General features: G+C 63.4%; 108 protein-coding genes and 3 tRNA genes (2 of these 111 cut by a window edge). 66 read left to right on the forward strand and 45 right to left on the reverse strand.

The features are described 5' to 3' along the window. On the forward strand, positions 1–553 hold the 3' portion of the coding sequence (locus tag AB4068_RS04870) for a hypothetical protein (RefSeq protein WP_284988590.1). Its footprint begins 65 nt before the window's first position; 553 of the gene's 618 nt are visible here — the last part of the coding sequence; its start codon lies beyond the left edge, outside the window; the stop codon is at positions 551–553. A 25-nt stretch (positions 554–578) separates the two neighbouring features. Here AB4068_RS04870 and AB4068_RS04875 read toward each other — a convergent pair whose 3' ends face one another. The 5 genes from AB4068_RS04875 to AB4068_RS04895 all read right to left on the reverse strand — a co-directional run bounded on the left by AB4068_RS04875 (position 579) and on the right by AB4068_RS04895 (position 6,966). Further along, complete coding sequence (locus tag AB4068_RS04875; RefSeq protein ID WP_306964347.1) at positions 579–1,265, reverse strand: GntR family transcriptional regulator; 687 nt, start codon at positions 1,263–1,265, stop codon at positions 579–581. A 34-nt stretch (positions 1,266–1,299) separates the two neighbouring features. Then, on the reverse strand, positions 1,300–3,033 hold the full coding sequence (locus AB4068_RS04880; protein WP_441432815.1) for an acetyl/propionyl/methylcrotonyl-CoA carboxylase subunit alpha: 1,734 nt from the start codon (positions 3,031–3,033) through the stop codon (positions 1,300–1,302). Next, positions 3,030–4,655, reverse strand: coding sequence for a 5-oxoprolinase/urea amidolyase family protein (locus AB4068_RS04885; RefSeq protein WP_441432816.1), 1,626 nt, complete (start codon positions 4,653–4,655; stop codon positions 3,030–3,032). The genes AB4068_RS04880 and AB4068_RS04885 overlap by 4 nt, the downstream gene beginning before the upstream one ends. Next, complete coding sequence (locus AB4068_RS04890; RefSeq protein WP_306964343.1) at positions 4,652–5,410, reverse strand: LamB/YcsF family protein; 759 nt, start codon at positions 5,408–5,410, stop codon at positions 4,652–4,654. Before AB4068_RS04890 ends, AB4068_RS04885 begins: the two co-directional genes overlap by 4 nt. A gap of 164 nt (positions 5,411–5,574) precedes the next feature. After that, positions 5,575–6,966 (reverse strand): flavin monoamine oxidase family protein, encoded by a 1,392-nt coding sequence (locus AB4068_RS04895; protein WP_441432817.1) that lies wholly within the window; start codon positions 6,964–6,966, stop codon positions 5,575–5,577. 107 nt (positions 6,967–7,073) lie between these two features. Here AB4068_RS04895 and AB4068_RS04900 point away from each other — a divergent pair, with 107 nt between their 5' ends. Further along, positions 7,074–7,781, forward strand: a complete 708-nt coding sequence (locus tag AB4068_RS04900; RefSeq protein ID WP_441432818.1) for a TetR/AcrR family transcriptional regulator — start codon at positions 7,074–7,076, stop codon at positions 7,779–7,781. Between the two features lie 124 nt (positions 7,782–7,905). Here AB4068_RS04900 and AB4068_RS04905 read toward each other — a convergent pair. Next, a tRNA-Leu gene (locus AB4068_RS04905) sits at positions 7,906–7,988 on the reverse strand. A 362-nt stretch (positions 7,989–8,350) separates the two neighbouring features. Between AB4068_RS04905 and AB4068_RS04910 the strand changes: the two genes are divergently transcribed. Genes AB4068_RS04910 through pknB form a run of 7 tightly spaced genes read left to right on the forward strand, consistent with a single transcriptional unit; the run spans position 8,351 to position 17,919 of the window. Then, complete coding sequence (locus tag AB4068_RS04910) at positions 8,351–9,094, forward strand: FhaA domain-containing protein (protein ID WP_284988580.1); 744 nt, start codon at positions 8,351–8,353, stop codon at positions 9,092–9,094. Between the two features lie 5 nt (positions 9,095–9,099). Next, on the forward strand, positions 9,100–9,582 hold the full coding sequence (locus AB4068_RS04915) for an FHA domain-containing protein FhaB/FipA (RefSeq protein ID WP_059390255.1): 483 nt from the start codon (positions 9,100–9,102) through the stop codon (positions 9,580–9,582). Between the two features lie 3 nt (positions 9,583–9,585). After that, complete coding sequence (locus AB4068_RS04920; protein ID WP_441432819.1) at positions 9,586–11,322, forward strand: protein phosphatase 2C domain-containing protein; 1,737 nt, start codon at positions 9,586–9,588, stop codon at positions 11,320–11,322. After that, complete coding sequence (locus AB4068_RS04925) at positions 11,319–12,686, forward strand: FtsW/RodA/SpoVE family cell cycle protein (protein WP_059388888.1); 1,368 nt, start codon at positions 11,319–11,321, stop codon at positions 12,684–12,686. Before AB4068_RS04920 ends, AB4068_RS04925 begins: the two co-directional genes overlap by 4 nt. Beyond that, positions 12,683–14,140 (forward strand): penicillin-binding transpeptidase domain-containing protein, encoded by a 1,458-nt coding sequence (locus AB4068_RS04930; protein ID WP_059388886.1) that lies wholly within the window; start codon positions 12,683–12,685, stop codon positions 14,138–14,140. The genes AB4068_RS04925 and AB4068_RS04930 overlap by 4 nt, the downstream gene beginning before the upstream one ends. Further along, positions 14,137–15,948: a protein kinase domain-containing protein gene (locus tag AB4068_RS04935; RefSeq protein ID WP_441432820.1), complete on the forward strand. Its 1,812-nt coding sequence runs from the start codon at positions 14,137–14,139 to the stop codon at positions 15,946–15,948. Before AB4068_RS04930 ends, AB4068_RS04935 begins: the two co-directional genes overlap by 4 nt. Before the next feature lie 6 nt (positions 15,949–15,954). Continuing rightward, positions 15,955–17,919, forward strand: coding sequence for a Stk1 family PASTA domain-containing Ser/Thr kinase (gene pknB, locus AB4068_RS04940; RefSeq protein ID WP_441432821.1), 1,965 nt, complete (start codon positions 15,955–15,957; stop codon positions 17,917–17,919). On the opposite strand, the gene AB4068_RS04945 is transcribed toward pknB, so the two are convergent. Continuing rightward, the gene (locus AB4068_RS04945; RefSeq protein ID WP_059388885.1) at positions 17,916–18,557 is read right to left on the reverse strand and encodes an aminodeoxychorismate/anthranilate synthase component II; all 642 of its coding nucleotides are present in this window, start codon (positions 18,555–18,557) and stop codon (positions 17,916–17,918) included. The two genes, pknB and AB4068_RS04945, sit on opposite strands and share 4 nt — an antisense overlap. 170 nt (positions 18,558–18,727) lie before the next feature. After that, positions 18,728–19,588 (reverse strand): class E sortase, encoded by an 861-nt coding sequence (locus AB4068_RS04950; RefSeq protein ID WP_370872250.1) that lies wholly within the window; start codon positions 19,586–19,588, stop codon positions 18,728–18,730. Positions 19,589–19,766: 178 nt separating this feature from the next. On the opposite strand from AB4068_RS04950, the gene AB4068_RS04955 reads away from it, so the two are divergent. The 11 genes from AB4068_RS04955 to AB4068_RS05005 all read left to right on the forward strand — a co-directional run bounded on the left by AB4068_RS04955 (position 19,767) and on the right by AB4068_RS05005 (position 27,866). After that, entirely contained in the window at positions 19,767–20,018 is a 252-nt protein-coding gene (locus AB4068_RS04955) for a cell division protein CrgA (RefSeq protein WP_059388883.1), read from the forward strand. Between the two features lie 42 nt (positions 20,019–20,060). Beyond that, positions 20,061–20,570, forward strand: a complete 510-nt coding sequence (locus AB4068_RS04960; RefSeq protein WP_441432822.1) for a methylated-DNA--[protein]-cysteine S-methyltransferase — start codon at positions 20,061–20,063, stop codon at positions 20,568–20,570. Continuing rightward, complete coding sequence (locus AB4068_RS04965) at positions 20,570–21,076, forward strand: RNA polymerase sigma factor (protein ID WP_307054150.1); 507 nt, start codon at positions 20,570–20,572, stop codon at positions 21,074–21,076. The genes AB4068_RS04960 and AB4068_RS04965 overlap by 1 nt, the downstream gene beginning before the upstream one ends. Then, entirely contained in the window at positions 21,073–21,693 is a 621-nt protein-coding gene (locus AB4068_RS04970) for a methylated-DNA--[protein]-cysteine S-methyltransferase (protein WP_332603072.1), read from the forward strand. Before AB4068_RS04965 ends, AB4068_RS04970 begins: the two co-directional genes overlap by 4 nt. Further along, positions 21,690–22,385: an alpha-ketoglutarate-dependent dioxygenase AlkB family protein gene (locus tag AB4068_RS04975; protein WP_306963395.1), complete on the forward strand. Its 696-nt coding sequence runs from the start codon at positions 21,690–21,692 to the stop codon at positions 22,383–22,385. The genes AB4068_RS04970 and AB4068_RS04975 overlap by 4 nt, the downstream gene beginning before the upstream one ends. Positions 22,386–22,441: 56 nt before the next feature. Continuing rightward, positions 22,442–23,044 (forward strand): DNA-3-methyladenine glycosylase I, encoded by a 603-nt coding sequence (locus AB4068_RS04980; RefSeq protein WP_059388881.1) that lies wholly within the window; start codon positions 22,442–22,444, stop codon positions 23,042–23,044. Positions 23,045–23,350: 306 nt separating this feature from the next. Further along, on the forward strand, positions 23,351–23,713 hold the full coding sequence (locus tag AB4068_RS04985) for an ArsR/SmtB family transcription factor (protein WP_059388880.1): 363 nt from the start codon (positions 23,351–23,353) through the stop codon (positions 23,711–23,713). Then, positions 23,710–24,735 (forward strand): cation diffusion facilitator family transporter, encoded by a 1,026-nt coding sequence (locus tag AB4068_RS04990; protein ID WP_441432823.1) that lies wholly within the window; start codon positions 23,710–23,712, stop codon positions 24,733–24,735. Before AB4068_RS04985 ends, AB4068_RS04990 begins: the two co-directional genes overlap by 4 nt. Positions 24,736–24,875: 140 nt before the next feature. After that, positions 24,876–26,231, forward strand: coding sequence for an FtsW/RodA/SpoVE family cell cycle protein (locus tag AB4068_RS04995; protein ID WP_284988568.1), 1,356 nt, complete (start codon positions 24,876–24,878; stop codon positions 26,229–26,231). Positions 26,232–27,016: 785 nt separating this feature from the next. Next, positions 27,017–27,421, forward strand: a complete 405-nt coding sequence (locus tag AB4068_RS05000; RefSeq protein WP_059388877.1) for an ArsR/SmtB family transcription factor — start codon at positions 27,017–27,019, stop codon at positions 27,419–27,421. Further along, positions 27,396–27,866: an SRPBCC family protein gene (locus AB4068_RS05005; RefSeq protein ID WP_284988567.1), complete on the forward strand. Its 471-nt coding sequence runs from the start codon at positions 27,396–27,398 to the stop codon at positions 27,864–27,866. The genes AB4068_RS05000 and AB4068_RS05005 overlap by 26 nt, the downstream gene beginning before the upstream one ends. A 13-nt stretch (positions 27,867–27,879) precedes the next feature. On the opposite strand, the gene AB4068_RS05010 is transcribed toward AB4068_RS05005, so the two are convergent. Further along, positions 27,880–28,749: a rhomboid family intramembrane serine protease gene (locus AB4068_RS05010; RefSeq protein ID WP_441432824.1), complete on the reverse strand. Its 870-nt coding sequence runs from the start codon at positions 28,747–28,749 to the stop codon at positions 27,880–27,882. 21 nt (positions 28,750–28,770) lie between these two features. Then, positions 28,771–29,313, reverse strand: coding sequence for a peptidylprolyl isomerase (locus AB4068_RS05015; RefSeq protein WP_059388874.1), 543 nt, complete (start codon positions 29,311–29,313; stop codon positions 28,771–28,773). Between the two features lie 153 nt (positions 29,314–29,466). On the opposite strand from AB4068_RS05015, the gene AB4068_RS05020 reads away from it, so the two are divergent. Further along, positions 29,467–30,447 carry a hypothetical protein gene (locus AB4068_RS05020; protein WP_441432825.1) on the forward strand — a complete coding sequence of 327 codons (981 nt, stop codon included), beginning with the start codon at positions 29,467–29,469 and terminating at the stop codon, positions 30,445–30,447. Positions 30,448–30,570: 123 nt separating this feature from the next. Then, the gene (locus AB4068_RS05025; protein ID WP_059388873.1) at positions 30,571–31,455 is read left to right on the forward strand and encodes a glycosyltransferase; all 885 of its coding nucleotides are present in this window, start codon (positions 30,571–30,573) and stop codon (positions 31,453–31,455) included. Positions 31,456–31,459: 4 nt separating this feature from the next. Here AB4068_RS05025 and AB4068_RS05030 read toward each other — a convergent pair whose 3' ends face one another. From AB4068_RS05030 to dnaA, 12 genes are all read right to left on the reverse strand, one after another. Further along, positions 31,460–32,368 (reverse strand): DMT family transporter, encoded by a 909-nt coding sequence (locus tag AB4068_RS05030; protein WP_441432826.1) that lies wholly within the window; start codon positions 32,366–32,368, stop codon positions 31,460–31,462. Positions 32,369–32,434: 66 nt separating this feature from the next. After that, a tRNA-Ala gene (locus AB4068_RS05035) sits at positions 32,435–32,510 on the reverse strand. A gap of 73 nt (positions 32,511–32,583) precedes the next feature. Further along, the gene (locus tag AB4068_RS05040) at positions 32,584–32,700 is read right to left on the reverse strand and encodes a DLW-39 family protein (protein ID WP_216363197.1); all 117 of its coding nucleotides are present in this window, start codon (positions 32,698–32,700) and stop codon (positions 32,584–32,586) included. Positions 32,701–32,757: 57 nt separating this feature from the next. Continuing rightward, positions 32,758–32,831 (reverse strand) — tRNA-Ile (locus AB4068_RS05045). Between the two features lie 113 nt (positions 32,832–32,944). Continuing rightward, on the reverse strand, positions 32,945–33,649 hold the full coding sequence (locus AB4068_RS05050; RefSeq protein ID WP_306963404.1) for a DUF3566 domain-containing protein: 705 nt from the start codon (positions 33,647–33,649) through the stop codon (positions 32,945–32,947). Next, positions 33,646–36,381 (reverse strand): DNA gyrase subunit A, encoded by a 2,736-nt coding sequence (gyrA, locus tag AB4068_RS05055; RefSeq protein WP_306963406.1) that lies wholly within the window; start codon positions 36,379–36,381, stop codon positions 33,646–33,648. The genes AB4068_RS05050 and gyrA overlap by 4 nt, the downstream gene beginning before the upstream one ends. 64 nt (positions 36,382–36,445) lie before the next feature. Beyond that, positions 36,446–38,521, reverse strand: a complete 2,076-nt coding sequence (gene gyrB, locus AB4068_RS05060; RefSeq protein WP_306963408.1) for a DNA topoisomerase (ATP-hydrolyzing) subunit B — start codon at positions 38,519–38,521, stop codon at positions 36,446–36,448. 397 nt (positions 38,522–38,918) lie between these two features. After that, complete coding sequence (locus AB4068_RS05065; protein ID WP_306963410.1) at positions 38,919–39,473, reverse strand: DUF721 domain-containing protein; 555 nt, start codon at positions 39,471–39,473, stop codon at positions 38,919–38,921. Next, the gene (gene recF, locus AB4068_RS05070; RefSeq protein WP_284988560.1) at positions 39,460–40,653 is read right to left on the reverse strand and encodes a DNA replication/repair protein RecF; all 1,194 of its coding nucleotides are present in this window, start codon (positions 40,651–40,653) and stop codon (positions 39,460–39,462) included. The genes AB4068_RS05065 and recF overlap by 14 nt, the downstream gene beginning before the upstream one ends. 23 nt (positions 40,654–40,676) lie before the next feature. Beyond that, on the reverse strand, positions 40,677–41,561 hold the full coding sequence (gene gnd / locus AB4068_RS05075; protein ID WP_059388866.1) for a phosphogluconate dehydrogenase (NAD(+)-dependent, decarboxylating): 885 nt from the start codon (positions 41,559–41,561) through the stop codon (positions 40,677–40,679). Positions 41,562–41,657: 96 nt separating this feature from the next. Beyond that, positions 41,658–42,782, reverse strand: coding sequence for a DNA polymerase III subunit beta (dnaN, locus tag AB4068_RS05080; RefSeq protein ID WP_059388865.1), 1,125 nt, complete (start codon positions 42,780–42,782; stop codon positions 41,658–41,660). Positions 42,783–43,318: 536 nt separating this feature from the next. Continuing rightward, positions 43,319–44,740: a chromosomal replication initiator protein DnaA gene (gene dnaA, locus AB4068_RS05085; protein ID WP_059388864.1), complete on the reverse strand. Its 1,422-nt coding sequence runs from the start codon at positions 44,738–44,740 to the stop codon at positions 43,319–43,321. Positions 44,741–45,196: 456 nt separating this feature from the next. Here dnaA and rpmH point away from each other — a divergent pair, with 456 nt between their 5' ends. From rpmH to AB4068_RS05125, 8 genes are all read left to right on the forward strand, one after another. Continuing rightward, positions 45,197–45,334, forward strand: a complete 138-nt coding sequence (gene rpmH / locus AB4068_RS05090) for a 50S ribosomal protein L34 (RefSeq protein ID WP_011776797.1) — start codon at positions 45,197–45,199, stop codon at positions 45,332–45,334. Between the two features lie 40 nt (positions 45,335–45,374). Beyond that, positions 45,375–45,782, forward strand: a complete 408-nt coding sequence (rnpA, locus tag AB4068_RS05095) for a ribonuclease P protein component (protein ID WP_084784496.1) — start codon at positions 45,375–45,377, stop codon at positions 45,780–45,782. Between the two features lies 1 nt (position 45,783). Then, a complete protein-coding gene (yidD, locus tag AB4068_RS05100) occupies positions 45,784–46,173 on the forward strand; it encodes a membrane protein insertion efficiency factor YidD (protein WP_306963491.1) in 390 nt (129 codons plus the stop codon). A gap of 17 nt (positions 46,174–46,190) precedes the next feature. Continuing rightward, the gene (yidC, locus tag AB4068_RS05105; protein WP_059388863.1) at positions 46,191–47,165 is read left to right on the forward strand and encodes a membrane protein insertase YidC; all 975 of its coding nucleotides are present in this window, start codon (positions 46,191–46,193) and stop codon (positions 47,163–47,165) included. Next, a complete protein-coding gene (locus AB4068_RS05110) occupies positions 47,165–47,740 on the forward strand; it encodes a Jag family protein (protein WP_441432827.1) in 576 nt (191 codons plus the stop codon). Before yidC ends, AB4068_RS05110 begins: the two co-directional genes overlap by 1 nt. Positions 47,741–47,746: 6 nt before the next feature. Further along, the gene (gene rsmG, locus AB4068_RS05115) at positions 47,747–48,397 is read left to right on the forward strand and encodes a 16S rRNA (guanine(527)-N(7))-methyltransferase RsmG (protein WP_059388861.1); all 651 of its coding nucleotides are present in this window, start codon (positions 47,747–47,749) and stop codon (positions 48,395–48,397) included. A gap of 86 nt (positions 48,398–48,483) precedes the next feature. Next, a complete protein-coding gene (locus AB4068_RS05120; protein ID WP_253257323.1) occupies positions 48,484–49,539 on the forward strand; it encodes a ParA family protein in 1,056 nt (351 codons plus the stop codon). Positions 49,540–49,606: 67 nt separating this feature from the next. Next, entirely contained in the window at positions 49,607–50,803 is a 1,197-nt protein-coding gene (locus AB4068_RS05125; protein WP_441432828.1) for a ParB/RepB/Spo0J family partition protein, read from the forward strand. Positions 50,804–56,922: 6,119 nt separating this feature from the next. Here the strand turns inward: AB4068_RS05125 and trxA are convergent. The 5 genes from trxA to AB4068_RS05150 all read right to left on the reverse strand — a co-directional run bounded on the left by trxA (position 56,923) and on the right by AB4068_RS05150 (position 62,946). After that, the gene (trxA, locus tag AB4068_RS05130) at positions 56,923–57,249 is read right to left on the reverse strand and encodes a thioredoxin (protein ID WP_059388860.1); all 327 of its coding nucleotides are present in this window, start codon (positions 57,247–57,249) and stop codon (positions 56,923–56,925) included. A 36-nt stretch (positions 57,250–57,285) separates the two neighbouring features. After that, positions 57,286–58,242, reverse strand: coding sequence for a thioredoxin-disulfide reductase (gene trxB / locus AB4068_RS05135; protein WP_306963420.1), 957 nt, complete (start codon positions 58,240–58,242; stop codon positions 57,286–57,288). Between the two features lie 268 nt (positions 58,243–58,510). Continuing rightward, positions 58,511–60,178 carry an ABC transporter substrate-binding protein gene (locus tag AB4068_RS05140; RefSeq protein WP_441432829.1) on the reverse strand — a complete coding sequence of 556 codons (1,668 nt, stop codon included), beginning with the start codon at positions 60,176–60,178 and terminating at the stop codon, positions 58,511–58,513. A 143-nt stretch (positions 60,179–60,321) separates the two neighbouring features. Beyond that, complete coding sequence (gene murJ / locus AB4068_RS05145) at positions 60,322–62,385, reverse strand: murein biosynthesis integral membrane protein MurJ (protein ID WP_306963492.1); 2,064 nt, start codon at positions 62,383–62,385, stop codon at positions 60,322–60,324. A 60-nt stretch (positions 62,386–62,445) separates the two neighbouring features. After that, positions 62,446–62,946, reverse strand: a complete 501-nt coding sequence (locus AB4068_RS05150) for an NUDIX hydrolase (RefSeq protein WP_059388857.1) — start codon at positions 62,944–62,946, stop codon at positions 62,446–62,448. A 216-nt stretch (positions 62,947–63,162) separates the two neighbouring features. Here AB4068_RS05150 and AB4068_RS05155 point away from each other — a divergent pair, with 216 nt between their 5' ends. The 5 genes from AB4068_RS05155 to AB4068_RS05175 all read left to right on the forward strand — a co-directional run bounded on the left by AB4068_RS05155 (position 63,163) and on the right by AB4068_RS05175 (position 69,124). Further along, on the forward strand, positions 63,163–64,659 hold the full coding sequence (locus tag AB4068_RS05155) for a CCA tRNA nucleotidyltransferase (protein WP_441432830.1): 1,497 nt from the start codon (positions 63,163–63,165) through the stop codon (positions 64,657–64,659). After that, positions 64,660–65,244, forward strand: a complete 585-nt coding sequence (locus AB4068_RS05160; protein ID WP_059388855.1) for a histidine phosphatase family protein — start codon at positions 64,660–64,662, stop codon at positions 65,242–65,244. A gap of 580 nt (positions 65,245–65,824) precedes the next feature. Continuing rightward, positions 65,825–65,965: a hypothetical protein gene (locus AB4068_RS05165; RefSeq protein WP_172465581.1), complete on the forward strand. Its 141-nt coding sequence runs from the start codon at positions 65,825–65,827 to the stop codon at positions 65,963–65,965. Positions 65,966–66,132: 167 nt separating this feature from the next. Next, positions 66,133–67,686 (forward strand): glycosyltransferase family 87 protein, encoded by a 1,554-nt coding sequence (locus AB4068_RS05170; protein WP_306963423.1) that lies wholly within the window; start codon positions 66,133–66,135, stop codon positions 67,684–67,686. Continuing rightward, entirely contained in the window at positions 67,679–69,124 is a 1,446-nt protein-coding gene (locus tag AB4068_RS05175; RefSeq protein ID WP_441432831.1) for a phytoene desaturase family protein, read from the forward strand. Before AB4068_RS05170 ends, AB4068_RS05175 begins: the two co-directional genes overlap by 8 nt. A 200-nt stretch (positions 69,125–69,324) precedes the next feature. On the opposite strand, the gene AB4068_RS05180 is transcribed toward AB4068_RS05175, so the two are convergent. After that, positions 69,325–69,930 (reverse strand): NAD(P)-dependent oxidoreductase, encoded by a 606-nt coding sequence (locus AB4068_RS05180; RefSeq protein ID WP_284751018.1) that lies wholly within the window; start codon positions 69,928–69,930, stop codon positions 69,325–69,327. An 82-nt stretch (positions 69,931–70,012) separates the two neighbouring features. Between AB4068_RS05180 and AB4068_RS05185 the strand changes: the two genes are divergently transcribed. Further along, positions 70,013–70,405, forward strand: coding sequence for a winged helix-turn-helix transcriptional regulator (locus tag AB4068_RS05185; protein ID WP_059388853.1), 393 nt, complete (start codon positions 70,013–70,015; stop codon positions 70,403–70,405). A gap of 72 nt (positions 70,406–70,477) precedes the next feature. Here the strand turns inward: AB4068_RS05185 and AB4068_RS05190 are convergent, their stop codons facing one another. Together AB4068_RS05190 and AB4068_RS05195 are read right to left on the reverse strand one after the other, a co-directional pair. Next, a complete protein-coding gene (locus tag AB4068_RS05190) occupies positions 70,478–71,176 on the reverse strand; it encodes an ABC transporter ATP-binding protein (RefSeq protein WP_441432832.1) in 699 nt (232 codons plus the stop codon). A 39-nt stretch (positions 71,177–71,215) separates the two neighbouring features. Next, positions 71,216–72,307: an ABC transporter permease gene (locus AB4068_RS05195; protein ID WP_441432833.1), complete on the reverse strand. Its 1,092-nt coding sequence runs from the start codon at positions 72,305–72,307 to the stop codon at positions 71,216–71,218. Positions 72,308–72,576: 269 nt separating this feature from the next. Here AB4068_RS05195 and AB4068_RS05200 point away from each other — a divergent pair, with 269 nt between their 5' ends. The 9 genes from AB4068_RS05200 (at position 72,577) to AB4068_RS05240 (ending at position 83,102) form a co-directional block, all read left to right on the forward strand. Then, positions 72,577–73,833, forward strand: coding sequence for a sensor histidine kinase (locus AB4068_RS05200; RefSeq protein ID WP_284988544.1), 1,257 nt, complete (start codon positions 72,577–72,579; stop codon positions 73,831–73,833). Continuing rightward, positions 73,830–74,489: a response regulator transcription factor gene (locus AB4068_RS05205; RefSeq protein ID WP_284988543.1), complete on the forward strand. Its 660-nt coding sequence runs from the start codon at positions 73,830–73,832 to the stop codon at positions 74,487–74,489. Before AB4068_RS05200 ends, AB4068_RS05205 begins: the two co-directional genes overlap by 4 nt. Before the next feature lie 191 nt (positions 74,490–74,680). Further along, positions 74,681–76,672, forward strand: coding sequence for a penicillin-binding transpeptidase domain-containing protein (locus AB4068_RS05210; protein ID WP_441432834.1), 1,992 nt, complete (start codon positions 74,681–74,683; stop codon positions 76,670–76,672). A gap of 160 nt (positions 76,673–76,832) precedes the next feature. Continuing rightward, a complete protein-coding gene (locus tag AB4068_RS05215; protein ID WP_441432835.1) occupies positions 76,833–77,012 on the forward strand; it encodes a hypothetical protein in 180 nt (59 codons plus the stop codon). 204 nt (positions 77,013–77,216) lie between these two features. After that, the gene (locus AB4068_RS05220) at positions 77,217–78,497 is read left to right on the forward strand and encodes an FAD-dependent oxidoreductase (RefSeq protein ID WP_441432836.1); all 1,281 of its coding nucleotides are present in this window, start codon (positions 77,217–77,219) and stop codon (positions 78,495–78,497) included. A gap of 23 nt (positions 78,498–78,520) precedes the next feature. Further along, positions 78,521–79,099 carry a TetR/AcrR family transcriptional regulator gene (locus AB4068_RS05225; protein WP_284988539.1) on the forward strand — a complete coding sequence of 193 codons (579 nt, stop codon included), beginning with the start codon at positions 78,521–78,523 and terminating at the stop codon, positions 79,097–79,099. A 34-nt stretch (positions 79,100–79,133) separates the two neighbouring features. Continuing rightward, entirely contained in the window at positions 79,134–80,816 is a 1,683-nt protein-coding gene (locus AB4068_RS05230) for an ABC-F family ATP-binding cassette domain-containing protein (protein WP_284751030.1), read from the forward strand. Positions 80,817–81,141: 325 nt separating this feature from the next. After that, the gene (locus AB4068_RS05235; RefSeq protein ID WP_306963444.1) at positions 81,142–81,912 is read left to right on the forward strand and encodes a DeoR/GlpR family DNA-binding transcription regulator; all 771 of its coding nucleotides are present in this window, start codon (positions 81,142–81,144) and stop codon (positions 81,910–81,912) included. Then, entirely contained in the window at positions 81,909–83,102 is a 1,194-nt protein-coding gene (locus AB4068_RS05240) for an MFS transporter (protein ID WP_307055025.1), read from the forward strand. The genes AB4068_RS05235 and AB4068_RS05240 overlap by 4 nt, the downstream gene beginning before the upstream one ends. Positions 83,103–83,289: 187 nt before the next feature. Here the strand turns inward: AB4068_RS05240 and AB4068_RS05245 are convergent, their stop codons facing one another. From AB4068_RS05245 to AB4068_RS05265, 5 genes are read right to left on the reverse strand one after another with little or no spacing between them, the layout of a single operon-like run. Then, entirely contained in the window at positions 83,290–83,703 is a 414-nt protein-coding gene (locus AB4068_RS05245) for a hypothetical protein (RefSeq protein WP_059388844.1), read from the reverse strand. 60 nt (positions 83,704–83,763) lie between these two features. Next, complete coding sequence (locus AB4068_RS05250; RefSeq protein WP_059388845.1) at positions 83,764–85,011, reverse strand: ABC transporter permease; 1,248 nt, start codon at positions 85,009–85,011, stop codon at positions 83,764–83,766. Continuing rightward, the gene (locus tag AB4068_RS05255) at positions 85,008–85,754 is read right to left on the reverse strand and encodes an ABC transporter ATP-binding protein (RefSeq protein ID WP_306963449.1); all 747 of its coding nucleotides are present in this window, start codon (positions 85,752–85,754) and stop codon (positions 85,008–85,010) included. The genes AB4068_RS05250 and AB4068_RS05255 overlap by 4 nt, the downstream gene beginning before the upstream one ends. Next, positions 85,744–87,282 (reverse strand): efflux RND transporter periplasmic adaptor subunit, encoded by a 1,539-nt coding sequence (locus tag AB4068_RS05260; protein ID WP_284988533.1) that lies wholly within the window; start codon positions 87,280–87,282, stop codon positions 85,744–85,746. Before AB4068_RS05260 ends, AB4068_RS05255 begins: the two co-directional genes overlap by 11 nt. Positions 87,283–87,339: 57 nt before the next feature. Beyond that, the gene (locus tag AB4068_RS05265; protein ID WP_441432837.1) at positions 87,340–88,047 is read right to left on the reverse strand and encodes a phosphatase PAP2 family protein; all 708 of its coding nucleotides are present in this window, start codon (positions 88,045–88,047) and stop codon (positions 87,340–87,342) included. 37 nt (positions 88,048–88,084) lie between these two features. On the opposite strand from AB4068_RS05265, the gene AB4068_RS05270 reads away from it, so the two are divergent. The 6 genes from AB4068_RS05270 (at position 88,085) to AB4068_RS05295 (ending at position 95,042) form a co-directional block, all read left to right on the forward strand. Beyond that, complete coding sequence (locus tag AB4068_RS05270) at positions 88,085–89,590, forward strand: bifunctional phosphatase PAP2/diacylglycerol kinase family protein (protein ID WP_441432838.1); 1,506 nt, start codon at positions 88,085–88,087, stop codon at positions 89,588–89,590. Between the two features lie 167 nt (positions 89,591–89,757). Next, positions 89,758–90,756: an ABC transporter ATP-binding protein gene (locus AB4068_RS05275; protein WP_284988530.1), complete on the forward strand. Its 999-nt coding sequence runs from the start codon at positions 89,758–89,760 to the stop codon at positions 90,754–90,756. Then, positions 90,753–91,643 carry an ABC transporter permease gene (locus AB4068_RS05280; RefSeq protein ID WP_284988529.1) on the forward strand — a complete coding sequence of 297 codons (891 nt, stop codon included), beginning with the start codon at positions 90,753–90,755 and terminating at the stop codon, positions 91,641–91,643. Before AB4068_RS05275 ends, AB4068_RS05280 begins: the two co-directional genes overlap by 4 nt. A gap of 64 nt (positions 91,644–91,707) precedes the next feature. After that, positions 91,708–92,994, forward strand: a complete 1,287-nt coding sequence (locus AB4068_RS05285) for a sensor histidine kinase (RefSeq protein WP_441432839.1) — start codon at positions 91,708–91,710, stop codon at positions 92,992–92,994. Next, positions 92,991–93,686: a response regulator gene (locus AB4068_RS05290; RefSeq protein WP_059388839.1), complete on the forward strand. Its 696-nt coding sequence runs from the start codon at positions 92,991–92,993 to the stop codon at positions 93,684–93,686. The genes AB4068_RS05285 and AB4068_RS05290 overlap by 4 nt, the downstream gene beginning before the upstream one ends. A 54-nt stretch (positions 93,687–93,740) precedes the next feature. After that, positions 93,741–95,042 (forward strand): M18 family aminopeptidase, encoded by a 1,302-nt coding sequence (locus AB4068_RS05295; RefSeq protein ID WP_441432840.1) that lies wholly within the window; start codon positions 93,741–93,743, stop codon positions 95,040–95,042. Between the two features lies 1 nt (position 95,043). Here the strand turns inward: AB4068_RS05295 and AB4068_RS05300 are convergent, their stop codons facing one another. Both AB4068_RS05300 and AB4068_RS05305 read right to left on the reverse strand, forming a co-directional pair. Continuing rightward, positions 95,044–95,715: a DUF1345 domain-containing protein gene (locus AB4068_RS05300; RefSeq protein ID WP_253257315.1), complete on the reverse strand. Its 672-nt coding sequence runs from the start codon at positions 95,713–95,715 to the stop codon at positions 95,044–95,046. A 171-nt stretch (positions 95,716–95,886) separates the two neighbouring features. Then, positions 95,887–96,225 carry a YnfA family protein gene (locus AB4068_RS05305; protein ID WP_441432841.1) on the reverse strand — a complete coding sequence of 113 codons (339 nt, stop codon included), beginning with the start codon at positions 96,223–96,225 and terminating at the stop codon, positions 95,887–95,889. Between the two features lie 259 nt (positions 96,226–96,484). Between AB4068_RS05305 and rpsF the strand changes: the two genes are divergently transcribed. The 7 genes from rpsF (at position 96,485) to AB4068_RS05340 (ending at position 100,442) form a co-directional block, all read left to right on the forward strand. Next, on the forward strand, positions 96,485–96,790 hold the full coding sequence (gene rpsF / locus AB4068_RS05310) for a 30S ribosomal protein S6 (protein WP_028267876.1): 306 nt from the start codon (positions 96,485–96,487) through the stop codon (positions 96,788–96,790). 55 nt (positions 96,791–96,845) lie between these two features. Further along, positions 96,846–97,421 (forward strand): single-stranded DNA-binding protein, encoded by a 576-nt coding sequence (locus AB4068_RS05315; protein WP_078107100.1) that lies wholly within the window; start codon positions 96,846–96,848, stop codon positions 97,419–97,421. Positions 97,422–97,546: 125 nt separating this feature from the next. Next, on the forward strand, positions 97,547–97,786 hold the full coding sequence (rpsR, locus tag AB4068_RS05320; RefSeq protein ID WP_003800144.1) for a 30S ribosomal protein S18: 240 nt from the start codon (positions 97,547–97,549) through the stop codon (positions 97,784–97,786). Positions 97,787–97,803: 17 nt separating this feature from the next. Beyond that, on the forward strand, positions 97,804–98,256 hold the full coding sequence (gene rplI, locus AB4068_RS05325; RefSeq protein WP_059388834.1) for a 50S ribosomal protein L9: 453 nt from the start codon (positions 97,804–97,806) through the stop codon (positions 98,254–98,256). A 187-nt stretch (positions 98,257–98,443) separates the two neighbouring features. Next, positions 98,444–99,280, forward strand: a complete 837-nt coding sequence (locus AB4068_RS05330; RefSeq protein WP_441432859.1) for a PhzF family phenazine biosynthesis protein — start codon at positions 98,444–98,446, stop codon at positions 99,278–99,280. Between the two features lie 100 nt (positions 99,281–99,380). Beyond that, positions 99,381–100,007 (forward strand): FMN reductase, encoded by a 627-nt coding sequence (locus tag AB4068_RS05335; protein ID WP_284988525.1) that lies wholly within the window; start codon positions 99,381–99,383, stop codon positions 100,005–100,007. A gap of 75 nt (positions 100,008–100,082) precedes the next feature. Further along, positions 100,083–100,442 carry a TFIIB-type zinc ribbon-containing protein gene (locus tag AB4068_RS05340; RefSeq protein WP_284988524.1) on the forward strand — a complete coding sequence of 120 codons (360 nt, stop codon included), beginning with the start codon at positions 100,083–100,085 and terminating at the stop codon, positions 100,440–100,442. Positions 100,443–100,467: 25 nt separating this feature from the next. Here the strand turns inward: AB4068_RS05340 and AB4068_RS05345 are convergent, their stop codons facing one another. Next, on the reverse strand, positions 100,468–101,043 hold the full coding sequence (locus tag AB4068_RS05345) for a hypothetical protein (RefSeq protein ID WP_284988523.1): 576 nt from the start codon (positions 101,041–101,043) through the stop codon (positions 100,468–100,470). A 3-nt stretch (positions 101,044–101,046) separates the two neighbouring features. Beyond that, positions 101,047–101,526 carry a hypothetical protein gene (locus AB4068_RS05350; protein WP_441432842.1) on the reverse strand — a complete coding sequence of 160 codons (480 nt, stop codon included), beginning with the start codon at positions 101,524–101,526 and terminating at the stop codon, positions 101,047–101,049. Positions 101,527–102,153: 627 nt separating this feature from the next. On the opposite strand from AB4068_RS05350, the gene dnaB reads away from it, so the two are divergent. Next, positions 102,154–103,536: a replicative DNA helicase gene (dnaB, locus tag AB4068_RS05355; protein ID WP_059388830.1), complete on the forward strand. Its 1,383-nt coding sequence runs from the start codon at positions 102,154–102,156 to the stop codon at positions 103,534–103,536. A gap of 184 nt (positions 103,537–103,720) precedes the next feature. Here dnaB and AB4068_RS05360 read toward each other — a convergent pair whose 3' ends face one another. Beyond that, positions 103,721–104,689, reverse strand: a complete 969-nt coding sequence (locus AB4068_RS05360; RefSeq protein WP_284988522.1) for an acyl-CoA thioesterase — start codon at positions 104,687–104,689, stop codon at positions 103,721–103,723. Positions 104,690–104,793: 104 nt separating this feature from the next. Then, positions 104,794–105,228, reverse strand: coding sequence for a DoxX family protein (locus AB4068_RS05365; protein ID WP_059388828.1), 435 nt, complete (start codon positions 105,226–105,228; stop codon positions 104,794–104,796). A 193-nt stretch (positions 105,229–105,421) separates the two neighbouring features. On the opposite strand from AB4068_RS05365, the gene AB4068_RS05370 reads away from it, so the two are divergent. The 3 genes from AB4068_RS05370 to AB4068_RS05380 all read left to right on the forward strand — a co-directional run bounded on the left by AB4068_RS05370 (position 105,422) and on the right by AB4068_RS05380 (position 107,747). After that, positions 105,422–106,765 (forward strand): MATE family efflux transporter, encoded by a 1,344-nt coding sequence (locus AB4068_RS05370; protein WP_284988521.1) that lies wholly within the window; start codon positions 105,422–105,424, stop codon positions 106,763–106,765. 9 nt (positions 106,766–106,774) lie between these two features. Continuing rightward, positions 106,775–107,329, forward strand: a complete 555-nt coding sequence (locus tag AB4068_RS05375; RefSeq protein ID WP_059388826.1) for a hypothetical protein — start codon at positions 106,775–106,777, stop codon at positions 107,327–107,329. Between the two features lie 67 nt (positions 107,330–107,396). Next, complete coding sequence (locus AB4068_RS05380; protein ID WP_059388825.1) at positions 107,397–107,747, forward strand: hypothetical protein; 351 nt, start codon at positions 107,397–107,399, stop codon at positions 107,745–107,747. A gap of 128 nt (positions 107,748–107,875) precedes the next feature. Here AB4068_RS05380 and AB4068_RS05385 read toward each other — a convergent pair whose 3' ends face one another. Next, on the reverse strand, positions 107,876–108,424 hold the full coding sequence (locus tag AB4068_RS05385) for a CGNR zinc finger domain-containing protein (RefSeq protein ID WP_441432843.1): 549 nt from the start codon (positions 108,422–108,424) through the stop codon (positions 107,876–107,878). Between the two features lie 70 nt (positions 108,425–108,494). On the opposite strand from AB4068_RS05385, the gene AB4068_RS05390 reads away from it, so the two are divergent. Together AB4068_RS05390 and AB4068_RS05395 are read left to right on the forward strand one after the other, a co-directional pair. Next, positions 108,495–109,520, forward strand: coding sequence for an EamA family transporter (locus AB4068_RS05390; protein WP_284988518.1), 1,026 nt, complete (start codon positions 108,495–108,497; stop codon positions 109,518–109,520). Positions 109,521–109,560: 40 nt separating this feature from the next. Further along, positions 109,561–109,833, forward strand: coding sequence for a DUF2277 domain-containing protein (locus AB4068_RS05395; protein WP_059388822.1), 273 nt, complete (start codon positions 109,561–109,563; stop codon positions 109,831–109,833). 113 nt (positions 109,834–109,946) lie between these two features. On the opposite strand, the gene AB4068_RS05400 is transcribed toward AB4068_RS05395, so the two are convergent. From AB4068_RS05400 to AB4068_RS05410, 3 genes are read right to left on the reverse strand one after another with little or no spacing between them, the layout of a single operon-like run. Beyond that, entirely contained in the window at positions 109,947–112,511 is a 2,565-nt protein-coding gene (locus AB4068_RS05400) for a heavy metal translocating P-type ATPase (RefSeq protein WP_441432844.1), read from the reverse strand. 8 nt (positions 112,512–112,519) lie between these two features. Further along, positions 112,520–112,759: a heavy-metal-associated domain-containing protein gene (locus tag AB4068_RS05405; RefSeq protein WP_059388821.1), complete on the reverse strand. Its 240-nt coding sequence runs from the start codon at positions 112,757–112,759 to the stop codon at positions 112,520–112,522. Between the two features lie 49 nt (positions 112,760–112,808). Further along, positions 112,809–113,210, reverse strand: a complete 402-nt coding sequence (locus AB4068_RS05410) for a metal-sensitive transcriptional regulator (protein ID WP_441432845.1) — start codon at positions 113,208–113,210, stop codon at positions 112,809–112,811. 215 nt (positions 113,211–113,425) lie between these two features. Between AB4068_RS05410 and AB4068_RS05415 the strand changes: the two genes are divergently transcribed. Both AB4068_RS05415 and AB4068_RS05420 read left to right on the forward strand, forming a co-directional pair. Further along, positions 113,426–114,718 carry an extracellular solute-binding protein gene (locus AB4068_RS05415; RefSeq protein WP_441432846.1) on the forward strand — a complete coding sequence of 431 codons (1,293 nt, stop codon included), beginning with the start codon at positions 113,426–113,428 and terminating at the stop codon, positions 114,716–114,718. A 43-nt stretch (positions 114,719–114,761) separates the two neighbouring features. Beyond that, positions 114,762–115,077: the start of a carbohydrate ABC transporter permease gene (locus AB4068_RS05420; protein WP_284988513.1), read on the forward strand. Its footprint extends 677 nt past the window's final position; the window shows 316 of its 993 coding nt (coding positions 1–316); the start codon lies at positions 114,762–114,764; the stop codon falls past the right edge of the window.

Raw genomic sequence — 115,077 nt, forward strand, 5'->3', positions numbered from 1 at the left:
GTGCGCGGTGGCCTTCACCGTCAACACCGTCCGGAAAGCGGTCATCCACGCAGCCCCCGACGGCGGCCGCCTCGCCTTGCAGGCGCCCCTCGGCCAACGCGATCGGGAACCCGTCAAAGAGCCGGACGCCACCTTCTGGAACATCTTCGCCGGACTCGTGGTGATTGTCCCCGCAGTCGTCATCCCCGCGTTGGGCTCGCCCGCCGTCGGGCTCTTGATGCTCTTCCTCGCCATGGGTGCCGCTGCCACCGCCTTTGCTGTCGGCCGGAAACTGGAGCAGAAGCGTCAAAATCGGAGCGGTTTCACGGAGGCGGCAGCCCGTCACGACGCTCTCTTGGCCCGCTGGCAACGGTATGAGCTGGATCCCGCCAAGGGCATCGACTTCCCCGGCATGAGCGATGTCAACGTTCCGCAAACCGCCGCGTTGGTCCGTGCGCTGCAGGAAGCCCAACGCTGCCGCCTCACCGCGGGGACGGACTATGCCCGCGCCGTCGAGCGGTTGGATGTGGCGATGGCCGAAGCCGAAGCGGCGGCGGGCGTTTCCGCACCGTAACTGGCTGGCGTCGAGTGCCCGCTGCCTACGGAATTGCCCCGATGTGCACCAGGAGTTCGTGCTCGGCACCGTCGAGGTAGCGGCGCAACTCGGCTGCGGCCTCTTCCCGCTGTCCGTTGCGGATCTGGGCAACCAAGGCGGCGTTCCGTTCCACATAATGCCCGTGGAAGTCGGGAGTGGTGGCCATTGCGTGGAAGACCAATCGCATCTCGGCCAGCACTTTCTCCATCAATGCGTCCAGGGAGGCGCTTCCGGACAGCGACACCAAGGCCTTGTGCAACTCCTGGTTGGCGTCCGCCATGCCGGCCACCGATCCCTCGGCAAGGGCGGCCCGGGCCTTGTCCACGATCACGTCCATAGCGTCGAGGGCTCCGGCCGGGACATCGCCCCACAACACGGCCGCCGGCTCAATCAGGCGGCGCACCCGGTAGATTTCGCGGACGTCGTCGGCTCCCGGGGCGGCTACGAACACGCCGCGGTTGGGGATGCGCTGGACCACGGATTCACCGGCCAGCACCGTAAAGGCCTCCCGCAGGGTGTTCCGGGAAACGCCGAGCGCCTCGGACAGGGCTTGCTCGGAGAGCTTCGTGCCGGGCGGCAACAGGCCGTCGGAGATGCGCTGGCGAAGCTGGGCGGCAACCCAAGCCCCGGTATGGGCGTGGGTGGCGTGGCCGGCGTCGGCGATTCCTTGAAGCGCAGCGTTCATGGGCATGCCCCAAATCTACCGAACGGCGACCGTGCCAACCTCAGCCGATGCTCGCGAGCACTTCTCCGCGCCCGACGGCGGTGCCCGGCTCGTGCGGACCGCGCGCCACGGTGCCGGAACGGTGGGCCGGGACGGTGGTTTCCATCTTCATGGCTTCCAACACTGCCACGGGCTGTCCGACTTCCACTGCCGCACCGTCCTCAACCAGCCACTTCACCAGCGAGCCGGACATCGGCGAGGCGAGCCCGGCGTCGTCGGCCGCAACAGGCCCAGGGGCAGCAGCGACGGACCCGCCACCGCCGCTCATCAGCGCTTCGAACAAGCGGAGGGGGAGCCCAAGCTGCACCGCTTTGCCGTCCAGCTCCACCGTGAACGTGCTGCGTTCGGAGCCGGGGACCACGCGGGCGATCTCGGGAGAGGCGGCCAGCTCCTCGGCGAACTCGGTCTCGATCCACGTGGTGTACACGCCGAGCTTGTCCTCCGAGGTGAAGGCCTCGTGGCGGACCACGGCCCGATGGAAGGGAAGCACGGTGGGCAAACCCTTGATCTGCATCTCATCCAGGGCAACCCGGGCGCGGCGCAGGGCCTGCTGCCGGTCCTCGCCTCGGACAATCAGCTTGGCCAGGAGGGAGTCATATTCCCCGGGAACCACTGATCCGGAGCGAACTCCCGAGTCCACGCGGATGCCCGGACCGGTGGGCGCTTCGAAGACTTCCACGGTACCGGGGCCGGGAAGGAAGCCGCGTGCCGGATCCTCGGCGTTGAGGCGGAACTCGAAGGCGTGTCCTGTGGGCTCAGGGTCCTCGGTCAGGGAGAGGATGCCGCCTGCGGCGATCCGAAACTGTTCGCGGACCAGGTCCACCCCGGAGGTTTCTTCGGTGACGGGATGCTCTACCTGCAGGCGCGTGTTGACCTCGAGGAAGGAGATGGTGCCATCCACGGCCACGAGGTATTCCACGGTTCCGGCGCCGTAGTATCCCGCCTCACGGCAAATGGCTTTGGCCGATTCGCGGATGAGCGTGCGCTGTTCAGGGCTCAGGAAGGGTGCGGGCGCCTCTTCCACGAGCTTCTGGTTGCGACGCTGCAGGGAGCAATCACGGGTTCCGAGGACCACCACGTTGCCGTGCATGTCCGCCAGCACCTGCGCCTCGACGTGCCGCGGTTGGTCCAGGAAGCGTTCCACGAAGCATTCGTCACGTCCGAAGGCCGCCTTGGATTCACGCACAGCCGATTCAAAGGCGTCCTCGATGTCCTCCAGCCGTCGCGCGATCTTGAGCCCGCGGCCTCCCCCGCCAAAAGCAGCTTTGATCGCCRCCGGCATGCCGTGTTCCAAGGCGAAGGCAAGTACTTCAGCGGCGTTGGCCACAGGACCGTCGCTGCCCGGCACAAGCGGAGCCCCTGCGCGGACGGCCATCTCGCGGGCCGTCACTTTATTGCCCAACTCCCGGATCGACTGCGGCGCGGGGCCGATCCACGTGAGGCCGGCGTCAATGACGGCCTGCGCGAAGTCGGCGTTCTCGGACAGGAACCCATATCCGGGATGCACGGCGTCGGCACCGGCACGGCGGGCGACGTCGATCAGCTTGGCGATGTCCAAGTACGTCTCGGCGCCGGTGGAACCGCGCAGCGCGTAGGCCTCGTCGGCGAACCGCACGTGGAGGGCATCGGCGTCGGGGTCCGAGTACACGGCAACAGACTGCAAGCCCTCGTCTGAGCAGGCGCGGGCAATCCGCACGGCGATCTCGCCGCGGTTGGCGATCAGGACCTTTTTCATGGCTGGGTTCCTTCGGAGACAGCGCCGGCAACGGCAGGTTCAAGTGGTTCAAGGGTTGCGGGGTCCACGATCGTGAACCGCACGGTATGGCCGGGCGGCAATTGCGCCGCCGTCGGCAGGTCTTCGGGTACGACGACGGCAATCACCGGATACCCGCCGGTCACCGGGTGGTCGGCCAGGAAGAGGACCGGGTGTCCGCTGGGGGGAACTTGGAGGGCGCCGGCAACCGTACCTTCACTCGGGAGCTCGCCGGCGCCGCGGTCGGGGTTCCGTTCGAGCGGACGGTTGCTTCCCGGCCTGAGCCGGACACCGATCCTGTTGGACTGTTCGGTGGTGAGCCAGTCCTCCTGCGTGAGCGCCTCCAGGGCCCGGGAATCAAACCAGTCGTCCCGCGGGCCCAAGGTGATCCGCAGCTCCGAAGAGACCGCTCCTAGCCGGAGCGTGGATTCCTCGGAGGCGCCGACCATCTGGAAAAGCGGCGCTCTTCCCACGGGGAGGCTGGTCCCGGCCGACAGTGGCGCGGGACCGATTCCGGACATCGAGTCGCTTGAGCGGCTGCCGAGCACCGGATCAACATCAATCCCGCCGCGGACGGCAAGGTAGCTGCGGGCCCCGAGGGTCGGATCGCCCAGGCTGAGGGATTCGCCGTCCAGGAGAGCGAAGGGCGCGCACATCGCGGCGCGGCGGGCCGGCGCCCCGGAGGCATCGCGGATTTCCATGGGGACCACCGCCCCGGCAACCGCGAGTACCTGGTCGCCGGCGGCCCGGACCGTGAGTCCGCCTAGCACCGTTTCCACAACCGCGGTACCGGGTTCGTTGCCCACCAGGCGATTGGCCTGACGCATCGATTGCTCGTCCACGGCGCCCGCCGCTGAGACTCCCAAGTCCCCCAGTCCAGGGCGGCCGAGGTCCTGGACCAGCGATTGCAGTCCGGGTGAGTCCACCACGAGGGCGGGTCCGGTGAATTCGCGGGCGGCATGTGGTGCCGGAGTCAACGCGATGGCCTCGCGGACAGCGACATACCGGACCCTATCTCCTGGGCGGACAAGCGCCGGCGACTCCCGCTCGAGATCCCAGAGGACCGCCGTCGTACGTCCGATCAGCTGCCAGCCGCCCGGGGATTGCCGCGGGTAGACGGCGGAGAACGTTCCGCCGAGCGCCACGGAACCGGCGGGAACGGAGGTCCGGGGCGAGTTGCGACGCGGAACATCGAGGCTGCGGTTCTCGCCGAGCAAGTACGTGAAGCCCGGGGCGAAGCCGCCGAAAGCCGCGGTCCAGAGCTGGCCCGTGTGCGCGGCCACCACGCCGTCCCGGCCCAGACCGGTGAGCACGCCCACCTCGGTGAGGTCCTCGCCGTCGTACACCACTTCGATAGTGACGTCGCGGGAACTGTCGAGCGGCACCGCGCCTCGATCAACATGCCCGACGGCGGCGCGCGCCGCGAGTGCCTCGGCATGCGTGCCGAACTTAATCAGTACGGTGGCTGCCGCGGCGACCGCATCGAGCTGGCCGGGCAGGGGCTCGGCAAGCAGCCGGGAATGAAACGCCAGCACGGAAGGGAGATCGGAAAGCTCCACCAGGAGGGCACGCGAGCCGGACCAGCGTATTCCCGTGAGGCTCACGCGAAGCTCCGCACGGTCACGCCGGCGGCTTCGAGCCCCGCGCGGACGGCGGCTGCCATGGCCACGGCGCCGGGAGTGTCTCCGTGGACGCAGATGCTTTCTGCATGGACGTCCAGGATGGAACCGTCGCGGGCCACGATTTTGCCCTCCGTTGCCAGGCGGACCATGTTTTCCGTGATGGCGGCGTGATCGTGGAGCACGGCACCTTCTTCGCGGCGCGATACGAGGGTGCCGTCCGCGTTATAGGCACGGTCGGCGAACGCCTCGGCTACTCCCCGGAGCCCCCTCGCTTCCGCCTTGGCGAGAGCGACGGAGCCCGGCAGGAGAAGGAGCGGGAGTCCGGGACTGAAGGCATGGACGGCGTCGGCCACTGCCTGGGCGTGGACCTCGTGGTGGACGATCGTGTTGTAGAGGGCACCGTGCGGCTTGACGTACTTGATCTCGGAACCGGCAGCACGGGCCAGGGCTTGGAGTGCGCCGAGTTGGTAGAGAACGTCGTCGGCGAGTTCCGATGCGGAGCAGTCGAGGAACCGGCGGCCGAAACCCGCGAGGTCCCGATAGCCCACGTGGGCGCCAATGGTCACTCCGGCGGCTGCGGCGTCCCGGCAGGTGCGGGCGATGGTGCTGGGATCTCCGGCGTGGAATCCGCAGGCCACGTTGGCACTCGACACGTAGCGGAAGACTGCGGCGTCGTCCCCCATGGTCCAGTTGCCGAACGATTCTCCGACGTCGCTGTTGAGGTCAATAAAAGGCATTGTGATCCCCGTCTCAGGTTGAATACCTCACCATCATGCCTGAAATGCCAAGATTGTTCAACAATCTTGGTTGCGGGGCCAACTGCCCGGGTTCCACACGTGAGGTCTCGACCCTTTCAGCGAGCGAAAGGGACGAGACCTCACTTTTGGATTAGTACCTGTTCCTAGGCCACCGGTACCGCAGCGACGCGGCTGTTGGCGGCGACGATCCTGGCAGCCGTTGCCTGGCCCATCCGGACCGCTCCGTCCACGTGCTGGTAGCCTTCCGCGGCCAGATCGGAGGAGGACCAGAAGATGGGTCCAACGTTGGCGTGCTGGTCCTTGCCGTAGCGGTGCAAACCACCCAGGTCGTAGCTGGCCGCGTAGGCTCCGCGGGTCCATTCCTCGGAACCCCAGTCGGATTCGTAGTAGACCTCGGCATCCAGGGCCTTGTCGCCCAGGAAGCTCGCGATGGACTCAAGGACCCTCTTCTTGCGGTCCCCGGCGCTGAGCTCGAAGACGGCGTCCGCTTTTTCGTCCGAGATGAAGCCCACCAGGGTTCCGCGGGCGTCTCCGTGGTTGGTGTTGTCGTAGACCTCCTGGACCAGGGCGTCGGCGCCGAAGCCCGTGCCGGACAGGCCGTCTTCGCGCCAGAACGGCGTGCTGTAGACAGCGTGGACCTTGATGACCAGGCCCAGGGACTGGTGCTGGTGCATCTGGTGTTGGCGGCGCGGCAGCGGCGGGTTGTAGGAAACGCGGGAGTACAGGTTCGGCGGGACTGCCATGATCACGAATCGCGCATTGACGGTTGCGCGCTCGGACTCAACAGTGACGCGGTGGCCTTCACCCGCCGGCTCCCAATTGATGGTGCGGACCGGGCTGTTAAGTACGACGTCGTCGCCCAGTTCCGCGGCGATCAGCAGGGAGACCTGCTGCATGCCGCCGATAACCCGCTTGTCCAGGATGAAGTCTTCGTCCGTCAGGTTGGAGAACGAACCTGCGGAAGCCGCCATCAGGACCGCTTGCAGCGCGGAGAAGGCATGGGCCGGCTTGGTGAGCATGCCTCCGGCGATGAAGAGGCCGATATTATTGCAGGCTTCCTCGTCCGTGGAGTTCTGGCGCAGCCAGTGGTGGAAGGAAATGGTGTCCAGTTCGCGGGCTTTGGGGTGGGCCCAGGGTTCCTCAGGGCCGATCTCGGCGGCGAGGCCATCCAGGATGGCGGTGAGCTTGTCCATCTCGGCTGCGGTGGTTTCGCTCACCGGGAAGGAAGCCCCGGTGTAACGGGTGCGGCTGCCGTCCGGCGCCAGGTAGACAGACTCGCCGTCGCGGTAGCGCGCGTACATCTTCAAGCCCAGTTCGTCCAGGAGCCCCATCAGGGCGGTCTGGTCAGGGGACACCCATTGTCCGCCGATTTCCAGCATGGCCCCGTCAATGGTGTCGGTCCACGTACGGCCACCGACGCGGTCGCGCGCTTCGAGCACGGCAACGCTGAGTCCGGCCTTCTTCAATTCGCGGGCGGCCGTCAACCCCGACGGACCGGCACCGACAATTACGACGTCGCGATCAAGATTCAACATGATGTCCTTTCTGTGGCCGTCCCCGTTGGCTGACCAATAAATGAATGACGTTCATTTATCTCAACTGTAGCTGCCTTGGCCCCGGCTGTGAAGACCCAAATGGAATAATGCTGAGGACACAGCCTCCAGAAAGGTCAGCGATGCCTGAACCCACCCCCGCTCCCGGCGAGACCAAAGCGCGCCGCAGGGCAGGCCGGCCGATGGCGGCGGTCCTGGACCAGGACGGCATCACTGCGGCGGCGCTGGAACTGATCAGCAAGAAGGGCTACGACGGCCTCACCATGGCGGCCCTCGCCCGCTCCCTGGGTGTCGCGCCGTCGGCCCTTTACAACCACGTGTCCTCCAAGGACGAAGTCCTCAAGCTCGTGGAAGAGGACCTGATGTCCAAGGTCGACTTCGGCGGTTTCAGCACGCTTCCCTGGGAGGAAGCCGTCCGGCAATGGGCATATTCCTACCGCGGTATCTTCGCGAGGCACACCCCGCTGATCTCGGTGATCGCGGTCCTGCCCGTGACGGACGCCCCGCAGACGCTCGCCATGTACGAAGCTGTGACGGAGGGATTCCTCCGCGCGGGTTTCCCGGAGAAGCAGATCATCCCGAGCATCGTGGCCCTCGAGGCCTATATCTTCGGCGCCGCTTTCGACGCTAACGCGCCGGCGGACATTTTCGATTCCGGCCGCTTGGCCGACTCCACGCCGCACTTCACCTCAGCTGTCCGCAGCCTGGGACCCGAGCGGAACAACTACCCGTCCGACCTCGCGTTCAGCATGGGCCTGGATGCGCTGATCACCGGGCTTGGGGCGCTCCGGGCGTAGCCCAACTAGCTCGCAGTTGTTGTCGTTATGGGCCCCCAAAACGACAACAACTGCGAGTCAGTTGGGAGTTCGGTGAGTTAAACAAAGGAACCCCGGTCAGAGACCGGGGTTCCTTTGAATTGCGTGCGCGAGGGGGGATTTGAACCCCCACACCCTTTCGGATACTGGCACCTGAAGCCAGCGCGTCTGCCGTTCCGCCACTCGCGCGCAGTTTCTTTCGCCCGGGCCGTACCAGGTTTCCCCGGCCTCACCCCTGCGAAAGCAGCGAGATCAAGCATAACGGACAACCTGTTGAAAACGCCAATCGACCCGGGACGGGGCCGTAAAACCCTGGGACGCCACGGATTGCCGGTCCCCCACATGATGCGGAAATCACGCGAGAAGCATCCCGGAATGATGCAGCCCGGCGAACTTTTCCGGCGTTCCGGCCGTTGTGGAATAAGGCCATTCACAGTCTTGCCCAGTAGTATCGGGGTTGAAGACAGGCTTCCTGCGTGCGCTCCGGCCACTGCGGGGATTCGTCTTGGCTACTGATACTGCCGGGTCAACGAAGCGGAAGGAGAAGGACCATGGGCTTGCTTGACAGGGTTGAGCGTGGCATCGAAAAGGCCGTCCGAGGCGTCTTCTCCACCGGGTCGCGGGCGCGGGTGGAGCCGGTGGAAATCGCCAGCAAGCTTCGCCGTGAACTGGACAACAAGTCCATCACCATTTCAGCCGGCCGAACATTGGCACCCAACGTTTTCGACGTTCTCTTGAGCGATGAAGACTTCGCGCGCGCCCAGGACTGGGGAACTCCCCTGGCCGAAGAATTGTGCGACGTCGTCATCCAGCACGTGCGCAGCCAAGGTTACATTCTGCAGGGTCCCGTACGGATCTCCTTCCGTCACGACGATGCCCAGCGCGAAGGCCATTTCGAGATCACGTCCCGCACCGAGAAATCCGGCGGGGCTGCCGCGCCCGTTGCTCCCCGGCCCGTTGTGCCCGCCGCTCCGAGCCGCGAGCCCACACGGCTCCAGCCTGTCCTGGACATCGGCGGACAACGCTATTCCCTCAACGCGCCTTCCATCGTGCTGGGCAGGTCATCCGAAGCCGACATCCTGGTGGACGATACCGGCGTCTCCCGCAAGCACTTGGAAATCCAGACGGCAGACGGAGTCATCCGCGCCGTCGACCTCGGTTCCACCAACGGAAGTTACGTCAACGGCCATAAAGTGGACGGCAGTGTAGAACTTACTGACGGATCCACCATCACCATGGGACGGACCAAGATCATCTTCAGACTTCTCCCCCAGCCCTCTGGTGGGCGCCCGTGAGCGACATCAGCGAACTGACCATCACCGCACTCCGCTTCGGCTTCCTGCTGTTGCTCTGGATACTGATCTTCAGCATCGTCTCGACCATGCGTCGCGATCTCGTGATCGGCCGCAAGGCAGCCATGGGAACTCCGACGGCGCGCGAAGTACGCAAGCATCCGGAGCTCGCCCCGGCGCCGCCCCAGCCCGTGAAGCAGCAGGCGCACCAGCTCGTCGTCGTCGAGGGCCCGCTCAAGGGCACCACGCTTCCTTTGGCCGCGAGCCCCATTCTGCTGGGCCGCGCACAAGAGGCCACCTTGGTCCTCGAGGATGATTATGCTTCGGGCAGGCACGCGCGCTTGTTCCCCCAGGGCAGCCGATGGTTCATCGAAGATCTTGGCTCCACCAACGGCACCTACCTCGCCGATCAGCAACTGACCCGAGCCCTGCCGGTGGAGCTTGGCGTCCCCGTGAGGATCGGCAAGACGGTCATCGAATTGAGGGCGTAGCCCATGGCTTCCCCCCAGCCTTCCGAAGGCAAGGCGCTGCCTCCGGAGCTCCCCCTCATCATGCGTTACGCGGCGCGGTCCGACGTCGGGCGTGTCCGCTCGAAGAATGACGACTCCGCATATGCCGGCCGGCATCTTGCCGTCGTCGCGGACGGCATGGGCGGGCACGCGGGCGGGGACGTCGCCTCGGCATCCACCGTGCTGGACATGATCCACCTCGATCACGATTCCTACCCGGACGGCGCGGAAACAGTCCTCGCGGACGAAATCCAGACTGCCAATTCCCTCCTCTCCGAACTCGTCCACGTAGACCCGAAGCTCGCGGGCATGGGCACCACGGTCACCGCCCTGCTGCTCGAAGGCAGGCGGCTGCACTTCGCGCACATCGGCGATTCCCGCGCCTACCGCCTGCGCAATGGCAAATTCGAGCAAATCAGCGTGGACCACACTTTCGTGCAGAGGCTGATCGACGAAGGCCGGCTGCGCCCCGAGGAAGCCGAAACCCACCCGCACAAGAACGTCCTCATGCGCGTCCTGGGCGACGTGGACGCCAGCCCCGAGCTGGACCTCGACGAGCTCGACGTCGAACCGGGCGAACGCTGGCTCCTCTGCTCCGACGGCCTGAACTACGTCCAAGGCGCAGTCGTGGAGCAAGTAGTCCGCGAAACCAAGGACCTCGCCGAATGCGCCGAGCTCCTTATTGAGCTCACGCTCGCCAACGGGGCTCCGGACAATGTCACCGTGGTGCTGTTGGAAATCGTGGAAGAGACCGGCGATAACCTCAGCACGGCCGCCGTCGACGTCGTCCCGGAAGCTCAGACGCCGCCGAAAGCGGCCGATCCCGCGAAGTCCGCACCGAGCAAGGACAGCGCGCACGGCAGCGATGCGGCGGCCCCGGCCAAAAAGTCCGGAGCCAACAGCCCCGCGGCCGACGGGGTCACGCCGGCCGTAGCCCCGCCGGAAACAACGTCCGACGCCGGGCCATCCGCCGCCGCGGAGCCCGCAGCGCCGGGTCCTGTAGCGGGTTCCGCAAAACCTGCCGGGACCACCGAGCCTCCGACGGCGACAGACCCGCACCTAGGCGAGCACCTGTCGGCGGAGATCCTCCGCGAAGAGCTCGCAAGCCGTCCGCACGAGCTGGTCGGGGCTGCCGCGACCGCGGCCGATACGGGTTCGATCCCGACCATAGCCGGACGCAGCGTTGCACGCCGGGCTGCCACGGTGCTGACCCACAAGGCCGAACAGGACCGCCAGGATCCGCAACCGCTTGTCGCCCGGAAGCGGCGCTGGTTGACGCCGGCCATTGCCGCCGTCTTGGCCATCTTCGTGGTCGCCGGGCTGTGGCTCGGCTATGCGTGGACGCAGACTCGCTACTACGTCGGTGAATTCAATCAGCACGTCGCAATATTCAACGGCATTTCGCAGAGCCTGGGCCCGTTCCAGCTCTCGAAAGTCGAGGCCACGACGAACATCCGCATGGATTCCTTGCCTGAATTCACGCAACAAGTCGTTCGCCAGACCGTTCCGGCGCGGGATCTGGCCGATGCCCAGCAGATTGTGAAAAACCTTCAGGAAAAGGGCACCACCGGGCTTCCAGTCACATGCCCCACAGGCACGGCCAAACCGACGGCGAGTCCCTCGCCCACAACAGGCCCCACGCCGGCGAGCCCGAGTCCCTCGAACCGGCCAACATCGTCGCCGACGTCCACGGCGGTCCCTACGTGCGCGGTGTCCCCATGATCCTGGCCACCACCACACCCAGGCCGCGCCGCAACGTCGAGCTCGTCCTGCTGGTCCTTGCCCTTGCTGTGGGAATCGGCGCCAGCGCCATGGTCGGGCTCAACAGTCCGGCCGCGTTCGACGCCGATTTCTGGTTCCAGTCGAGTCTCTTGATCGTGGCGGCATTCGCTTTCCACATGATCCTCAGGTTCCGCGCGAAATATGCCGATCCGATCATCCTTCCGATCGTGGTTGCACTCAACGGCTTGGGACTGGCCCTGATCCATCGCATGGACCAGCCTGGCGAGGACACGGGAAACAACCAGTTGCGCTGGACCCTCCTGGCCATGGCCGTGTCAATCGTTGTGATCTGGTTCCTCAAGGACCACCGCATCCTTCGCCGCTTCACCTTCATCTCGCTGGCGGCCAGCGCGGTTCTCCTTGTATTGCCGCTGGTTCCCGGAATCTCCGCCGGCGAGGTGCTGGGCGCGAGCGTCTGGATCCGGATCGGTCCCATGACTTTCCAGCCAGGCGAAATCGCCAAGATTACCCTGGCTATATTCTTCGCAGGCTATCTTTCCTCCAACCGGGACCTCATCCTGCTTGCCGGCCGCAAAATCGGCCCCATGCAATTGCCGCGCTTCAAGGATCTTGGCCCCATGATCACGGCTTGGCTCGTGAGCATCGGCATCCTCGTGTTCCAGCGGGACCTCGGCACCTCGATCCTTTTCTTCGGCTTGTTCATCGTCATCATCTATGTGGCAACAAGCCGGATCAGCTGGGTAGTCATCGGCGTCGCACTGATCCTGGGTGGCGGATTCCTGGCGTCCAGGTTCTTCTCGCACGTCGCGTTCCGCCTGGACAGCTGGTGGAACGCCTTCACCCCGGAAGTCTTCGACCGGTCCCCGGGCGGCAGCGGACAGATCGTCCAGGGCCTCTTCGGCATGGCCGACGGCGGCCTCGGAGGCACAGGGCTCGGACAAGGCCGGCCGGATCTGGTGCCGTTCGCCAACAGCGACATGATCGTGGCCCTCATCGGTGAGGAACTGGGACTGATCGGTCTTTTTGCCGTCGTGATGCTCTACATGCTGCTCTTCACCCGGGGGTTCCGCGCTGCTCTTGGCGCGCGGGACGCGTTCGGCAAACTCTTGGCTTGTGGCCTGTCCTTTGCCATAGCGCTGCAGTGCTTCGTGGTGATCGGCGGCGTCACCCGGCTGATCCCGCTGACGGGACTCACCACTCCATTCCTTGCGGCAGGCGGTTCCTCCTTGCTTGCCAACTGGATCATCGTGGGCTTGCTGCTCATGATTTCGAACACCGCGCGCGGCCCGGTGGACACTACGCCCATTACCCATGCCCCCACAGAGGCGGTGCAGACCTCATGAACCATTCCATACGCAATGCGTGGATGGCAGCAGTTGCCATGTTCGCCCTCCTCTTTGGCGCGATCAGTTATGTCCAGGTCATCGGCGCCGGCGACCTCAACGACAATCCGTGGAACCAGCGCGCTGTCCTGGCGAACTACTGCAACGACCGCGGTGCCATCATCGTGGGCGGCAAGCCAATCGCCGAATCCGTTGCCGGAGACGAAACCTGCAAGTACCAGCGCAGTTACGCCCAGCCGGAGCTTTATGCGGGGATCACGGGATACTTCTCCAGGACCTATGGGTCCACCGGGCTTGAGCAACAGCTCCGGGATGAACTGGCTGGCAGCTCCGACCAACTCTTCCTGGACCGTGTGAGCCAGATTTTCCTTGGGAGCCAGCCGAAGGGCGCCTCGGTGGAATTGACCCTTGATCCCGTGATCCAGAAGCTCGCCTACGACCTCATTCCTGACGGCCAGCGCGGCTCGATCGTCGTCACCAATCCGAAGACGGGCGCCATCATCGCGATGGTCTCCAAGCCGTCCTATAACCCCAACCTGATCGCCACGCACGATCCTGCCAAGGAGAAGGCCGGTTACGACCAAATCAACCAGGTCCCCGGCATCAACCTGAACCAGTCCGTGAGCGGACCCACCGGCGAGCTGTTGGCGCCCGGTTCCGTGTTCAAGCTCGTCGATACGGCGGCAGCATTGAGCTCCGGGAAGTACAACAAGGACAGTGTCCTGCCGAACCCGGACAGTCTGCCGTTGCCCGGTTCCAGCGCCTCGCTGCCCAACTATGCCGGGGGCAACTGCTCCACCCGCAACACCGCCGATTTCGCTTTCGCCCTGGAACAGTCATGCAACACGCCCTTCGCCAGCATTGCCCTGGACCTGGGCCAAAACGCGATCGCGGACCAGGCCAGCAAGTTCGGCTTCGGACAGGATTTCGGGGACCAGCTCAAGCTGCAGTCCGCGGTCAGCGTCTTCCCCAAGAACCTGGACCAAGCAGCGCTGGCCCAGTCCGCCGTCGGGCAGCGTGACGTCAGGGCCACTCCGCTGCAAATCGCCATGATGACCGCCGCTATTGCCAATAAGGGCGTCCAGATGAAGCCGAACCTCATCAAGACTGTGCGGGCACCTGACCTGCGTGTCATCAGCGAGCCCAAGGCCGAGGCGCTGCGTACTTCCACCACGCCCGATATCGCCAACCAGATCACGCAGTGGATGACCGACGTCGTGTCCCAGGGCATTGCGAGCGGCGCCGCAGTGCCGGGAGTCCAGGTGGCCGGCAAGACCGGTACCGCGCAACTCGGCGATTCAGGCTTGAACAACTCATGGTTTACCGGGTTCGCCCCGGCCAACGACCCGCAGGTAGCCGTCACCATTGTCATGGAAGGCGTTGATGTGTCTACCGGCGCAAAGCTAACCAGTCCGAACGCGAAGAAGATTTTTGAGGCGGTGTTGAACAAGTGAGGCCTACGTCAGGAATCACCCTCGGCGGCAGGTTCCAGCTGACCAGTCGCATAGCGATTGGCGGCATGGGAGAGGTCTGGAGGGCCAAGGACCAGATCCTTGGCCGGATCGTCGCCATCAAGGTACTCAAAGAGGAATACACGGGCGACCCCGGGTTCCTCCAGCGGTTCCGCGCCGAGGCCCGCCACACCGCGTTGCTCAATCACGTGGGGATCGCCAACGTCTTCGATTACGGAGAGGAAGACGGCTCCGCCTACCTGGTCATGGAATTGGTGCCGGGTCAGCCGCTGAGCAGCATCCTGGAGCACGAGCAGGTCCTTTCACCGGACCGCACCCTGTCCATCATTTCCCAAACCGCCCGGGCGCTGGCCCCTGCACATGCCCAAGGGCTGGTACACCGGGACATCAAACCGGGCAACCTCCTGATCACGCCGGATTTCCGTGTCAAGATCACCGACTTCGGTATCGCCCGCCTTGCCGACCAGGTTCCGCTCACGCAGACCGGCCAGGTCATGGGTACGGCGCAATACCTGGCTCCGGAGCAGGCCACGGGACAAACAGCCACAGGCGCCTCGGACATCTACTCCCTGGGGATCATCGGCTACGAGTGCCTTACAGGGCACCGTCCTTTCTCGGGCGAATCCCAGATCGCGATTGCGCTGGCCCAGGTCAACGACGCCCCGCCGCCGCTGCCTGAGAGCCTGCCCACCCCCATACGCGCCCTGCTGATGTCCATGCTCGCCAAGGATCCGAAGAACCGTCCCGCGGATGCCATCAAGCTGGCCGAAGCCGCGGAAGCGATCCGCGCTGGCGATATCGCAACGGCACACGCGGCCGTCCCGGGGATGTTGCTGTTCGAATCCGCCACGGGCCCTATCACTGCTCCTACGGACATTGCCACCGCGCCCACCGGCATCGTCACCTCGCCCTACGGCAGGGAAGCACGGTCGACGTCGACGTCCGCGCTCCCGGTGATTGGCGCCGCCGCTGCGGGAGCCGCTGCGGTGGGGGCTGCCGCCGAAGGTGGAAATCCGCTGGCCCGTGCCAATGCCCTGGCCGCCGAACGCAGCTTGGATCAGGCCGACGAGCACAACGCGTACATCCATGAAGAAGAGGAGTACCAGGAGCAAGAGCCGCCGCGGAAGAAACGCAGCCCGTGGACGTGGCCGCTCATCGCGCTGATCGTGCTCGTGTTGCTCGCCCTGGTGGGGGCGCTCCTGACCCAGTCAGGGTTGTTCTCGCCGAGCAGTCCAGCACCGGCTAGCACCACTCCTCCGTCCCAGGTCTCGAGCGCACCGCCAACCTCGGCAAGTCCGAGCCCCACGGAAACCTCGGCCACCCCGACGCCCACTACGTCCACCCCGGATACCATCAACCTGATCCCGGAGCAGTACAAGGGACAGCCGTACGACAAGGTGCGCTCGGACCTCAATGCACTCGGCCTCGCGGTCAACGGAGTCCAGGTCTTCGATCCATCCACGCCCGGCACTGTCATCGACATCAATCCTTCCGGCCCGGTGGCCAAGGGATCGACCATCACCGTCAGCTACTCCAAGGGACCGCAGATGGTCACCGTGCCGACCATCGGCAAGGGAGCCACTGAATCACAAGTACAGGCCGCTATCGAAGGTGCGGGCCTGCGCTGGGTTACTGGAGCCACTGTTGATGGAGCAACCGGCCAGGCGCCGGGAACTTTCGTCAGTTCCGATCCCGCGGCCGGGCAGAAAGTACCCGCCGGGTCCGTCGTGACCTATCACTTGTCCAAGCCGAACTCGAACCCGTCTCCTTCCACTAAGACCACCCCGTAGGACACCATGCCAACCGGACGCTCTACACCTGCCCACAGAGAGGACAGCACCCCAATGACATCCCAGCGCGTCCTCAACGGGCGGTACGAACTCGGTGAATTGCTCGGCCGTGGTGGCATGGCCGATGTCTACAAGGGCGTCGACACTGTCCTTGGACGAACCGTGGCGGTGAAACTGCTCCGCGCAGATCTTGCCCGTGATCCGCAGTTCCACGCCCGCTTCAAGCGCGAGGCGCAGGCGGTGGCGGCCTTGAACCATTCCTCGATCGTCGCTATCTACGACACGGGCGAGTACACGGTGTCCGGCGGGCCGGGCGAGGACGTCCGGGTCCCATACATCGTCATGGAATACGTGTCCGGCCGGACTGTCCGCGACCTGATCCGTGCCAAGGAACTGGACATCGATCAGGCCATCGAGTTCATCCTTGGGGTCCTTGCCGCCCTGGAGTACAGCCACAAGGCCGGGATCGTCCATCGCGATATCAAGCCGGCCAACGTCATGGTGACCGGAGAGTCAAACGACGTGAAGGTCATGGACTTCGGAATCGCACGGGCGATGGCCGATTCCGCGGCAACCATGACCCAGACGCAGGCCGTGGTTGGTACTGCCCAGTACCTGTCGCCCGAGCAGGCCCTCGGCGAGACCGTGGACGCCCGCAGTGATCTGTATTCCGCGGCGTGCCTCCTGTTTGAAATGCTGACGTCCCGTCCTCCGTTCACGGGAGACAGCCCTGTCTCGGTGGCCTACCAGCATGTCCGCGAGATCCCGGAGCCCGCCAGCACCTTCAATCCAGCCGTTTCAGAGGCACTCGACAGTGTCCTGGCCAAGGGCCTGCAGAAGAATCGCGCCGATCGTTTCCAGGATGCGGCTGCCTTCCGGCGGGCCTTGCGTGCGGCCAAGAACGGCGTTGCGGTCCCGGCCCTGGCCGCCGGCACCCCAACGGACGTCACGGAGGCGGTGCCGTTGACGCAGCCGATTCCGGAAGGCGGCTTGGCGCGCGGCCTGGTGGGCGCCGAATTCCTGGACAGCACCCTGAGCGGAGGGCCGGAAAACGGCCTGGCCGCCGGCGGCCAGGACATGCTGGCCCGGGAGGCGGCGGAGACTGAGGCAGAGCACGACGGCGCCATGCCGCTTGGGTTCGCCCCTGAACGCGAGCGGACCGCCCGGCAGAAGTCCCGCCGTCGTGCGTGGACCGCAGTGGTTGTTATTTTGGTGCTACTGGTCTTGGCCGGCGGCGGATTCTGGGTGTACAGCACGGTGAACCAGAAGCCGACCCCGCCCCCGTTGATCGCGGTACCGGCGGTGGCCGGCATGAGCGAGGCCACGGCGTTGCAGACGCTGTACGGCGCCAATCTCAGCCCGGAGTCGCACCATGTCCCGGATGACAAGGTCCCCAAGGGGACTGTGATCAGCACCGACCCTGGCGTGGGGTCCCAAGTGGCGCCGAAATCGCACGTCATGCTGAACGTTTCTGACGGGCCGGTCTCGGCGACTGTCCCTGCAGGCCTGAGCGGGCTCACCGAGGCCGCTGCACGCGACCTCCTGCGCCAGGCCGGACTCGTGGGTGGGTCGAGTACTTTGGCCAATAGTGCCACCGTTCCCGCGGGCTCCGTCATCAGCACCAAGCCCGCTTCGGGAGCTGTAGTGGGCGTGGGCAGCACCGTCGACCTGGTGGTGTCCACGGGCAAGGTAGCCGTGCCTCAACTCGTCGGATTGAGCGAGGCCGATGCAGAAGCGCTGCTCAAGGCGAACGGCCTGGCCATCGCGGTCACCGAACAGGAGAACTCGCAAGTAACCCCTGGAAAGGTGACGGGCCAGGGCGATGCCTTCAATTCCCTGGTAGAGCAGGGCAAGACCATCAGCGTGATTGTCGCTAAGGCTCCCGCCCCGCCCCCGAGTCCCACCCCGACCCCCACGCCGTCGCCTAGCGACACCAAGGGCGGCGGAGGCCTGGGCGGACTAGGCGGCTAGCGCTGGATCAGCGGGCTCAGGGTGGCAGCACGGGCGGCCGCCCCGGACATTCCGAGTGATTCAAGCCAGTTGCCCAGCATGAGGTAGCCGCCTTCGGTGAGCACCGATTCCGGGTGGAACTGCACCCCGCACAACGGCGCCGAACGATGCTGCAGGCCCATGACAACCCCGCTGGCGGTTTCGGCCGTGATTTCCAGGACGTCGGGGATGCTTTCCCGGACAGCCGCGAGGGAGTGGTACCGGGTGGCCGTCACCGGCGAGGGCAGACCGGCGAAAACGCTCTTGCCGTCGTGCTGCACAGGTGAGGTCTTGCCGTGCATCAGCTCCGGGGCATGCGTGACAGTCCCGCCGTAGGCCTCGGCCAGCGCCTGGTGCCCAAGGCACACCCCGAACATCGGCTTGTTGTTGTCTCCGCACCATTTGATCAATTCAATGCAGACGCCGGCTTCGGCGGGAGTCCCGGGGCCGGGGGAGATCAGCACGCCGTCGCGCGCGTCCGCCAGCTCGATCGCTTCGGCGAGGGTGACGTCGTCGTTCCGGACCACTGTGGTTTCCGCGCCGAGCTCCTGCAGGTAGCCGACCAGGGTGTAGACGAAGCTGTCGTAGTTGTCCACGACGAGGATTTTTGTTGTGCTCATGGCTGCTGTGCTGAACCAATCGTTGAGTCGGTGAAGGTAGTGAATTGTGACATCCAGGGGAAGAGGAACTGGACCATCAGGACAAGCGCGCATGCCACGAGTGCCGCTGATGTCAGGATACGCACCCAGAGGGGTCCCGGGAGGTGGCGGAAGATCCATCCGTACATGGCTTAGCCCTTTCCGGCCGTCTGGGCGACTTGCTTGGCGATGTCCTGCGGCGGCCCGGCTGATGCCGGCTGCCAGCTTTCCAACAAGGAGTAGGCGATGATGCGTTCTTGCGCACCGAAGCGCGGATTGCAGCTCGTCATGGTCAGGTAGCTTTCGGTGGGCGTCGCACCTGGTTGTGTGGGGACCGGCAGAAGGACGTCCGTCCGCGAGGGCAACACGATCTGGTTGTTGCGGAAGACATACGTGTAATAGCCGTCTTTGGTCTGCACGTAGATTTTGTCGCCCGGAACCAGAAGGTGGATGTTGTCCAGCACTGCGCCGTGGGTCTGGCGGTGGCCGGCGACGGCGAAGTTGCCCGGGGCTCCGGGCATGCTCGTGGTTCCGTAGTGGCCGAGGCCCAGCGTATCCAGGATGTCGGAACCGGTGCCCTCGATGATGGGCCGCGAATAATCCGCGCCGAATCGAGGGATGTACATGATGCCGATCATGCCGCCGTGTTCGGGAGCCTCGGCAACCACGGGCTTCCCGTAGTCGGGCCGTGCAGCAGGGTTGGCAGGGACAACGGGTGCCACCGGTCCCGCGAAACTCTTGGCAAAACCCTGGACGGCCTGGCTTTGCTTGGCATCGGCTTCGACGTTGGTCCACCACAGTTCCCACGCCACAAAGAGCAGCAGGATAAGTCCGGCGGTGACGAGCAACTCGCCCACGACCTGGACGATCTTGCGCACGACGTCCCCCGTGCTTGGCCGTCCCTTGCGCCTCGCCGGGCGCGGCTTGTGTCCCGCGGGGCCGGAACCCTCCGCGCCGGTTCCTGTGCCGTCGTCCGGCACGGCAGCGGCTTGCTGCGTCTGCTGCTGCGCCACTGGATCTCCTCTTTGCAGGCGCGGATGCCCGACGACGAGCAGCCCCCGAAATCCGGCTAGACTTGACTGCTAGAACGAACCCCGGAATTGCCGCGTGCGCGTTGACCGCTGGAATTTTCCTTCCTGCAGGATATCAAGCCGGCGCGCGGCCTTTCATTCAGCCGGCCAAGGAGGAACCGTGCCCGAGTCCAAGCCCCGCAAGAGGGCCGCCCGCCCCACCGAAGCGGCCACCACGCAGCAGTACAAACCGAACCCCATCTGGTACAAGCCAGTCATGTTCGGTCTCATGATCATCGGCCTGCTGTGGATCATCACGTTCTACATCACCAGCGGCCAGCTTCCCGTACCTGCATGGGCGTCCTGGAACATCGTGGCGGGCTTCGGCATCGCGATCGTCGGCTTCCTCATGACCACGCGCTGGCGCTCCTGAGCGGCGACCTCACATTTCGGCCGCCTGCAGCGTCTACCAGACATGACCACCAGGCACACAACCATTGATTCCCCGCTGGGCCGGCTCACGCTGACTGCCCAGGACGATCTGCTGACCGGCATTTTCTTCGAGGGTCATTGGCATATGCCGCCATCGGAGTTCTTCGGTGAGGCCGTACCGGCTGAGGATCCCTTGTTCCAGCAAACCGCTCTTGAACTGGGGGAGTACCTGGCTGGCGAGCGGACCGTGTTCGATGTCCCGTTCAAGGCTTCAGGGAATCCTTTCCAGGAGCGGGTCTGGGCAAGACTCGAAGAAATTCCGTACGGGGAAACCGTCAGCTACGGGGAATTGGCCACTGAACTGGGCGATCGCAACCTTTCCCAGGCCGTCGGCTCGGCAGTCGGCCGCAATCCGCTGAGCATCATCATCCCGTGCCATCGGGTTGTGGGGCGCGACGGGAAGCTCACCGGTTACGCCGGCGGCCTCGACAACAAACGGTTCCTCCTGGAACTGGAAGAACCAGCGGCGGCAAAGGAAAGCAAGCTCTTCTAATGGAGCCCAAGAAGCCGTTCGAGCTGGTGGTCCGCGAGCACGGACCCACGGTCCTGCGCGTGTGCCGCGCGGTCCTCGGCGACCATGACGCGGAAGACGGCTGGTCCGAGACTTTCCTCTCCGCTTTGAAGGCCTACCCCGAACTACCGGCGGGTGCCAATGTCCAGGCCTGGCTCGTCACCATCGCCCACCGCAAGTCCATCGACATCGTCCGCTCCAGGAACCGCCGGCCGGTTCCCGTGGACGAACTGCCTGTGCGACCGTCCGGACTCGGCATCCCCGGCGACGGTCGCCGGGAGGTGCTCGACGCCGTCGGGCAGCTTCCGCCGAAACAGCGCCAAGCTGTGGCGTACCACTACCTCGCCGGGCTCCCGTACAAAGAAGTCGCCGGGCTCCTCGGCGGAACTCCCGACGCCGCGCGCCGCGCGGGAGCCGACGGCGTCAAGGCGTTGCGCACCATTCTCCTCGACAGCTCCTTGAGCTACGTGAAAGAAGAAACCCCATGACCATCCACCACGACGATCCGGACGTCTCCGAGCTGCTCGCTCCCCTCGAATCCGCAGAACCGGCCATCATGCAGCGGCTCCACGACCGCCTCGCAGCGGCTGCGGCGGAGCAGCACACGCTCGATATTGCCTACCGCACAGTGGATTCCCCGATCGGCAAACTGCTCCTCGCCGCCACGGAACGCGGCATGGTGCGCGTGGCGTTCGAAGTGGAAGACCACGATGCCGTACTGCAGCTGCTCGCGGAAAAGCTCAGTCCGCGGATCCTTTTCTCGGCGAGCCGCCTGGATCCGGCTGCCCGCGAACTGGACGAGTATTTTGCCGGGACCCGGCACCAATTCGACGTCCCCTTGGATTTCAGCCTTTCGCGCGGGTTCCGGCTCAGCGTCCTGGAACATTTGCCGCAGATCGCCTACGGCCATACGGAAAGCTACGCGCAAGTGGCCTTGGCCGCCGGAAGTCCGCGGGCCGTGCGCGCCGTCGGCACCGCTTGCGCCACCAACCCGCTGCCGGTGATTGTGCCTTGCCACCGGGTGGTGAAATCCGATGGATCGTTCGGCAACTACCTCGGCGGCACGGAAGCCAAGCGCGCCTTGTTGGCTCTTGAGGCAGCATGAGTTCCGGGTGGACGGAACCGCTGTTTCCCCTTGAGTTGCCGGACGCGCCCGACGCCGGTCCCCGGGTGATCGCGCCCGGCGCGGTGCACGTTCCGGGCTGGCTGAGCCTTGAGCAGCAACGGTGGATAGTGGCCCGCTTCGAAGAGTGGACGCGGGGTCCCGTCCCCTTGCGTGCCGCCGTCCTTCCCGGCGGCCACCCGATGTCCGTACGGACAGTCTGCCTCGGCTGGCACTGGCAGCCCTATCGATACACACGCGAGGCCTTTGACGTCAACGGGCGGCGGGTCCTCGACTTTCCTGACTGGATGGTGCGCCTGGGCCGCAAAGCAATGTTGGAGGCGTACGGCGACGCCGCCGAAGCCGCCAGGTATACGCCGGACACCGCGCTGGTGAATTTCTACGACGAGACCGCCAAGATGGGGATGCACCAGGACAAGGACGAAAAGTCCCGGGCCCCCGTGGTGTCCCTCAGCATGGGAGACAGTTGCCTCTTCCGCTTCGGAAACACGGAGACGCGCACCAAGCCGTATACCGACGTCGGGCTCTCCTCTGGGGACCTCTTCGTGTTCGGAGGCGCTTCCCGTTTTGCGTACCACGGAGTCACCAAAGTCCTCCCCGGAACGGCTCCTGAAGGTTGCGGGCTGCCGAGGGGGCGGATCAACATCACCATGCGCGTCACGGGAATGTCGTAGGACCGGGGCACAATGGCAACAACAGCTTCTGCCCGGCTTCCTGTGGAGGAACAGCTATGAACCCGCCCGAGAACGGCACCATCATTGGCGACGACGGCCTTGCGCGTCCGCCGTGGGCATCCGTTGACCCGCTCATGCGGGAGTACTACGACCACGAGTGGGGCATGCCTGTAAGGGACGAACGGGGCTTGTATGAGCGCATCAGCCTCGAGGGCTTTCAGGCGGGCCTGTCCTGGGCCACCATTTTGCGCAAGCGGGAGGCATTCCGGTCCGCTTTCCTGGACTTCCACCCTGAAAGCGTCGCGGCTTTCACGGAGGCGGACGTGGAGCGGTTGATGCAGGATTCGGGAATCGTCCGCAACCGCCTCAAGATCCGTGCGGCCATCACCAACGCCAAGGCGACGATCGCCTTGCGGAGCGAGGGCGGGTTGGTGGACTTCGTGTGGTCGTTCCAACCGGAGTCGACGCCGGAACCGCGAACCTTTGCCGACGTCGCTACCCAATCGCCGGAATCGATTGCCCTGTCCAAGGCGCTGCGGAAGAAGGGCTTCGCGTTCGTGGGCCCCACCACCATGTACGCGCTGATGGAGGCGATCGGGATGATCGATACCCACCTTCTGGACAGCCATCGTCGGGGCAGCTCGGGAGTTTGGCTCTGATACCCACCCTCTTTCCACAGAAGTGCGTAACTTTATCCACAGCTGTGGACAATTCATGTGGACATCCATGTACATGAAGCCGGGATCCCCGACATTCAGGCGATAGCCGAGCACCCATGCCTTGGTCTCGTGGTTTTACCCAGTGTGTACAAGGCTGTGGATAGTGTCCGCGGGTTCACGGAGAGTTCACTCCCGAGGTATTGAGAACTTCATTCTGGCCCCGCTCATCACGGACCCATCAGCTTCCGGTTCGCTATCCCGGGTCCGCGATATCGGTTTAGTCGGGATGTGTGAAAGAATCTGCGTATGAATGCAGATAAGAGTGCTTGCTCGCTGGGGGTCGATAGCCAATACGTTGAATTGGCTGTGGAAGTATTCGCGATGCTGGCTGACGCCACGAGGGTCCGGATCGTCCTGGCGCTCCGGAACGGCGAAATGGCCGTCGGAGCTCTGGCGGAACTCCTAGGGAAGTCTCCGGCCGCAGTGTCGCAGCACCTTGCCAAAATGCGCTTGGCGAGAATGGTTTCCACGCGACAGGACGGAACCAGGGTCATGTACCGCCTCGAGAACGAGCATGCCCGCCAGCTAGTCGCGGATGCAATATTCCAGGCGGAGCACGCCTTGGGCGGTACCCCGGCACACCACCGCGCAGAACAGGAATCGGCATGAGCGGTCATCCGCAAGTTGGTCATCACGAGCACCACGTGCACGACCACGACCACGACCACGACGGACACTCCCATACGCACCACAAGGGTCTCAAGGGGTGGCTGTATGAGCTCTTTGTCCCGCACACCCACGATTCCGCCGATTCAATCGATGATGCCCTCGAGTCGAGTACGCAGGGCGTCCGGGCACTGAAGATCAGCCTTTTCATACTCCTGGGCACCACGGTCCTGCAGTTTCTTGTGGTCCTCATCAGCGGCTCCGTCGCATTGCTGGCCGACACAATCCACAACTTCTCGGACGCGCTCACCGCAGTGCCATTGTGGATCGCGTTCATACTGGGACGTCGTGCGGCAACCCGTCGCTACACCTATGGATACGGGCGGGCGGAGGATCTTGCCGGGCTTTTCATTGTCGGCGTCGTAGCGCTTTCAGCAGTGGTCGCCGCATGGCAATCCATCGATCGCCTTTTCCATCCCCAACCCCTGCACAATCTGTGGTGGGTTCTTGCGGCCGGAATCATAGGCTTTGCGGGCAATGAAATTGTGGCCGTCTACAGGATCAGGGTCGGCCGGCAGATCGGGTCAGCTGCGCTGGTTGCTGACGGCGTGCATGCGCGCATTGACGGATTCACCTCCCTCGCAGTGGTGCTTGGAGCCGGCGGCGTTCTGCTCGGTTTCCCTTTGGCGGACCCGATTGTCGGCCTGCTGATTTCGGCCGCCATCATCGTCCTGCTTTGGGGAACGGTTCGCAGCATCGGACGACGCCTGATGGACGGTATAGAACCCGAGGTGCTGGACAGCGCCCAGGCGGCGTTGGAAATGACACCCGGTGTATTCTCGGTGCCAAAACTGCAACTGCGTTGGGTCGGCCATCGCCTGCAGGGCGCCACGACTATCGTCGTCGCCGACGCGCCGCTGTCAGCGATTGAAGAAACCGTCGGCGAGGCCAGGCGCCGGCTTGAACACGCGCTCCCCAAGCTCGACGACATGGTGATACAGACCGTTACGGACGCTTGCCGCTGATCGACCGGATCCAGTTCCCAACCGCTCCCCAGCCGCTGCGGTTATGATGGCCCACTGAACCTTATGTTGAGCCACTGACCCGATCTTGAGCCAACGAACCGGACCCGCCGGCCGCCCTAGATCCACGAAAGAAGATGCCCATGAGCCAGCAAGCGATTCTGGCGAAGCCTCGCCGAAACGTGGAGATGGTGCTGCTGGTGTTGGCACTTGGCGTCGGCATTGGGGCCCTTGCAATGACCAGTGTCGACAAGAAGGAAGCCCTCGACGTTGGATTCTGGCTTCAGGCCGGTACCTTGACGGCGCTGGCGGGGATCTTCCACGTCGTCCTGCGGTTCAAGGCAAGGTATGCGGATCCCGTGATCCTCCCGATTGTGGTGGCTTTGAACGGCCTCGGTATCGCCATGATCCGACGCTTGGATGCCTCAAACGGTACGACTGCCGGGGCTAATCAGCTCACATGGACGATCGTTTCGGTCCTGGTCGCGGCCGCCGTTTTGTGGTTATTGAAGGACCACCGGCTTTTGCGCCGTTACACCTTCATTGCACTTGCGGTCAGCGCCGCCCTCCTTATCCTTCCCCTCGTGCCCGGCATTTCGGCCGGCGACATCAACGGCGCGAATGTCTGGATACGCCTCGGTTCACTGCAGTTCCAGCCCGGCGAGATCGTGAAGATTACGCTGGCCGTCTTCTTCGCGGGCTACTTGTCCTCCAACCGGGACTTGATCCTGCTGGCCGGCAGGAAATTCGGGCGCCTGCAGTTCCCCAGGATCAAGGACACCGGGCCCATGATCACCGCGTGGGCCGCGAGCGTGGGCGTACTGGTTTTCCAGCACGACCTCGGCATGTCCATACTGCTGTTCGGCCTATTTATCGTAATGATCTACGTTGCCACAAGCCGGGCCAGCTGGCTGGTCCTCGGCGTCGTGCTCATGCTTTTGGGCGGATACGCCGCAGCAAAGATTTTTTCCCATGTCGGCTTGCGCATTGACGCGTGGATCAACGCTTTCGACCCCCAGGTCTTCACCCGATTCCCCGGAGGCAGCGCCCAGATTGTCCAGGGCCTCTTCGGGATGGCCGACGGCGGCCTGATCGGCAAGGGCCTCGGGCTCGGGAGCCCTGACCTGGTGCCTTTCGCGAACAGCGACATGATCATCGCTTCCCTTGGTGAAGAACTCGGCCTGATCGGGCTGTTCGCGATCGTTCTCCTCTATTTGCTCCTTTTCACGAGAGGGTTCCGGGCCGCCCTGGGCATCCGGGATGCTTTCGGGAAGCTCCTTGCCTGCGGGCTGGCCTTCTCCATGGCCCTTCAGTGCTTCATCATTATCGGCGGCGTCACCCGCCTTATTCCCCTCACGGGGCTCACGACGCCGTTCCTCTCCGCTGGCGGGTCCTCCCTCCTCGCCAACTGGATCATCGTCGCCCTGCTGTTGCGGATCAGCGACGCTGCGCGCAGGCCCCAAACCGTTGCGTCCCAGACCGAACACGTTCCGGTCTGACACCCTTACGGACACCGGTCAGCTACCACGTGGCGAGCGGCCCAAGTGGTCCCCACCGCCACCCTCGCCTCGCAAGGCCCCGCGGCCAGGGAACCCTCCCGGCGTGGGCCCAGCTAGTCCCCACCGCCACCCTCGCCTCGCAAGCTCGGCCAGGGAACCCTGGCGGCGTGGGCCCCGCAGTTGTTGTCGTTTTGGAGCCTCATAACGACAACAACTGCGAGCTAGTTGGGTTAGCGGCGCGCCGGCACCTTAAGTCGAAGTTACGCACTTAACAACAGGCAGCTACCCACAAGTTATCCACAGTTGGGGAAAAACCGTGCCTGCATAGTGGAAAACTCCCGGAACGGCGGGCCTCAAGGGGCAGCAAAGACAACGAACTACAGCGATGTGAGTTATTAACAATGTTGATAACTCTGTTGATACCGCGCTCTTTTGGCTGCGAACACTGAGGTTGTCCACACACCCCCGGATAACCCACTTCTTATCCACATACCCACAGGCGTGTGGGCAAAAGTTATCCACAGGTGTGGACGTTAATCGCCGGAGAAAAGCGCAACCCCTGCCATCTCGCCCTACAGTGTCCATTCACCATCGAACTACAAGCTTGTAAGTTACGCACACTGTGGATAAGGCCTGTGGAAAACATATCCAAAAGTCTTGACGGACCTGAAAGCGCAGTTCTAAGCTGGTGTTATTCAATGAACTAGTTGATAAACCATCTGCTTGAGTACGGCGGAGGACCCCGAAATCCGCGATCCTCAGGCCCGACCCACCAGGGGAGAAGCATGCCGGGCACGATTGCTGCAGCGGTGCTGGACCCGGAAGACCAGCTCAACAGGGCGTTCATGGCCCTCGCCGATCCTGTCCGCCGCAAGATACTCGCGCGGTTGGCCTTGGGCGATGCCACCGTCAACGAGATCGCCCAGCCCTTCACCGTCACCCTCCAAGCCATCTCCAAGCACCTTCAAGTGCTCGAGGGCGCGGGCCTCATCACAAGGAGCAGGGAAGCGCAGCGCCGTCCCTGCCATTTGAACACCACAGCGCTGGGTCCCTTGGCTGAGTGGATCGAGAACTACCGTCTTCAGGCCGAGGAACGTTTCGCCCGGCTGGACGAACTATTGGCCAGCACAACCGACAAAGACAGTCCCGAAAAGGAGAAGAACAATGAGCACCAACACAACAACCATTGACGTCGCCGCGGGCACGCCGTTCATCGATACGAGCCGCGACTTCGACGCCGCACCCTCGCGTGTGTTCCAGGCTTTCACGGACCCCGAACTCGTCGTCAAATGGCTGGGTCCGCGTCGCCTGGAAATGCGCCTGGAGTCATACGACGCGCGCACAGGCGGCAGCTACCGCTACACGCATGTGGACGAACAAGGCAACGAGTTCGGTTTCCGCGGGGTCTTCCACGAGGTCCAGGAGCCATTGCGGATCATCCAGACCTTTGAGTTCGACGGCGCCCCGGGGCAAGTCACGCTGGATACCACCAGGTTTGAAGACCTCGGAGGCCGCACGCGCGTAGTGCAGCACTCCGTGTTTCCTTCGGTGGAAGCCCGGGACATGGCAGTAGCCAGCGGCATGGATGCGGGCATCAAAGAGTCGATGGACCGCTTGGAGGAACTCCTGGGGTAAAGCCAGGGAGCTGTTAGCCCGCTGTGGCCCGAAGGACGGTAGCGAGGACCAGAATCCCGGCCACCAGGGCCATGCCTGCGGTCTGCAACAGCGCCTGGCGGGGTCCACGCGGAGCAAAGGCAATCACGGCGGCGCACAGGCCACCCGTGATCAGGCCGCCCAAATGGGCCTGCCAGGCAATGCCGGGGACAACGAAGCCAATCACGCCGTTGATGGCAATGAGGATCCACAGCTGCCGGGTGTCTCCGCCGCGCCGGCTTTGAACTACCAACAGTGCGCCAAAGAGGCCGAAGATGGCGCCGGACGCACCTTCCACTCCAGTGGGAGGCAAAACAGGTGTCAGAAGTAGGAAACCGACAGAGCCGCCAATGGCGGACAACAGGTAGACGGCCAGGAAGCGGATGCGCCCCAAGACCGGCTCCAGCACCTGGCCGAAAATCCAGAGCATGTACATGTTGAGCACGATGTGCAGGACAAAGCCCTGGGAATGGACAAAAGCGCTGGTCAGCATCCGCCAGGGTTCGAAGGCCCCGTATTGCGGAGCGGCGTAGACGGACGCAAAAGCGAGTTGATTCTCCACGACACCGCCGGGAATCAACCATTGCAGCACGTACACCAGGGCACACAGCCCGATAAGTATGTACGTCGCCAAAGGACGTCCTGTCGCAATGGCGCCGCCATAGGCGGAACGCACTGCCGGCGTCGAACGCTTCATTTCATTGACGCAGTCAATGCATTGGAACCCGACGGCGGCCGCCCRCTGGCATTCGGGGCATGCGGGACGCCCGCAACGCTGGCACCGCACATAGGAGGGCCTGTCCGGGTGCCTGGGGCACACCGGAATGTCTGCTGACGGCTCTGCCGCCGGGATTCCGTAACTCATATGCTGTTCAGGCTCCGGGGATCAGAGCTGGACAATGTCGATGCTGTTGATGACGACGTCTTCGACGGGGCGATCGCCCATGCCGGTGCGGACAGCCTCGATGGCGTCTACAACTTTCTTGGACTCTTCGTCTGCAACCTCACCGAAGATGGAGTGCTTGCCGAAAAGCCAGTCGGTGTTGACCGTGGTGATGAAGAACTGGGAACCGTTGGTGCCCTTGCCCATCTGGATGCCGGCGTTGGCCATGGCCAGCTTGTAAGGGGCGTTGAAGTTGAGTTCCGGGTGGATCTCGTCGTCGAACTTGTAGCCCGGACCGCCGATACCGCGACCGAGGGGATCGCCGCCCTGGATCATGAAGTCTTTGATGATGCGGTGGAAAATCGTGCCGTTGTACAGCGGGGTACCAGTCTTGTCTTCACCGGTCTCCGGGTGCGTCCAGGACTTTTCGCCGGTGGCCAGGCCAACGAAGTTGGCTACCGTCTTGGGCGCGTGGTTGCCGAAGAGGTCAACCACGATGTCACCGAGGCTCGTGTGGAAAGTTGCTTTTGCGGTTGCGATGGTCATATCGCCATTGTTTCACGCAGGGTCAACGCCGGGGCGGCCAGGAGGGCGGTTCCGCGCTCGGTGAAATCTTCCATGAATCCGCTGGATGAATAGCCGGTGCCGAACAAGCGACGTAGGCTAACAACAAACGAGCATGTTGATCGGGAGGTAGTTGTGAAGAAATCGGACCGGATTGCCCGCGAACTTGAACACACCGTTGTGAATGGTGTCGAAAATGCCAAGGACTGGGCGACACCGCGCGTCGAAGCAGCTGTGAACTGGGCTGTTCCCCGCATCCAGCACGGAATCGACACCGCGTCGCCGAAGCTCCAGGAAGGCCTGAAATCGGCTGCCTACAACCTCGCCGACGGCGTTGCAACCGTCACGCCGAAGCTCCAGGAAGGCCTGGCGAACCTCGCGCCGAAGATCCACGACGTCGTCGAGGACGCCTCACCCAAGATCCAGGAAGCCCTTAACAAAGCCACCCCGGCGCTCAGCCACGCGCGGGACAAAGTTGTTGAGGAGTACTTGCCCAAGCTTTCCGAGCAGCTCGGGCAAGCCTCCGTGGTTGTCCACCAGGCCCTCGAGAATGCACCCGCGCAGRTGGACGCAGTCGCCCAGAAGCTGGTGGACTCGGGAGTGGTTCACAATCTGCAGGAGCAAGCACAAGCCACAGGGGCCCAGCTGAAAGCCGCGGCCGAGGAAGCGTCCAAAACAGTCTCGAAAGAACTGGCCAAGACCCGGAAGCCCAAAAAGCGCGGTCTCCTGATCTTCACGGTCATTGCAGCAGCTGCCGCGGCCGGCGTCGCCGCATGGAAGGCCAGCCGTCCGGTGGAGGACCCGTGGAAGACCCCGGCCCCGGTAACGCCGTCGCCGGTGCCCGCCGCGGCAGCAGCCGAGAAGGTCGCTGACAAGGCGAACGAGGCCGCCACCAAGGTAGCTGACACGATTGACGACGTAAAACTCAACGTTGCTGAGAAAGCCGAAGCCGTAGCCGAGAAGGCAAAGCACGCAGTCGAGGACGCTACGGACACTGCAGCAAAAGTGGCAACCGACGCCAAGACCGCGGTAAAGAACATCGCCGCCAGCCTCCACAAGGACGAAGCGGCCAAGGACCAGCCGGCCACAGACGAAGCCGGCAAGCACGAGGCCTAGGCAAATAGCCATATTCGCTCCACGTTGAAGGGATCCCGGTTCGCCGGGGTCCCTTCAATTGTTTGGCCACTTGTCACCGGAGGCTTCCTCACGTGACACCGCCCTGATGTTAGATTTATGGGGATGCCAGCCGATAGATCTTTCGTAGATGCAGCCACCAATGCAGCCGTCGCACCCGTGAAGCCGAGCGTTTCAATCATCATCCCGGCGTACAACGAGGAAAGCGTCATACGGCAATGCCTGATCGCGGCCATCTACCAGTCAGTACCTGCGGACGAGATCATCGTCGTTGACAACAAGTCCACGGACCGCACCGCCCAGATCGTCACGCAGATGCAGCAGGAATACCCGGAAAGCCCCATCATGCTGCTGAGCCAGGACAAAGCGCAGGGACTCATCCCCACCCGCAACTTTGGCCTCAATCGAGCCACGTCGGACATCCTCGGCCGGATCGATGCCGACTCCGTCGTTGAACCCGACTGGGTTGAGCAGGTCCAAAAGGCTTTCGCCGATCCCTCGGTGCAGGCGGCCACGGGTCCGGTGGTCTACTACGACATGCCGATGCGTCGATTCGGACTCAAGGCCGACGACAAAATGCGCCAGCTCATGCTTCGGCTTGCGAAGCATCAGTACCACTTCCTTTTTGGATCCAACATGGCGCTTCGCCGCTCCGCATGGGAAACCATCCGGGACGAAACCTGCCTGGATGAAAGGGACGAGATGCACGAGGACATCGATCTCTCCCTGCACCTTGCCGACCACGATCTCAGGGTGCAGTATTGGCCGCAGATGGTCTCTGGCATGTCTGCCCGCCGGCTCGAAGATTCACCGCGCGACTACCGCTATTACGTGACCCGCTTCGACCGCACCTACAAGGCACACAACGTCAAGAAGATGGCCCTGAAGGCTCCCATGGTGGTGTTCTTCTCGGTCTACTTCCCGGCCAAGCTTCTGCGGGCCATCCACACGGCCAATGCCGGCCAAGGCGTCCGCCGAGGCGGCCTCTAGCCACTCAGTCAGTGCCGAGTTCGGCGATCTTGCCCTCGGCGTCGCCCTTGCCGCTCCGCTGACCGGCGACGACGACGGCGAGTCCAACCAGGATCAAGGCGAGTCCCGCATAGGTACCGGCCGGCAGGGTCTCGTGCAAGAAGACGGCAGCGAGAATGGCTGCGCCCGGAATCTCCAGCAGGATGATCATGGACACCAGGAGCGGGCTCATGGTCGCCAGGAGATGGTTGAAGGCGGTGTGGCCCACCAGTTGTGCACACACGGTGATGGCCACGATCCCCAGCCAGCCGCCGGCGTCGAACCCTACAAGCGGCTGGCCGCCCGTGATGGCGAGCACAGCGACGATGGCCGCACAGATCCCGTAGCAAAGCGTCGTATATGTTCCAATGCCCATGCTCTGGCGGGCTTTGCCTCCGGCCAAGGTATATAGGCCGGCCAGGGCGCCTCCGGCGAGAGCCAGGATGTCACCAAGAAAGGCTTTCGGGGAGGATCCCATATCGAAGCCCGTGATGGCGGCTACGCCGCCCAGCGCGATACCCAGGCCCACGAGGACCGGCCAGCGGTGCTTTGTGCCGCGGAGGAGCTGGAAAACGGCGATCCAGGCGGACTGCAGGCACACCAGGGCGGTAGCGGCCGCGACAGAGGTGAGTTGGAGCGCGGTGATGAAGCACGCGAAGTGGAAGGCCAGTGCCACTGCTGCCACAGCGGACGAGGTGAACTCGTTCCGGGTGATCTTGCGGAACTGGCGCGGCTCGCGGATCAGGACCGGCGAGGCCATGACGACCGCGGCGATCGCGTTGCGCCAAAAGGCGATAGCGAGTGCCGTGACGGAAGTAGCTCCAAGCGTTCCCGCGATGAGGGGTCCGGATGACGCGACGCCGAGCACACCCAAAGCAGCAACAATGAAGTTCACATTTCAACCTTAGTGGGGCGGTTAACGCAAAGAGTCCCGGTCATTTCTGACCGGGACTCTTTCCTATGGTGGAGGCACGGGGACTCGAACCCCGAACCCCCTGCTTGCAAAGCAGGTGCGCTACCAATTGCGCCATGCCCCCATAAGAAGCAACCCGTCCATACTACCCTAGTTCCTTCGATGGTTTTCGCCATCTCCAGGCGGGGCGCCTTTCGCTAGTCAACCGTGTCGGTTGCCTTGCTCCAGACTGTCTTCTGGGCTTCGGATTCCTGCACTTTTTTGTAGAGCAGGACGCCTGCGATCGCAGCTGCAACTACGAGCAACTTCTTCACATGCACCCCGTTCCGGTTCAGTTTCCTGAACCTTTAACAAAACCTGTGCAGGTTCCGTGGGCGTACCAGGACTTGAACCTGGGACCTCTTCGTTATCAGCGAAGCGCTCTAACCGCCTGAGCTATACGCCCCGATACCTCTTCGGGCCGAGACATGACTTTACAGCACATCCCGGCCCGATCTCAAATCGAGGTATTTTCACCACTGTTTTCCAGCAGTTTCCCCCAATTTCCGACCGACTGGGTCAGTCGTCGGTGAGGGTCACGCCAATGCCGCCCACGAGTGTTGCGGCAATGTTATAAAGCACGGCGCTCAGCATGGACAAAGCAGTCAGTAGAACAACATTCACCACGGCAATGATGGTTGCGAAGGAGGCAACCTGTCCGAGGGATGCGACCTTCTTGAGTTCGAAGCCGCCGCTTTCCGAGCCCGCCAGGGTGCCGAGAAGGCTGTCCACCTGGTTGAAAATGCCGGTGAGGTCCAGAACGGTCCAAAGCACGATTGCCGCAATCACAGTCACGATGCCCAAGGCAACGGACAACAGGAATGCCATCTTCAGGACAGACCACGGATCAACCTTGCTGACGAGCAGGCGCGCGCGGCGAACTTTCGCCTTGGGTGCCGGCTTCACGAGTCCGGGGGTCCCGGCGGCGGGCCGCTGCTGGCCCTGCACGGGGCGCTGGCCGGGCGCGGCGGGACGCTGACCCGCCGGGCGCTGGGTTCCCGCGGTTCCCGCGGGACGCTGGCCAGGAACGGCGGGACGCTGACCGGGAACCGCCGGGCGCTGGCCTGGGACCCTTTCCGCGCCAGTTCCTGCCGCACCCGAGGCGGATGCCGCAGGGCGCTGCTGGGGACGGGCCGGTGCGTCTACCCGTGGAGTAGCCGACGGCTGCCGCAATCCTCCAGGGACACCCGTGCTTGGCTTGGGATATGAGTCCGAATTGCTCACTCGTTACCTCCGGTATTGTCTTCGTTCAGCTCGACGCCGGACCCATTACCGGATCCTGCGGCCGATCCCGATTCGGCCGTCGCGGTCGCCTGATCGGCGCCGCCGTTTGCAGCCAACGTTACGTCATCGTCCGCCTCGGACGTTCCTCCGGCTGGATTTTCGACGCTATTGACGCTTGAGGCGTCGTCGGTGCCCTCGCCCTGATCGTCGTCGGAGTCCTCGAGGCCGCGTTCGCTGTTGCGGGCCACCTCGATGATGCGGTCGTTCTTGTCAGGCTTCGCGAAGATGACGCCCATCGTGTCACGGCCCTTGGCAGGCACACCGGCCACGGCGGAGCGGACAATCTTTCCACCCTCCATGACCACCAGGACTTCGTCTTCTTCGTTGACGATCAACGCACCAACAAGGTCGCCTCGCTCTTCCTGAAGCTTGGCCACCTTGATGCCCAGGCCGCCACGTCCCTGGAGCCGGTATTCCTCGACGGCGGTGCGCTTGGCGTACCCGCCTTCGGTCACCACGAACACGAACGAGCCGTCCTGGACCACGTCGGCCGCGAGGAGTTCGTCGTCTTCGCGGAACTTCATGCCGGTCACACCCGAGGTAGCACGACCCATGGGGCGCAATGCCTCGTCGGTGGCCGTGAAGCGGATCGACTGGCCCTTGCGGGATACCAGGAGGAGATCGTCCGTTTCGGACACAAGCTGCGCCGAGACAAGCTCGTCCTCGTCCCGAAGGTTGATGGCGATGACGCCGGCCGTGCGGTTGGTGTCGTAGTCTTCCAGGCGCGTCTTCTTCACAAGGCCGTTCTTGGTGGCGAGCACCAGGTACGGGGCTTGCTCGTAGTCGCGCAAGTCGAGGACCTGGGCGATGTGCTCGTCCGGCTGGAAGGCCAACAGGTTTGCCACGTGCTGTCCCTTGGCGTCGCGGCCGGCCTCGGCAAGCTCGTATGCCTTGGCCCGGTACACGCGGCCTAGGTTGGTGAAGAACAGCAACCAGTGGTGCGTCGTTGTGACGAAGAAGTGCTCCACGACGTCGTCGCCGCGAAGCTGGGCACCCTTGACGCCCTTGCCGCCCCGCTGCTGCGAACGATAGTTGTCGCTGCGCGTGCGCTTGACGTATCCGCCGCGGGTGATGGTGACCACCACTTCTTCCTCGGGGATGAGGTCTTCCATGGACATGTCGCCGTCGAAGCCCATGAGGATGTGGGTCCGGCGGTCATCACCGTGCTTCGCCACGATCTCGGCCAGTTCCTGGCTGATGATGTCGCGTTGGCGCTGTTCGGAGGCCAGGATCGAGTTGAATTCCGTGATCATGGCTTCAAGCTCGGCGTGCCTGTCCTGGATCTTCTGCCGTTCCAATGCGGCGAGCCGGCGGAGCTGCATGTCGAGGATGGCGCGGGCCTGGAGCTCGTCGATCTCCAGCAGACCCATCAGGCCGTCGCGGGCAGCCTCCGTGGTGTTGGAGGCCCGGATGAGTGCAATGACCTCATCCAGCATGTCCAGCGCCTTGAGCAGGGCGCGCAGGATGTGCGCCTCTTCCTCGGCCTTGCGCAGGCGGTAGCGGGTCCGGCGGACAATGACGCTCATCTGGTGGGCCACCCAGTGCCGGATGAAGGCGTCCAGGCTCAGCGTGCGGGGTACGCCGTCGACAATTGCCAGCATGTTGGCGCCGAAATTGTCCTGAAGCTGGGTGTGCTTGTAGAGGTTGTTGAGCACAACCTTCGCCACGGCGTCGCGCTTGAGCACGATTACGAGCCGCTGGCCTGTGCGGCCGGACGTCTCGTCGCGGAGGTCCGCGATGCCCTGGATCTTGCCGTCCTTGACCAGTTCGGCGATCTTGATGGCCAGGTTGTCCGGGTTTGCCTGGTACGGAAGTTCGGTGACCACGAGGCATGTGCGGCCCTGGAGTTCCTCGACGTTTACCACCGCGCGCATGGTGATGGAGCCGCGGCCAGTCCGGTACGCGTCCTCGATGCCCTTGTGGCCGAGGATAGTGGCGCCGGTCGGGAAGTCCGGGCCCTTGATGCGTACAAGCAACGCCTCGAGCAGCTCTTCGCGGCTGGCTGTCGGGTTGGCCAGGTACCATTGCACGCCATCGGCAACTTCGCGGAGGTTGTGCGGCGGGATGTTAGTGGCCATGCCGACGGCGATGCCGGAGGAACCGTTGACCAGCAGGTTCGGGAAACGCGCCGGCAGGATGGTGGGTTCCTGGTTCTTGCCGTCGTAGTTGTCCTGGAAGTCGACGGTTTCTTCGTCGATGTCGCGCACCATCTCCATGGCCAGCTGGGCCATCTTGGTTTCGGTGTAACGCGGAGCCGCGGCGCCGTCGTTGCCCGGGGAGCCGAAGTTACCCTGCCCAAGAGCGAGCGGATAGCGCATCGTCCAGTCCTGGATGAGGCGGACCAAGGCATCGTAGATCGCGGTGTCACCGTGCGGGTGGTATTGGCCCATGACCTCGCCCACCACGCGGGCGCATTTGTTGAACGAGCGGTCCGGGCGGTAACCGCCGTCGAACATCGCGTAGAGCACTCGGCGGTGGACAGGCTTCAGGCCGTCGCGGACGTCCGGAAGCGCACGGCCAACGATCACGGCCATGGCATAGTCCAGGTAGGAACGCTGCATTTCCGTCTGCAGGTCCACCTGGTCCACGCGGTCAGTCAGCACGTCGCCCTCAAGTACGGGTTCCGGAATGCCGGCCGACTCGGCGGGAACCTCAGGTGTTTCTTCACTCATGGTTTATGATTTCCGTTTCAGGTATATGTCAGTACTGGAATATTCCTAGGGGCTTTTGAAGTCTCTAGATATCCAGGAACCTGACGTCCTTGGCGTTCTGCTGAATGAAGTTCCGGCGCGACTCCACGTCCTCACCCATCAGCACGGAGAAGGTCTGGTCCGCCGCCAGGGCATCGTCCATGGTGACCTGCAGGAGCGTGCGGTGGTCCGGGTCCATGGTGGTGTCCCAGAGTTCGGTGTAGTCCATTTCGCCGAGGCCCTTGTAGCGCTGGATGCCGTTGTCCTTCGGGATCCGGCGGCCGGCGGCCTGGCCGGAGACCAGCTTGGCGTCTCGTTCACGGTCGCTGTAGACGTAGTCGTGAGGGGCGTTCGACCATTTGATGCGGTACAGCGGCGGCTGGGCCAGATAGACATAGCCGTTCTCGATCAGCGGACGCATGTAGCGGAACAGCAACGTCATCAGCAGCGTCGTGATGTGCTGGCCGTCCACGTCGGCATCGGCCATCAGGACGATCTTGTGGTACCGCAGCTTGGAGATGTCGAAGTCCTCGCCGATGCCCGTGCCGAAGGCCGTGATCATGGACTGGACTTCATTGTTGCCGAGCGCCTTGTCCAGGCGGGCGCGCTCGACGTTCAGGATCTTTCCGCGCAACGGCAGGATGGCCTGGGTCTCGGGGTTGCGTCCACGCTTGGCCGAACCCCCGGCGGAGTCACCCTCCACGAGGTAGACCTCGCAGCGCGCGGGATCCTTCGAGGAGCAGTCGGACAGCTTGCCCGGCATACCGAAGGATTCTAACGGGCTCTTGCGACGTGCGTTGTCGCGGGCTTTGCGCGCGGCCATACGGGCCTGTGCCGCCTGGACAGCTTTGCGGATGACGTCTCGCGCCGGGCCCGGGTTTCGTTCCAGCCAGTCGCCAAGCTGGTCGGTGACCACCCGTTGGACGAAGCCCTTGACCTCGGAGTTACCCAGTTTGGTCTTGGTCTGGCCCTCGAACTGCGGTTCCGACAATTTCACGGAGATGACGGCTGTGAGGCCCTCCCGGATGTCGTCACCGGTCAGGTTGTCATCCTTTTCCTTGATGATGGTCTTCTCGCGCGCGTAGCGGTTGATGAGTGAGGTCATCGCGGCACGGAAACCTTCTTCGTGGGTGCCGCCCTCGTGGGTGTTGATGGTGTTGGCGTACGTGTGGACGCTCTCGGAATAGGCCGTGGTCCACTGCATCGCGACCTCGACGGCGATGTGCCGCTCAGTGTCCTCGGTTTCGAAGGCGATGACGTCCTCGTGGACGACGTCCACCTTCTTGTTCGAGTTGAGATGCTTCACGTAGTCGAGCAGGCCGTCGTCGTATTGATAAACGACGGTGCGGTGTTCGGCCGCCACTTCGCCTTCAGTCGCCACCGCGTCAAGATCCAGGTCGTCGTCGCCTGCTCCTGCGACGGGACGCTCGTCCGTGAGGGTGATGCGCAGGCCCTTGTTGAGGAAGGCCATCTGCTGGAACCGGGCGCGGAGGGTTTCGAAATCGAAATCGGTGCTCTCGAAGATGGTGCCGTCCGGGTAGAACGTCTGGGACGTTCCGGTCTGGTCCGTTGCTTCGCCCTGGACGAGTCCACCCTGCGGCTTGCCGCCGTCGGCGAAGCTCATCCGCCAAACGTGGCCCTGGCGACGCACCTCGGTGTCAACCCTGCGCGAAAGCGCGTTGACAACGGAAATACCGACGCCGTGAAGGCCACCGGATACGGCATAGCCGCTGCCGCCGAACTTGCCGCCCGCGTGCAGGATGGTCATGACAACTTCGACCGTTGGCTTCTTCTCCGTGGGGTGCATGTCTACCGGGATGCCGCGGCCATCGTCCACGACCTTCACGCCGCCATCGGCCTGCAGAGTCACCTCGATGTGGCTGCAGTATCCGGCAAGCGCCTCGTCCACCGAGTTGTCCACCACTTCGTACACCAAGTGGTGGAGGCCGCGCGGGCCTGTGGATCCGATGTACATACCCGGGCGCTTACGCACCGCTTCGAGACCTTCAAGAACGGTAATGTCGCTCGCACCGTACTCCTTGGACCCCGAGGGGGTGTCAGGCTTATGGGCGTTCTCCTTCGCGGGATCTACTGCCAAGGTCTCTGCATTGTCGTTAGCCACAGGCGCTTTCGACTCCTCCGTGTTCGATGGTCGCCGGCCGTCACCGCACCAAGGAAGCACGTCCGTCAGGACACACCACAGGGATACGGCAGCCGCCAACAGGGACGTCACTGCTAACGCCGGCTACTTCGTCAATGGCGGATCCGCTTATACAAGTGCTGTTCAGCAGAGCCAATCAACGTTCACCGGCGCCCAGTTGTCTATGCCGATTCTATCGTGACTGGGCGCAGTTCCTTGCAAAACCCGGCCCTTATGCTCAGGAAAGTAGCTCTGGGAGGCCGCTGGCCCCATCTGCAAGCCGCCAAAAGAGCACCCTCTAGGGAGCTGTACGGTCCGGGGAGGTTTCTCGCCCCTGTGCGCCGTTCAAGCAAATGCGCCAATATGGGCGCGGGGGAAGTTACCCGTAGGTATCCCGAGGGCCCCGCCCATTGACGCTTCGGCCGCCCTTCCGCCAACTCGGTGCAGTGGGGGCGAGCACCTGAATGGAGGTCACCACTCCGTCTCCGAGTTCCTTTCGGAACATGTCCAGGAGGCTTGTACTCAGGAGCCTGAGCTGCGTTGCCCACGCCGTGGAATCGCAGCGGACATGGAGCGTGGTGTCGGTGAAGCTCTCCGGAGTGCAATGCGCGGAGATCTCCGGTCCTACCAAGGCATCCCATTCGGCCATCACGGAACCGACGGCTACTGGAGACGTCCAGCCGCGTTCGGCTACGAGCCTCCCGACGACTTTCCCCAAGCCAAGCGGATCCCGGCCGCTACCGTGGAATTGGCTGAATCCGCGGGTGTCGCGGACGCCCTTGCGTTTGGGAGCGGCGCCCGTCCGCGGGGCAGCGCGGCGGATTTCGCCACGTGCTGCGGCCGCTTCGCGCATCCGGTTCAACGCTGATTGGGCAGCGTCGATCTCGTCAGGGTCCCTGCCCGGCTGGCGTCCGCCGGGGCTATCCTTCTCCATCAATGCCTCCGGGCACAACCTTCACGCGCCGCCCCGCCAGTTCCTCGGGAATGTCGGCGTCGACGGCGGCCGTCACCAGCACCTGTTCGGCACCGGCCACTATTGCAGCCAGTTTACGCCTGCGCTGCACGTCCAGTTCAGCGAACACATCGTCGAGGATGAGGATCGGAGCAGAACCGCCGGTTCGGGTGTCATCGAGCATGACGTAGTAGGAGGCCAAGCGCAGGGAGAGGCACATGGACCATGTTTCGCCATGGGAGGCATAGCCCTTGGCCGGAGCTTGGCCCAGAACCAGCTCGAGTTCGTCGCGGTGGGGTCCGACCAGGGAGATTCCGCGCTCCAACTCCTTCCGGCGCGAGGCAGCGAAAGCCTGGACATAGCGCTCGGTGAGTTGTTCCACGGACAATGTGCGGAGGTCCTCAACCCCTTCCGAACCTTCCGCGAGACCCTCGGCGGGACCGCCGTCGTCGTCCAACACGCCCTGGATGGTAGATCGATAGACCGCGCCCGCTTCCTTCGATCCGTCCGTCAGCTGGGCGTATGCGCTCTTGAGGTGGGGTCGAAGCAGTTCCACGAGTTCCAGCCGTGCATGCAGGAGCTCGGCACCGGCCCGCGCCATGTGCTGGTCCCACACATCGAGCGTTGCTTCGTGGCCTGAGGTGAATTTGCCGGTGCGGGCAGATTTCAACAAAGCGTTGCGCTGTTTGAGCACGCGGTCGTAGTCGCTGCGGGTGGCCGCGTGTACCGGCATGAGGCTGACCAGCAGTTCGTCCATGAAGCGCCTGCGGTTCGACGGATCACCCTTGACCAAGGCAAGGTCTTCCGGGGCAAAAAGCACCGTCTGGCAAATGCCCAGGATGTCGCGGGCGCGCACAGGATTTCCGCGGTTGATCCGGCCGCGGTTGGCACGGCCGGCGTTGATCTCAAGTTCGACCACGGTCGATTGTTCACCGCGAACAAGCTTCGCCCGGATCAAGGCGCGCTCCGTGCCGAAGCGCAGGAGGGGCGCATCCGTACTCACGCGGTGCGAACTCAAGGTCGCCAGGTATCCGATGGCCTCCATGAGGTTCGTCTTGCCGATGCCGTTGGACCCCACCAGGACCGTCACACCGGGGCCGAGCTTGAGGTCAACCTGCGCGTAGCTGCGGAAATCGGTCAGCGAAAGATGTTCGAGGTACACGCGTACTGCTGGTGGGCCGGGGCCTAGTTGGCCGGACGGGTGGCGTGTCCGCCGAATTGGTTGCGCAGCGCAGACACCATCTTCATGGCCGGGGAGTTGTCTTCACGCGAGGAGAAACGGGCGAAGAGCGCAGCGGTGATTGCCGGCGCAGGGATCGCGTTGGCAATGGCTTCTTCAACGGTCCAGCGGCCTTCACCGGAGTCCTCGACGTAGTCTCCGATGGAGGCCAGTCCCGGATCTTCGTCCAAGGCTTTGACCATGAGGTCCAGTAGCCAAGAACGGACAACGGTGCCTTTTTGCCACGCACGGAAGGTGCCGGGAAGGTCTTTGATGATGTCCTTGGCGGCGAGCAGTTCGTAGCCCTCGGCGTAGGCCTGCATCAGGCCGTATTCGATCCCGTTGTGGACCATCTTGGCGTAGTGGCCTGCTCCGACGCCGCCGACGTGGACGAAGCTGTCGGCGCGATCGCCTTCGGGACGGAGTGCGTCGAATACCGGCATGGCGAGTTCGATGTCTTCATCCGCGCCGCCTGCCATGAGTCCGTAGCCGTTCTGCAAGCCCCAGACGCCTCCTGAAACACCGCAATCGGCGAAGCGAATGTCCTTGGAGGCCAGGAAAGTGGCGTGTTTTTGGTCTTCAGTGAAGCGTGAGTTGCCGCCGTCGATCACCATGTCCCCGGCGGAAAGCTTCTCGCCGAGTTCGCTGATCACGGCATCGGTGATCTCGCCGGAGGGAACCATGACCCACACCAGGCGCGGCGCCGGAAGGGCAGCGATCAGTTCGTCAACGGACGCGACGTCGGCGATGTCCTGATTGCGGTCGAAGCCAGTGACCTCGATTCCGCCCTTCCGCATGCGTTCGCGCATGTTGAAACCCATTTTTCCAAGGCCGATCAGTCCGATGTGCACGGGGTGAACTCTTTCCTGCGTTGGTGGTTTTGGTCTTGACCCGACTGACTCGCATTTGTTGTCGTTTTGGGCGCCCAGAACGACAACTAATGCGAGCTAGTTGGGGAGGCGGACAGGCATCACGAGGTAGCGGTAGTCGCCTTTGTCATCGCCGTCGGCGTCAACTTGGGCGGTGATCATGGCTGGCTTCGGTGCCGTGGTGAAGGAGAAGCGCACGAACTTGGTCTCGATCACGCTCAGGCCTTCCACCAGGTAGTGCGGGTTGAACGCTACCGTGATGTCTTCGCCGCTGAGCTGGGCTTCCAGTTCCTCGGAGGCCTGCGCATCTTCGCCGGTACCGGCGTCCAGACTCAGCTGGCCCTGCGTGAACGCCAGGCGAACCGGGGTGTTCCGTTCGGCCACCAAGGACACGCGGCGAACGGCTTCAACGAGTTCCTGCGTTTGGACCGTTGCGTGGATCGGCGTGGAATCCGGGAACAAGGACCGAATCTTGGGGTAGTCGCCGTCAACGAGCAATGAAGTGGTGGTGCGCCCGCCGCTTTCGAAGCCAATCAGGCGGCTGTCGTCGTCGGCGAGGGCGAGATGGATGTCACCGCTGCCGCCGAGAGTCTTGGCTACCTCGTTGAGGGTCTTGGATTTCACCAAGGCACTCGTGGAAATTCCCGGGGTGACGGGCTTCCACGGTACTTCCCTCATGGCGAGGCGGTACCGGTCCGTGGCGAGGAGGGTGATCATGTCATCCTCGATCTCCATCCGGACACCGGTGAGGATCGGCAGGGTGTCATCCCTGCTGGCGGCGATGATGACCTGCGAAACGGCCTGGGCGAAGGCGTCGCCGGGCAGGGTTCCGCTGATGGCGGGAAGCGCCGGAAGCGGCGGATATTCGGATTCCGGCATCGTGGCGAGATGGAAGCTGCTTCGACGGCATGTGAGGGTGACCTTGCTGCCATCGGTTTCGATGTCGACGGGAGCCGAGGGCAGGCTGCGGCAGATATCGGCCAGGAGCCGTCCGGAAACCAGGATGGTTCCTTCGGTGGTGATGTCAGCTGGAATCTCGAGACGGGCGGAGGTCTCGTAATCGAAGCTCGAGAGGCTCACTGTTCCGGCTTCCGCCTTGAGCAGGAGACCTGAGAGTACCGGGACGGGCGGCCGCGGAGACAAGGACCGGGCTGTCCATGTGACGGCTTCTGCCAGGACATCCCGCTCGACTCTGAACTTCACGGAAGGGTGCCGCCTTTCATTGCTGCTGCCAGTGTTCCACCGGAAACTCCCCCAGGAGCCCCGAAAACCAGCGCCCGGAACCCGAACGCTGCATGGTCCGCACTGAGCGAACTACAAAGCAGCGCCAAGGATGGACGCGATGCAGACAGCTTAGCCGGAACTTCGGGCATTAACCCATCCCCGGCCTGCTGGCTTGTGGTTCGAAGCAGCCGCGGGCTGCGTCGGTGGGTGGGCGGAAGGAGATTGTTATTTGAGGGAATTCATTTTTTTGGGATTAGTAGTGTTAATAACCCCTGTGGAAACTGTGGATAACCGTCCCTGGACCCGCAGTTCCGCGGTTAAGGCCTGTTCACGATATGTGGGTGACAGGGGTTTTAAACAGGGTGTGGACGTGGATAACCCCCAGGGCCGTTTTTAACGATCCACAGACGGCTTAAGGGTTTTAAGCCCATTAACCGCGCTTGTCCCCTTAAGTATCCACAGGCTTATCCACATGTGCCTGTTAATAAGGTATGTAGTACCTCGAGCGAGCCGACTCAGGAATCGCGTTGCTGCTGCTTGATGCGGTTGGTCAGCTCAGTCACCTGGTTGTAGATCACACGGCGCTCGGCCATCAGTTCGCGAATCTTGCGATCTGCGTGGATCACTGTGGTGTGGTCGCGGCCGCCAAGCTCCTGGCCGATCTTCGGCAGGGACATGTCGGTGAGCTCGCGGCACAAGTACATGGCGATCTGCCGTGCGGTCACCAAGGTGCGCGTCCGGGACTTGCTGCAAAGCTCTTCCATGCTGAGCTTGAAGTACTCGGCCGTCTGCTTCAGGATCTGGTCGGCCGTGATCTCCTGGGCGCCATCGTCGGTGATCAGGTCCTTCAGCACCATTTCGGCGAGGGCCACATCCACGGGCTGGCGGTTGAGGCTGGCGAAGGCAGTGACGCGGATCAGTGCGCCTTCGAGCTCGCGGATGTTGCTGGAGATCTTGGAAGCGATGTACTCCAAGGCGTCGTCAGGTGCGGACAGTCCCTCGCTCTGGGCCTTCTTGCGGAGGATCGCAATACGGGTTTCGAGTTCCGGCGGCTGGATATCGGTCAGCAGGCCCCACTCGAAGCGGGACTTCATGCGGTCCTCGAAGCCGGCAAGCTGCTTGGGCGGGAGGTCCGAGGTGATGACCACTTGCTTGTTGTTGTTGTGCAGTGCGTTGAAGGTGTGGAAGAACTCTTCGAGCGTCCGGTCCTTGCCAGCCAGGAACTGGATGTCATCGATCAGGAGCACGTCGACGTTGCGGTACGTGGTCTTGAAGCTGGCGCCTTCGTCGTCCCGGATGGAGTTGATGAAGTCGTTGGTGAACTCTTCGGAATTCACGTAGCGCACCCGGATGCCGCTGTAGAGCCGGCGGGCGTAGTGGCCGATCGCGTGCAGCAAGTGCGTCTTGCCGAGTCCGGAGTCACCGTAGATGAACAGCGGGTTGTAGGCCTTTGCCGGTGCTTCCGCGACCGCGACGGCGGCAGCATGGGCGAAGCGGTTGGAAGAGCCGATAACGAAGGTGTCAAAGACGTACTTCGGGTTCAGCCGGCCGAATTCGTGCGAAGTACTCGGCGGGGTGGGCTGTGGCTTGGATTCCACGGCCAGGTCGTTCACGGAGGAGAGTTCGACGGCGGGGGCCGGCTCTTCGTGGATGGGCACTAGATCCGTGTCGACGTCGATCGCGCACCGGATGTCGTCGGAAAAGACGCTGCGGAGGGCGTCATCGAGGGCGTCCTTGACTTGCGTCTGGAGAACCTCGCGGGTCAACTCGTTGGGTACGGCCACCAGGAGCGTGGAGCCGATCAGGCCCTGTGCCTGGGCAAGGATAACGAAACCACGCTGCCGGGGTGTGACGCGATCGTCTTGTTCCAGCAGGCTCAGCACCCGCCGCCAGGAACTTCCGACCGTGTTGGCGTGGTTGGCTTCGTCTACCGTCATCAATTGGTTCCCTCGAGTGCTTGCTTGCCTGGATTGCGGCAGCCGAAGGTCCAAACCATGAGTGGATTCCGAACCGAATCCACAGGGTTATGCACAGTCCGTGGATAATCGGCTACTGAGACACTCTAGGGGATGGAAACTCCAGAAGATAGCTGGGAAGAGGCTTGTGGATAATTACACGGTTGTGGTTCTGAAACGGGGTCTGTGACCGGCTTCATCCACAGGCTGGGGGTGTACTTAGCCACAGCTGGGGATAGCGGGCACCGAGGCTCCCAGTTTGACCTTGGGGGTCTTTTTGCCCTAACGTTGTGAAGTCCTATGTGTCCGCTTTTTGACCACCCGCACTTCCGGTAAATCCGGCGTTGGGCGGCGGCGGATACTCAATAAACTTAGCGTCGGCCAGTTCTTCCCCTTTTGATCGGGTGGGCGCACCTTTGATCCACTGGAGTAACTAACGTGAGCAAGCGGACTTTTCAGCCGAATAACCGCCGTCGGGCCAAGAAGCATGGCTTCCGCCTTCGTATGCGCACCCGTGCCGGCCGCGCCATCCTGGCCGCCCGTCGTGGCAAGGGCCGCGTCGAACTGTCGGCCTAAATAACTGACTCGTCGGTCAGCCTTCCAAGCGAGTCAATAGGTGCTAGCCACCCGTAACCGTCTGCGGACTTCTACCGACTTTTCAACAACTGTACGTTCCGGCGTCCGCAATGGACGCCGGAACTTAGTGTTATATACGGCACCTATCGGTGCCGGAGAACCGAGCCGCATCGGCTTCATCGTTTCCAAAGCTGTCGGGAACGCTGTGACCAGGAACCTCGTTAAGAGGAGACTGAGAGAAGCAGGTGCTTTGTCCTTGAAAAGGCATGGCACGGGTCTTGCTGTTGTGGTCCGGGCGTTGCCGGCGGCTGCGACGGCGAGCTGGGACCAGCTGCTGACGGATTACAACGCCGCCTTGGCGGCAACCACGAAACGGCTCGGCGGATCCTCTCCGCGGGTTGTTTCGCCCACCCAGGGCACCACAACGGAAGGGACACCGCGTGCATGAGCTGAGCTCCGCCGTCGTCCGCTTCTTTAGAGTCGCTCCGAGGATCCTCGGAACATTTCTGTGGGAGCTGCCGCGCAACGTCCTCATCATCTTGTTGAAGACGTACCGCAAGATCATCTCTCCCTTATACGGCCAGGTATGCCGGTTCTTCCCATCCTGCTCGGCATATGCCCTCGAAGCGGTGACGGTACATGGTGCCGTCAAGGGAAGTTGGCTCGCAGTGCGGCGCCTTGCGCGGTGCCACCCCTGGAACGCCGGCGGCGTGGACCACGTCCCCGCCGGACATCGTCACTGGCCCGAAGGCCAGACGCCCACAATTGTTGTACTGAACAACCCGGACCAGTTCCTGGCTGTGTGGTCTGATGAAGACGGTCGCCGCACAGCGGCCTGAGGAAATAGGGAAAACGTATGGACATCTTTGGAACAATTCTGGCCCCGTTCAAGTGGCTAGTGTCCGCGATCATGCTGGGGTTCCACGACGGGCTGAGTTTCATCGGCCTGCCGCCGGAAAACGGCTGGACCTGGACACTGTCCATCATCGGCCTGGTGCTGGTGATCCGTGCCGCCCTGATCCCTGTCTTCGTCAAGCAAATCAAGGCACAGCGCGGTATGCAGCTGCTTCAGCCCGATCTGAAGAAGATGCAGGCGAAGTACAAGGGGAAGACGGACCAGCTCTCCCGCCAGGCGATGGCGCAGGAACAGATGGCGCTGTACAAGAAGCACGGCACCAACCCGTTCTCCGCTTGTTTGCCCATGCTGATCCAGATGCCGTTCTTCTTCGCGCTGTTCCAGGTGCTTTCCGGTATTACCCAGGCCCGCCAGGCCGGCCAGGGTATTGGAGCCTTGAGCCATGAGCAGGTGGTGCAGTTCGACGAATCCAGCATCTTCGGCGCTCCCCTGTCCGCGTCCCTGCTTCACGGCGGCCCTGCGGGTACCGACCAGACGGTTGTGTGGATACTCTCCATCGTGATGATCCTGGCCATGACGGCGTCCCAGTTCATCACGCAGAAGCAGATCATGGCCAAGAACATGTCCGAAGAGGCCATGGCCAGCCCGTTCATGCGCCAGCAGAAGATGATGCTGTACATCCTGCCGCTCGTCTTCGGCGTCGGTGGCATCAACTTCCCGATCGGTGTGCTCATCTACTGGACCACTACCAACCTGTGGACCATGGGCCAGCAGTTCTTTGTCATCCGCCGCATGCCGACGCCGGGATCCCCCGCAGCCAAGGCACTCGCTGAGCGTCGCGCCGCCAAGGGCCTGCCGTCCATCCCGCTCCTGGGTGGCAAGAAGGACGCAGACGTCGCTGCCGAGGTGGCCGCCGTCGAGGTCAAGGCACAGCAGCGCATCCAGCCACAACGTAAGAACAGGAAGAAGAAGTAATGTCTGTTGAAAGCACCGAAGAGGCAACGGCCGCTGCCGCCGAGGAATTGGCAGAAGCCACAGAAGAAACTTCCGAAGAGGGCGCTGCTGCCGGTAAGGGCACTTCCGTGAGCCGCCTCGAGGAAGAGGGCGACGTCGCCGCAGACTACCTTGAGGAACTTCTCGACATTGCCGACATCGACGGCGACATCGACATTGAGATCCGCAATGGCCGCACCTACATCTCGATCGCAGCCGAAGACGACTCCGAGGGCCTTGAGAGCCTGGTAGGACGCGACGGTGAAGTGCTCGAAGCCCTTCAGGAACTCGCGCGCTTGTCCGTGCTGTCCGCGACCGAAAACCGGTCCCGCCTGGTGCTCGACATCAATGGCTACCGCAAGGAACGCGCCGGCGATCTGCAGCAGATTGCCGAAGACGCCGTGGCGAAGGTCAAGGAAACCGGCGCCCCTGTGGCACTCGAACCCATGAGCGCCTACGAACGCAAGATTGTGCACGACGCTGTTGCGGACCTCGGTTTCGTCTCCGAGTCCGAGGGCGAAGGCGTCGGCCGCCACATCGTGGTTTCGGCCGACTAACGGATCATGGTTGAAATCACGGCAGCCGAACTGCAGGCGGCAGAGAAGATTTTCGGTGACCGGCTTGGCCTCGCCCAGCGGTACGTAGAACATTTGGCGACATCGGGAACCGAGCGCGGGCTGATTGGCCCGCGCGAGGTTCCCCGCCTATGGAGCCGGCACGTTCTCAATTGCGCCGTCATCGAGTCCGCGATTGCCCACGGAAGCCATGTTGCGGACGTCGGTTCCGGTGCGGGGCTTCCCGGCTTGTGCTTGGCGATTGCACGTCCCGATCTTGAACTCACGCTGATCGAGCCGCTGGAGCGGCGCGTCATTTGGCTTCAGGAAGTGGTGGACGACCTCGGGCTGGGCAACGTCACGGTCATGCGCACCCGCGCCGAGCTCGCAGTGGGCATGGTCGACGCGGACGTTGTCACGGCGAGGGCTGTCTCTGCCCTGTCCAAGCTTGCCGGCTTGACCATTCCTTTGCTTAACGGCAAGGGTGAAGTGGTTGCGATCAAGGGCCGCAGTGCTGCCGAGGAGATTGAGCAAGCAGCAAAAGTGATCCGCAGGCTCGGCGGCGTGGAAACGTCCGTTGTGGTTTGTGGGCAGGAGCTCCTGGAAGAACCCACCACAGTGGTGAGGATCGTCGTTAACAAACAGCGGAAGATCGCTTAGCTTCGGCGCTGTGTCCCGCGTGTCCGCAACTGAGCGGTTAAGCTAGAGAACGGCAGCTAGAGCCGAATGAGAGTGAGAGTGTGACAGTGGGCAGTAGCGAAACCTCCACCCAGCGGATCCCGCCATTTATTTCCTTGGGGTCGGCTCGGGCCATGGCTGCACCCTCGGCGTCTTTTGAATCTGCGCTGATGCGTACGAATTCGGTTGCGAACGCCGCTGTTTCACGTGAAACGCTGATCGTCGGACACGACAACGTCATGGACTCCATCGACGACTCCAGCCCTATCGCGCGGCAGCTCGCCAACGAAACCCGACGGCGCGAGCGCCTGGTGGGACGCGAGCTTCCCAAGCCGGAGAAGACCCGCATTTTCACCGTCTCCAATCAAAAAGGCGGCGTCGGAAAGACCACGACGACGGTCAATATTGCGGCTGCCCTCGCTTCCGCTGGGCTCAACGTCCTGGTGATCGACATCGATCCTCAGGGAAATGCGTCCACCGCGCTGGGTATTGAACACCACGCAGACGTCGACAGCATTTACGATGTGCTGATCAACGACCTTCCGCTGCGTGACGTTGTGGCTCCTTGCCCTGATATTCCGAATCTCATCTGTGCGCCGGCGACCATTCACTTGGCGGGCGCCGAAATCGAACTGGTCTCCCTCGTGGCACGCGAGCAGCGCCTGCGCCGGGCAATCGATGTCTATTCGAAGGAGCGCGCGAAGAACGGTGAAGGTCGCCTGGACTTCATCTTCATCGACTGCCCGCCCAGCCTGGGCCTGCTGACCGTCAACGCCTTCTGCGCGGCCAGCGAGGTACTCATCCCGATCCAGTGTGAGTACTACGCCTTGGAGGGCCTGAGCCAGCTCCTCAAGAACATCGAAATGATCCAGAAGCACCTCAATGCTGATCTGGTCGTTTCCACCATTCTCCTCACCATGTACGACGGCCGCACCAATCTGGCCGCGCAGGTGGCTTCCGAAGTCCGTCAACATTTCCCGAACCAGGTTCTTGGCGCAGTGGTTCCCCGCTCCGTGCGTATCTCGGAGGCTCCGAGCTACCAACAGACGGTAATGACCTACGATCCGTCTTCCAGCGGCGCGTTGTCCTACATGGAAGCCGCCGCGGAAATCGCCGAGCGCTAGACTTCCTTAATCACTGCAATATCCTTGGCGGGCTCTATTCTTGCCATTCCACCGGAGGGACATACTAATGAGCGAAAAGCGACGAGGCCTGGGTAGGGGTCTTGGGGCTCTCATTCCCAGCTCCGCTTCGGCCGGTGCATCGGGCAATGGCGTTCCGGCGTCCCGCCCCGTGGACCTCTTCTTCCCTGAGGCGCGCAAAGCCCCGGAGACGCTGGATACGCCTGCGGTGCCTGAAACCGAAGTAGCGAAGAGTTCCCCCTCTCGAGGCTCTTCGGCCAAGAGTACGACGGCGGCAAAGACGCCTGCTGCGAAGTCGCCATCCGCGAAGGTCACCACTGATGAAGACCCGTCCGCGTCCGAACCGTCCGCGGCTCCTGCCGCTGCTGCTGGGAAAGCAGTTTCTGAATTCGCTCTGACGGAAGCGTCCGAGGTCCAGCTGGTCGAGGTTCCCGGCGCGCGCTTTGCCGAAATCCCGGTCGGGGACATTCATCCCAACCGCAAGCAGCCCCGCAGCGTCTTCGATGAGGACGACATGGCGGAGCTGGTTCACTCCGTCAAAGAAATAGGCGTTCTCCAGCCAATTGTTGTACGTACTTCAACCGAAAAGGGTGGAGAACCGTATGAGCTGGTGATGGGTGAGCGTCGATGGAGGGCTGTACAGGCCGCCGGGCTCGAAACTATCCCGGCGATTGTCCGCGATACCAACGATGACGACCTCCTCCGTGATGCTTTGCTGGAGAACCTCCACCGGAGCCAACTGAACCCCTTGGAAGAAGCAGCTGCTTACCAGCAGCTCCTGGAAGACTTCGGCACCACACACGAGCAGCTGGCTGATCGAATCGGACGTTCGCGTCCCCAGGTGTCCAACACGCTCCGTCTCCTCAAGCTTCCTCCCTTGGTGCAACGGCGCGTTGCAGCCAGCGTGCTCTCGGCCGGCCACGCTCGTGCGCTGCTCGCTCTCCCGGACGCAGCCGCGATGGAGCGTCTCGCTCAGAAGATTGTCTCCGAGGGTATGTCCGTACGGGCTACCGAGGAAGCAGTCGCGTTGTACCAGGATCCTACGGTGCCGCCCAAGAACAGCATCCCGCGCCCCAATGCACGCCATGAGCGTCTCGACTACCTTGCTTCCTCCCTTTCGGATCGACTCGACACAAACGTCAAGATCACCTTGGGTGCGCGTAAGGGCCGGGTCAGTATTGAGTTCGCGAGCGTTGAAGATCTGAACCGCATCATGGATGTATTGTCGCCCGGGGACGAAGGCTAGTCGCTGGATCTCTACGGAATCGGGGTTTGCTTCTAAAGAGGCAAGCCCCCTTTTTCGTTTAACGGTCGATCGAGGCGGGAATCGACATTCGGAGGATATCCGGCCACGTTTATCGCGCTGACTGGCGACAATTCGCTCCGCGGATGCCCTCGATGTGCATCCGGGGGCTGTGGATGGCTTTTGCAGCAAACTGGGATCCGTTGCCCTTTCTGCAAACGGGGTCAGGTGACGGCTGCCCTTGCCTGGAATGGAGCGAGCCGCCACCCGCGCTTCTCAACGATGCTTCGCTGTAAGACTTTCCGCTGCGTCTTATCCCTCGTATGTGGCGCGCCTTCGCGCCCGCGGGGTCGGCGGCAAGCGATCTTCCCGTTTGGAACGATCGGGGCTGCTGCGGATCTAGTCGGGTGTTTCACGCGAAACGAACAGACTTTAGTGCACAGGAGGGCAGGAGTCCGCTTATCGTTGACCGGATGAGCTGCAATTCGAGTCTCTAGTAGGCGATTGAATACTTGGGTGCCTTCTTCGCTGCATCCCTTTCGCACTGATTGAGAGTTCGCCTCCGCTCCTGGCGTGTTCGAGATATGCTCCTTCATGCCTGGCCGGCAGGTTCCTTATGGGCCCATACCCCGGCGTTTCACGTGAAACAACACAGCTTGCCGGCCTTCAGATCGACCGTCACCCGGATCTCCCTCGGCTAGAGCGCAGGGGCTTCGCCAACACTTCGCTGCGGACTCAGGTATCTGCTGTCCTGGATCGATTTGTTCTCTGGCGTTCGGTTCGGCTTCGTCCCCTTCTCTCGTGTTGTACCCGCGCGAGACGGACTTGTGGACAAGAGCTGAACAACGTCCAGCTGACATGTCGTGCGCGCAGAGATCGCGACCATGCCGATCAACGGCACCCGGGATTCAGGGATGGTTCAGAATGCGGGAGCAGCCAGTTAGGGACTCCTTCCCCGCACAGCAGTGGCCACTGTTTCACGTGGAACAGGAAGAGCACCAGACGGGGCCTCGCATAGCTGGAGTTCGGCTAATCCCCGTGAGCTTGGTTGGTTAGGACACTAGTCTGTCAGTGGGCCTGTAGGCAGTGCTTCTTTAAGTGGATAGCGACTTGCTCTGTTTCACGTGAAACGAAGCGGCGCAGTCTGGGCTGTGGTGTTCAGGGCGAGACACCCAAGGTAATTGGTAGTCAACTCGCAGAACGACGTGAATCCCCAAGACGCGGCTTCGTAGCGTGTCTCACCGGCTGGTGGTTTTCCGCTTTGGTTCTTTCAATTCACCGTCCATAAGGTGATGCTTCGGCATTTCGGCGCCGGCATCTGGCCTGTCAAAGGAGCTGGCGCTCTGGCCTAAAGCCACTGAGCGAAACCTCCAGATGGTGGCGATGGCCCGATGATGCCTTCGCATCCGCCATTCTCGAGCGCCGAACTGACTCCTCTCGGCGCTAGCCTCCCCCTGCGGTGGACTACGATCACACTCAGCGCCAGGCCAGTTGGCTGCGCGCGGAAGGCCAAGAAGTAGTTCTGTTGGGCGCTTGATGCCGGCAATCGCGCGTCCGTTCAGCTTCCTCCTCCAATTCCCCTCCAGCGTGAGGTGGGCTTCAATAGCGCTCTGCTCGCGTCAGGTGCAGGCGGGTGCGCGGCTCACTGTGGCGGTTGGGCACCAATAGATGCAATGCAGAAAGGTGCTCTGCGAGTCTTGAACGCCGAAGGATCAGGGGCCGGTCACGGTGTGTGGGAAGGTCGCGGCGGAGTTGCCTCCGACAGCGCAGCGTCACGTGAGGGGTTGTAGTTCTCTTGCCGGAGGTGTCTGTCGCATGCGTCGACGACCGATGACGGCAAGCGTAAGGTTCGGATCGAGCCCATGCTGAACCCTCGTGAACTCCGACACATGCGACGCGCGGTCGAGGTCGGCGCTCGGATACCGCTTCCCTGTTTGGATACAAGGTGAGATCGATACAAGCAAAGTGCCCTCTGGGTAGATTGCATCTCGCTCCGGAACAATAGGCCGGTCCGGTCTGGGTAGACATCAACGTTGTTCCATGCCCGAAGCAGGTAAGCAGGCAAGACTGCTCACAAACGTCCCGGCCCGTGGGATGGAAGTCGTCCAATTTGTGCCGCCGGCTCGGGCCGTGACTCAAGGACCGGTAGGGTCAGCGGATCCAGACGTAGCCTCACCGCATTCCCTCTGTACGCCTGAACTCGCCGGCTTCGTGGGTAGGAGTGTTCTCGTTGGAGCTGAGACCAGCTTCCATGCCGGGAGTCGGACTGGTGATTCGTGCCCTTGTACTAGTCGCGTGATCGCCGGGAAGGAGTTGAAGGAGCGTCTGGTCCCCCAGGCTCGTAACCAGAGTGCGCCCTCGTGCCTTGAATGTGGTCTTACTGCCTCCGGGCCCAACTCTTGCGTCGCAGCGCTTTCGCTGTGACGGTTCTTTCGTTGGCTCACGCGTTCGCGTTATGTGAGTGACGCGAGGCAAGGTGGATGGTCGTCAACCCATGCGGAGGAACAAGTATGTTGTTGAAAGCACTGGAAGCGGTGACGCGCTTGAACCTGGACCCGACACGGCATCCTCGTGCTCGCGCGAATCAGGTGGGTGTGGCTTTGAGCACTGGTTAGTGATGCGCAGTGTTTGCGTCCGCTGGTTCACATGACCATCCGAATTCTGGGGTAGTACGCGGACCGGTCTCTCAGCGCGTCATCGAAGGAACACTGAGTCTGCCCCGGCCACTTCATTCGGAAGATCGGCTGGAAATATTGACGGTTCTAAGGGCTGACGATGACGCAAGATGGAAGCGTCGTGTGGAGCTGGCTCCGTGTACGAAAGTGAAGATTTGCTCCGCCCGCAGGATGTGTACACGTCCTGCGCCACAAGAAGCCGCTGTTGAAAAGTCTGAGAGCAGCGGTGGATATCTCTGTGGATAACTTTGTTGATAAGTCTGCCAGGTTTAAGTGTAGACAGCGAGCATCGTCTGGGTCTGTATCTGGCTGGCGGTCATAGTCCTTTGAAGCTCGTGTTCTTCGATCGCTCTGTTTCACGTGAAACAGAGCCATGGTCTTGAAGCTGGCCATTTTCATCCGAATTTGGCCTGATTTTGGGCGGTTGATCGCCCTTTGCGAGCATTTCGGGCCCGCGTTCGATCTGATTTGACCTGCGGAGCTGGATGTCGCCTTGATTCGCACTGGTCGCGCCCAATACGCGGGTAGGAGGAGTTGTTCGAACTGACCCATTCATGCGGTGGATATCGCTGTGGATAACTTTGTGCATAACTTCTGACTGAACGGTGGATATCCGGCGCAGCCTCGACGCAGCCGCTGCGGAAGGCCGTCCCATGTTGGGGACTAGTATCGCCACTTTGATCGCCTATTGACGGGACCCCACGGGCTCCCAAGCCTAACGTGACCGGCGTTTTGAGCGGCCGGACATAGTCATGTTTCACGTGAAACGACGTCAGCCGACGGAGAAATTCTCGACCCTCAAGGCGGTACCGAGACGTCTCGGATGCAGGTCTGGGAGTACATCAACATGGGCCTTGGACGAAGGCTGGTCCGCCGAGTTAGTGTCCGTCCACGGGACCAGCGAGTAGTCGCGCCCGCCTTCGATCTAGATCGAAGGCACGGACGCTTGTCCTGGGTCCAGCTTGAGTCCCACTTTCACGGGCGAAAGATCGGTGGACGATCGCCATGTACGCGCGACGAGCGAATCCTCAGCCATGGGATCTGTGGTCCGATCTTCAGCCTGTACAACCGGGCGCACCTTACGCTCCAGGATGTGCACCGGTCCTTCAATACGCGCTAGACGTTTCGCGCCCCGCAAGTACCGAATGCCCTTCATCGCCCCCACGTTCCGCGCTCCCCGCGGTCGAATCGGACCGTTCCCACTCCTGTCTGTGCCGGCTGTTTAAGCTCATGGAAGCGGTGTCAGGGCGGCCTGCCCAAAACCTATGCGGTGTCCGCGGTTGCTGCGTGTCTGGATGATCACCCCCACGAGCCCGCAGTTGGTGTCTGAGTGCCTCCGCGCTGTGAGGCCGCCAGGTCGGAAGGAGGGGCAAATTCAGCCGAAGTCCAGGCAATAGTTCGCCCAGCGGAGGTCCGTCGTCGGTTCTGGGCTCGGGGTTTATGAACAAGCACCACTGTTCCCGGTTCGATGCAGAGTTGCCTACGGTGCGGTACTGAGTTGCCTCGGACGACTGTCCGACGTTGGAATTGCGCGTGGAAACTGCCGGACGAGCTTAGTGAGCGGGAGCGTGGCTTCAGCCAGACCGGACCCCATGCCAATTCGAAACACGATCTGTCCATCGGGCCTAGCCTTCGAGAGGCAGCCCGCCACGCTCGGGCATGGTTCGGTCGCCTGGTCAGGATTCAACCCCCACAATGACGTGAAGGGGGCAAATGGACGTCTGTTATGGCGTGCCGTTTTCCCGGCCGCCGCCCCCGCAGGAGGTGGATGCAATGCTGTTCTTCTTACCCTGTGCGAATGATGGCTACTCGAGAAGATCCGGGCGGCTGGCCTGAAGGCGCAATCTTCAATGTCGCCCTTGTGGGTTCACCATGCAAGCTGCCCTCGAAGGCAGGCGCGCGGCCGGCGACAGGCGCGCGCGCATCTGAACCCGCGGCACGCGCTACGGTCAATTCACGGTCCAAGAAGCCAACGTCACGCTGCGAGATGCCAAACATCAGTCCTGGCGCCATTGAGAGAGATGTCTCTGCACAATGCCTTCCCGCACGCCTCACGGTGTATCCAGCCCAAGTGCACCGGTGGATCATCTTCTCTCAGTCCCTTGTCAGCAGCCTTCTTTAAAGTCTCCGATCGGAAAGCTACTGCGGACGCTGCACAGGAAGGGACTGAGTCCTTAGGCGCGGAAGCCCGCATATATGCAGACAGACACCCTAAATTGATTGGTCGCGGTTCTAAACACCGGTTTACGCAGAAACTAGGCGCCTCGATGCATCATCGCGTCACCGAAGGCGCCGTCTGGACACACCGGGCAGTGCGTGCGACGAGGGCGCCGTCTGGATACGCCGGGCAGTGCGTGCGACGAACCCAAGACCCAGGCTAATTGCCTTGGCATCCGCAAGATGAAGCGGAGACTACCAAGGACCAGTCATCCCGCGAGTGGGAACTGAAGCTTCTCTCGGCCATGCGTGAGTCGCCGTGTTGACGCATGTCGCGGTGGGACCTTACGCGCGAATCGTCCGCCCGCCCGCACCCAGTCAGCCCGAGTGATGTGCGGGATGCTCTCCGGACAGATCGCCGTTTCACGTGAAACATGAAGCACGGAAGGGCGCGCTGGTGATACGCATATGTACCGGTGTCGAATGGCCCGGAGCGTGCACGTGCACTCAACAAGTGGTGATTCCAAGTGGCGAGCAGGAAGCGGCGTTCAATGGTTCCGAGGAAACGGGAACCTAGCCCAACTTGAGTGCGGCAGCGCTTGAGCCCGCCAGCCCGGAACGTGCCCGCAGCTCTCGTATCGATCAGCAATTGCGTTTCACGTGAAACCGCGTCAGTTTCTGATTTCATGCATTTCTGGCCACTCGGAATTGGAAACCGACGCGCAGTTCGAGGACAAGAGTCGGTAGCTACGTTTCACGTGAAACGGTGGGTGTACCGAGTGCAAAAAGGTACCTGTCTGGAATTGATTCAATTTGGGAGCTTTCCTAGATCGTATGAGTGGACAACGCGGTTTCACGTGAAACAGTGGAATGAAGGACTTCGTCGTTGACCGATCCCGCGGGCCACGCAGGTGTGTGGACCCCTCGGCATCGGTCCTACCTTAGGAGACTCGACAGTAGTCCCCCTGTCCCCTTGCTCTTTGCCGTACTTTCCCGGCAATTGCCCCACCACTGCCCGGTTCCAGCTCAGCAACGGACCCCACGACTATCTATGCCGTCTCCCAAAAGAACTGCCTGTTTTGAAATTGAAATAGGTCACAAACGGCGGAGCCAAACTTAGGACAGCCGCCGCGCGTACCAGTGACCACCAATACCCCAGCAATCACCACCGGCGGCGAGGCTTTGGACCCAGGACCGTGTGCCCGAAGGCACGAAAAAGCCGGTGGCCTTCGCTCAAGAGCGAAAACCACCGGCCGAATCAGAGGCGCCCGCTAAGGGACGCCAGACGTCCTAGGACAGGACGGATTCAAATTCCTTTTCGAAGAACTGCTTCGGCTTGGCGCCGATCACCGTGCTCTTCACTTCTCCCCCACTGAAGAGGTAAACCGCCGGAATAGACGTGATGCCGTATTCAGCGGCGATGGCTGGGTTGTCGTCGACATTCAGTTTGACGACATCGACCTTGTCTCCGTACTGGACAGAGATCTCGTCGAGGATGGGACCCAGCTTGCGGCACGGGCCGCACCACTCTGCCCAGAAGTCCACAATGACCGGCTTTTCAGCGGCCAGGACGTCGGTGCTGAAACTGGCGTCGGTAACGTTTTTAGCGTTGCTCATAATTCTTTCCCTTCGAATGGATGGCTGCTGTGCCGATTAGGCGTGCAGGTCTGCAAGATAGTGCTCGACGTCCAGGGCCGCGACACAACCGGAACCAGCGGCTGTGATGGCCTGCCGGTAAGTGGGGTCCACTACGTCGCCGGCGGCGAAGACGCCCTTGATGCTGGTCTTGGAGCTGCGGCCGTCGACGGCGATGGTGCCTTCAGGAGCGAGCTCCAGCTTTCCCTTGACGAGCTCCGTGCGGGGATCGTTGCCGATGGCCACGAAAACGCCTGTGACGGCGAGTTCGGACTCGGTGCCGTCGACGAGGTTCTTCAGCTTCAAGCCGGTCACCTTGTCCCCACCGATGACGTCCTCGACGGCGGTGTTCCACACGAAGTTGATCTTCTCGTGGGCCTGGGCGCGGTCACCCATGATCTTGGAAGCCTTGAGGGTGTCGCGGCGGTGCACCACCGTGACGGACTTGGCGAACTTGGTGAGGAAGAGCGCTTCCTCCATGGCAGAGTCGCCACCGCCGATCACTGCGATGTCCTGGTCCTTGAAGAAGAAACCGTCACAGGTTGCACACCAGCTCACGCCGTGCCCGGAAAGACGCTTTTCATTCTCGAGGCCGAGCTCACGGTATGCGGAACCCGTGGAGAGGATGATGGCACGTGCCTTGAAGGTCTCCCCCGTGGCGATGGTCACGGACTTGATGTCGCCGTCGAGGTCCAGTTCGGTGACGTCCTCGAACTGGATTTCAGTCCCAAAGCGTGCCGCCTGCTTTTCGAAGCTCTCCATGAGATCAGGTCCCATGACGCCCTCGGGGAAACCGGGGTAGTTCTCGACGTCTGTTGTGTTCATCAGTTCGCCACCTGCAGTCACGGAACCGGCGATGAGCAGCGGGTTCATGTTGGCGCGTGCCGTGTAGACGGCCGCCGTGTAACCGGCAGGCCCTGAGCCTACGATGATGACATCACGTACGTTGGACGCGGTGTTTTCTGCGTTGCTCACTGGTGGGTGAACCTCTTCCTTAGTCGATGCACCGGATCCTTGCGGCCGGCCACATGGCACAACCCTATGTCGGCGCGGAATATTCCGATGTTCCCGGGGACCCTAATATCCGCCACCATTCAGGGTACCTTCCGGGAGCACAAGGCATCGAAGGAGCAAGACTCCGTTACCGGAGTTGACGGCCGCCCGGGACGCACGCGCCCCAAGCTCCCAGCGGAAGCAAACGCCAGAGCGGTGACAAGCGGCCGAAGGGTCTTCCCGCCGTCGGCTACTGGACCTTGATCTCCGCAAGGCGCAGGCCGAAACCGTAGCGCGTCTTCGGCGCGGTCAGCTTGGGCAGGGACTTAATGGAGATGATGACGTATTGGGCCGTTACAGGGGAACTGAGCGGCATGGTGAGCTCCGGTGAGGTGAAGCTGTTGGTGCCAACCAATTTGGCGCCGTCCATAGCCGGACGATCGTTGGTATAAACGTTGATGTTTCCACCGGAAGCGCCCAACTGGCTCAATGTGACGGATGTCACTTGCGAGGGTGCCTTGAGCTTGACGAGCAGCGAAACTCCATCAGGAGCGAGTCCACCCCAGTCCGCAGTGGCGAACTCCATGTCCGACCAGTAACTCGCGGCATTGCCGTCGTAAGCCTTGACCAGGTCTTTGTCGTAGGTCGCAGCGAACTCGAAATCGCCCATGCGAGTGACTCCATCAATGGCCGGAGGCGCTGCGACCGGAGGTGCTGATGCGCTGCTGCTCGGCTGGCCGGTCACCGTTTGGGACGCTGTGGAGGATTGCTTGGCAGCAGGCGGCCCGCCGGGGATCAGGTTGCCGAGGTTGGTGACTGCCAGGATCAAACCCACGATCAAGACGGCGGCAAGGACCCCGCCCACGAGCCAACGGAAGGAACGGGGCTCGCGTACTGGTTCCTCGTCGTAGTATTCGTCCTCGTCGAGCGGCTCTGCCTGCTCACGCGCAGTCGACGGGAAGCTCGATGCTCCTCGGCTGTATCCCCCGGTAGCGGCAGCCGCTTCGCGGGAAGCGCCTGCGCCGCGGGAGCGGGCGTCGTCGTTAACGAAGCCGTAGTCGTCTTCGGACCAGAGGGAGACCTTGGATTCCTGGGCCGGGTTCGCTGAGGTAGGCGCCGGAGGGGAGGACGCTTGAACAGCCTGCGTGGCAGGGGGCGCCTGGATTTGCTGGGGAGCGGTCCGGTTAGACTCATCGGCCCGGTTCGATGGGGCGGCAGCCGAAGCGGATCCGGGCCCCCCGGAAGGTGCGGCTTCGACGTCGTCGCTGTTTGACTTGCCGGTGCCCTTAACGGCGGCCGCGGCCGCAGCGGCAGCCGCCCCTGCTCCGGCTGCCGCAGCGGCGATCCGGGAACCGATGCCTCCCGGGGCCGACGCCGGCCGGCTGGCGGGCATGGGAGGAACCACCGGGCGGCGCGGGTCCGCGGGTGACGCGGCGCCTGGTAGTGGTTCGCCGGCCGGATTCGGCTCGACCTCGTCGTAACTGATGTACTCGGCGTCGTGCTCTTCGTCGTCGTACAGTCCGTCGTAGGTCTCGGGCTCGTGGGACCGGGCCTGGCCGAAGATCTCGCTGCCGAGGGTGTCCGTGAAGAACGGTTCGACGTAAGGCGGGTTGGTAGCCACCACGAGGTCCAGCAGGTCAGGAGCGCTGCTGTGGTTGGTGATGAGGTACGTGGTGCTGTCGCTGACGCCGAGATCGAGGATCTGGACATGCCCGGGCCGTTCGCCAGTGGCTACCTCGCGGGCGCTCTTGGCAACCTGATCGGCGTTTCCGGGGCCCGCCACGAGGATGCTGACGGGTCTGTTGAGGACCTGGTCCACGCCGTCGAGCACCAGATCTTGGTCGTGCGAAGTCAAGACGGTGGCTGTGACTTTGTAGCGGCCGCCAAGCACTGATCCGACATCGATCGGGTGGGACACGGGTTCCTCCTATGACTGTCCGGAAGCTGCGGGTCCTGAATACGGGATCCGGCCAGCCGGGTGACCCGTGGTCTGCAACTACCTGTATTAGTTTCTGATCCTAGCTGATTGGGCCGTTCTGGCTCCCGGTTTGCGAGGATGCGTCACCTTTTGCGGCGGGGTCCACCGCGGAAATAGGGGTTGTTTCCCAGCGTCCCCTGATAGGTGCGGCGGCCGGGCAACGGGATGCCTGGGCGGCCTGCGGCCCCCTGCGCGGTGCTGGGGATGTCTTCATCGGGCAGGTATGCCTTCTCGACGTCGGACCAAGCGTCCACCTTATCTTTCCCTTCGGCAGTAGCTCCATCGCGGACGTCATCCCACCCGTCCTTGGAAGGGATTGTCTGCAAGGCGGGTCCGGCGCGGAAGGATGCGGCGTCGAACTCGCCCGAGATGCGCGGAATGAGCCCGGTGTCGTCCGAAACTGTGGCGCGGACCGCCGTCGTGGGCTGCTTTCCGCCCGCGGACGGTGCCTTGGCGACCGGAACTCCCCGGCCGAGCCGGCCGAGCACCGGGCGGAGCAAATCGCGCAGCTCACTGACGTGGAAGACGCGCAGGAGGAACAGATACGCAACGAGCATGACGGGGCCGACGACGACCACCGTCACCAAAGCGGCGAGCCTGCTGCTCCAGGCGAAGCCGTCAGCGTGATAGCTGCCCAGGAGCCATAGGGCCAAGGCGCCGGCGATCGCCGATCCCAGAGCGGCGTAGCCCATGCGAATGTACGAGTTTGCGATCCGGGGGCCGTCCACGTGGCCGAGGAGGCGACGCAGGAACCAGACGCTGATGACCACGGAAAGGATATTGCCGAGCGTATACAGGACGGCGATCGCGAAGATGATCCGGCCCACCGGCAGGAATTGGATGATGAACGCGCCCACAACGTTGAGCAGGGCCAGCATGAGCTGGATGTAGAAGGGCGTCCGGGCGTCTTCGTTGGCGTAGAAGACCCGGGACATCATGAAGTTGGCGCTCATGAACGGCGTGCTCAGCGCGAGGATCGTCAGCGTCTGGGCGAGCATGACGCCGTCCTGGGGGTTCCCGCCGGAGAAGAACATGCCCAGCGGTCCGGCGAGGGCGAACAGGGCCAGTGCCCCGAAGACAGTGGCGACGGCCATGGTCCGCAGCCCGTGCGAAAGTGCTTCGCGGAGCTCGGCTTTGTTGCCTGCCTGGGAGGCGTGGGCCATCCGGTTGAACAGCACCGTGGCGAGCGACAACGCGATGATCGAGTGCGGGAGCAAGTACAGCTGGCTGGCGACTTCCAGGACCGCGTTACCGGGGAGGGTGGCGGCAGCAGGGTCCCCTTCGTGCGCCAGGCGGAGCCGCTCGGAGCCGGGAATCGTGGCAATCCTCATGACGTAAAGGAAAGCGAGCTGCCCGACGGCGGCGGTCAGGAGCGTCCAGACGCTCAGTTTTGCTGCCTGGCCCAGTCCCACGCCCCGCCAGCCGAAACGCGGCCGGAGCCCGAGCCTCAGGCGGATCACCGGGACGAGGAGTATGGCGGTCTGCGCGATCACGCCGACGGTCGAGAATCCCGCGATCAGGAAGGTCTGGAAAGGTCCCCAATTGTCCAAAGTGTGGGGGTTGGTGATGTTGGCGCCGAGGATCCAGATGAACATGCCCAGTCCAGCGATGGCCACCACATTGTTCAGGATCGGCGCCCACATGGCGGGCCCGAAGGCGCCGTTGGCGTTGAGGACCTGGGTCAGGAGCGCATACAAACCGTAGAAGAAGATCTGCGGCAGGCAATAGAACGCGAAGGTTACGGCCAGCGATTTCTGCTGGGGTGAATAGCCCTGGGTCGTGAGGTCGATAACGATCGGCGCGGCCAGTGTGACCAGCGCCGTCAGCGCCAAGAGAACCAGCACCGCCAGCGTCAGGAGCCGGCTGATGTAGTCCGCGCCGCGGTCCGGGCCCTTGCTGGCTTTGATGATTTGCGGGACAAGCACGGCGTTGAACACACCGCCCGCCACCAGGAGGAAGATCAGGTTGGGCAGGTTGTTGGCGTTGATGAACGTGTCGTTAACCGTCGATCCCAGGCCCAGCGCGGCGCCAAGCATCCAGGTTTTGGCGAAGCCGAGGAACCGTGAAACGAGCGTCCCTGCGGCCATGACGGCGCTGGAACGGGTTTCTCCGGACTGGGTTGACTGGGTTGTTTTGGCGGCAGACATTGTCATTATCGTCCCATGAGCCGGGCTGCCTGATGCGTCAAGACCATATAAAAGGCCGCGTTAGAGGTGTTCGGGCAGGACTTCCCGGGCAAGATCGGCGATGCGCCGCTCATTGGGAAAGGACAACTTGCGGGCCAATTCCTGGAGCGGAACCCAAGCGGCATCGATGGCCTCTTGGTCGGGATCGTTCTCGATGGTCAGCTCTCCGCCCGTCGCACGCAGGAGGAAATGGTGCACCGTTTTGTGCACGCGGTGCCCGCTTACGGTGAACCAGTAGTCGATGCTGCCGAGCGGAGCGAGGACGTTGCCTTCGATCCCGGTCTCCTCCGCAATCTCGCGCACGGCTGCTTCTTCGTTGTTTTCCTTGCCCTCCGGGTGCCCCTTCGGCAGGCACCACTCGAGCCGGCCACCCCTATTAAGGCGGGCGATGATCGCAACCCTCAGTTCGCCGTCGGACGTGTCCACTACGACGCCGCCGGCGGAGACTTCTTCCACGGTCGGAAGGGCGGCCTGTGCCGGGTGCGGAGCGGGCGCGACGTGGGCACCAATTGCCGACGGCAATGGTGCGTTCGTCCTCCTGCCAGGAGCACTCGGGATCGGGTTGGCCATGAAGTCCACTCTAACGACTCTTGCCCGTTGGTGATGACCGGGACATGGACTCAGGGTGACGTGCGGATGGCGTTCGGCCGTGATCCCGGTGCAGTCGCCATGCAATCGCAGCGCAATGACAAGGATCCGGTGGGATGGCGCAGCGAAATCTGACAAGCTTAAGGAACTATGGCGCAAGTATTGGACAGTTCTTCAGTTAATTTCCAGATGGATCCAGTGGTCCTGGACCTCGGCCAGCGGTTTGTGGACGCTGGCTTCGAACTGTCGCTGGTTGGCGGGCCCGTGCGTGACCTCTTCCTGGGCCGTGTTTCGCCGGACCTGGATTTCACCACCGACGCCACGCCGGACCAGACCCTTTCCATCATCAAGAGGTGGGCCGACAATTTCTGGGAGATCGGCCGCGCTTTTGGAACGATCGGGATGAAGAAGTCCGGCTTCCAGATCGAGATCACCACCTACCGCGCCGAGGCCTACGACGCCGATTCCCGCAAGCCCGCGGTGGCCTTCGGCTCCTCGCTCCTGGACGACCTCCTACGCCGCGACTTCACCATCAACGCCATGGCGCTCCGGCTGCCCTCCTTGGAACTCGTGGATCCATTCGGCGGGGTCCGCGACCTCCACGCCTCGGTGCTTGCTACCCCTGGCTCTCCCGAATCGTCATTCTCCGACGATCCCCTGCGCATGATGCGTGCTGCCCGCTTTGCCGCGCAGCTCGGCGTCGCAGTGCACGACGACGTCCGCCTCGCCATGTCCGGCATGGCCGAGCGGATCAAGATCATTTCCGCCGAACGCGTGCGCGAGGAACTCGTCAAGCTCGTCAACGGTGCGCACCCGCGTGCGGGCATAGACCTCCTCGTGGAGACCGGACTGGCCGAATTCGTCCTCCCCGAGGTTTCCGCGCTGCGCCTTGAAGCCGATGAGCATCACCGCCACAAGGATGTCTACCAACACTCCCTGCAGGTCCTGGAGCAAGCCGCGTCGCTCGAGACGGGCCCGGACGGCCCGGCGCCTGGTCCGGACTTTGTGTTGCGCTTCGCCGCGTTGATGCACGACGTCGGCAAGCCGGCGACGCGCCGTTTCGAACCGGGCGGCGCGGTGAGCTTCCGCCACCACGACATGGTGGGCTCCAAGCTGACCGCAAAACGCATGAAGGCCCTGCGCTTCGACAATGACACCATCAAGGCCGTGGCCCGGCTTGTGGAGCTTCACATGCGTTTCTACGGCTACGGAGACGCGGGCTGGACCGATTCCGCGGTCCGCCGTTACGTCGCCGACGCCGGCCCCTTGTTGGAGCGCCTGCACCGACTCACCCGGTCCGACGTCACCACGCGTAACCAGCGCAAGGCGGAGCGGCTCTCTTTTGCCTACGATGACCTTGAGCAACGGATTGAGGTCCTGGCCGAACAGGAATCGCTCAATGCCATCCGGCCTGACTTGGACGGAGCGCAGATCATGGCTTTGCTGGGACTCAAACCCGGGCCCGTGGTTGGCCGCGCCTACAAGTTCCTGCTGGAGGAGCGCATGGAAAACGGTCCGCTGTCCCAGGAGGAGGCCGAGTCCAAGCTCCTGGCGTGGTGGGCCGGGCAACCCGAGTCCGCCGTCGAACTTTCATCGGAACCAGCCGTCGATGCCAAAGCAGGCACCGCCGAACCAGAGGAGTCCTAAGTGAACCCTGCAGCCAAGCCTTCCCGGCCACAGCTCTGGATCATGCGTCACGGCGAGACCGAATGGTCCAAGAGTGGCCAATACACCGGTTTGACGGACCTTCCCTTGACGGTGGAAGGCGAACAGCAGGCGGTGGAAGCCCGCAAGATCCTGGAAGGCATCGACTTCGACCTGGTCCTGACATCGCCGCTGCGCCGAGCCCGGCGTACCGCGGAGTTGGCGGGCTTCCCCGACGCCGTTCATGAACCGCTCGCTGTGGAGTGGAACTACGGCGACTACGAAGGCATCAGCTCGGACCTCATCCGCAAAGACAACCCTGACTACCTCATCTGGTTCGACGGCGTTCCCAACGGCGAGACTCTCGACTCCGTGGCAGCCCGTGCCGACAAGATCATTGCCCGCGTCCTCGAGTCCGGAATGGACAACGTCCTGATTGTGGCCCACGGCCATTTCTCCCGCATCCTCACGGCCCGCTGGCTTGAATTGGATGCCCGGGAAGGACGCCATTTTGTCCTGGGAACAGCCAAAGTTTGTACCTTGGGATGGGACAAGCGGACGCCTGCCATTCTTCGCTGGGGACTGTAGGAAGAATTAATTTCTAAATTCTTTGTAATTGGCTGGTCAACAGTGCGATTCATGGTGTAACTTTATTTTTGATCCCAGAGCGATTCGCCGGGATTGAGGCGTGCACTATCCAGTCAGTCAACTGCGGTAGTGCCAAAGCAGAAAAGGAGGTTGGGAAAATGATTACTTTGACTAGCGGATGGAAGATGACCGTTGCTGGCACCCCGGCCTTTGCTGCTCGACGCCGTTTTGCGGCCTAACTCCCCCTGATGTACTTCCTCCCCTGATTCCTCGGGGCGGTTCACAGTGCAACAGGCTTCGAGTCGGGCCTGCCATGAGCGGTATCACGCGATCGACGTGGTGCGCAGTTTCCTCATAGTTCGGAACCAGCTTCTTGTTGGGGACGGCTGCCCCCTGGATACCAGGTACCGGAACTCCACGCTTCGGTACTGTTTACGGTCATTCGATAGATCCGCTTAATCCACCCACCATCGCCGGCATTCACATGCCTAATTCCGCCTTTGTTTTCTTCGAATTCAGGGGGGCTTAATTGTCATGCCCGAATTCCGGCAATTCTCTTCACTACGAAAGGAGGTGAACCTTGGCCAAGCGCCTCAAGGACCTGATGGTCTTCAACGGCAAGCCCGTCGTCAAAGACAAGACCCTCTTCAACGGACAACTGCTGGATCAACGCCGCGAAGATGTCTACGTCGTCCTGCACCAAATGGGCATCATCCGCTAAGTGTCCCCCCACCATTGCACTTCAGGAGGGACTGATGGCACACATCGGACCGTTCGCCTCGGAAGCCCACGCGGCTATGCGTGGGCTTCCGCCTTTTAATGGCCCGAGTTGGGAAGGGCTGTCCTCGGCCGGATCCCGTCCCCCGCGCCTGCGCTAAGCTCGATTCCATGCAGGAGACGAAGCCGCACAGCCAGGAAAAACGTGCTCGCTTTGTGGTTCCCAGCCGTAGTGATTCCTTGCTCAGGAGCTTCACCGAGTTGATCGGAGGACCCCTCGGGCAGCGGTCCTCGCCTGGAGCGGTCTCCCCGGGATTCTTCACGGTTGAACGGGTCCTGATTATCCTCACGATCGTTGCGGCACTCCTGTCGATACTGATCAAGGGCTATTGCCGCGTTAACGGCTGGCACACTCCGCAGCAGTTCTACGCCACCTGCTACTCGGATTTCCCCGAACTTTTCAGCAGCCGGGGCCTTGCAGATGGCGTGTTTCCGCTCTTCGACCAGAAGGCCCTCTTCGAATATCCCGTGATCACCGGGCTGATAGCGGGTATCACTGCATGGCTCGTGCCAGGGCGCGGTGCCAGCCCGGACCGGATCCTTGGCTATTTCGATGTGAATGCCACGCTGATTGCGGCCATGTGGATCGTGGTTGTCCTGGCCACCGCACGCATCAACCGGCGCCGGCCGTGGGACGCGGCCATGGTGGCCCTGGCGCCCGGGATTGTGCTGGCCGGAGTCATCAATTGGGACATGTGGGCGGTGGCCATGCTTGCGGTGGGGATGTACTTTTTCGCTAAGGAACGTCCCGTCCTGGCCGGTCTGTTCATCGGTTTGGGGACGGCAACCAAGCTCTATCCGCTGCTCATACTGGGCGCAGTTCTTCTGCTCGCGCTACGCACCGGCCGGCTGCGGGTCCTGTTTGTGACCACCCTGGCCGCGACGGTGGCTTGGTTGGCAGTCAATGTGCCGGTCGCAGCGGTCAATCCGGCCGGCTGGCGCTACTTTTTCGACTACACCCGCGATCGCCCCGCGGGTTACAGCTCGCCCTGGTTCGCCTACAACCTCGTTGCGGAGCGACTTCAACTGGTGCAGCTTGGCCCGGAAGCCATCAATGCCCTGGCGATGGACATGTTCCTCATTGCCTGCGTTTTGATTGCTGGATTGGCGCTGACAGCGCCACGGCGCCCGCGGCTAGCCCAGTTGACGTTCCTGATAGTGGCGGCCTTCATCCTGAGCAATAAGGTCTATTCGCCGCAATATGTGCTCTGGCTAGTGCCATTGCTGGCTTTGGCGAGACCCAACTGGCGCGATTTCCTGCTCTGGCAGGCCGCCGAGGCGTTGCATTGGACCGCCACATGGATGTATCTGGGCCAGACGAGCAGCGGCGGGGCCGCGCAGAACAATATCGATATGCCGTATTACGTCATGGCCGTGATGCTACACATGGCCGCGACGGCATATTTGATGCTGCGGGTTGCGTGGGACATCTGGGAACCCCATCTGGATCCCCTCCGAGTCCAGGGGGTGGATGATCCTCACGGTGGTGTGTTCAACGGGGCCCAGGATTGGTTCCGGATAGACCTCAAGAGTCCGGCGGCATCAGTGCTGCCTTGGCGGAGGGCGACTGTGCTCTCGGGTGCGTCCCGGGCGACTGACCACGCCGCGCCGCCCGGGCACGACTCAGTGCCGTCTACGCACGGCGAGGCCGAACGCGATGGCTGAGGTCGCCGTCGTCGGCTCCGGACCGAACGGCTTGGCCGCAGCGGTAGTCATGGCCCGCGCGGGACTGGCTGTACGGGTCTACGAGGCCGCCGAGACGATCGGTGGGGGCACGCGGACGGCAGAACTGCTGGAACCGGGGCACGTCCACGACGTCTGTTCCGCGGTCCATCCGATGGCGCTGGCTTCGCGTTTCTTCCGGGAATTCGAACTCGAGCGGCGCGTGGAGCTGCGTTTGCCTGAGGTCCAATACGGAACTCCGCTCGACGGCGGCAGGGCAGCCCTCGCGTATCGCTCACTGGAGCGGACCGCTTCTGAACTCGGGGCCGACGGAGCTGCGTTTACGCACCTGTTGGGACCGCTGGTGGAGCGGCTCGGCGGGGTGCTGGACGTGACGCAGAACCAATTGCTGCGGATGCCTGCCGATCCGGTGGCGGCGTTGCGACTCGGCCTTGCAACCTTGGAGCAGGGTTCGCCGTGGTGGAACCGGCGCTTCGCCGGGGATGCGGCTCCCGCACTCCTGACCGGGGTCGCGGCGCACGCCGTCGCTCCCCTGCCTTCGCTCGCTGCCGCGGGGGCGGGACTCCTTCTGGGTGGGTTGGCTCATGCCGGCGGGTGGCCCATTCCCGTTGGTGGCTCCGTTGCTATTGCGGAGGCCATGGTCCGGGACATCGAGGCCCACGGCGGAGTGATTGAAACCGGGGTGCAAATAGACGCACTGCAAGAGTTGCGTCCCGCGAAGGCGATCCTGCTGGACGTTGCGCCCCCAGGACTGCTGCGCATGGCGGGTGCGGCGCTTCCCGATCGCTACCGGCGGTCGCTTGAAACATTCCGTTTCGGGAATGCAGCGTGCAAGGTCGATTTCATCCTGTCCGGGCCGGTGCCTTGGGCAGCTCCGGGGCTGGCAGCCGCCGGGACAGTGCACGTGGGTGGCACGCGCGCCGCTATGGCCGAGGCCGAGAACTTGGTAGCGGCCGGCCGACATCCCAAGAAGCCCTACGTCTTGGTGGCCCAGCCCTCCATCGTGGATCCCGGGCGGGCCCCCGCTGGGCGGCACATTCTCTGGTCCTACTGCCACGTACCCAAGGGTTCGACCACGGACATGGCCGAGGCGGTCATGTCCCGGATCGAGGAATTCGCGCCGGGCTTCCGCGACGTGGTGGTTGGCTGGAAGACGACGACGGCGGCAGGCTTGGCCGGCTACAACGCGAACTATCTAGGCGGCGATTTCAGCGCGGGCGTTATGGACATTCGAGGGCTCGTGCAGCGTCCCGTGCTCTCTCCGGTACCGTGGCGGACCCCTTTGCCGGGGGTGTATTTGTGCTCCTCGTCCACGCCCCCAGGACCCGGAGTAACAGGAATGCCCGGGTATCACGCTGCCAAATATGCCTTGAAGGACATGTTTGGACTGCAGGTACCCGGGCTGGGTTTGGGCGCGTAACCCCTCGACGCTCGCTCACGTATCTGCCCTTTTTCCTCGACGCTCGCTCACCTATGCCGTCGAAATTCGAAACGCTCGCTCACCTATGAGGCCGACCGGCGGATCGCTCCTGCAGATGATCTGCAGGAGCGATCGGTGCTTTTCCCTCAAATGTGAGCGAGCGTTGGCAAATGGGCCGTTATACGTGAGCGAGCGTTGGGTTAGTTGGCTGCCGTGAAGCGGGCCCGGCGGTGGGCAGGAGTTTCGATTTCGTCCAGCATGGCTACGGCGTAGTCCTGGGTGGAGATGGTGTTGCCTGCTGGGGAATCCTTGGCAGTGGAGTACTTTCCCGTGCGCTCACCTGGCTGGATGACAGGCGCGGGTGCGAGCACTGTCCAGTCCAGGCTCTCTGGAGCTTCCTTGACGGCGGCGAATGCTGCGGCCGCCGTGGTTGCTTCGGCCTTATAGGCCTCAGGGAAGTCGGGCGAATCGAGGAGGCGAACGCCGTCGATCTCCAGCGTGCCTGCTCCGCCCACGATCATGAGGCGGGTGCCTTCTGCGTTGCTGTAGGCGGTGTCCATTGCCGCAAGCCACTCTCCGTGGTCGCCGCCGGTGCGGCTCGGCCCGGTGGCGAGGATGACGGCGTCGTGCTCTTTGGCGATCTCCGCGAAACTCTGGCCATCAGCGAGATCGGCAGCGAGGGCCTTCGCTCCGGCAACCTCCGAGCCCTTGCGGGAGATAGCGGTGACTTCGTGGCCGCGGGTGAGCGATTCGTTGACGATCTGGCTTCCGACCATGCCTGTTGCGCCGTAGACTGCGATTTTCATGACTCTCCTTGGGTTGCTATCCTTGCAATATCAAAACAGTATCTAATTGATACTGATAGCTTCAAAGGAACTTAGTTACCTCATGGATACCAATGACCTATCGGCAAACGTCCTCGACCCTGATTGCCCGTCCCGGGTGATCTTTCAGCGCATCGGTGACAAATGGGCTTCGTTGGTAGTCCAGGTCCTCGCGGACGGTCCCATCCGTTTCTCCGAGCTTCGTAAGATGGTCCACGTCGTGACGCCCAAGGTGCTCACCCAGACCCTTCGAACCCTTGAGCGCGACGGTCTCATCACCCGGACCGTCCACGCTCAGGTGCCTCCGCGCGTCGACTACGAACTGACCGAGCTTGGAGCTTCCCTGCTGGAGCCTTTGACCCTGCTGCGTCTCTGGGCGGAGGACCATGTGCCCAGCATTCTCAAGGCCCGCGATGCCTATGACGATGCCCAGGACGAGGCTGTCATCGGGGGCTGACCGTTCGCGCTTTCGCCCAACTGACTCGCATTTGTTGTCGTTTTGAGGGCTCAGAACGACAACAAATGCGAGTCAGTTGGGTGTCCCGACGGGGACGCGCGCACCGAGGCGCCCGTCCCTCATGGTCGCGACCGAATCGGTGAGCGGCAGGAACTCGGTGTCGTGCGTGACCATGACGGTCGCCGTCGCGAACTCGTCCGTGACCTGGCGCAGCAGCCGCACGATCGATTCACTACGCTCGTGATCCAAGGCCGCGGTCGGCTCGTCGACGAGCAGCACCTTGGGTTGGCCCATGAGCGCCCTCGCGATATTCACGCGCTGCCGCTGGCCTCCCGAGAGCTGGTGCGGCCGCTTAGCGAGAGAAGGCCCGAGCCCGACGACGTCGAGCAGTTCCGTAGCGCGCTTGCGGGCCGCTTTGGCCGGCTTCCCCCGGAAATGGTCGCCGAGGATCAACTGCTCGACGGCGGTCAGCGAAGGCAGGAGGTTGGGTTGCTGGAAGATGATGCGCACCTTTTCCCGGCGCAGGGCAGTGAGTTCGGTGTCCTTGAGTTCCGTGGCAACCGTGCCGTCGACGATAACGAGCCCGGAACCCGGCCGGACCAAAGTTGCCGCCACCGCGAGAAGCGAGGACTTCCCGGAGCCGGACGGGCCCACGAGGGAAAAGAATTCGCCGGCGTCCACGCTGAGATCCACGGCATCCAGGGCCTTGAGGGTGGAATCGCCGTCCGGATACTCCAAGGTGACGTTGACGAGGTTGAGTACGGGGTTCATTGATATGCCTTTCGTGGAATATTAAGTTTCGGGGCTGGCCTAGTTGCCGCCGAGGGCAATAAGCGGATCCACTCTGGTGATGCTGCGTACTGCCAGCGCCGCACCGCCAAGCCCAAGGAGCACGATCCCGGCGATCGGGACGAGGGTAGTTATCGGGTTCACGAGGAACGGGGCCGCCTTGGCAGCAAAGAAGCCGCCCAGAACGCCAAGGCCGCCACCCAGTCCCGCGCCGGCGAGCAAGACGATTCCTGCTTGGACCAGCGCGTCCCGCACCACGTAGCCGGACGAGGCGCCCATGGCCTTGAGCACCGCGATGTCGCGCGTGCGCTGGACAGTCCAGACGGTCAGGAATGCAACGATGACAAGCGCGGAGATGCCATAGAGGAAGGCCTGCATGAGCATGAGGGAGCCGTTTTCGCTCTTGTAGGAGCCGAGGGCCTGGAACGAGCCGCTCGGGGTGGCGCTGACAGTGCCTGCCACCGCATTGGCGGCGTCAAGATCCACGGTGGCTCCGGCGTCGTACTCCAGGGCAAGAACTGTCCCAATCGATTCCCCGGCAGGAATATGTGCGAGCTTCTGCCACGTAGCCCGGGAGGTCCAGACGACTCCGGTGTGTGAATACCACTCGTCCTGGGTGATGACGGAAACCGTCAGACCCGTACCGCCTACCGTCACCCTGCTCCCGGTACTCAGCAAGAGTTCCTTCGCCAAGGACTCCCCGACCACCACCTCGCCTTCCTTCACCGCCACAGGTGAGATGTCGCCGTCGGCCCCGAAGACCGCCACGTTCGCAGTGCCGGCAGCATTATTGGCGGAATCGAGGGACTGGAACCGCGTCTGGCTAATACCAATGGCTTCGGCAGAGGCAACACCCGGCCGGTTCCGCCAAGCTTCGAGCTGCTTGTTGGAGACCTCCGATTCCGTATAGGAGGCCTTGGCCTCGGCTCCAGCCGGCGCGCCGAAGGCAATTTGCTGCACAGGAAGGGCCGCGATGGCCGACGTCGACTGGTTGCCAAGGCCCGCTGTAAGCCCGGAGAGCATGACGAGGAGGAGTGTGATGAGGGCGACGACACTTCCCATGAGGGCGAAGCGGCCCTTGGCGAAGCGGATGTCGCGTATGGCGAGAAACATGGAATTCCTTTGGGTCGGAGGCGATCTTCTGGTCCTGTTTCAACTCTCCGGGCAGGGGGCGCGTGAAACATCGGGAAGTGGATGGACTCCTCCGGTCGCCTTGATTGACCCGCGGATCAACCATTCGGTTGATTGGGCCCGCATACCGCCGAATCGGGGTAAAAGTGTCGGCGGGCGAGGCTACGCTGGAAGGCATGCAGGGAGACGATTCGCCCCAACCCACGGCGCAGCCGCAGCCAGCGCCACATCAGCAGCCAAGTGGCTCGGCCATGATTTTGCGCGTCCTGCGCGTCAGCCTGCACGTTGGTTTTGCGGTGCTTCTCTTCGTGGCAGTCGTCAGGCTTGCGATCGCGGGCCTTTCGCCCTTCGCCACTTGGGCAGGCCTCGGCCTTGCCCTGCTGCTGGCTGCCGTCTACCTCTTGGGGACGGTCCTTGAAAAGAGGCACGCCGGCCATCCTGAGCGCTTCGATCCGAAGCCTTACGCGCGGTGGTGGCTCGCCGTCGTTGGTTTCCTGTGGCTGCTGCTCATGCTCATCAGTCCGGATTTCGCTTGGATAGCTTTCCCGTTGTTCTTCCTGCAACTGCATATCCTGCCGCGGCGCATCGCCCTCCCCGCGATTGCTGTCAGCACCGCACTCCTGATCGCGGCGATGTGGTTCCACAACCGTGGTGCCGGGGCGGATGCCCTGCAACTTGCCATGGTCCTCGGGCCTCTTTTCGGGGCCGCCTTCGCGGTTGTCACCGGCCTGGCGTATCGGGCGCTGTACGTCGAGGCGGAGAACCAGCGACTCGCCGCTGAGGAATTGCGCCGGACCCGGGCCGAGCTGGCACAAAGCCAGCACGACGCCGGTGCGCTGGCCGAGCGCGAAAGGCTCGCACGTGAAATACACGACACCTTGGCACAGGGATTCTCGAGCATCGTCTTGATGGGGCGCTCGGCGGAGAAAGCCCTCGACGCCGGTGACAACGCCGCGGCCCGCGATCGGCTCAGGACTGTCCGCGAGACAGCGGCCAGCAACCTGGCGGAAGCCCGCAATTTTGTCCGGGGACTGGGGTCCCCGGAGCTGGTCGAGTCCTCGCTCGCAGACACGCTGCGGCGCCTCTGCACCAAGACCGAGGCCGAGGCGGCCGCACGCGGAGCTACGTTGCGCTGCCGTTTCGAGCTCCAGGGCACGCCAGTGGCGCTGCCCAACCCTTACCAGACCACCTTGTTGCGCGCGGCTCAGTCTTCCCTGGCGAACGTGTGGGCGCATGCCCAGGCGAGGACCGCCGTCGTCACCCTGTCCTTCCTGGATGCCGAGGTAACCATGGACGTGTTCGACGACGGTGCGGGCTTCGATCCCGCAGCGGCCGCTGCCGCGGCAACCCGTGGCGACGGAACCGGCGTCGGGCTCAAAAGCCTGCGCGAGCGGCTAGCGGCCCTGAATGGAACGCTCGACGTCGAGTCGGCTCCCGGCGAGGGGACCGTGGTGGCAATCCGGCTGCCGCTGGGCACTAGCAACGCAGCCCTTGAGGCGTCCCCATGACCAACAACATCAGGGTTTTGCTGGTTGACGATCATCCCGTGGTGCGGGCGGGGCTCCGGGCCATGCTTGCCGACTTCGAAGGAGTCCAGGTCGTGGCGGAAGCGGCCGACGGCGGAGCCGCATTGGCGGAACTCTCGAAGCTCCACGCCCTCGGCGAACCGGTGGACGTAGTCCTCATGGACTTGCAAATGGGCTCGGGGATGGACGGCGTCACCGCCACCGGCAAGATCAAAGCCGGTGAGGCGGGCACTCCCCCGCCGCCGGTCCTGATCCTGACCACATATGACAACGACGCCGACATCCTCGCCGCAGTGGAAGCCGGAGCGAGCGGATACATGCTCAAAGACGCTCCACCTGAGCAAATCCGGCAGGCCGTGGTGGCTGCGGCCGCGGGTCAGACGGCCCTTGCGCCCGAGGTTGCCGCGCGGCTCATGGGCAGGATCCGCAATCCGGTGCACGCCCTGAGCGCGCGTGAAGTCCAACTCGTGGAACTCCTCGCCACCGGAATGAGCAACCGTGCGATGGCGAAGCAACTCTTCATTTCCGAGGCCACGGTCAAGACCCATTTGGTGCACATTTACGGCAAGCTGGGTGTCGACAACCGGACCGCGGCCATCGCGGCGGCAACCCAGCGCAGGATCATCCGGAGTCAGTAGGGTTGGCGCGCAGCCTGGGTGCCTGTCGGGCCCAACTGACTAGCGGCAAGTGTCGTTTTGGGGCCCGAAAACGACACTTACTGCGAGTTAGCTGGGCGAGGCCTGGTTCTTGAGCGCCTCAACCATCACAAAAGCGCAACGTGCTGTGATTTGTATCATTCCTGTCGGCCCGAGAAGGCATAATGGCGCAAATGGGGAAAACCAAGAATCTTGTCCTGGGGCTTGCCGCCCTGATGATCGCCGGCTCGCTGGCCGCTTGTGATGACGGCCGCTCCGGAGCGGAGGGCGCTGCCAAGCAGCTCGCGTCGTCCCTCGCGGCGCTCGACGTCGGATCGCTCGCCGTCGACGGCAAGGATGCCGCAGCGGCGAATGAACAGCTCAAGGCGGTGTTCGCGGCCCTCGATCCGGCCAAGCCTTCGGTTGAAAGCGGCGCGGTAAAGCTCGACGGCGACAAAGCCTCGGTTCCGCTCAACTTCACGTGGAAGATCGGAACTGCGGAGTGGAAGTACACCTCCCAGGCCGCCCTGAAGAAATCGGGCGACAAATGGGCCGTCCAATGGAATTCGGCACTCTTGGAGCCGGATCTTAAGGACGGCGAGGTACTGGACAAGACCGTCACTGCGCCATCCAGGGCCGAGATCCTTGGCGCAGGGGACGCGAAATTGATCAGCTACCGTCCAGTGGTTCAGGTGGGCATCGACAAGAACGCGATTGGATCGGCGGATCCCGCGGCTTCGGCGGCGAAGCTCGCGCAACTGGTCGGCGTGGACGAAGCCGCGTATGTGAAGCAGGTCCAGGCGTCCGGCCCACAGGCATTTGTCAGTGCCATCACCCTGCGTCAAGAGGGCCGCACGATCACCGACCAGCAGATTGCTGCGATTCCGGGGGCCCGTGGCATTCCTGATTCCCTGCCTTTGGCACCGACGCGTACCTTCGCCCGCGCCGTGTTGGGTAGCGTCGCTGAGGCAAGCGCCGAACAGATCCAAAAAGCCGGGGGTGCCCTCAAGGCGGGAGATGTCGTCGGGACCGGCGGCCTGGAGGAACAATACGACAGCCAGCTCCGTGGCCAGGATGGGGTCTCCATCAAGGCCCGGCCGCAAGGCATGACCGACGACCAGATCAAGGCCGCGAAGCCCGACCCCCGCCGGGTGCTTTTTGCCGCCGACGCCAAGGCCGGCGATCCGCTGAAGACCACCCTGGATCCGCGCTTGCAACAGCTCGCCGAAGACACCTTGGCCGGGGTCGGCCCGGCCTCGGCAATTGTGGCGCTCCGCCCCTCCACCGGCGCCGTCCTGGCAGCGGCCTCCGGGCCCGGAAGCAACGGCTACAACACGGCAATGCTGGGCCAATACGCTCCGGGTTCCACCTTCAAGATCGTCGATTCCCTCGCCTTGATCCGCAATGGAATGACGCCGGATTCCAAGGTGGAATGCACGCCGACAATTACGGTGGACGGCCGGACCTTCAAGAACGCCGAAGGCTATCCGGCGTCGTCTCTTGGTTCTGTTGCTTTGCGTGACGCTTTCGCGCATTCGTGCAACACGGCCTTCATCAGTTCCAGGGACAAGGTCAGCCAAGCGCAGCTCGAGTCGGCGGCAACTTCATTGGGAGTGGCAGTCCAAGCCCCGAAGCTGGGGGCCGATGCCTTCCTGGGATCCGTCCCGGGAAACGCCGACGGCACCGAGCACGCAGCTTCGATGATCGGCCAGGGCAAAGTGCTGCTCTCTCCCCTCGCCGCAGCTATCATGGCCGGTTCGGTGGCACATGGCGCGCCGGTGTCGCCGCAACTTGTCCTGAACCCCGGCTCAGTCTCACCGTCCGCGGGTGCCACCCCGACGGCGTCCGGCGCGCCGTCGTCGTCGGAATCCCCGGCCGCGCCAGCGTCTCCCGCAGCGCCGGCGTCCGACAAACCGGTCACCCCGGCGGAGGCAGCAGCACTTAGCGACATGATGAGGGCTGTGGTGACCTCCGGCCACGCCGGTTTTCTCGCCTCGGTGCCGGGGGCGCCCGTGGGCGCGAAGACCGGGACGGCCGAATTCGGAAACGACAACCCGCCCAAGACGCATGCCTGGATCGTTGCAGTGCACGGAGACCTCGCCGTGGCAGTGTTCGTGGAAGACGGCGGCCTCGGTGCAACAACCAGCGGCCCGTTGCTCAAGTCGTTCCTGACCGCGGCCGGCTGAGCGTCGCAGACCGCTGACCCACCACCGTCCGATCAGCGCCCTGTGAGCATGGGTCAGTTGCAGTGGTACATGGAGGGCATGAGGCACGCGCGCCTGGCGGCCGTGTTCGGCGTGATCGGAATCTTCTCATTGGGCGTTGTTTTCGGACCCTTGGCCAATTATGCAGGCTAAGAAAGCCGAGGGATTCGGGGTAGCGGCCCAGGATGGAAAGATCCTCGGTTGGGTGGGGATCGGCCTGTTCATCTTATGGGTCCTGTTTTTCGTTGCCTACATTGTCCTGTTCGCAGCGATCATCGCGAACTTGCCACACACCCCGTACCCGGGCCGCACCGGCTCGTAACGGAACATTTCCTGACCGCGGCAGGCCCAGCTGCACGGGATTCGCCGCGATATGTGAGCGAGGGTCGCCCGAAAGGGGGCGATATGTGAGCGAGCGTCGCAGGGGGGAGGGGCGCCCTCTGGACAGCTATTTCCGGCGGGTGCACACTTAATTCAACGCTTGTTGAATTAGTTGCGGCAATGAAGTTCAACTCCGGGAGTGGCCATGAACCAGCCTGAAAGCACCACATGCGTCGTCGTGGGTGGCGGTCCCGCGGGCGTGATGCTCGGACTCTTGCTGGCAAGGGCAGGCGTCGAGGTCACGGTCCTCGAAAAGCATGCCGACTTCCTGCGCGATTTCCGCGGCGACACCGTCCATGCCTCCACCATCCGGCTCTTGGATGAGCTCGGGCTGGGCGAAGGATTCCGGGCCTTGCCGCAGAGCAAGCTCGGCAATTTCAAACTTCCGGCGGGCGGCAAGGAAGTGACCCTGGCCGACTTCGACCGCCTCAAGCCGCCTTACGATTACGTAGCAATGGTTCCGCAGTGGGACCTCCTGAACTTCCTGGTGGACGCCGCCCAGCAGGAGCCGCAGTTCACGCTCCGGATGAACACTGAGGCCACGGACCTGCTGTACGACGACGGCGGGAAGGTCGCCGGGGTGGCGTACCGCACCCGGGACGCGGCAACCGGCGTCGAAACCGGGACGGGGGAGCTTCGCGCGACGTTGACGGTGGCATGCGACGGCCGCGGCTCGGTGCTCCGGCAAAAGGCAGGACTGGTCCCCCGCGAGTTCCCCGTGCCGTTCGACACCTGGTGGTTCAGGCTCTCCCGGCACGCGGACGAGCAGGAACAGTTGGCCTCGATCATGCCCCGCTTCTCCGGTGCCGATGTCCTCCTCAGCCTGACCCGCAAGGATTTTTACCAGATCGCCTACATCGCGGAGAAGGGCAAGGACCCGCAATTGCGCGCAGAAGGGGTGGAGAGCTTCCGTGCCCGCGTGGCCCGCATCCGCCCGGATCTCGCGGACCGCGTGGACGAAATCAGCTCGATGGACGATCTCCATTTGCTCGACGTGAAGCTCAACCGGATCAAGCCGTGGCACAAGCCGGGTCTGCTCCTCATCGGAGACGCCGCCCACGCCATGTCTCCCGCGGGCGGTGTGGGGATCAACCTCGCCATCCAGGATGCCGTCGCCGCTGCCCAGCGCATCGCCCGCCCATTGCTTCAAGGCACCCTTGGCGAGTCAGATCTCGCTTCGGTGCAGAAGCGGCGATGGTTCCCCACCGTGGTGATCCAGAATGTGCAGCTTGTCATTCAGAAAGCGGTCTTCGGTCCCGCTGTGAAAGGCCGGTTGATGGGCCCGCCGAGTCCAGTGGTCTTTGTCGCGCTCCACGTTCCTTGGTTCCGGAAATTTCCAGCACTCATGATCGCCTTCGGCCCGCGGCCGGAGCACGCCCCCGATTTCGCGCGCCGGAAGTCCGCCGTGACGCGGAAGCCGGTGTGAACAGGGGGCGCCGCCCCGGACAAGTGAGCAGCCGGGACGCAGTTCTCAGGGCGGCCCGCGAACAGTTCAGCCGCAAAGGATATGACGCCGCAACAGTCCGGGCCATCGCGGCCGAGGCCGGCGTGGATCCGTCCATGATCAACCATCATTTCGGCACCAAGGAGCAGCTGTTCATGGCTGCGCTCGAATCACCCGTGGATCCCAAGGACCACGTGTCGGCTGTCTTGAACGGGCCACGGGAGGACGTCGGGGAGAGGCTGGTGACACGCTTCCTGACCGTGTGGGACTCGCCAGCGGGGGCAGCCGGCGTCGCGGTTTTGCGCACGGCGATGCAGCACGAGTGGAGTGCCGCGCTGGTCCGCGAGTTCATCCTGAACCGCGCTATCAAACCGCTTCTCGCGGGCCTGGGGGTGCCTGCGGAAGAGGCCTCGTGGCGCGGAAACCTGGTGGCATCGCAGCTTTCCGGACTCATCCTGACCCGATACCTCGTCAAACTGGAGCCGATCGCCTCGGCGCCGCACGCCGTCGTCGTCCGGGCGTTGGGGCCGACAATCCAGCGGTATCTCACTGGCGCGGTTGGTGCGGACCACCTGGGCGGCTGAGGAGTCCCCCGCGGTCCGTGGGAAGATTGAAAATGTGGCCCATATTGACGTTTCAGGCATCGACTACTTCCTCTCCGACGGCACCCAGCTGCTCAACGGAGTGACCTTCAAGGTCCCGGACGGCAGCAAAACAGCCCTGATCGGGCCCAACGGAACGGGAAAGACCACCCTGTTCAAGATCATCGCGGGCGACCTTACGCCTGACGAGGGAGTGGTAGGCCGTTCCGGCACGATGGGCATCATGCGCCAGTTCGTCGGCCAGGTCCGCGACGAATCCACCGTGCGTGACCTGCTCGTTTCCGCTGCGCCGCCGGCTCTCGCCGCGGCCGCCAAGGCGGTCGAGGACGCCGAGCTCGCCATGATGGAGCACGACGACGAGCCCACCCAAATGCGGTACGCCCAGGCGATCGTGGACTGGGGAGACGCCGGAGGGTACGACGTCGAGACCGTCTGGGACGAGGTCTGCATGGCCGCACTGGGCATCCCCTTTGACCGCGCACAGCACCGCCCGGCGTCGAGCCTTTCGGGCGGCGAGCAAAAGCGGCTGGTACTTGAGGCGCTCTTCTCCGGACCTGACCAGCTGCTGCTCCTCGACGAACCGGACAACTACCTCGATGTTCCCGGCAAGCGTTGGCTCGAAAGCAAACTCAACGAATCCAAGAAGACCGTCTTCTTCATCAGCCACGACCGCGAGCTGCTCAACAATGCCGCAGGCCGCATCGTGACGCTGGAACCCGGCATCAACGGCGCCGGCGCCTGGGTGCACGGCGGCGGCTTCGGCACCTATGTGGACGCGCGGATCGACCGCAATGCGCGATTCGAGGAACTGCGCAAGCGCTGGGACGAGGAGCACCTGAAGCTCAAGGAACTCGTCATCATGTACAAGACCAAGGCGGCCTTCCGCTCGGACATGGCCAACAAATACCAGGCCGCCCAGACGCGGCTCGCCAAGTTCCTGGAGGCCGGGCCGCCCGAGGCCCTGCCGCTCGAGCAGAACGTGCACATGCGCCTCAAGGGAGGCCGGACGGCCAAGCGCGCCGTGGTGGCTGAAAAGCTTGAACTCACGGGACTGATGAAGCCGTTTTCCACCGAGATCTGGTTCGGAGACCGGGTCGGCGTGCTGGGTTCCAACGGCTCGGGAAAGAGCCACTTCCTGCGGCTCCTGGCCGCCGGTGGCACCGACCCGGAGCGCGAACATTTGCCGGTTTCCGACGTCGAAATCGCTGAAGTTCCGCACGAAGGCACCGTCAAACTGGGTGCCAGGATCCGACCCGGATTCTTCGCGCAGACCCATTCCCGCCCGGACCTCCTGGGCCGGACGCTCCTGGACATCCTGCACCGCGGTGACGAACACCGTTCCGGGCTGGGCCGCGAAGCCGCTTCCGGCGCGCTCGACTCCTACGGGCTGGTGGGCTCGGCCGAGCAGAAGTACGAGTCGCTGTCGGGTGGGCAGCAGGCGCGGTTCCAGATCCTGCTCCTCCAGTTGTCGGGCGCCACGCTACTGCTCCTGGACGAACCCACGGACAACCTGGACCTGCACTCGGGCGAAGCCTTGGAGCGCGCGATCGACGCGTTCGAGGGCACCGTTCTTGCCGTCACGCACGACCGTTGGTTCGCGAAGTCCTTCGACCGTTTCCTCGTCTTCGGATCCGACGGCAAAGTCTACGAGTCCGACGAGCCCGTCTGGGACGAGTCGCGGGTAGAGCGGGCGCGCTGACTTCCAGCCGACTTCGTCCGGGCGCCGAGCCCGGGTCCCGATGCGGGCCCGGGAACGCACGACGCCGTCTCGCGCCTTGGAACCCTCGCTCACCTATGGCGTGTGATCGCGGAACGCTCGCTCACCATTGGTGAGCGAGCGTCGGCCGAAAGTGCCCCATAGGTGAGCGAGCGTCGGTGGAAAGTGCCCCATAGGTGAGCGAGCGTTTGAGCCGTTCGGCACGCAGGGTGCCTGCCGGCTCACGCGACCGGTTTACACACCCCACCCACGCGGCCATATGATCACCAAAGATGATGAAATGATCATTTCTGGATAGCATATGAGCATGAGGACTGCTGACCGCCACCGGCTCATTGGCGAGCTGCTGCGCAAACGCGAAGAGATTACCGTTGACGAACTGGTTGCCGAATGCGGGGCATCGGGGGCCACTATTCGGCGCGACCTGGAAATCCTCGCGTCCCACGGTGTCCTGCGCCGGGTGCATGGCGGGGCCCGCAGCCTCGTTGACCGCGGCGACAACCCCGGCTACGGGCAGCGCGAACTCGAGGACCAGGACGCCAAGGAGAGAATCGCCGTCGGTGTCGAACGGCTGCTCCGCGACCGCGATCACGTGTGGTTGGACAGCGGTTCCACGGCAACGGAGATCGCGCGCCGGCTCGCGCAGCGTGAACTGACCATCATGCCGATGTCCCTACGCGCGGTGGAGTTCCTGGCCACGGACCTTCCCTCTGGACGGCGTCCGGGCCTCCTGTTGCCCGGCGGCAGCCTGGTTCCCGGAGAGCAGTCGTTCCGGGGACCAATGGCAGAGGCCAACATCCGCTCATTGCGCTTTGATGCCGCCATCGTGACGCCGTGTGCCATCAACCTCAAGGACGGCCTGCTGGCGCACGATCTCGAGGACGCCGCGATCAAGCGGGCAGGCTTGGAATCGGCCAGCCGGGTGATCGTGGCCTGCACAGGAAGCAAATGGAATGCACAGGCCGTGGCCTTGGTTGCAGCCATGGACGCGGTAGATGTCATTGTGACGGACCGGAAGCCAAGCACCGAAGAACGCACCCTACTTGAAAATCTCTCCGTGGAAGTTGTGATCGTATGACCACCAGCACCCGAACCGCTCCGAACGTCAAGGCCGCGGCAATCGCCACTTTCCTGGTCTTCGGCATGAACGGGCTGGTATTTGCCAGCTGGGCGGCGCGCATCCCCGCCGTCACCCAGACCCTGCACCTGACGTCCGGACAGATGGGCACCCTCCTACTGTGCACCGCCGTCGGGTCCCTTGTGGCGCTGCCCTCCGCGGGGTGGGTTGTGGGCAGGATCGGTACGGCCAATACCGTCCGCGCCGCGGGGCTCCTTGCCGCTTCCGCCGGAGCGGCTATTGCCTTCTCCTTGATGGCTGAATCCGTAGCCGGCACCGCGCTGGCGCTGTTTTTCTTTGGTGTGGGAGTCGGTCTGTGGGACGTTTCGCAGAATATTGAGGGGGCCGACGTCGAACATCGCCTCGGGCGCACCATCATGCCGCAGTTCCACGCAGCCTTTAGCGGGGGCGCCTTTGTTGGTGCGCTGATTGGTGCATGGCTTTCCGAGATAGGCGTCGGACTTCCGGAGCACTTGCTGGTCATTGCCGGCGTCGTGGTTCTTCTCACCTTGACCGCGCCGCGCTACTTCATGCCCCACGAGACCACGGGAACGGCGCCCGACGACGGCGCGCCCGCCGTGAAGGGTCCCTCCGCCTGGCGGGACTCCCGCACCCTGTTGATCGGCGTCGTGGTCCTTGGGGCGACCCTGACGGAAGGCGCCGGAAACGACTGGATCGCTAAGGCATCGGTGGATGGCCTGAATGCTTCCGAATCGACGGGCGCCCTGTTGTTCGCGCTCTTCGTGGCGGCGATGACCTTGATGCGTTTCGTTGGCGGCCGTGCGATCGACCGGTTCGGACGCGTAGCCGTGCTGCGGGTCAGCATGGCCGCCGCAGCGGTGGGCCTGGCTCTCTTCGTTTTCGCGGGCAACCTCGTCCTTGCCGGGGTGGGTGCGGCCCTTTGGGGTATCGGCGCAGCCCTGGCCTTCCCGATGGGCATGTCCGCTGCTGCCGATGACCCGAAACACGCGGCCGCACGCGTCTCGGTGGTCTCGACCATCGGCTATGTGGCGTTTCTAGCCGGCCCGCCGCTTCTGGGATACCTCGGCGACCATACCGGTATCCACATGGCACTGCTTGCCATCGGGGTGCCGATCCTGATGGCCCTGTGGCTGGCCGGCGCCGCGAAGCCTCTGGCTAAAAGCAACTGACTCGCAGTTGTTGTCGTTATGACGCGTCAAAACGACAACAACTGCTGGGCCCACGCCGCCAGGGTTCCCTGGCCGAGGGCCCACAGCCGCAGGGTTCCCTGGCTGAGCTTGCGAAGCTAGGGGGCGGCTGGGGACTTGCGAGGCGAGGGTGGCGGTGGGGACCGTTGGGTGGCTACAACGAGCGGTGCTACGGGGCCGAGGTGGCGGGAGCCGTAGGAATGGCGCTCGGCGATGCCCCGTTGGTGGGAGCTCCGCTCTGCCGATTCCGGCCCTGGCCGCCCTGGCCGTTGAAGTTCTGGAACTGGCCGCGGCCCGGACGGGCCTGGCCAGCATCCATGAGCTTGGTGACGCCGACGCCTCCGAAGAAGCCCACGGCGACGAGAAGCACGGCAAGGAGGATCTGCGTCAGACGGCCCATCTGGAAGCGCTTCTTGGGCACGAACGGCTCGGGCGCCTGGGGTTGGCCCCAACCCTGCCCGGTGGGTTCCTGGCCGGTGGCCTGCAGGACCGCGGTGGGCTGTCCGGCGTGGGGCTGCTGGGTGTAGGGCTGCTGGGGCTCCGGCTGGTTCGTGGTGCCGGGCTCCGGTGCTGAATAGGACATTTGTAGATCTCCTGTTGGCTGTTTCTTTTTTGAGTTGCTGGGGGGTGGAAGTGTGGGCGGCTATTCGTACCGCAGGGCGTCGATCGGCCGTAGTTTCGCCGCCTTGTTGGCCGGGTAGATTCCGAAAATCAGGCCGATCGCAGCGGATACCAGGAACGACAGCCACACGGTCCACCACTGGACTTCGGGTTGCGTTCCGAGCAGGGGGAAGGCGCTGCCGATGTAGCCCGCGGCAATTCCCAGCACCCCGCCGATCAGCGAAATGATGAGCGATTCGATCAGGAACTGGCTCACGATGCTGCCGCGCGAGGCTCCGATCGCCTTGCGGATGCCGATTTCGCGGGTGCGTTCAGTGACCGTGACGAGCATGATGTTCATGACGCCGATTCCGCCAACCAGGAGCGAAATGCCGGCCACGGCCCCCAGGAGGATGGTCAGCGTGGCCGTGGTGGTGGTGGCCGTCGTGAGGATCTGCGCCTGGTTCCGCACCTGATAGTCACGATTGGCGGAGGTGACGTTGTGCCTGGCATCGAGGATCATCTGAACCTCGTTCTGGGCCTGGTTCATCACGTCCGCTGACTTCGCCTGGACCGTGATGGAGGCAAGGGACGGCGAGTACCCGGTGAACTTGTCCTGGGCTGCGCTGTAGGGGATCACCACAATGTCGTCTGGATCGTTGAGCCCCGAGGACCCCTTTTGAGCCAGGACGCCGGAGACCACGAAGTTCTGGCCGTTGAGGGCGATGGTCTGCCCAACGGCCGAGGTCACAGAGCTTCCCACCAGGTCTTGCGCCACGGTATTGCCGATCACGGCCACTGCGGTGCCGCTGCTGGCGTCACCGTCGCTGAAGTAGGACCCCGCCGCGAGCGTGTCGTTCGAAATGGAAAAGTACGACGGCGTGGTCCCCACGAAGGTTGCGACAGCATGGGTTGCGTCCTGGTAAGTACCCGTGACGTTCTGTGCCGTGACTACCGGCGCTGTTGCGGCGACGTCAGGGGCCATAACGGGATCTGTCAGCGCGGCCATGTCCTGGAGCGTGAGGTTGGTGCCGCGGGAGCGCGGACCGGTGACGGCTTGTCCGCCGCCTGCTGCGCGGCCGCCCGCCGTCGTCTGGCGGCTGACCGTAAGCACGTTGGTTCCCAGCTTGCCGATCTGGGCCTTGATGGCGTTGGAGGTTCCGGCTCCTACGGCCAGCAGGATGATGACGGATGCGATGCCGATCAAGATGCCTAGGGTGGTGAGGATGGAGCGCATCTTGTTGGCCATCACCCCCGTCAGGGCGAAGCGAACGGATTCGGCGATCATCATGCCGGCACCGCCGTGGCTACAGGGTGGGCATTAACGGCGCGGATCCTGTGATCCTCAATGATGTGACCGTCCTGGAAGCGCACAACGCGGTTGGCCCGCGCCGCGACGTCCGCCTCGTGGGTGATCATCACAATGGTCCGGCCGTTGGCGTGCAAGGACTCGAAGAGATCCAGGATTTCGTGCGAGGACTTGGTGTCCAAAGCTCCCGTGGGCTCGTCGGCCAGGAGCAACACCGGGTTGGTCACGAGTGCCCGGGCGATGGCAACACGCTGCTGCTGTCCACCGGACAGCTGCGAAGGCTTGTGGTCCGCCCGCTCAGCCAAACCCACTGAATCGAGTACTTCCAGGGCCCGCTCGCGCCGTTCCTTGCGGTGCACTTTTGCGTAAGCGAGCGGCATGGAGACGTTGTCCACGGCCCGCGTGCGCGGTATCAGGTTGAAGTTCTGGAAGACGAAGCCGATTTTCCGGTTGCGGATCTGCGCGAGCTGGAATTCATCCAGGGTCCCGGTATCGATGCCGTCCAAGTGATACGTCCCCTGGGTGGCGCCGTCGAGGCAGCCGATGATGTTCATCATGGTGGACTTTCCGGAGCCCGAGGCGCCGATGATGGCCACGAAGTCGCCCCGGTCAATGGAGATGCTGACGGAATCGAGTGCCCGTACTTCGGCTTCCCCTTTGCCATAGATCTTGCTCACGGAGTCCAGTTGGATGACAGCGTCGTTCACGGCTGTTTTACCCGCCATTTCCACGTGTGCCACCGGTGCCGCCCGTAATTCCGGCGCCGCCGGTACCACCGAATCCGCCCGTACCGCCAAGTCCGCCCGTCCCGGTCCGTCCGGTGGTGCCGGTGGTGTCCAGGGTCGAAGAGATGGCCGGGAGTTCAATCTGGTCGCCCGCGCTGAGTCCGGTGAGCACCTGGGTGCGGCCGTTGTCCGTGATCCCGGTGGTGATGGTCACCGCCGTCGCCGTCCCGTTCTTCATCACGTTGACGGTCTGCCTGGTTCCCGTGGTGGTAATGGCCAGCGAAGGCACAGTCAATGCGTTCTTGGCGGTCGCCGTGGTTACGGAGATGTTTGCGCTTTGGCCGAGCCGCAGGGCGGCCGGAGGGTTCTTGATGGAGATCGTCACGGGATAGCTGACCACGTTGTTGGTGGTTGTGGCGTTCTGGGCGATCGCCGTGATGGTACCTGTGACCGGTGCCGCGGAGGGGTCGGTCTTGAGCGCCGGGAAGGTGAAGGTGGCCGAGTCGCCGGTCTTCATGGCGGCAATGTCCGATTCGGCGAAGTTGGCGATGACTTGCAGGTGCGCGGTGTCGCTGATCGTAATCAGTCCGGAGGACGAGGTGCTCGCGGCGCTCGTGGAAGAGCTGCCGGAGGAGCCGGAAGCTCCGGACGAGCCGGAACCCGAGGATCCGGAAGAGCCGGAGCTGCTGCCGGCGTTGCCGCCGACGACGGCGTTCACGGCGGTGACAGTACCTGAAACCGGGGCCGCGAGTGAGCAGGACGCCAGGTTTTTGGTTGCGGTATCAACGGCAATCTGGGCAGACGTGGTGTTGGATGTGGCGCCGCCACCGCTTTGGGCGGAATTGAGGGCCGTCGCTGCCGAGGCAATCTGCTCCTTGTCCTTGAGGGCCGAGCTGGCTTGCTGGTTGGCTGCCTGGGTCAGTGCTTGGTTGTCCTTCGCGAGCTGGGCTTGTGCTGCGCTGAGCGCGTTCTGGGCCGGCTGGCTGCTCGGCTGGGCGCTGGCAGCGGCCTGGGCCGTGGCGACAGTCGCATTGTCATTGTTCACGGCCGTCTGCGCGGCGGCCACGGCACTGGCCTGCTGGCTCGCGTCCAGGTTGGCCGTTTGCTGGGCGTTCGTGAGGCTCTGGCTTGCCGAAGCCACCTGGTTGCTGGCTGAGGCCTGTTGTTGGTTTGCCTGCGCCGCGGCGGAATCCAGTTGCGCCTGGGCAACGGCCAGCGCGTTCTGGGCGTTCGTCGGATCAATGGTGACCAGCACCTGCCCGGCCGTGACCTGCTGACCGGTCACCGCAGAGACAGTGGCGATGGGCCCGGTGCAGTTCTGCGCATTGATGACGGTGGTGCTTGCGGGCGAGACGTTTCCGCTCGCCGTGGAAACCGCGGCGAGGTCCGCTGAGCTAACCGCGACGGTGCGGGCGGTGGTATCGGCGGCCGTTTGCGGCACACCGTTCAGCACGAAGAAGGCACCGGCGGCAATGCCCACGACGGCCACCCCGATGCCGCCGTTGATGAGTTGAGGTTTTGAGAGCATGCCCGAAGACTATTGTCGCTCTCTTGGAGAAGACCGAGTGCTACCTGATGGTTTACCCTACGTGACGCTCCGCTCGACGTGCCGCTTGCGGCGCGCGACCCTCGATCTCCACTCCAGGGCGTGCCGTGCGTCTATATTCTCCACAATGCATATTTTCTGACAAGCCAGCCACAAGAGGAGCACGACGGCGGACGCCAAGCAAGCGCCACCCACCACATCCGTGAACCAATGGGCAGCCAAATAGATCCGGCTGATCATCATGGCCAGCATTCCGCCGATCGCGAGCAGCCACGTCCAGGCGCGGCCGATGAGGAGCGCTATCACCAGAACGAATGCCGTGGTAGCGGATACGTGCCCCGATGGGTATGAATAAGTGTCCGTAGCCACATGCGCATTGAGGGGACGCGGCCTGTGGATGACCAACTTGAGCAACTGGGTCAGCAACATCACGCTGAGTCCTGCCATGGCGGAGAATACGGCCGACCGGGGTCTCCTCCGGATCAACAACGCCAAGGCGAGCAGAATGTGGAAGACCAGCATTCCCGTGTAGCCGGTCCAGTTGAGGGCGATGTTCAGGCTATCCCAGAACGGTGTGTGGAGGGTCGCCATGAATGCTTGCCATGCGTCGTCCACGCCCTGGAAAGGCGGGTTTCGATCCCCCGCAAGCAGAATGCCGCCGAGGACCGCGGCAATTGCGAGCAGCCCGGTCGAGATGACAATGGTGCGTCCCTGATCGAGCTTGCGGGGGAGAATGACCCTCACCATCTCCACATCCTAACCAGCCCGCCGATAGTCTGGTGGGATGGGAAGCAAGCTGCGATGGGGCCACTGGGACGTGAGAAACGTGGCGCGGCTCGATCGCGCCATTGTCCGGGCGGTTTCCCGGTGGCCGGAGGGCCGGCACGATGCTGTCTGGAAAAACCTCTCGGAGGCCGCTACCAAGGGCAAGCTCTGGTTTGCCGTAGCTGGCGTCTGTGCGGCAATTCCAGGTAAGCCCCGCCAGGCCGCGATCCATGGACTCCTGGCCCTTGGGGTGGCATCCGCCGTCACCAATCTGGGTTTCAAGACGCTTCTTCCACGGACGCGGCCGTTGCCCGAGCACCTTCCGGTCTTCCGTTTTGTGAACCCGCAGCCCACAAGCTCGTCGATGCCTTCGGGCCATTCCGCGTCTGCGGTGGCATTCACTCTTGGCGTCGCGCTGGTGGATCCCCGCCTTGGTGCAGTTTTGGCTCCTGTTGCGGCGGGTGTGGCGTATTCCCGGGTCCATACGGGCGCCCACTGGCCTTCCGACGTCGTGCTGGGGTCTGCGATCGGCGCCGGAGCGGCCCTCCTGACGCGAAAGTGGTGGCCGGCCCGGCCTCCGGTTCCGGACACGGACCGTTCACCGGCCGACGCGCCTGCAGTCGGCGACGGCGAGGGGCTAAGTATTGCGGTCAACGCCCTCGGCGGTTCCTACTCGCCGGACACCGAAACCCAGCTCCGAGAAATATTCCCCAAGGCGTATATAAACCTGATTTCCGATGGCGATGACGTGGCTGCCGAAATCCAGGCCACAGCAGGGCGGCCCGGGACCAAGGCCGTGGGCGTGTGGGGCGGTGATGGAACTGTCGGCGCGGCCGCAGCGGCCGCCGTCGAGCACTCACTGCCCTTGCTGGTGCTACCGGGCGGAACGCTCAACCACTTTGCTCGCGACGTGGACGCACGGTCCCTCGAAGGCGCCCTTAAGGCCGCCAAAACGGGCGCCGCGGCGTGGACAGATCTGGGCCACGTGAGCGCCGGCCGTGGGATCGACGGCAAGGACGAGGTTGCGGAGCTCATCATGCTGAATACTGCCAGCGTTGGCGTGTACCCCAACTTGGTGCGCCGCCGCGAGCGGCTTCAGCCTGCCATGGGGAAACCCCTCGCGGGACTCGTCGCGGGTCTGCGCACCTTCGGGGCGGCAACCCCCACCACTCTCCTGATCAACGGAGTGCACCACAAGCTGTGGATCCTCTACATAGGCCGCGGCCGCTACTACCCGCGGGACCTGGCACCATTGACGCGGCCCGTGCTTGACGACGGGGTGCTGGATATCCGCATGGTCACGGCCGATGAGCCCTTTGCGCGGTTGCGTCTGCTGTGGGCGGTCCTCACTGGAACCGTGAGTACATCGAAGGTGACCCACCTCAGCGAGGCCCGGGAAATCAGCATCGAAGCGATCGGAGAGCCCCTCGTGATTGCGGTCGACGGCGAGCCGTTGCCGGGTGTGCGGACCGCGGAGTTCACGGTCCGGCGTCGTGCGCTTCGGGTGTATTCACCGCTTGCCTAATGGTCTCCCAAGTGCCCTGCAAGCCCTGGGCGCGGCCGGCATCATCCATAGGGACTACCCTGACCCGCCCCTGAATCATCCCTGAGACCGGCGAATTCGGCCGTACTGGTGGATAGCGTTGTACGTACAGTCACCACATAGCTGCAGCAAGCGGAGGGAACGCTTCCATGATTGAGGCAACAGGCTTGAGGAAGGTCTACGGCGCAAAGACAGCCGTGGACGGAATCAGCTTCACCGTACAGCCCGGGAAAGTCACGGGCTTTCTTGGCCCGAACGGCGCCGGCAAGTCCACCACCATGCGCATGATCATGGGTCTCGACCGCCCGACGTCGGGCGACGTCATTGTCAACGGCCGGCATTACTCCCAGCACAAAGCCCCGCTCCACCAAGTGGGAGCGCTGCTCGATGCCAAGGCGGTGCACACGAGCCGCAGTGCGTACAACCACCTGCGCGCAATGGCAGCGACCCACGGGATTCCAAACTCGCGCGTTGAGGAAGTCATCGAGATGACCGGCCTCACCGCAGTTGCCAAGAAGAAGGCCGGAGGGTTCTCCCTCGGCATGGGCCAGCGGCTTGGCATCGCCAACGCATTGCTGGGTGATCCCCAGACGCTCATCCTCGACGAACCGGTCAACGGGCTGGATCCCGAGGGCGTCCAGTGGGTCAGGAACCTCGCCCGTTACCTGGCAAGCCAGGGCAAGACCATCTTCATTTCCAGCCACCTCATGTCCGAGATGGCCCAGACCGCCGACCACCTCATTGTGATCGGTCGCGGCAAGATCATTGCCGACACCACGGTGGATGCGCTGATCGAGAGCCAGAGCCGCAAGCGCACGTTGGTCCGTACCTCGGAGACCACCCGCTTGTCCGAGTTGCTGGCCCGCGACGGTGTCCGGGTGGAGCAGAACGAACGTGAAACCCTGGAAATCTACGGGGTGGAGCCGATCCGCATCGCAGAGCTCGCCCTCGACAACCGCGTGCTGGTTTACGAACTCACTCCGCTCACGTCGTCACTGGAGGAAGCCTACTTCCAGCTGACCAAGGACGAGGTGGAATACCACTCGCACATCACCGGCGGACCGGCAGCGCCAGGCGGGACGCTGAACGGAAGCCCTGCCAGCGCCGGCGCCACATCCGCTGCCACCATGGAAGGGATCCAATCATGAGCACCACCACCGTCAGCAAGAAACATGCGATCCCGTCAGCCGGGACCGGTGGCGTCACTTTCCTCCGTGTGCTGAACTCCGAGTCCATCAAGTTCCGGACCCTCATGAGCACCAAGATCCTGTTGCTCCTCACCTTCGTGGCCATTGTCGGCATCGGCCTGCTGTCAGCCCTCGTCCGGTGGAACTTCATCAACCAGATGGTCGAAGTCGGCCGGCAGGGTCACAAGGAAACGGTGCAGCAAGCAGTTGACTCCTTCCCGCCGGGATCGGGATTCAGCCTCTACAACCTGCCGAACGCCGGACTCAACATCGGCATCCTCGTCATGGGATCCCTGGCCGTGCTCTTCATCGCCTCTGAATACGCCACCGGCATGATCCGGTCAACCATGAATGCGGCGCCGGGGCGGCTCTCCACCTTCGGTGCCAAAGCCGTGGTCCTGGTTGTGGTCTCCTATATCCTTTCGGTCGTGGCCGGCGTCGTGACCTTCCTCTTGGCCTCACCCATGTTCGCCAACTTTGGCCTTGACCTCGGCTGGAACACGGACGGCGTCCTTTACAGCGTTTTCACCGGCGGCCTTTATGTCTCCGGTGTCGCGCTGATCGGCCTCTCGCTCGGAACACTGCTGAAGAACCCTGCCGGCGGCATCACCGTCCTGGTGGGCATCATGTTCGTCCTCCCGTTCGCAGGCCAGTTCCTCAGCTTCGCACCGGGAGACTTCTGGAAGTACGTCCCCCAGTACCTGCCCAGTGAAGCCGGCGGCCGCTTCTTGTCGATCGGCCACGTCGACGGCACCCTGGATCCGTGGGCGGGCGGCCTCGTGTTCCTTGGCTACGTCATCTTGTTCATGGTTCCTGCCCTCATTGCGCTCAAGAAGCGGGACGTCTGATTCGCAATCGCGTGATCCGCGATCCATGGACAACCACTCCGGGCAAGGCCACTAGGCTCAAGCCATGAGTGAAGAGTTGCCAGCACAGGACGCGTCGGCCCACGTGGCCGACGCGTCCTTTGCTGAAATCACGCTGCGGCGCCGTGGCAGGATCCGCCGCTATCTCTTTGAGCACCACCGCGTCATGGACGCGGTGGTGGTGCTTTGCTATTCGCTCCTGGCACTGCCTACGCTGATCAGCTCCATCGTGGACGGCAAATGGTTCGCCGCCCTGCTGCTCGTTGCCATCGCCGCCATCCTGTTCCTTCGACGCCGCAATCCGCTGAGTGTCACCGCGACCGTTGCGGTCCTCGAAGTGGCCGTGACGCTGCTGAATCCCTGGGGTTCGAACGTCTCGGCGGGATTGTGGTTTGCGCTGTATGCGGTGGCCGTGGCGAGGGCCCGGACCTTCGCGTTGACGGTGTTCGGCGCGGCGAGCCTGCCCCTGACGCTCGTGTATCTCTTCATGTGGACCAGTCCGGCTGCCCCTGCCAACGGAGAGGCGATTCCGGAGAATTTCCACCTCATCAGCAACATTGCGGCGGCGGTCAGTATTTTGTTGTCCAACCTGATCGCCACCGGCATCGGCATTTCGGTGCGGCAGCGGCGTGAGCATGAGAGCGAAATCAGGGCCTGGGCTGCCCGCACGGCCCGCTTGGGTTCCGTCACCGAACGCAACCGGATCGCCCGCGAGATGCACGACGTCGTGGCCCACTCGCTGACGGTCATGATCAGCCTCTCGGACGGTGCCGCCGTCGTGGTCAAGAAGGATCCTGAGCGCGCGGGTGAGGTGCTTGGCGAACTCTCGCGCACCGGCAGGACTGCGCTGGCTGATATGCGCCGCGTCCTCGGCGTGCTGCGGGAGGACTCCGCGCGCCCGGCGCCCCTGGAGCCCTTGGTTTCCGGGCACGACCTGAGCAAACTCCTGGACGGATTCCGGACGGCGGGGCTGCCGTTGCACTATTCACACACGGGCCCTGCCCTTCCTGAAGACCCGGCGTTGCAACTCACGGTCTACCGGATCGTGCAGGAATCCCTGACCAACGTGCTCAGGTACGGGCGCTCCTTGAGCCAAGTGGATGTGCGGATCGTGCGGGAGGGTGACTCGGTCACCATTGAAGTGCTCGACGACGGCAGGGGCTCCCGGGAGCCGGGAACCGAAGAGGCGGCCCTGGGCACGGGCCAAGGCATCGCGGGAATGCGTGAACGTGCGGGAATTTATGCCGGAACCGTGGATGCCGGTCCTGGAATCCACGGCGGATGGCGGGTCCATGCGGAGCTGAAATGGAATGGCGACAAGGGGAAATCATGACAGACAATGCTCCCATCAGGGTTCTATTGGTCGACGACCAGCCCCTGCTACGCATGGGATTTCGGCTCATCCTCGAAGGCGAGGACGACCTCGAAGTGGTGGGCGAAGCCTCCGACGGTGCCGAAGCCGTGCGGAAGGTGAAGGAACTGGAACCCGACGTCGTGCTCATGGACGTCCGGATGCCCGCCATGGATGGAATCGAAGCCACACGGCGGATCACGGCCTCGTCAACCAACGCCAGGATCATCATCCTGACCACTTTCGACCTCGACGAGTATGCCTTCTCCGGCTTGCAAGCTGGGGCTTCCGCCTTCCTGCTCAAGGATGTTGCGCCTGCCGAGTTGGTCCAAGGCGTCCGGCTCGTGGCCAGCGGCGACGCCGTGGTTGCTCCGAGGGTCACCCAGCGGCTCCTGGAAACCTACGTCCGCGGAGGCCGCGTTCCCGGCCAGGCCGCAGCCCCTGCCCGCGATCCACTGCTCGAAGAATTGACCCCCCGCGAAACCGAGATGCTGGAGGCTATCGCCGGAGGGCTCTCCAACGCCGAAATCGCCCACAAATTCTTTTTGTCCGAAGCCACGGTCAAGACCCACGTCCGGCGCATCCTCACCAAGCTGCACCTGCGGGACCGGGTCCAAGTGGTGGTCTACGCCTACGAAACAGGACTCGTGATCCCGAGCAACCCGGATTACTAGTGACGCGATAACGCCTCGCCGGCGACGTCCGCGGCCGCGGCTAGACTCGGAGCCATGCCTTCGAACTCCGCTGCAGAACACATCCAGGACCTTGGCGCGTATGTCAGCGCATCGCCGTCGAGCTTCCACGCCGTCAACGAGGCCGCGCGCCGGCTCGATGCGGCCGGTTTCACGGCCCTTGATGAACTTCAGCATTGGGAAGGCGGGGCTGGCAGCTTCTACGTGATCCGGGACGGCGCCCTCATTGCATGGGTGACGCCGGAAGGCGCCACTCCGACCACGGCATTCAATATCCTTGGCGCCCACACGGATTCTCCGTCTTTCAAGCTCAAGCCCAAGCCGACAACGGGCAAGTTCGGTTGGCTGCAGGCCGGCGTCGAAGTCTACGGCGGACCCTTGTTGAACTCCTGGCTGGACCGTGAGCTTCGGCTCGCAGGGCGCCTCGTGATGCTGGACGGCACCCAGCACCTCACGGCAACCGGACCGCTCCTGCGCTTCCCGCAATTGGCCATCCACCTGGACCGGGCCGTCAATGACGGCCTCACGCTGGACAAGCAACATCACATGAACCCCGTGTTCGGCCTCGGCGATCCCGATTCCGCGGATGTCCTGGCAATCCTGGCGGACTCGGTGGCCGGGGTTTCCGTGGATCCGGCGCAGATCGGCGGCTACGACATCGTCGTCGCGGACACCCAGGCACCTGAGCAGTTCGGTGCCAAGGGCGAACTGTTTGCATCGGGGCGGCTCGACAACCTCTCCTCAACCCACGCCGGGCTCGCGGCACTCATTGCGCACGCAACCGCGGGCGCGCCGGCTGCCGGTCCCATCGCGGTCCTGGCCGCCTTCGACCACGAAGAAATCGGCTCTGCCTCGCGCTCGGGCGCCTGCGGACCCATCCTCGAAGACATCCTCACCCGGATCTCCGACGGATTGGGCGCAACGGTGAGCGAACGGCGCCAGGCGTTGTCGGCGTCGTTCTGTGTTTCCGCGGATGCCGGCCACGCCGTCCACCCCAACTACCCGGAGCGGCACGATCCGGCCAACCGACCGATCCTCAATGGCGGACCGCTTCTCAAGATCAACGCGAACCAGCGGTACGCCACGGACGCTACCGGCGCGGCATTCTGGGCGCGGCTCTGCGGCGAGGCGGGTATCCCCTACCAGGAGTTCGTCTCCAATAACGACGTCCCGTGCGGCTCCACCATCGGTCCGCTGACGGCCACCCGCCTGGGGATCCGGACGGTCGACGTCGGCGTGCCCCTTCTGTCGATGCACTCCGCACGCGAGCTATGCGGCGTTGAAGACCCGCACCACCTGGCCACGGTGACGGAGTTGTTCTTCCGCACGGCGATCTAGCTCAAGACGCCAGGCTCACCACGAGGTTGATGGTGGTGGCCAGGATCCCGACGCCGAAAACGTAGGCGAGCAGGCTGTGCCGCAAGGCGGCAGACCGCATTGCCCTGGTGGTGATCGACGTGTCCGAAACCTGGTACGTCATCCCGAGGCTGAACGCCATGTAGGCGAAGTCCGTGTATTGCGGCGGTTCCTTTTGGTTGAACTCGATGCCGCCGGGCGGATCGGACGTGTAGTACACCTCGGCATAGCGCAGGGTGAAGAGGGTGTGCACCAGCAGCCACGACGCCACGGCACCGACGAGGGCCAGCAGGGCGAGCATGAATTTGTCGACGCCGTGCGCGTCCTTCGCGCCGAACATCACCAGGACGAAGGCTGCGAGGGAGCCGACGGCGGCACACAGGATCAGGAGATCGGCCGTGGAGCGCCGTGGATCTTCTTCCCTGGCGTGGCTTCTGGTCTGATCGGCCTTCATCCGAGTGATGACTGTCCACACGAAGATGTTGTAGACCACGGCGGCCACTGCCCAGCCCGCCGCGGGCGCGTAGATCCACTGTCCCCAAATTCCGGTCGCCACTGCGGCAGCGATGCCGGTGACGATCATCAGCAAGAATCGCAATCGGGAACGTTTGGCACGGGCAGACTTCGGACCTTGGTTCTTTGCTGCGGCGTTCATAGTCAGATCATGGCACGCCTGGCTGGAGGCTCAGGGGTCACGCCACGCAGACTTTTGGGCTCATGCATGGAGCAGCGCCCCGGAAAACCGGGGGATCCCGACGTCGGACGGTCCAGAAAGTTGCACAGCGTGACGGCTTAGCGGCGTTGACGGCTTAGCTGCCGTGACGCCTTAGCTGCCCGGCCGGGGCGCGAACATGATGACGGCCACTCCGAAGATGCAGATCATGGCGCCGATGATGTCCCAACGGTCCGGGCGGAAGCCATCCATAAGCATTCCCCAAGCCAACGATCCGGCGATGAACACCCCGCCGTAAGCGGCAAGCACGCGGCCGAAGTGTGCGTCAGGCTGGAACGCCGCCACGAAACCGTAGATACCCAAGGCTGCGATACCGAGGCCCGCCCACCACCACGGTTTGGTCTCCCTGACCGATTGCCACACGAGCCAGGCCCCGCCGATCTCGGCGATGGCCGCGAGGATAAAGAGTGCGACGGATTTGAGGACGGTCATGGGTTCAGTCTGCCTGAGCCTGGCGTCGCCGTTCCACGCGGGTTATCCACACATCTGGGTTATCCACATACGCGGCGCCGCGCATTCCACCATGCCGACACGCCGAATAGGCTTAGAGGCGGGAAATGGACTAAGATATTGAAGTCTGTGCTGCGCCTGCTTCCGCTTCTGGAAGCGGTCATCAGCACTGTTCATCGCAAATGAACCTCCTGTTACGGAAATGCCGTAACCGCTTAGCCCAAAGGAGGTGGGTTCACATATGCGTCCTTACGAATTGATGGTAATCATCGACCCCGAGGTCGAAGAGCGTACCGTAGAGCCGTCGCTTCAGAAGTTCCTCAATGTCATCACCACCGATGGTGGAACCATCGAAAAGGTTGACATCTGGGGCCGCCGTCGCCTCGCTTACGACATCAAGAAGAAGTCCGAAGGTATCTACGCTGTGGTGAACTTCACCGCCAAGCCGGAAACCGCCAAGGAACTTGACCGCCAGCTGAGTCTCAACGAGACCATCATGCGCACCAAGATCACCCGCCCCGAAGAGCAGAAGGTCGTTGCTGAGTAATTTCAGCTCCAGGCTTTCATTCTTTACCCCGCAGGAACGAACAAGGAGGCAGTAGATGGCAGGCGAAACCACTATTACGGTCATCGGTAATCTCACCAATGACCCCGAACTGCGGTTCACACCGTCAGGCTCGGCGGTAGCGAACTTCACCATCGCTTCTACTCCCCGGACCTTCGACCGCCAGTCCAATGAGTGGAAGGACGGGGAAACCCTGTTCCTCCGCGCATCGGTATGGCGCGAAGCAGCCGAAAACGTCGCCGAATCCCTCACCAAGGGCATGCGCGTGATCGTTTCCGGCCGCCTGAAGAGCCGTTCCTACGAAACCAAGGAAGGCGAGAAGCGCACCGTTATCGAGCTCGAAGTCGATGAAATCGGCCCGAGCCTGCGTTACGCCAATGCCAAGGTCAACCGCACCCAGCGCTCCGGCGGTCAGGGTGGCCAGGGCGGCTTCGGCGGCGGCAACAATAGCGGCGGCTTCGGAGGTGGCGGCGCTGGTGCAAACCAGGGCGGCAACTCCGGCGGAACGTGGGGCGGCGGCCAATCCGCACCGCAGGAAGACCCCTGGGCTACCCCGGGCGTCAGCAATGCGGGTGGATGGGGCAACGGCCCGGATTCCGAACCTCCCTTCTAAACACTCATAAAAGTTCGACGCCGGAACCCGCCGGACGTGCCGCAAGGCACCCGGGTGGCGACCGCCGTCGAGCACCACCATCCCGTGGATCCATTCCACGGGCTCCATAGAAAAGGAGCTCCACGATGGCTAAGGCTGAACTCCGTAAGCCCAAACCAAAGTCCAACCCCTTGAAGGCCGCTGACATCACCGTCATCGACTACAAGGACGTAGCATTGCTGCGCAAGTTCATCTCCGACCGCGGAAAGATCCGCGCCCGTCGCGTCACTGGCGTCACGGTGCAGGAACAGCGCAAAATCGCCCAGGCAATCAAGAACGCCCGCGAAGTTGCTCTGCTGCCTTACTCCGGCGCTGGCCGCGGCTAAGGAAGGGATTAACTAATATGGCAAAGCTCATTCTGACCCACGAAGTAACCGGTCTCGGTGCTGCTGGCGATGTTGTCGAGGTCAAGGACGGTTACGCACGTAACTTCCTGCTGCCCCGCGGCTTCGCTCTGACCTGGACCAAGGGTGGCGAGAAGCAGGTTGAGTCCATCAAGGCTGCCCGCGCTGCTCGTGCCCACGCTTCGGTCGAAGCTGCACAGGCCCAGGCCTCTGCGCTTTCTTCCAAGAAGGTCAAGCTCGTAGTGAAGGCCGGCGAGTCCGGTCGTCTCTTCGGCACCGTCAAGCCGGCTGATGTCGCTGCTGCAGTTGAGGCCGCTGGCCTCGGCTCCATCGACAAGCGCAACGTTGAACTGCCGAACCACATCAAGTCCCTTGGTTCGTACCAGGCCAACGTCCGCCTGCACGAGGACGTTTCCGCTGTCATCGACCTTGAGGTCGTTGCAGGGAAATAATCTCTGACGTAGCTCGAAGGACCCCCGTCCCCGGTTTCCGGAGGCGGGGGTCCTTTGCTATATGCGCTTTCGGGGGCGCGAACTGGCAGTAGATGCCCTCCGGCGGCCTCGCTACGGGCATTAGCTGCCAGTTCGCGCTAAGGAAGACGGGGGAACTTGATAGCCTGCCGGGGTGAACCTTGAAACCATGCGCACCAGGCCCTTCTCGCAAGTGGATGTCTTCACCGACGTGCCGTACCTCGGCAATCCGCTTGCAGTCGTCGTCGACGCTGAGGGGCTCAGCCCCGAGCAGATGCAGCACTTTGCCCACTGGACCAACTTGTCCGAGACCACCTTCCTGCTGCCGCCGAGCGATCCTGCTGCCGACTACCGCGTTCGCATCTTCACCGGCAGCGAGGAATTTCCTTTCGCGGGACATCCGACGCTTGGCTCGGCGCATGCCTGGCTGGCGGCCGGCGGAGTGCCGAAACAGGACGGGATGCTGGTTCAGGAATGTGGCGCAGGCTTGGTCAAGGTAAAGCTCGACGGCGGCCGGCTCGCGTTCGCTGCGCCGCCACTGACCCGCTTCGGGCCCGTGGACGAAGGAACCATCGAACAGCTGGCCGCCGGCCTCCGGCTGCCCCAAGCGGCGCTCCTGGATGCATCGTGGCTGGTCAACGGGCCTCAATGGATTGGCGTGCTCCTCGAGTCGGCCGAGCAGGTCCTTGGCCTTGAGCCGGACCTTGCGGCGTTGGGGGATCTGAAGGTCGGTGTGATCGGTCCTCATGAACCGGGCGCCGGAGTCGATTTCGAAGTCCGGACGTTCATTCCGGGAGACGCCATGGTGGAGGACCCCGTGACGGGAAGTTTCAATGCGGGGGCTGCCCAGTGGCTGATCGGCAGCGGCCGGGCTCCGGAGCAGTACGTCGCCGCGCAGGGCACCGTGCTGGGCCGGGCGGGACGGATCCACGTCGCGGTGGAAGACGGCGAGACCTGGGTGGGTGGGAGCTCGGTGATGTGCATCCAGGGAACGGTCCGCCTGTAGCGGGGGAATAAAAGGCGCGGAGCTGCAGTTTGGGAGTATAGATGCAAACGCATGTACTCTGGTTTGAAGCCATCGAACCGCCTAGCAACAGGAGACAGCCATGGAGACCCGCCGCATAACCGTCCTTTCCGCCGGACTTGGCGTACCGTCGTCGAGCAGGCTCCTTGCAGACCAGCTCGCCGCGTCGGCCAAGCGCCAGCTGGGCGATGCCGGCTACGAGGTCCGCGTGGACATTGTCGAACTCCGGGACCTTGCCGTGGATATCGCCAACAACTTCGTCACCGGCTATGCCGCGCCGCGCCTCGCGGAGGTGATCGCCGGCGTCGAGGATTCCGATGGCATCATCGCCGTCACTCCCGTCTTCAGCGCCTCCTACAGCGGGCTGTTCAAGTCCTTCATCGACGTGCTGGACCCCAAGTCCCTGGACGGGAAGGCAGTCCTCCTGGGCGCCACGGGCGGCACCGACCGGCACCAAATGGTGCTCGACTACGCCATGCGTCCGCTCTTCACCTACCTTCGGACCCGGATAACCCAGACGTCCGTTTTCGCCGGACCCCAGGACTGGGGAAACACCGACGACGGCGCGTCGCCGCTATCGGTCCGCGTGGACCGCGCGGCCGGCGAGCTTGCCCGGCTCCTGAGCGGCGAGCAGCCGCACCGCAAGGCGGACGCGATGGAATCCCTGCCTTTTGAGCAGCTCCTCGCGGGGATCACCGCGGCACGCTAGGCGAGGTAGTCCGAGGCCGGTTCGTACAGGGCGAGCCGGCCGAACTTTTCCGGCGGCCGGCTCGTTGACCCGAACATGAAGTGTCCCGTGGATTCAATTGACCTGGTAATGAGTGAGCGCAGCGGTGTGGAGATCGATTACTGCCCGCAGTGCAGAGGAGTGTGGCTGGACCGCGGCGAGCTCGACAAGATTATTGACCGTGCCGCCGGCGGATTCGGGGCTGGATCCACCGCGCCGCCGGCTCCGGTGGACGGACTCACGCCACCGCCGCTGTATGGCAACCCGGCCTACGAGACCCAGGATCCCCGCTATGCCGGGAATGACAGGCCACGCCTTGACGACCGGAACTACGGCAAGCAAGGTCACAACCGCGACTATGACCGTCGGCGGCCCAAGAAAAAGGAAGGCTGGTTGGGGGACCTGTTCGACTTCTAGGACGTGAGGGCTCGCCCGGCCCGGGCTAGTCCTCCAGCAGCTCGATGAACTCCCTGGCCTGCTTCATGCTGATGTCGGAATGCTTGGTCAGGGCCAATGCCGCGGCTTCGACGTCGCCGCTCTTGGCCAGGGTGCGGATCCGGCCGTAGATCTCGTCATTGAGCATATTGCTGCTCACTTCACGCGTGACGTCGCCCTTGCTGACGATTGCGCGGTACCGGTACGGGAAGTGCTCCGGCTCGTCGTCGTCGGGCATGAGGTCCTGCGGGGCGGGTTCGGGCTTGCGGAAGGGCTGCGGGTGCGCCGCAAGGGCGCCGACGGCGTCCCGTGAGGCGCGCAGGCCCTCTCCGGTGGCGCTGAGGTACAGCTTGATGGCCGCCATGGCCTGACCTTGGGCGATCAGGGAATACAGCTGCCGGTGTTGATCCTCGCTGAGCTTCGCGGCGGCCTCGCGGGCCAGCTCGACGGGATCCACGGCAGCTTTGTGGGTGGCCGCATTTCCGCGGAGTTCCGCTGAGCGGCGGGCGAGCACACGGCTCATCAGCAGCACGCCGACGACGACGGCCGCCAGGATCAAGACCGGAACGAGTAGGGAAGACATGCGCTAAAGCCGATCTATGTAGTTCTTGGCGGTCAACAAGTCCGAGTGGGTCGTCTGGCGCAGGAGCTTGATGGCCTGGATTTTCTGCCCGCCGCGGACCATGCCCTGCAGCTGCAGGGCGAACTGTGGATTCAACTGCCCGTTGGGGAGGATGGGACCGTTGTAGCCGGCCTGGCCGACTCCCGGGCCAGCCCCGGCTTGAGCCCTCAGTGCCGCCCGCGACTGGCTGTCCTGCTGGGACTGTTGCTGCGCATTCTGGCTGGGCCGTGTGGATGCATCGATGCGGGCCCTCGCTGCCGTCGCCGCTTGCACTTGGGCGGCCTGGTGGGCTGCCGAGCGGGCGGCCAGCTCCCGTTGATATCGTTCGGCGTCTGACAGCCCCGAGTTGCGTGGCTTGAATGCCGCCGTCAGGGCCCAAATCACGGCCACAAGGATGACAACGGGCATTGCGACCAGCAGTACATCCCCAATGGTGAAACCCATACCTAGAGCTTATGTCAGAACGCGGTTATCCACAGCACATTCCTGCTTTGGCATAGCTTCTGAGAGCCGACTGTCAAATTTCAGGCTGATTTGTGGGGAGTATCACATTTTTGGCATATTTATCCCCCTTTCGGCCGTCAGGCGGGGACCGGAGCCTGGATTGAGCGAATCGCCCTGTGGATGATCCGTGGAGGAAAATACTTTTGATCCACATGGCTCGAAGAACGTTTTCCCAGCTCAGAGGCTATTTGCCGGAAAAAGAATTTCTCTTTCCACAGGGTCATGCACAGACTGTGCACAAGTAGGGGTATGTATTCCACGCTTTATCCACAGGTCCGGCTTGGTGCCTCGGAAAAGCAGGGCTAACGTGGCTGAGTACCTGCTTTAGGTACTTGGAAAACCCCTGTTTCTTGTGGACGGCACCTTGGTGCCGTTGAAAAGCAGCGCGCCTGCGGACCTTTCTGTGGATAAGTTGTGGAAATCTTGGGAAAACCAAAATTGTCGGTGCCCTACGGAACAGTTTGGACCAGCCGGCATAAACGGCGCGGTCGGAGCAACCCACACGGGACATTGGCCTACCGCACCGCCGGGAACAGTTATCTTCGCGGTACACAATGGAGGACGGCTTTGTCAGTTACGCACTTGGATTCGATCGAGGGCGGCCGGACCTCGGACGCCAGCCGCAAACCTCCCCAGGACATCCCCGCTGAACAATCAGTTCTCGGCGGCATGATGCTGTCCAAGGATGCCATCGCCGACGTCGTGGAAATTGTGCGCGGACATGACTTCTACCGTCCCGCCCACGAGACGATCTACGAGTCCATCATCGACCTCTACGGCCGCGGCGAACCTGCCGATGCCGTCACCGTGTCCGATGAGCTCACCAAGCGCGGCGAGATCAACCGGATCGGCGGCCCTGCCTACCTGCACGAACTGATCCAGACCGTGCCCACGGCGGCCAACGCTGGCTACTACGCCGAAATCGTTGCTGAGCGCGCCGTCCTGCGCCGGCTCGTGAATGCCGGCACCAAGATCGTCCAGATGGGGTACGGCCAGGACGGAGAGGTCGAAGACCTCGTCAACCAAGCCCAGGCCGAGATCTATGCCGTGGCCGAACGCCGCACTGCGGAAGACTACGTGGCGCTCAAGGACGTCATGGAATCCACCGTTGATGAGATCGAGGCATCCGGCCACCGCGGGGAGGGCATGACGGGCGTACCCACCGGGTTCTACGAACTCGATGAGCTCACCCATGGTCTTCACCCCGGCCAGATGATCGTCATCGCCGCGCGCCCCGCCGTCGGTAAGTCCACGTTCGCGCTTGACTTCGCCCGTTCCGCTGCCATCAAGAACAACCTCGCCACCGTGATGTTCTCCCTGGAAATGGGACGCAACGAAATCGCGATGCGCCTGCTGTCCGCGGAAGCCACCATCGGCCTCCAGGACCTGCGCAAGGGCACCATCAAGGACGAGCAGTGGTCCAAGATCGCCACCACTATGGGCCGCATGAACGACGCTCCGCTGTTCATCGATGACAGCCCCAATATGTCCCTCATGGAAATCAGGGCAAAGTGCCGTCGCCTGAAGCAGCAGCACGACCTCAAACTGGTGATCCTCGACTACCTCCAGCTCATGAGCTCCGGCAAAAAGGTGGAGTCCCGCCAGCAGGAAGTCTCCGAGTTCTCGCGTGCCCTCAAGCTGTTGGCCAAGGAGCTCCAGGTTCCGGTCATCGCGCTCTCGCAGCTCAACCGTGGATCCGAACAGCGCCAAGACAAGCGGCCCATGGTTTCGGACCTCCGTGAATCGGGTTCCATCGAGCAGGACGCCGACATGGTCATCCTTCTCCACCGCGAAGACGTCTACGACAAGGAATCCCCCCGTGCCGGAGAGGCCGACATTCTCATCGCCAAGCACCGTAATGGTCCCACCAAGGACATCGTGGTTGCCTTCCAGGGACACTACTCCCGCTTCGCGAACATGGCGGGCGAGACCGGCGGCGGCGGGTTCTAGCCGCTGGTTGCCTAGTGGTGCGCAGACCCTACGAAGTCGAGGGCCTCACGGGCCAGTGCCAGCCACGACTCGTGATCCTCGGCGGTGACCGTGAGCCACTCCTTCATCGGACGACCCTTTCCTCGGGCACCATGAGGACATCTTCCCGCCCTGAACTTCGCGGCGCCAGACCCGGACGAAACGCCTACCGGCCGTTAAGCAAATGATCCGGCCTTCGGTTTCCGGGAGCCCGTCCCCGGATCTCCAGCAGTTCGCGGGCATGGGCATGAAGGCGCCGGTCCTCGTCGGTTTCCGGCACCCAGGGAGGTATAGGAACAGACGTGCCGGTTTCGTCCCTGGCAACCATGACCGTGAGGCAGTAGGTGGTGAGATTCATCTCACGGCTCTTCGGGTTCCCGGAGCGAACGTGCACGGCAATATGCATGCCTTTATGGCCTGTGTAGACGAGGCGGGCTTCGACTTCCACCACATCGCCGATCAACAATGGCCGGTAGAAGCGCACGCCCCCGGAGAACACGGCCACGGTGTCCTTGCCGCAATAGCGGGAAGCGCAGACGTAGGCGGCCTCATCGATCCACTTCATGACAATGCCGCCGTGGACTTTTCCGCCCCAGTTGACGTCAGTGGGGGCCGCCATGAAGCGGAGGACAACGCGTTCGGCTGTGCCGGCGTCGGTATATTCCTGCGCGTTCATGGCTTCGACAATCTTTTCCCGCACGGCAATCCGCGCGAGGGCGTTGTCGCGTTGCTCGATTTCCTCCGGCGTCGAAGGCTCGAACTGGGGGACTGGAACCGGCCGCCCGTCGGGACCGACCGCGACGAAGATCACCAGGCACTGGCTGCGCATCGTGGCCGGCCCGCCCTTGGGATCGCCGGAGGACACGATGGTCCGGATGTGCATGGAAGAGCGGCCCGTATAGACGATCGTCGCTTCGACCTCGACCATGTCTCCGCTGTTCACGGGGTCGGCGAAATGGATGTTGCCCACATATGCCGTGACGCAATAGGACTTCGCCCAGCCAACGGCTGCCGCGTAGGCGGCCTTGTCCACCCACTCAAGGACTGTGCCGGCGTCGACGGACCCGCTATGTCCGACGTCGGTGGGGGAAGCAAGGAACCGCAGGGTGACGGAGTGGGAGGGGAGCTCGCTCATGACGTGAGTGTATCGACGGCGTGGATACCGGCGCGCTGTATGACGGGCTGGGGACACCCAAGCGGACAGGCCTGGGTGTCGCCAGCGATGTGGTGCACGCGATCCTAGGCGAGAATACGCAGCTTTGAACCCCTCCGGCCGAAGACCGCGGCGTCGATGGAGATCCGTCCGGCGCCTGTCAGGGCCACAGCCGCGGCTGCGGCAGCGAGGGCCAGGACGAGTTCATACCCGCCCTTGTCCGCAAACAGGCCGGCCGGAGCGTGGACCAGGAACAGGGCGCCGAGCATGTCCAGCGCAAGGACGGCGGCGAAGACGCGTGTCAGCACGCCCGCAATGAGGGCAATGCCCCCGACAAGTTCGATGGTTGCCACGATCGGGGCCACGACATCGGCGGCGGGGACGCCCATCTTGCCGAAGGCGGCCTGAGTGCCGGCGATGGTGAACTCGTTGAATTTCTGCCAGCCATGCGCGGCGAAGATGAAGCCGACGATGACGCGCAGGACAGTAAGGGCTGTGTTGGTCAGGGTGGACTGGTTCATGTTTTTGCACCGTTTTCGGGTAGCGGTTGGCTGTCGTGAAGCTCCAAGGCCAAGGCCCAATTTGTTGAAGCTTCAACTCAAGCCTTTCGAACTTTGCTGGAAGTGTCAAACAACGGTGACGCAGTCAGACCGCCTCCGCGGTCCCGCATAAGCCCCCAAGCTGCGTGTCGGCGGCTCCCGCTAGGCTGGGAAAGTGCCCCAAACAGTGACCCGTCCCATCGCGCCCTCCACTGCCCGCGAGATCCTGCGCTTGGCTGTCCCCGCCTTTGGGGCGCTCATCGCGGAACCCCTCTTCCTTTTGGCCGATTCCGCCATTGTGGGCCATCTTGGCGTCCCTCAGCTGGCGGGCGTGGGGCTGGCCTCTACCCTGCTGTACACCGCCGTCGGACTTATGGTGTTTCTGGCATATTCGACAACTCCCGCGGTGGCCCGGGCCATCGGGGACGGAAAGCTCGCCAAAGCGCTGGCCGCAGGGCGCGACGGCGTGTGGCTGGCGTTGCTGCTGGGTGCCGTCCTCGCAGTGGCGGGCTTCTTCGCGGCTGAGCCGCTGGTCGGGTTGCTTGGAGCGAGCGGCGAGGTGCGCGCATACGGTGTGGAGTACTTGCGTTGGTCCATGCCGGGACTCGTCGCCATGCTGCTGATCTTCGCCGGAACCGGCGTGTTGCGCGGATTGCAGGACACACGCACGCCTTTGGTGGTCGCAACAGCGGGGTTCGCTATCAACATCGCCCTGAATTGGTTCCTGGTTTACGGCCTCCATTTGTCCGTGGCGGGGTCAGCCATCGGCACCAGCATCGCTCAATGGGCCATGGCCGCCGTCTATTTGGCCATAGTGGGACGGAACGCCCGGCGCCACGGCGTTTCGCTGCGCCCGGATTGGCGCGGAATCCGCACGATGACCACCGTGGGTTCATGGCTCATGCTCCGCACCCTCAGCCTGCGCCTGGCTATCCTGGCCACGGTCCTGGTGGTCACGTCCCAAGGGTCCGTGAACCTCGCCGCGCACCAGCTCGCGATGACCATTTTCTCCTTCCTCGCCTTCGCCCTGGACGCCTTGGCGATTGCTGCGCAGGCCCTCATCGGCAAGGAACTCGGCGCCTCCCATCCGGCGCGTGCGCGCGAACTCACCCGCACCATGATCCGCTGGGGCGTGGGCTTCGGCGTCGTGACCGGTGTAGTCCTCGCGGGCGCCGCTCCGTGGGCGGGCTTCCTGTTCACCTCCGACGCCGGCGTCCAGTCCGCGCTCACCGCGGCACTGTGGGTACTCGCCGTCGGGCAGCCCCTCGCCGGATACGTCTTCGTCCTGGACGGCGTCCTGATCGGCGCGGGCGATGCCCGCTACCTGGCGCTTGCCGGCGTCGTGAACCTCGCGGTCTATCTGCCGCTGTTGGCGGCAGTCCACCTGACCAGGCCCGACGGCGCGGCGGGGCTCGTGTGGCTCTGGGCCGCGTTCGCGCTGGGCTACATGCTGGCCCGCGGGGTCACTCTGGGGCTACGCGCCCGCTCCGACAAATGGATGGTCCTCGGTTCGCACTAAACTGGACTGGTGACTCTCCCCGCCTCTTCAGCGACTTCATCCACGCCCGCAGCAGCCGCCCTCTGGAAGCCCGTACTTCTCCGCGCCGGTGCTGCGCTGGTGTTTGGAGCCGTGACCGTCTTCTGGGGCTCGCCATCCGTTCACGTTCTGGCCTGGGCTGCCGGGCTCTATCTGCTCGCAACCGCGGGCGCCGCGTTCCTGGCTACGAGTGTTCCGGCGGCCGCGGCCGCCGTCGTTGGCCTGGCAGGGGTGGGTGCCTTGATTACGCAGTCCGACACGGGCGTTGGCGTTTCCGCGCTCGTCGGGTTGCTGGTGCTCGGGGTGTTTGAGCTGGTCAAGGGATTCCGGCACCGCGGACGTCACCTGCTTGCCCGCGACTGGAGCATTTCCGGTGTGGTGGGCATCGGCACCGCCCTTGCGTTGCCGTTTTTCATCAGCCTTGGAGCGCACGCGCTTCTCGGTGTTGCCGGCGGTGGCGCCATCATCTCGGGAGTCTTGTGGGTGCTGTCCGGCCTGAGCCTGCGGCACGATGGGCGAACCCCCTCCGCTGAGGCCGTAAACTAGTAGTCGTACGTTCTACCCTGCGTAGAACTCTCGAGGCGCAGACGGCGCCAGCACCCACATTGGAGGAATGACCTTGGCTGACCAAAAACCAGGAGAGCCGCGCAAGATGCGGACCTCGGTTAAGGGACCGCTGATGTTCTCCGCGTTCTGGGGCGTCGTGATCTTCTTCGCTGTGCTGATTTTCGCCTCCGGCGGCAGCGCCCGCACTCCGCGCTTTGACCTCGCCTTTACCGGCGCCGGCATCGCCTTCATTGTGAGTCTCGTCCTCGCCGCCATGCTTTCCATGAGCCACAAGGAAAACGCCGAGCACCTCGGCAAGGGCTCGGGCGTCAACCTCAGTTCCAGGAAACCGGGCCAAGGTCACGGTTCTGCGGCCCCCCAAGCGGGCAGCGAAACGGAAACCCCCGACGCCGACTAGGCCGTCCTAGCCTCCTATCGCATCACGCCACGCAACTTTTTGCCGGCTGGCCACCGCCGCAACCCGGGAAACTCGGGGCAGGCCGCCGTCGTGCACCTTGAAAAGCTGCACGACGTGACGCCCTCCCCTTATTCGGCCCCCGATGCTTTCCGGGCCCGGTAAGCGGCGACGTGCGCCCGGTTGGCGCAGTTGCCCGTGTCGCAATAGAGCTTGGAGCGGTTACGGCTCAGGTCCAGCACGACGGCGTCGCAATCGTCCGCTGCGCACACCCGCAGGCGGTCCATTTCCTTGCTGCGGATGACGTCCACAAGTGCCATGGCAGCTTCCGTGCCCATGCGTTCCGCGAGGGGCGCCTCAGGGGTGGTTGCGTGTAGGTGCCAATCCCAATGATCATGCTTGACCAGCTGGGGAAGTGCGCGCGCGTCGGTGAGGAGTTGGTTGACGGTCTTTGCGGCCGCGTCCTCATCCGCTGTCCACAAGGAGGTTAGCTGGCTCCTAAGTCGCTTCACGCTGGCCAATTCCGCCTCGGTTCCCTCCCTGGTCCCCGTGAATTCTTCCGCGTCAAGGAAGGCGTGAAGCTCGGCGGCACTCGTGAGGGATTCGGTCCCGTTGGCGGCCGTATTGATCAAATTGACCACGGTTCGAAGCGCGACTTCAGTGTCAGGTGCAAAAAGCACTTTGACTCCTTACATCTCTCGGGAGTATTGTCAGCAGCGTAACCCATTTTACTCCTGACAGGAGGCTGCTGTGTCAGCTGCAACAAACCGGGCTGGTGCTGCGGGCTTCATGGCGTCGGGCCTGGGGCTCGCGCTCTTTTCCTCAGCGGTTTTCGGCTTGTCCGGCTCGTTCGCCAAGTCCCTCCTGGAAACCGGGTGGACCCCCGGCGCGGCAGTTGCCATCCGATTGAGCGGCGCATCACTCATCTTGGTAATCCCGGCCGTCATCGCTCTCCGGGGCCGTTGGCACCAGCTCAAGGACAACTGGCTCACCATCCTGTTGTTCGGCGTGATCGGTGTTGCGGGGTGCCAGCTTTTCTACTTCAATGCGGTGTCAAGGCTGTCCGTGGGGGTCGCCCTCCTGCTCGAATACCTCGCGCCAACCATGATCGTCTTGTGGCTGTGGGCCGCGAGCCGACGCCGACCCAGGGCCCTCACCGCCCTTGGAACGCTGCTTTCCCTCGGCGGACTCGTCCTGGTGCTCGATCTCACCGGCGCCGTGAAGGTCGACTTCGTCGGCGTCCTGTGGGGCATGGCCGCGGCCGTCTGCCTGGTCATCTACTTCTTCATCACGGCCAAGCAGAACGACACCTTGCCGCCCATCGTGCTGGCCGCCGGCGGTCTCATGGCAGGCTCAATCCTTATCTGGATTGCCGGCGGGACCGGTCTGGTATCCATGACTTTCGCCACGGCGGATACGCACCTCGGGCCGTGGACCACGCCGTGGTGGGTCTCGATCGCCGGCCTTGTCATCCTGTCCACCGTGCTGTCCTACGTCACGGGGATCATGGCAGCCCGAAGCCTTGGGTCCAAGGTGGCATCTTTCGTCTCGCTCACTGAAGTGTTGTTCGCCGTGGTGTGGGCCTGGCTGTTGCTGGCCGAACTGCCCGGAGCCATCCAGCTCGTGGGCGGGGCACTCATTGTGTGCGGAGTGGTCTTGGTGCGAATCGACGAACTGCGGGCGGACAAGCGTGATGCTGCCGGCTTCGGCGAAGTGGCCCCCGAGCTTGACCACGCGAACGACGTCGAGCCGGTGCCCTCGGAGAGGGTGCTCTAAAAACCGAGCCTTGATAGGGGACTGGGCCTAGCATGTTGATATGTGCCGGAACATCCACACCCTCCACAATTTCGAGCCACGAGCCACCTCCGCAGAGGTAGAAGCCGCAGCGCTGCAATACGTGCGCAAGATCAGCGGCACCACCAAGCCGTCAAAGGCCAACGAGGAGGCCTTCGCCGAGGCTGTCCATGAGATCGCGCATATCACCCAGCATCTGCTCGATTCGCTCGTGACCCATGCGCCAGCGCGCAATCGCGACGAGGAGGCGGCCAAAGCGAGGGCACGCGCGGCCGTTCGGTTCGGAACGGCCTAGCTGCCCCCAAACTGCTAGCTCCCCCAACTGACTGGCAGTTGTTGTCGTTTTCGCGCCGGATAACGACAACAACTGCGAGTAAGTTGGGTGGGCCGGGACTTCGGTGGGCGGGGCTACTTTGCGAAGGAGCGCAACCGCAGCGAATTCGCGACCACCAGGACCGAGCTCGCAGCCATGGCCGCACCGGCGAGCATCGGGTTGAGCAAACCAAGGGCTGCCACCGGGATACCGATGGCGTTGTAGAAGAACGCCCAGAACAGGTTTGTCTTGATGGTGGACAGCGTCTTCCGGGACAGCTCGATGGCTTGCACCAGCTGGCCAAGGTCACTGCCCATCACGGTCAGATCCGAGGCCTCGATCGCCACATCCGTGCCCGATCCCATGGCGATGCCAAGATCGGCTTGCGCCAGGGCTGCGGCGTCGTTGACTCCATCCCCGGCCATGGCCACAGTGGACCCCTGGGCCTGGAGCATCCGCACCGCGTCCACTTTGCCTTCCGGCAGGACGCCCGCGAACACATCTTCCGGGGAGATCCCGACGGCGGTGGCCACTTGGGCGGCGACCGCAGCGTTGTCTCCAGTCAGCAGGAGAGGGCGAATCCCGAGTTCCTTGAGCTTCGCGATGGCTGCCGCCGAACCGGGTTTGACAGTGTCCCTTAGCGTAACAATTCCAGCGGGCTTCCCGTCGACAGCAACCCAGATGGCGGTTGCGCCGCCGGCTTCCTCAGTTGCCAGGGCCCGGCGCTGTGCATCGTCGGGGAAGATTCCGTTGTCTTCCAGCCAGCCGGTCCTGCCGGCCACGACCGTTCGCTCAGTGCCGTTTCCGGCTCCGTTCAGCGCAACCATTCCCCGGACTCCGCCGCCCGGGGCGGAACTGAAGTCCTTCAGTGCGAGGAGCGGGCCGGCGTCGGGCATTGCGGACTTGGCGGCAGCGGCAATCGCGTGGGCGATGGGATGCTCCGACGCTGCCTCGACGGCGCCGGCGAGAGAGAGCACGTCGGCGGGGGAGTGCCCGTTCAAGGCCAGGGTATGTCCGACGGCCAGCTTGCCGCTGGTGACGGTTCCGGTCTTGTCCAACAGGATGGCGTCCACAGTGCGCGTATCTTCAAGCACCTGTGGGCCCTTGATGAGGATGCCGAGCTGCGCACCCCGGCCGGTCCCGGTCAGGAGGCCAACGGGAGTCGCGAGCCCAAGCGCACACGGGCAAGCAATCACGAACACCGCCACGGCAGCCGTGAACGAGGCATTGAGGTCCCCGCTCAGCGCGAGCCAGACTACGAAAGTAGCCAGGGCGATGACCAGCACGACGGGCACGAACACGGCGCTGATCCGATCGGCGAGCCGTGCGATCGGGGCTTTGCCCGTCTGCGCCTGGCTGACCAACCGCCCCATCTGGGCCAGCGTCGTCTCGGAACCGACGCGCGTCGCGCGGACCAGCAAACGGCCCGAAGTGTTGATGGTGGCGCCCGTGACCTGGCTTCCCGGGCCGACCTCCACGGGCACCGATTCACCGGTGACCAAGGAGGCATCCACGGCGGATGAACCGCTCGTCACCAGGCCGTCCGTGGCGATCTTCTCTCCCGGGCGGACCACGAAGATGTCCCCGGCTACGAGTTGCTCGGCCGGGATCTTGTGCTCGACGCCGTCGCGCAGCACCGTAGCGTCCTTCGCCCCCAGGTTCAGGAGGGCCTTAAGGGCGTCGCCGGCCTTCGCTTTGGCGTTGGCCTCGAGATAGCGGCCCAGAAGCAGGAACGTGGTGACCACGGCGGCAACTTCGAAGTACAGCCCGCCGCCCATGCCTCCCGTGGACTCCATGCCCGGGTGTTCGGTCATCATGGGGTTGGCAAAGAGTTGCCACGCGGAGTAGAGGTATGCGGCCAAGACACCAATCGAGACGAGCGTGTCCATGGTCGAAGCGAAATGGCGTGCGTTAATGGCGGCCGCACGATGGAAGGGCCAGGCAGCCCACGTCACCACGGGAAGTGCCAGTGCAGCGGCGACCCATCCCCAGTGCGGGAACTGCAAAGCTGGAACCATCGAGATGGCGAAGACCGGAACCGTCAGTATGGCGGCGGCAATCAGTCTTGGCCTTAGCTGGCGGGACGCGGGGCCGTGATGCATGTGGTCTTCGTGGGCGCTGTGGTCGCCTTGCGCGCCGCCACCGGCGCCATGCTCGGCGTGCTCGGTCGTTCCTCCCTTAGACGCACGCTGCCGCATAACACCGGCACCGTCGCTGTGGTCATGTTCCGGCGCGCTATTGCTGCGGTCATGTTCTACAGCGCCGCCGTCACCGGTGCTGCCTTCGTTGCTGGACTCGATCGCGGGGCCGGTATGCGGCAGCGCGCGTCTAAGCGACGAAGGAGCGAGCGCGCCGAGCATATCGGTTTCGCGATCGTGGGTGTGGTCGGCGGAGGGGGCCGTGGACGGACTGGGCCTCGATTCGCGGATCCAGGCTTTGTAGCCCGTTGCGTTTACTGTGTCCACGATTTGTTGGTCCGTGACGTTGTCCGGGACTGTGACGTGGGCTGATTCGAGGGGGAGATTGACGGAAGCCTCCACGCCGTCGAGCTTGCCCAGTTTCCGCTCCACGCGGGCCACGCATGATGCGCAGGTCATGCCCTCGATGTCGAGTTCGATGATGCGGGTGCCCGTTTGGTGGAGGATCTCGTGATTGCTCACATTGGCCCCTAGGCCTCGTTGGCGACTACCAGGTAGCCGGCTTCGGCGACGGCTTCGCCGATTTCGGACGGCGACAATTCCTGGGTGGAGGTGATGGTGACGGTGGAGATTCCGCCGGCGTTCAGATCGATCTCGACATTTTCCACTCCCGCCAAGGACTCAATTTCTTCGCTCACTGCGGAAACGCAGTGCCCGCAGGTCATGCCGGAAACGCTGACGTTCGTCTGGATGGTGGCGGTGTGGCCCATGGCGTGCTCCTTGGTGGTGAGTTGAATGGTGTGGTGAGTGCTTGCGGGGTTACCGCAGCAGGCGCCCGATGGCATCGGCTGCCTCCTTGACCTTGATGTCGATTTGCTCCGCGCGCACGACGGGATCCGACTCGGAGGCGGCTCCGACGACGCAGTGCCCGATGTGTTCCTCCACGAGCCCGAGACTCACGGCATGCAGGGCTTTAGTGACTGCCGAGACTTGGGTGAGGATGTCGATGCAATATTTGTCCTCTTCCACCATCCGCGCAATACCGCGTACTTGGCCCTCGATCCGCTTAAGGCGCCGCAAGTAGGCGTCCTTGTTGGAAGAGTAGCCGCGTTGGGCATGCGCTCCATCCTCGACTTCGATGCCCGGCTGGGCGATGTTCAGGTCAACCGGGTTCAAATCCGTGGACTTCAAATCTGTGGGGTTCACATCGATCGTGCTCATGGTGCCAATGTATACCCCCTAGGGGTATGAAGCAAGTACCCCCCGGGGGTATGTGACCTGTCATGAGAGATGGAACTATTTACAAATTCCCGTTTTGCAATGCAAACCTTTTGCCGCTTGTGCTTCCGCTCACAAAAGTATGTTTGTAAAGTTTCCTTCCATACCCGAAGCGGGGGACCGCCGGGCACCTAACCCTTTTCTCCATGGAGGATCCATTGAAAATCGCACGCTCTGCGGCTGCCATTGCCCTCGCCGCCCTCGCGCTGACGGCCTGCGCCCCGCCCACGTCGAACAATGCCGCGTCATCTTCGGATGAGAAGTCCGGCACCATCCGCGTCTGGCTCTTCTCGGAAGTCAACCAGGACCCAAAATCCGCGGTAGTCAAGGCCGCGGTTTCCGATTTCGAATCCAGTCACAGCGGCGTCAAGGTCGACGTCCAGTACATTCCCGTCGACAGCCGGGCAGAACGGTTCAAGGCCGCGTTCAACGACCCCTCGAGCGCTCCCGACGTCGCCGAGTTCGGCAACACAGACCTTGCCAGCTACGTTGCATCCGGCGGATTGTCCGACATGACTGCGGACATCAAGGCCTGGGATGAGTCCAAGGACCTGGACGGCAAGATCCTGGCCACCACGGACGTCGGGGGCAAGAACTACGGCGTGCCCTGGTACGTCGGCGTCCGGGCCCTCTACTACCGCACCGATCTGCTGCAGAAGCTCGGACTGGGGGTGCCCAAGACCCTCGCCGACGTCGAAACCGTGGCCCGCGCCGTCCGCGCAGCTAACCCGGACATGCTCGGGATTTCGGTCGGTGGAGCTGCGCAGTTCTCCGCCATGCCCTACCTCTGGGCCAACGGCGGCAACATTGCCACGAAGAAGGGTGGCGCCTTTGTCTCCGGCTTGGATTCGGCCGAATCCCGGGACGGCATCTCCGCTTATGCCCGGCTGCTCAAGAACGACATCTGCCCGCCCCAGACGTGTGCCGAATTCGGCGGAAACGCCAGCGTCCAGCAGTTCATCGCCGGAAAATCGGCCATGACCATCGGTGGCGACTTCAACTACAAGGCCGTAGCGGCCAGTGCGGTCAAGGACAAGTTCGCGGTGGTTCCGGTTCCGGGCAATACGGCTGGTTCGATCGCCCCAGCGTTTGCCGGCGGAAACAACCTGGGCGTCTTCAACAGCAGCAAGCACCACACCCTCGCAGCCGAGTTCGTCGAGCTGTTGGCAGGCAAGAAGTACCAGCAGAAGATGTTCGACGCCATGGGCAACCTGCCCACATTCAGCGACGTCCAGAAGTCTGTTGCCGCGTCCAATCCGCAGCTTGACCCCTTCATCAAGACCCTCGCCGCCGGCACCAATTTCGTCCCGGTGACCGAAACCTGGTCCACCATCGACGCCCAGGGCATCTTCACCGGCATGTACCAGAAGATCGTCACGGGCAAGGCTGACGTCAATACCGCTACTGCGGATGCGGCAGCGGCCATGAACAAGGTCTTCGGATCCAAATGACGAGGTTCGTGAAGCACGGCCGATCCGCGCCAGGGGGCGCGGCGTGACGGCGTTCGCGTCCGCGAAGGCGGACACGAACGGGGCCAACCGCGAGCAGAACCGCAAGCCGACGACGGCGGGGACGTCCCGCCGTCGTGCGCTAGGCAAGCGCGGCTTGGAACCGTGGTTCTACCTGGCCCCGGCTTTCATTGTCCTGATCGCGCTGCTGGGATACCCGATCTTCCAGCTCATCAACGTTTCTTTGTACGACTACCGCCAGGCCCAAGTCAGTGGCAAGGCACCACTGCAATTCACGGGCCTGGAGAACTACCAGAAACTGTTCGCCGATCCGGAGTTCTGGTCCGTCCTGGGCAACACCG

Origin of the sequence: Arthrobacter sp. 2RAF22 (assembly GCF_052115325.1) — a bacterium.
Lineage (GTDB): Bacteria > Actinomycetota > Actinomycetes > Actinomycetales > Micrococcaceae > Arthrobacter.

Excerpts from the sequence above, each read along its gene's own strand:
- AB4068_RS05335 (WP_284988525.1), top strand. The coding sequence starts at position 99,381 with ATGGAGACCCGCCGCATAACCGTCCTTTCCGCCGGACTTGGCGTACCG.
- AB4068_RS05155 (WP_441432830.1), top strand. The coding sequence starts at position 63,163 with ATGGCGCAAGTATTGGACAGTTCTTCAGTTAATTTCCAGATGGATCCA.
- AB4068_RS04875 (WP_306964347.1), bottom strand. The coding sequence starts at position 1,265 with ATGCCCATGAACGCTGCGCTTCAAGGAATCGCCGACGCCGGCCACGCC.
- AB4068_RS05300 (WP_253257315.1), bottom strand. The coding sequence starts at position 95,715 with ATGAACGCCGCAGCAAAGAACCAAGGTCCGAAGTCTGCCCGTGCCAAA.
- AB4068_RS05365 (WP_059388828.1), bottom strand. The coding sequence starts at position 105,228 with ATGAACCAGTCCACCCTGACCAACACAGCCCTTACTGTCCTGCGCGTC.
- AB4068_RS05180 (WP_284751018.1), bottom strand. The coding sequence starts at position 69,930 with ATGAAAATCGCAGTCTACGGCGCAACAGGCATGGTCGGAAGCCAGATC.
- AB4068_RS05065 (WP_306963410.1), bottom strand. The coding sequence starts at position 39,473 with ATGGAGAAGGATAGCCCCGGCGGACGCCAGCCGGGCAGGGACCCTGAC.
- AB4068_RS04930 (WP_059388886.1), top strand. The coding sequence starts at position 12,683 with ATGAACCATTCCATACGCAATGCGTGGATGGCAGCAGTTGCCATGTTC.
- yidC (WP_059388863.1), top strand. The coding sequence starts at position 46,191 with ATGGACATCTTTGGAACAATTCTGGCCCCGTTCAAGTGGCTAGTGTCC.
- AB4068_RS05270 (WP_441432838.1), top strand. The coding sequence starts at position 88,085 with ATGGGAAGCAAGCTGCGATGGGGCCACTGGGACGTGAGAAACGTGGCG.
- AB4068_RS05240 (WP_307055025.1), top strand. The coding sequence starts at position 81,909 with ATGACCACCAGCACCCGAACCGCTCCGAACGTCAAGGCCGCGGCAATC.
- AB4068_RS05280 (WP_284988529.1), top strand. The coding sequence starts at position 90,753 with ATGAGCACCACCACCGTCAGCAAGAAACATGCGATCCCGTCAGCCGGG.
- AB4068_RS04960 (WP_441432822.1), top strand. The coding sequence starts at position 20,061 with ATGACCACCAGGCACACAACCATTGATTCCCCGCTGGGCCGGCTCACG.
- AB4068_RS04895 (WP_441432817.1), bottom strand. The coding sequence starts at position 6,966 with ATGTTGAATCTTGATCGCGACGTCGTAATTGTCGGTGCCGGTCCGTCG.
- AB4068_RS04910 (WP_284988580.1), top strand. The coding sequence starts at position 8,351 with ATGGGCTTGCTTGACAGGGTTGAGCGTGGCATCGAAAAGGCCGTCCGA.
- AB4068_RS05215 (WP_441432835.1), top strand. The coding sequence starts at position 76,833 with ATGCAGGCTAAGAAAGCCGAGGGATTCGGGGTAGCGGCCCAGGATGGA.
- AB4068_RS05190 (WP_441432832.1), bottom strand. The coding sequence starts at position 71,176 with ATGAACCCCGTACTCAACCTCGTCAACGTCACCTTGGAGTATCCGGAC.
- AB4068_RS04980 (WP_059388881.1), top strand. The coding sequence starts at position 22,442 with ATGAACCCGCCCGAGAACGGCACCATCATTGGCGACGACGGCCTTGCG.
- gyrA (WP_306963406.1), bottom strand. The coding sequence starts at position 36,381 with ATGAGTGAAGAAACACCTGAGGTTCCCGCCGAGTCGGCCGGCATTCCG.
- AB4068_RS05340 (WP_284988524.1), top strand. The coding sequence starts at position 100,083 with ATGAAGTGTCCCGTGGATTCAATTGACCTGGTAATGAGTGAGCGCAGC.
- AB4068_RS04985 (WP_059388880.1), top strand. The coding sequence starts at position 23,351 with ATGAATGCAGATAAGAGTGCTTGCTCGCTGGGGGTCGATAGCCAATAC.
- AB4068_RS04925 (WP_059388888.1), top strand. The coding sequence starts at position 11,319 with ATGATCCTGGCCACCACCACACCCAGGCCGCGCCGCAACGTCGAGCTC.
- AB4068_RS05110 (WP_441432827.1), top strand. The coding sequence starts at position 47,165 with ATGTCTGTTGAAAGCACCGAAGAGGCAACGGCCGCTGCCGCCGAGGAA.
- rplI (WP_059388834.1), top strand. The coding sequence starts at position 97,804 with ATGGCAAAGCTCATTCTGACCCACGAAGTAACCGGTCTCGGTGCTGCT.
- AB4068_RS05295 (WP_441432840.1), top strand. The coding sequence starts at position 93,741 with ATGCCTTCGAACTCCGCTGCAGAACACATCCAGGACCTTGGCGCGTAT.
- AB4068_RS05260 (WP_284988533.1), bottom strand. The coding sequence starts at position 87,282 with ATGCTCTCAAAACCTCAACTCATCAACGGCGGCATCGGGGTGGCCGTC.
- AB4068_RS05220 (WP_441432836.1), top strand. The coding sequence starts at position 77,217 with ATGAACCAGCCTGAAAGCACCACATGCGTCGTCGTGGGTGGCGGTCCC.
- AB4068_RS04945 (WP_059388885.1), bottom strand. The coding sequence starts at position 18,557 with ATGAGCACAACAAAAATCCTCGTCGTGGACAACTACGACAGCTTCGTC.
- AB4068_RS05250 (WP_059388845.1), bottom strand. The coding sequence starts at position 85,011 with ATGATGATCGCCGAATCCGTTCGCTTCGCCCTGACGGGGGTGATGGCC.
- AB4068_RS05185 (WP_059388853.1), top strand. The coding sequence starts at position 70,013 with ATGGATACCAATGACCTATCGGCAAACGTCCTCGACCCTGATTGCCCG.
- AB4068_RS05410 (WP_441432845.1), bottom strand. The coding sequence starts at position 113,210 with ATGAGCACGATCGATGTGAACCCCACAGATTTGAAGTCCACGGATTTG.
- AB4068_RS05395 (WP_059388822.1), top strand. The coding sequence starts at position 109,561 with ATGTGCCGGAACATCCACACCCTCCACAATTTCGAGCCACGAGCCACC.
- AB4068_RS05025 (WP_059388873.1), top strand. The coding sequence starts at position 30,571 with ATGCCAGCCGATAGATCTTTCGTAGATGCAGCCACCAATGCAGCCGTC.
- AB4068_RS05405 (WP_059388821.1), bottom strand. The coding sequence starts at position 112,759 with ATGGGCCACACCGCCACCATCCAGACGAACGTCAGCGTTTCCGGCATG.
- AB4068_RS05290 (WP_059388839.1), top strand. The coding sequence starts at position 92,991 with ATGACAGACAATGCTCCCATCAGGGTTCTATTGGTCGACGACCAGCCC.
- dnaA (WP_059388864.1), bottom strand. The coding sequence starts at position 44,740 with ATGACGGTAGACGAAGCCAACCACGCCAACACGGTCGGAAGTTCCTGG.
- rpsF (WP_028267876.1), top strand. The coding sequence starts at position 96,485 with ATGCGTCCTTACGAATTGATGGTAATCATCGACCCCGAGGTCGAAGAG.
- AB4068_RS05345 (WP_284988523.1), bottom strand. The coding sequence starts at position 101,043 with ATGTCTTCCCTACTCGTTCCGGTCTTGATCCTGGCGGCCGTCGTCGTC.
- AB4068_RS04890 (WP_306964343.1), bottom strand. The coding sequence starts at position 5,410 with ATGCCTTTTATTGACCTCAACAGCGACGTCGGAGAATCGTTCGGCAAC.
- AB4068_RS05350 (WP_441432842.1), bottom strand. The coding sequence starts at position 101,526 with ATGGGTTTCACCATTGGGGATGTACTGCTGGTCGCAATGCCCGTTGTC.
- AB4068_RS05205 (WP_284988543.1), top strand. The coding sequence starts at position 73,830 with ATGACCAACAACATCAGGGTTTTGCTGGTTGACGATCATCCCGTGGTG.
- AB4068_RS05330 (WP_441432859.1), top strand. The coding sequence starts at position 98,444 with ATGCGCACCAGGCCCTTCTCGCAAGTGGATGTCTTCACCGACGTGCCG.
- AB4068_RS05305 (WP_441432841.1), bottom strand. The coding sequence starts at position 96,225 with ATGACCGTCCTCAAATCCGTCGCACTCTTTATCCTCGCGGCCATCGCC.
- AB4068_RS04900 (WP_441432818.1), top strand. The coding sequence starts at position 7,074 with ATGCTGAGGACACAGCCTCCAGAAAGGTCAGCGATGCCTGAACCCACC.
- AB4068_RS05245 (WP_059388844.1), bottom strand. The coding sequence starts at position 83,703 with ATGTCCTATTCAGCACCGGAGCCCGGCACCACGAACCAGCCGGAGCCC.
- AB4068_RS04965 (WP_307054150.1), top strand. The coding sequence starts at position 20,570 with ATGGAGCCCAAGAAGCCGTTCGAGCTGGTGGTCCGCGAGCACGGACCC.
- AB4068_RS05005 (WP_284988567.1), top strand. The coding sequence starts at position 27,396 with ATGAGCACCAACACAACAACCATTGACGTCGCCGCGGGCACGCCGTTC.
- AB4068_RS05275 (WP_284988530.1), top strand. The coding sequence starts at position 89,758 with ATGATTGAGGCAACAGGCTTGAGGAAGGTCTACGGCGCAAAGACAGCC.
- pknB (WP_441432821.1), top strand. The coding sequence starts at position 15,955 with ATGCCAACCGGACGCTCTACACCTGCCCACAGAGAGGACAGCACCCCA.
- AB4068_RS04990 (WP_441432823.1), top strand. The coding sequence starts at position 23,710 with ATGAGCGGTCATCCGCAAGTTGGTCATCACGAGCACCACGTGCACGAC.
- AB4068_RS04995 (WP_284988568.1), top strand. The coding sequence starts at position 24,876 with ATGAGCCAGCAAGCGATTCTGGCGAAGCCTCGCCGAAACGTGGAGATG.
- AB4068_RS05000 (WP_059388877.1), top strand. The coding sequence starts at position 27,017 with ATGCCGGGCACGATTGCTGCAGCGGTGCTGGACCCGGAAGACCAGCTC.
- AB4068_RS05125 (WP_441432828.1), top strand. The coding sequence starts at position 49,607 with ATGAGCGAAAAGCGACGAGGCCTGGGTAGGGGTCTTGGGGCTCTCATT.
- AB4068_RS04975 (WP_306963395.1), top strand. The coding sequence starts at position 21,690 with ATGAGTTCCGGGTGGACGGAACCGCTGTTTCCCCTTGAGTTGCCGGAC.
- AB4068_RS05170 (WP_306963423.1), top strand. The coding sequence starts at position 66,133 with ATGCAGGAGACGAAGCCGCACAGCCAGGAAAAACGTGCTCGCTTTGTG.
- AB4068_RS05265 (WP_441432837.1), bottom strand. The coding sequence starts at position 88,047 with ATGGTGAGGGTCATTCTCCCCCGCAAGCTCGATCAGGGACGCACCATT.
- AB4068_RS05195 (WP_441432833.1), bottom strand. The coding sequence starts at position 72,307 with ATGTTTCTCGCCATACGCGACATCCGCTTCGCCAAGGGCCGCTTCGCC.
- AB4068_RS05235 (WP_306963444.1), top strand. The coding sequence starts at position 81,142 with ATGAGGACTGCTGACCGCCACCGGCTCATTGGCGAGCTGCTGCGCAAA.
- AB4068_RS05360 (WP_284988522.1), bottom strand. The coding sequence starts at position 104,689 with ATGAGCGAGCTCCCCTCCCACTCCGTCACCCTGCGGTTCCTTGCTTCC.
- rpsR (WP_003800144.1), top strand. The coding sequence starts at position 97,547 with ATGGCTAAGGCTGAACTCCGTAAGCCCAAACCAAAGTCCAACCCCTTG.
- AB4068_RS04970 (WP_332603072.1), top strand. The coding sequence starts at position 21,073 with ATGACCATCCACCACGACGATCCGGACGTCTCCGAGCTGCTCGCTCCC.
- AB4068_RS05175 (WP_441432831.1), top strand. The coding sequence starts at position 67,679 with ATGGCTGAGGTCGCCGTCGTCGGCTCCGGACCGAACGGCTTGGCCGCA.
- murJ (WP_306963492.1), bottom strand. The coding sequence starts at position 62,385 with ATGTCTGCCGCCAAAACAACCCAGTCAACCCAGTCCGGAGAAACCCGT.
- AB4068_RS05380 (WP_059388825.1), top strand. The coding sequence starts at position 107,397 with ATGACCTTGGCTGACCAAAAACCAGGAGAGCCGCGCAAGATGCGGACC.
- AB4068_RS05315 (WP_078107100.1), top strand. The coding sequence starts at position 96,846 with ATGGCAGGCGAAACCACTATTACGGTCATCGGTAATCTCACCAATGAC.
- AB4068_RS04920 (WP_441432819.1), top strand. The coding sequence starts at position 9,586 with ATGGCTTCCCCCCAGCCTTCCGAAGGCAAGGCGCTGCCTCCGGAGCTC.
- trxA (WP_059388860.1), bottom strand. The coding sequence starts at position 57,249 with ATGAGCAACGCTAAAAACGTTACCGACGCCAGTTTCAGCACCGACGTC.
- AB4068_RS05210 (WP_441432834.1), top strand. The coding sequence starts at position 74,681 with ATGGGGAAAACCAAGAATCTTGTCCTGGGGCTTGCCGCCCTGATGATC.
- AB4068_RS05200 (WP_284988544.1), top strand. The coding sequence starts at position 72,577 with ATGATTTTGCGCGTCCTGCGCGTCAGCCTGCACGTTGGTTTTGCGGTG.
- AB4068_RS05285 (WP_441432839.1), top strand. The coding sequence starts at position 91,708 with ATGAGTGAAGAGTTGCCAGCACAGGACGCGTCGGCCCACGTGGCCGAC.
- AB4068_RS05015 (WP_059388874.1), bottom strand. The coding sequence starts at position 29,313 with ATGACCATCGCAACCGCAAAAGCAACTTTCCACACGAGCCTCGGTGAC.
- AB4068_RS05255 (WP_306963449.1), bottom strand. The coding sequence starts at position 85,754 with ATGGCGGGTAAAACAGCCGTGAACGACGCTGTCATCCAACTGGACTCC.
- rsmG (WP_059388861.1), top strand. The coding sequence starts at position 47,747 with ATGGTTGAAATCACGGCAGCCGAACTGCAGGCGGCAGAGAAGATTTTC.